The following is a 95,851-nucleotide window of genomic DNA, read 5'->3' as shown; positions in this document are numbered from 1 at the left end:
AGCGGCACAGCAACCACCGGAATATGGCGGTCCTGCGCACTGCGTCCTCGCTAGTGTTACTTCATAAAGGAATCTCCAACCGATCCAGACGGACCAGCCGGGGATGTCAACATATCTGGCGTTGACTTTTGGCACGCTGTTGAGTTCTCAAGGAACGGACACTTCCTTCGAGCCGCATTCCTGCGGGCTCTCCGGGCGCTTCGTTCTTTCGTGTTTCCAGCTTATCAGATGTTTTCCGCTCCGTTTTCCGGAGTTTCATTCGATCCGATTCACTTTTGCCTTTCGGCGCTCCCGAACTCTAGCAGAGTTATTCGGTCCGCATTTCCACCCGAAGTTTCGAATGGACGCGCGACGAGTCGCTCAGCGAGGGTTTGGGGGCCGCCTCCCGATCACGTCCGGTTCAGGCGACTCGGACTACGTTAGGTCACTAGGACGGCCGAGTCAAACATCGAGGGGCCGGATCTGGCTGGATCCGGCCCCTCGATCTCTGTGTCACAGGTCAACTGCGGTCTGTTTCAAGCCACTCGGCAGCCGACAAGAGCCGTCGAAAGCCGCCGGAGCCCGTCAGCACCCGCCGCGGGGCGGTCAGGCGCCGGCCAGTTCGACCGCGGCCAGGTTGCGCTTTCCGCGGCGGAGGACCAGCCAGCGGCCGTGCAGCAGGTCGTCGGTGGTGGCGACGGCCTCCTCGTCGGTGACCTTGGCGTTGTTGAGGTAGGCGCCGCCTTCCTTGATGGTGCGGCGGGCGCCGGAGCGGCTGGGGGCCAGGCCGGATTCGACCAGGAGGTCGACGAGCTGGCCGAGTTCGGTGACGGTGGCCTTGGGGACCTCGGCGAGGGCGGCGGCCAGCGTGGCGGGTTCGAGGTCGGCGAGGTCGCCCTGGCCGAACAGGGCCTTGGAGGCGGCGACGGCGCGCTCGTACTGCTCGGCGCCGTGGACGAGGGTGGTGAGTTCCTCGGCGAGGGCGCGCTGGGCGAGGCGGGCGGCGGGGCGCTCGGTGGTGTCGCGTTCCAGCTGCTCGATCTCCTCGCGGGAGCGGAAGGAGAAGATGCGCAGGAACTTGGCGACGTCCCGGTCGTCCGCGTTCAGCCAGAACTGGTAGAAGGCGTAGGGGGTGGTGAGTTCGGGGTCGAGCCAGACGGTGCCGGACTCGGTCTTGCCGAACTTGGTGCCGTCGGCCTTGGTGATCAGCGGGGTGGCGAGGGCGTGCACGGAGCGGCTCTCGGCCTTGCGGATCAGGTCGGTGCCGGCGGTGAGGTTGCCCCACTGGTCGCTGCCGCCGGTCTGCAGGGTGCAGCCGTAGCGGCGGTTGAGCTCCAGGTAGTCCATGCCCTGCAGGATCTGGTAGCTGAACTCGGTGTAGCTGATGCCCGCGTCGGAGTTGAGGCGGCGGGCCACCGCCTCCTTGGCGATCATGTTGTTGACCCGGAAGTACTTGCCGACGTCGCGCAGCAGGCTGATCGCCGACATGCCGGACGTCCAGTCCAGGTTGTTGACCATGCGCGCGGCGTACTCGCCCTCGAAGTCGAGGAAGCGGGAGATCTGGCCGCGCAGGCGCTCGACCCAGCCGGCCACCGTCTCGGGGTCGTTGAGGACGCGCTCGGCGGTGGGCTTGGGGTCGCCGATCAGGCCGGTGGCTCCGCCGACCAGGCCGAGCGGGAGGTTTCCGGCCTGCTGGATGCGGCGCATGGTCAGGATCTGGACCAGGTTGCCGAGGTGCAGGCTGGGCGCGGTCGGGTCGAAGCCGCAATAGAACGTGACCGGGCCGTCCGCGAACGCCTTGCGCAGTGCGTCCTCGTCAGTGGACAGGGCGATCAGCCCGCGCCACTGGAGCTCGTCGACGATGTCGGTCACGGTCCCGCGTCTCCTTCGGTCGTGGGTCCGGCGCGGTCATGCGGCCCGGTGGGCTGCGCGCCTGGACAGTTCCAGCGGGGTAGAGCCTACGCGGTCGTGACGCGGGGGTTCGGGGACAGGTCGGTGGGCGGGACGGAAATTCCGTTGTTCGAGACGGGGCGGGCCTTCACAGTGGTGCCACCGCCGACCCGGCGGCCGCGAGCACCGGAGGTGGCCCGTCATGCGCAACACCCTTGTCCTGAACGCGAGCTACGAACCGCTGAGCACGGTGCCGCTGCGCCGTGCGGTGGTGCTGGTCCTGCAGGACAAGGCGGTGGTCGAGCAGGCACATCCGCTGCGGGTGGTGCGCGGATCGGGGGTTCAGGTGCCGGTGCCGCGGGTGATCAGACTGACCAGATACGTGCGGGTGCCGTTCCGACAACAGGCTCCGTGGTCGCGGCGGGGTGTGCTGGCACGGGACCAGCACCGGTGCGCGTACTGCGGGCGGCGGGCCACCACGGTGGACCACCTGGTGCCCCGGTCGCGCGGCGGTGCGGACAGCTGGCTGAACACCGTGGCGGCCTGCGCGGAGGACAACCAGCGCAAGGCGGACCGGACGCCGGAGCAGGCCGGGATGCGGCTGCTGCGGCGGCCGTTCGAACCGACGCCGGAGGCGACGTTGATGCTCGCGCTCGGGCTGCGGGCGGGTGAGCTCGGAGAGCTGGCCGCCTGGCTGCCTGCGGGCGCGTGAAAGGCCGACGGGCCCGACCTGATCAGGGGACAGGTCGGGCCCGTCGTCGTACGGGCGAAAGCCGGCAGCGGGTCAGCCCTTGCTGGTGAAGCCGGTGGCGATGCCGAAGTTGGCGGCGTGCTCGGGGACGGCGACCACGTGCCCGGTGGTGGTGAACACCCGGCCGGCGGAGAGCAGCGAGCCGGTGCCCTGCGGGAAGGCGCCGCCCTGGGTCTCCTGGCCGCCGGCCACCGCGAAGCGGCTGAGGTGCGCGGGCTGGTCGGCGCGTTCGTCCACGGCGACCAGCAGGCCGCTGTTGTCGACGCCGGCGGGGTGCGCCTTGCCCTTCTCGGCGATCGGGGTGCGCCACTGCGGCTTGCCGGTGCCCAGGTCGTAGGCGGTGAACGCGGTGGGGTTGCCGCCGCCGTCGGGGACGACCGCGGCGAACATGGTGCTGCCCTGGAAGTGGACGCCGGGGACGGCGGCGAAGCTGCCGCGGGCGACGTCCAGGCGGCCGCCGCCCTCGACGGCGAGCGGGATCTCGACGCCGGGGTCGCCGTTGGCGCCCCAGGCGAAGACCCGGTCGTCGGCGGGCTGGTTGCCGGTGGTGAGGACGACGGCGGGCTCGGCGGAGAGCACCGTGACGGTCGTGGGCTGGTTGTTGATGCCGCGCCAGTACTTGACCTTGCCGTCGGAGACGTTCAGCGCGACGGCCTGGTCGCCGGGGGTGGAGTCGGCGCAGCGGCTGTGCAGCAGGACGGTGGTGGGGCCGGAGCTGCCGGAGAGGGTGCAGAACTTGCCCTGGCCGGTGTACTGCCAGGCTTCGGCGCCGTCGTTGGCGGCCCAGGCGGCGGCCTTGTCGTAGCCGACCGCGATCACCTTGTCGTCGGTGACGGCGACGTGGGCGGCGTACTTCTCCTTGGCGTCGGACAGGGTCTTGGACCAGGTGATCTTTCCGGTCTTGGTGTCCACGGCGGCGGCGGTGCTGCACGGGCTCTTCGGGTCGGCGGCGGGTCGGTAGACCACGGCGCCGATGCCGCCGGAGTTGACGCTCGGGGACAGCCCGCAGGGGACGGCACCGTCGGCGGGCGGGGCGACCGTCCAGCCGGGCTTGCCGTCGGCGAGGTTGTAGGCGTGCACGCCGGTGGCGTCGGCGCGGACCACGGTGTCGGCGAGCAGCCAGCTGCCGACCAGGGTGTCGTCGGCGCCCTGGCCCCCGGCGGCGGCCGGGTCGGCGGTCCAGGCCTTGGTGTGGGCGACCGCGATGTTCTGGGTGGTGCCCTGCTTGCCCTTGTCGGCGGTGGAGTCGCCGCTGTCGCTGTCGGAGGTGGCCAGCACGGCCGCGGTGGCCAGTACGGCGAGCGCGGCGACACCGGCGCCTATCCGGATGGCGAGGCCGCGCTTGCTGGGCGCACCGGGGCCGGAGGTGACGGCGGCGCGGGCCCGGGAGACCAGTCCGCCGGCCGGCTGCTCGGTGTCCGGGTCGGCGTCATCGGCGGTATGGGCGACGGGAGTTGACCTGCCGTCGGCGCCGGGCGCGAACGGGTCGGCGGCGCTGGTCTGCGGGTAGTCGCTGCTGGTGACCGGGCTGGACTCGGCCGCGGGCTGCTCGAACGCGTTCGGCGTCGCCGTCTCCGGCTGCGCGAACGGGTCGGCCTGGGCGTAGAGCTGCTGGGCGGCCTGGTCGGCGTACGGGTCGGTCTGCTGGTAGCCGCCGAAGTCCTGCTGCTGGCCGTAGGCCTGGGCGTAGTCCTGCGGCTGGTGGCCCTGGTCGGGCCGGCCGTAGAGCTGCTGCTGGGCAGCCGGGTCCAGGTGTCCCCCGGGCTGCGGGTAGCCGCCGTAGGCCTGCGGCTGCTCGGTGTAGGCCGGCTGCTCGCCGTGGACGGGCTGCTGTCCGTACTCCTGCTGCTCGCCGTAGGACGGCTGAGGCTGGGGGTACCAGGGCTGCTGCTGGTCGTACCCGGGGGTCGTGGAGGGTTCCTGAGCCATGCGTTCCGTCCGTCCCGACTGCGGTCTGGCAAGCAGACAGCATCTCACGCCCGGCAGGCGGGTTTTGGCCAGGGCTTTGCCCGGGGCCGGGAGGGCGGGGTGGACGGCGGGGTGGACGGTGGGTCAGGAGGTGGTGTCGAGGGCCTGGTCGATCAGGTGGGCGAGGGTGAAGTCGAGGCCGGTCAGGCCGCCGGCGCTGTGGGTGCTGAGGACGAAGGTGAGGGTGCGCCAGCGGATGTCGATGTCGGGGTGGTGGTCGAGGGCTTCGGCCTGTTCGGCGACGGCGTCCACGACCTTGATCGCGGTCGGGAAGCTCGCGGTCTCGGCGGTGCGGGTGAGGGCCTCGCCGGTGCGGGTCCAGTGCGGAAGGTCGGCGAGGGCGGCGGTGATCTGGTCCTCGCTGAGGCGGGTGCGGCTCATGGGCGAATCTCCGTCCGGGTGGTGCGGCGGCTGTCGGGCCGAGCCTAGGGGGCGGTCAGAGGAACAGCAGCTTGGTGACGGCCGCGAGTCCGACCAGGACGATCAGGGTGCGCAGCGCGATCGGCGGCAGGCGGCGGCCGAGCTTGGCGCCGAGCAGGCCGCCGAGGGTGGAGCCGACGGCGATCAGGGCGGCGGCGGTCCAGTCGACGGTGGAGGTGAGGACGAAGAAGATCGCGGCGACGCCGTTGACGATCAGCGCGAGGACGTTCTTGATGCCGTTGATGGTCTGCAGGGTGTCGGGGAGCAGCATGCCCATCAGGGCGAGCAGCAGGACGCCCTGGGCGGCGCCGAAGTAGCCGCCGTAGACGCCGGTGAGGGCGATCAGCAGGAGCAGCAGCGGTCCGCCGTCGGTGGCGGGTGGCAGGGTGCCGGCGGCGCGGCGGGCGGCCATCGCGCGGGCGACCCGGGGTTGCAGGACGACCAGGACCAGGGCGGTGAGGATGAGGGCCGGGACGATGGCGTCGAAGGCCTTGCCGGGGAGCACGATCAGCAGGGCTGCGCCGATGAGTCCGCCGGTCAGCGAGGCGGTGCCGTAGCGGAGCAGGCGGCGGCCCTGGCCGGCGAGTTCGGCGCGGTAGCCGATGGCGCCGGCCAGCGAGCCGGGGGCCAGGCCGAGGGTGTTGGTGACGTTGGCGGTGACGGGGGGCAGGCCGAGGGCGAGCAGGACGGGGAAGGTGATCAGGGTGCCGGAGCCGACGATGGCGTTGATGGTGCCGGCGGCGGTTCCGGCGAGCAGGACGGCGAGCGCCTCCCACAGTGTCATCTGCTTTCCCCTCGTTGGCTGCTGTCGGGCCGGTTGATCATGCCGGAGGGGCGGGGCCCGGGGCCAGGGGGCGTCCGGAATTCGAAACGGCCCCAACATGCGTGCAGGCCCCGCCCGTTGATTCGGGCGGGGCCTGCGGAACGCGGGTGACTACTCGTCGAACTTCGGGTACTCGCGGGTGGGCTCGACCCGCGGGCGGAGGGTCTTGTCGGTGTCCACCGGGCGCGGGGCGTTGGCGGGGTCGACCGGGACGCGGGCGGCGGGCGGGGTGACGGCGGTGGCCTCGGGGGCCCCCTTGCCGCCGCCGGTCGCGCCCTGGAAGGCGCCGCCGAGGCCCTTGAGCGCGTCGCCGACCTCGCTGGGGATGATCCACAGCTTGTTGGCGTCGCCCTTGGCGAGCTCCGGCAGGGTCTGCAGGTACTGGTAGGCGAGCAGCTTCTGGTCGGCGTCGCCCTCGTGGATGGCCTCGAAGACCGTCCGGATCGCGGCGGCCTCACCGTCGGCCTTCAGCACCGCGGCCTGGGCCTCGCCTTCGGCCTGCAGGACGGCGGCCTGCTTCTCACCCTCGGCGCGCAGGATCTGGGCCTGCCGGGCGCCTTCGGCGGTGAGGATGGCGGCGCGCTTGTCGCGGTCGGCGCGCATCTGCTTCTCCATCGAGTCCTGGATGGAGGTCGGCGGCTCGATCGCCTTGAGCTCGACCCGGTTGACCCGGATGCCCCAGCGGCCGGTGGCCTCGTCGAGGACGCCGCGCAGACCGGCGTTGATGACCTCGCGGGAGGTCAGCGTGGACTCCAGGTCCATGGAGCCGATGATGTTGCGCAGCGTGGTGACGGTGAGCTGCTCGATGGCCTGGATGTAGCTGGCCACCTCGTAGGTCGCGGCCCGCGGGTCGGTCACCTGGTAGTAGATGACGGTGTCGATGTTGACGACCAGGTTGTCCGAGGTGATGACCGGCTGCGGCGGGAACGGAACGACCTGTTCACGCAGGTCGATCCGGTTGCGGATGGTGTCGATGAACGGCACCACGATGTTCAGGCCGGCGCTGAGGGTGCGGGTGTAACGGCCGAAGCGCTCCACGATCGCGGCGCTGGCCTGCGGAATCACCTGGATCGTCTTGATCAGGGCGATGAAGGCCACCACGACCAGGACGATCAGCACGATGAGGACGGGTTCCAACGCTTCTCCCCTAGACGACCAGGGCGGTCGCGCCCTGGATTTCGACGACGTCGACCTGCTGGCCGGGCTCGAACACCGAGCCCGGGTGGAGCGCCCGGGCGGACCAGATCTCGCCGTTGAGCTTGATCCGGCCGCCCTCCCCTCCATCGACGGTTTCCTGTACCACTGCGGTGGCGCCGGTCAGCGCCTCCACGCCCGTGCGGTAGCCCGGGCTCTGCTTCAGCTGGCGGTAGGCGATCGGGCGTACGAACACCAGGAGCGCCGCCGACACTCCGACGAACACCAGGAACTGCGGGACCACGCCGCCGCCCAGGCCGGCCGTCAGGGCGGCCGCGCCGGCGCCGACCGCGAACATGGCGAATTCGGGCATCGCGGTCACCACCAGCGGAATGCCCAGGCCCACTGCGAGCAGTAGCCACCAGATCCAGCCGTCCACGCGTCCATCCTAGGGAAGTTCGAGCTCTTCAGGCGTAGCTTCCCGCAGCTGGAGGTGCGGAAACCGGCCAGGTGTGCGACCGGTTCCCGGCAGGTACCGGATCCGGCCGTCAGCCGAGCGGCAGGCCCTGCGCGGTCCAGCGGTCGCCGCGCTGCTCCAGGGTCAGCGGCAGGCCGAAGCAGTGCGAGAGGTTGCGGGCATTGAGGGTGGTCCCGATCGGGCCGGCCGTCATGATCTTGCCTTGACGGATCATCAGCACGTGGGTCATGCCGGGGACGATCTCCTCCACGTGGTGGGTGACCATCACCATGGACGGCGCGAACTCGTCCTGGGCGAGCGCGGCGAGACGGCGCACCAGGTCCTCGCGGCCGCCGAGGTCGAGGCCGGCGGCGGGCTCGTCCAGCAGCAGCAGTTCGGGGTCGGTCATCAGGGCGCGGGCGATCAGGGTGCGCTTGCGCTCGCCCTCGGAGAGGGTGCCGAACTTGCGGTCGGTGAAGCCGGCCATGCCGAGCCGGTCGAGCAGCGCCAGGGCGCGGGCCTCGTCGGGCTGTTCGTAGGTCTCCTTGCCGTGCACGGTCAGACCCCAGGCGGCGGTCAGCACCGTCTCCAGCACGGTCTGGTTGCCCGGCAGCTTGTCGAACATGGCGGCGCTGGCCAGGCCGATCCGGGCACGCTGCTCGAACACGTCGATCTGGTCGAGCTTCTCGCCGAGCACGACGGCCTGGCCCGAGCTCGGGAACAGGTAGGCACCGGCGATCTGGAGCAGCGTCGTCTTGCCCGCGCCGTTCGGACCGAGCACCACCCAGCGCTCGCCCTCCCTGACCGTCCAGGACACGTGATCGACGAGCGCGCGCCCCTCCCGGACCACGGAAACGTCCACCAGCTCCAGCACGTCGCTCATGCCTACGCCTTCCCCAAATGCAAGAATCCGGCCGTCCGTGGAACCTGCGCGAAGGTCCTCGGGGTGCGGTCCAACCTGTGTCAGGCCAAACCTACGCCACCCGCCCCGCCCGGTTGTCCGTAGGCTGGTCCGATGCTCGCGACTCCAGCCGACAATCCGTACCAAGAGCCTCGTTCGGGGCGACTCACCGCGTGGGGCAACGCGCTGCTGGCCGGCGCCTGCTCCCCCGACGACGCCGCCACCGCCGTCCAGGGCGAGGACGACGCCCACCGGGTGACCGGCCTGCCCGGCGAGCAGCCGGACTCGCTGCACGGCCTCACCTGGGCGCTGGGGAAACTGCGCGTGCTCGGCGCGAAGGGTCTGCGGCTGGCGCTCCCGGCGGCCGGGCACCCGCTGGGGCTGACCGGGCCGCCGGCCTTCAACGCGCTGGCGATGGGCGCCGGCGAGGCCGTCCTCGCGGTGGGCGTCCCGTACGGGCTGGTGCCGGAGGTCGAGGTGTACGGCCCCGAGGGCGACCAGGGCGTGCGGGTGCTGTGGCAGTGCCTGCCGGTCAACGACGCGCTGCCCGCCGACGTGCCTTCGCTGGACGAGGCGGAACGGGAGCTCGCGGACGGCCTGCGGCAGGCCACCGCCATGCTGACCCGGCTGGACGTCGCCGGGGCCGGCCCGCAGACGCTGCGCGCCCTGGAGGGCTTCCGCCGCCGCGGCCACCGCGAGTTGCTCGCCCCCGGCTACCCGCAGCGCGCGGTGCGGGTGCTGGAGTCGGCCCGGCAGGTGTCGGCGCTGCTGGGGATCGCCGCGGGCGGCCACGGCGCGGCGGTCTCCGCCTCGGAGATGACGGCCCGCCGGGAGATCCTCGCCCCGCTGGACCGCACCGCCCGGCGGGCCCAGGTCGCCGCGTACAACGCGATCGTGGACGAGCAGCAGCGCGGCTGAGCAGCGGCCTCGCGGCCCGGGCTCCGGGGGCGGTCGGCGGCGCCCGGGCCGTCAGGCCTGGTTGCGGACCGCCCACAGCGCGGCCTGGGTGCGGTCCGCGACGTCGAGTTTCATCAGGATGTTGCTCACGTGCGTCTTCACCGTCTTCTCCGACAGGTGCAGTGCGCGCGCGATCTCCCGGTTGGAGCGGCCGTCGGCAAGGTGCGAGAGCACCTCGCGCTCGCGGTCGGTGAGGCTGCCGCCGCGGCCCTGCGGGGGCGCGGGGACGTCCTCGGCGAGCAGGGCGGCGGCGAGTTCGGGCTGGAGCAGGACGTGGCCGGCGTGCACCGAGCGGATCGCCCCGGCCAGTGCCTCCGGGTCGACGTCCTTGTACACGTAGCCGGCCGCGCCGGCCCGCAGGGCGGGGACCATGGTGCGGTGCTCGGTGAAGCTGGTGACGATCAGCACCTTGGCGGGGTTGTCCTGTTCGCGCAGCAGCCGAAGTGCCTCGATGCCGTCCACCCGAGGCATCTTGAGGTCCATCAGCACCACGTCGGGGGCGAGCGCGCGGGCCTGCTCGACGGCTTCCGCGCCGTCGGCGGCCTCGCCGACCACCTCGATGTCGTCCTGCACCTCCAGGAAGGTGCGCAGGCCGCGCCGGACCACCTGGTGGTCGTCCACCAGCAGCACGCGGATCGGTGACGCGGTGTCAGGCACCGGGGACCTCCAGTTCGACCAGGGTGCCCCGGCCCGGGGCGGAATCCAGGGACAGTCGGCCGCCGACCGCGGCGGCCCGGTCGCGCATCGACACCAGGCCCAGGTGGCGGCCGGCCCGGCGGACCGATTCGGGGTCGAAGCCCCGGCCGTCGTCGGCGACGGTCAGCCGGACGCCCCGACCGGGGGTGCCGGTGAGGGTGACGGTGACGGTCTTCGCCTGGGCGTGCCGCAGCGCGTTGTGCAGCGCCTCCTGGGCGACCCGGAGCACCGCCGCCTCCTGGCCGGCGGGCAGGGCGCGCACGCCGGTCGCGGTGAACTGCACGGTGGCGCTGTGCGCCCGGTCGAGCACCTGGGTCTGCGAGGCGAGGGTGGCGACCAGGCCGTCCTCCTCCAGTGCGGCGGGGCGCAGTTCGACCACCACGGCGCGCAGTTCGTCGGCGGCCTCGGCGGCCAGCCGGGCGACCTCGGCGAGGTTGTCGCGGGCCCGGGCGGGGTCGCGGTCGACAAGTTTGGCGGCGGCCCGGGCGGTGAGGCGCAGCGAGAAGAGTTTCTGCGAGACGGCGTCGTGCAGGTCGTGGGCGATCCTGGCGCGTTCGCCGGACAGCGTGAGTTCGCGGCTGCGTTCGTAGAGCCGGGCGTTGCCGAGGGCGAGCGCGGCGTGGGCGACCAGGATCCGCAGCAGGGCCTCGTCGTGCTCGGTGAAGCCGCCGGGCTTGTTGGCCAGGAACAGGGCGCCGGCGATCTCGTCCTCGTCCATGATCGGCATGCCGAGGAAGTCCGTCATGTCGGGGTGGACGTCCGGCCAGCCGCCGAACGCGGGCGCGGTGCGGACGTCCTTCAGCCGGGTGGGTTCGCGGTCGTGCAGCATCGAGGCGAGCACGCCGTGCTGGCGAGGCAGCGGGCCGATCGCCCGCCACTGCTCGTCGCTGACGCCGTCGACCACGAACTGTGCGAACCCGCCGTGGTCGTCGGGCAGGCCGAGGGCGGCGTACTCGGCGCCCAGCAGGGTGCGCGCGGAGGCGGTGATCCGGCGCAGCACCTCACGCACTTCGAGCGGTCGGCTCATCGCCAGTACGGCCGCACTGACCGCCTCGATCCCCTTCAGCGAGGGGTCGCACCCGGGACTGTCCATGCCGCCACGCTACCGCCGCGATCATGGCCTTCGCCTCGGGCGGCGGACCTACGTCGAAGGGCCGGGGAAGCGTGCTTCCCCGGCCCTGTGCGAGTCGTCCGAGCGATCAGCCCTTCTGCATGACCTCGGGCTCGTGGCGCTTCTGGAAGCGCTGGATGGCGAAGGCCAGGCCGACCGAGATGAGGATCATGACGGTCCAGTTGAGGAACATGATCCCGGCGGAGTGGTCCCAGAGCTTGTCGATCGGGGCGGTCTCCGGGGGCTTGGCCACGACCACGGGTGAGATGTGGGCCAGGTCGAGGGTGTTGCCGCTGGCGGCGACGCCCCAGCGGGCGGGCATCAGCCAGCCGAGCTGCTCCAGGCCGGGCTTGTCGAACAGCTGGAAGATCGCGCCGGTGAAGACCATCTGGACGATGGCGAACATGACCAGCAGCGGCATGGTCTTCTCGGCGGTCTTGACCAGGGAGGAGATCGCCAGGCCGACCATCATCGAGGTGAAGCTGAGCAGGATCACGCCGATGGACATCTCGACCGCGGGCAGGTGCTTGAAGATCAGGCCCTCGGCGGGGAGCTTGCGGACCTTGAAGGCGATCGCGGAGATGATGCCGCCCTGCAGGAAGCTGATCGCGCCGAGCACGATGAACTTCGAGGCCAGGTACGCGGACCGGGACAGGCCGGTGGCGCGTTCCCGTTCGTAGATCGCGCGTTCCTTGATGAGTTCGCGGACCGAGTTCGCCGAGCCGGACAGGCAGGCGGAGAACGCGACGACCATCAGGATCAGCCGGGCGACGTCGTTGCGGCCGGCCGCGTTGTTGCAGGGTGCCAGGCCGCACTTGTCGGGGATCACCGCGGACACCGCGCCGAGTACCAGCGGCAGGATCAGCGACAGCGCGATGAAGCCCTTGTCGGAGGCGATCACCGCCAGGTAGCGGCGGATCAGCGTCCACAGCTGGGAGCCCCAGCTCTGTGCCTTGGGCGGGCGCAGCTGGGTGAGCGCGTTGGGCTGGGCCTGGGTGACGGCGGCGTCCACGTTGGCCGAGTACTTCTGGTGGTGCACCGAGTTGCGGTAGCGGCCGGCCCAGTCGTGGTCGGGGTAGTTCTCGAAGGCCTGGAAGACGTCGGCCCAGGTCTCGTAGCCGAAGAAGTGCAGGGCCTCCGCGGGCGGGCCGAAGTAGGCCACCGAGCCGCCGGGCGCCATCACCAACAGGCGATCGCAGAGCGCGAGTTCGGCCACCGAGTGGGTGACCACCAGGACGGTGCGGCCGTCGTCGGCGAGGCCGCGCAGGGTCTGCATGACCTCGCGGTCCATGCCCGGGTCGAGGCCGGAGGTGGGCTCGTCCAGGAAGATCAGCGAGGGCTTGGTGAGCAGTTCCAGCGCCACCGAGACGCGCTTCTGCTGGCCACCGGAGAGTGCGGTGATCCGGTTGTCGGCGCGCTTGTCGAGGCGCAGCTCGTACAGCACCTCGTCGATCCGGCGGTCGCGCTCGGCGGCCTCGGTGTCGCCGGGGAAGCGCAGCCGGGCCGCGTACTTGAGGGCGGTGCGGACGGTGAGTTCCTTGTGCAGGATCTCGGACTGCGGCACCAGGCCGATCCGGGAGCGCAGTTCGGCGAACTGCCGGTACAGGTTGCGGCCGTCGTACAGCACGTCGCCGCGGTCGGCGGGCCGGTAGCCGGTGAGGGCGCGCAGCAGGGTGGACTTGCCGGAGCCGGACGGGCCGATCACCGCGACCAGGGACTTCTCCGGGACGGAGAACGACACGTCGCCGAGCAGGGTCTTCTTGCCGCCCTTGAAGTCGACCTCGACGGTCAGGTGGTGGGCGGAGAAGGTGACGGCGCCGTTGTCGACGAACTCCTGGAGCTGGTCGCCGACCAGTACGAAGGAGGAGTGGCCGACGGTCAGCCGGTCCTGCGGGCCCATCAGCTGGCGGCGGGTCGGCTGGCCGTTCAGGAAGATCCCGTTGTGGCTGCCGAGGTCGACGATCTCCCAGCGGCCGTCCGGCAGTTGGCGCAGTTCGGCGTGGTGCCGGGAGACCTGGAGGTCGGAGACCACGATGTCGTTGTCCAGGGCGCGGCCGATCCGGATGGTCCGCCCGCCGCTCAGGCTGCGGACCATGGTCGGGCTGCCGAGCCCGCCGGCGGGCCCGGGCTGCTGCGGGGCCACCGGGTGCTGCGGCACGGGCGGCTGCGGCTGCGGCTGCTGGAACTGCTGCTGTGCGGGCTGCTGTTGGTGCGGGAACGGCGGCTGCGGGACGGGCGCGGCGGCGCCGCCCTGCTGCTGCGGGAAGCCCTGCTGGGGGAAGCCCTGCTGGTGGGGGGCCTGCGGCGGCGGGAAGCCCTGCTGCTGGTGAGGGGCCTGCTGCTGGGGGAAGCCCTGCTGCGGCGGCGGGAAGCTCTGCTGCTGCGGGAAGCCGGGCCGCGGCGTGGGGGCGTCCCAGCCCTGCGGGATCGGCTGCTCGACCGACGGCGGCCAGTGGCCGGGCCGGGCGGCCGGGCCGGGGCCCACCGGCGGCTGGCCCACCGGCGGCTGCTGGTACGGCTGCTGCTGGTACGACGGCTGCGGGCCGGGGGCCCGGCTCGTGACGGCCTCGTGCAGCGGCCCGCCCTGCGCGGATGCGGCCGGCGCGGGTGCGGGTGCGGGTGCGGGCGCGGTGAAGGCCAGCCGGGGGCCGTTCTGCCCGTTGCCGAGGTGCACCACGGTGCCGGGGTGGACGCCGGTCTGCTGGACCCGGGCGCCGGCCACGAAGGTGCCGTTGGTGGAGCCGTGGTCGGTGAACTGCCAGGCCGTACCGTCGAAGCTGATGGTGGCGTGCCGCCAGGAGACCCTGGCGTCGTCGAACGGGAAGTCCGACGCCGGGTCACGGCCGATGGTGTAGGCGCGGCCGGGTTCGAGTACCCGCTGCCGGCCGTCGATTTCAAGTACGAGTTGCGGCAACTCTCCGCCCGCCCCGCTCTCCGGTCCCCCAGGATGTTGCATCTGACGGGGGGAATCATTCCAGCCGGGTCCGTCTGTCCGAAACCCGGTACACGGTTCTGTGACCGCCCGGCTACCGCTCGCGGACCTGGTGGAGTGTCCGCCGGGCGTCCCACGACCCGGACGCGGGCGGCTCGCGCGGGGACGCTCCGGGTAGCGTGGGGGGCACCATGAACGCAACAGATCCGGCCGCTCAGGCCCTTTCCGCCGCGCCGCCCGTGCACACCGACAACGAGCGAACGCTGCTGGTCAAGGTGTTCGGCAAGGACCGCCCCGGCATCACCGCGGGCCTGTTCACCCAGCTCGCCGGTTTCGGGGTCGAGGTGATCGACATCGAGCAGGTGGTCACCCGTGGCCGGATAACGCTGTGCGCGCTGGTCACTCCCCCGCCCGCGCCGGGCGCCGAGGGTGCCCTGCGGGTGACGGTGCACCGCTGGGCGGAGGAGCACCGGCTGCAGGCCGAGATCATCTCCGGCACCGGCGACAACCGTCCGCGCCGGGAGGGCCGTTCGCACGTCACGGTGCTCGGCCACCCGCTGACCGCGGCCGCGGTGGCGGCGCTGTCGGCCCGGGTCTCGGAGGCCGGCGGCAACATCGACCGGGTGTTCCGCCTGGCCAAGTACCCGGTGACGGCGGTGGAGCTGACCATCTCCGGCGTCCCCACCGAGGAGCTGCGGGCGGTGCTGGCGGCGGAGGCCGCCGTGCAGCGGGTGGACATCGCGGTGGTCCGCTCGGGCCTGCACCGGCGGGCCAAGCGTCTGGTGGTGATGGACGTCGACTCCACGCTGATCCAGGACGAGGTGATCGAGCTGTTCGCCGCCCACGCGGGCTGCGAGGCGCAGGTCGCCGAGGTGACGGCGCAGGCGATGCGCGGCGAGCTGGACTTCGCCGAGTCGCTGCGCGCCCGGGTGGCGCTGCTGGCTGGCCTGGACGCGGCGGTCACCGAGAAGGTCCGCTCGGAGGTCCGGCTCACCCCGGGCGCCCGGACCCTGATCCGCACCCTGAAGCGGCTCGGCTACCAGGTGGCGATCGTCTCCGGCGGCTTCACCCAGGTCACCGAGCACCTGGTGGAGCGCCTGGGCCTGGACTTCGCGGCCGCCAACACCCTGGAGGTGGTGGACGGCAAGTTCACCGGCAGGGTGACCGGCGAGATCGTCGACCGGGCCGGCAAGGCCCGCTGGCTGGCCCGGTTCGCCGAGCAGGCCGGGGTGCCGCTGGAGCAGACGGTGGCGATCGGCGACGGCGCCAACGACCTGGACATGCTGAACGCGGCGGGCCTGGGGGTGGCGTTCAACGCCAAGCCGGTGGTCCGCGAGCAGGCCGACACCGCCGTGAACGTGCCGTTCCTGGACACCGTGCTGTACCTGCTGGGCGTCACCCGCGAGGAGGTCGAGGCGGCCGACGAGCTGGACGGCACGCCCACCGGGGACTGACCGCGACGCGAAGAAGGGGCGGGATCCGACACCCGGATCCCGCCCCTTCTTCGCTGCCGTCAGTCCTGCGGCATGAAGTAGGACTCCAGCCGGGCCACGCCGGGCTCGACCAGCTTCCACGGGCCGCCGAAGCTGAGCACCGCCACCGCGGCGGGCGGGAAACCGTTCAGCCGCATCCGGTTGAGCGCCTCGGTGTCGCCCTCGTCGCCGGCCAGCACCTGGGTCAGGCCCAGCACGCCGGGGTTGTGGCCGACCAGCAGCAGGTCGCTGTGCTCGTCGGGGGTCTCCTGGATGACCTCGATCAGCTTGCCCGGCTGGGCCTCGTACACCCGGTCCTCGTAGACCGTCTTCCGGGGCCGCTTGGGCAGCTCGTGGGCGACCAGTTTCCAGGTCTCCCGGGTGCGCAGCGCGGTGGAGCACAGGACGTGGTCGGGGTTGACGCCGGAGTCGGCGAGCCAGCGGCCGGCCTCGGTGGCCTGGCCGCGCCCGCGGTCGGCCAGCGGGCGGTCGTGGTCGTCGACCTGGTTGGGCCAGTCGGCCCGGGCATGACGAAGAACGATGATCCTACGAGGAGTGTCGGCGCTCATACCCCTAGAGCTTCGCAGAAAACCGCCGCCCGGGCGCGGGGTCGGGGAAGCTGCCACCCCTGCGGGTGGCGGCTCCACCGGCCTGTCGCGGGACGGCGGCCGCAGCCCGGGTCAGCCCATGTTCTGCGCGACCGTCGCGATGATCGAGATCACCACCACGATCGCGGCGATCAGGCCGAGCATCTGCAGCAGCTTCTTCTGGCCGCCCTGGGGATTCGGTTCGAGAACTGGCATGTCGCCGAGCCTAACCGACCACCTCGTCCTCGATGTGACGGGCCCTGGCGGCGCGCAGACCGACCAGGATCTGCGGCACCAGCAGCAGCGCCAGCAGGCCCAGCGGCAGGTACCAGTCACCGGTGTGCTCGTAGAGCGCGCCCATCAGGATCGGGCCGGGGATGCAGATCAGGTAGCCCAGGCTCTGCGCGAACGCCGACAGCTGGGCCACCCCGCCCGGGGTGCGGGCGCGCAGGCCGAGCATGGTCAGCGCCAGCGGGAACGCGCACATCGACAGGCCGACCAGGATCGCCCACAGCCACGGCACCGTCCCGGCGGCCAGCATCAGCCCGAGATAGCCCGCGATGCCGCACAGGCCCAGCAGCAGCACGTACAGCCGCTGGTCACCGCCCCGGGCGGCCAGGTTCGGCAGCACGAACGAGACCGGCACGCTGACCGCCATCACCACCGCCAGCAGCACCCCCGCCGCGGACTCCGAGACGCCGGCGTCGTGGTAGATCTTCGGCAGGAAGCCCATCGCGCTGTACGCGCTGGTGGACTGCAGGCCGAAGAACGCGCCCAGCGCCCAGGCGGTGCGGCTGCGCAGGATCGGCAGCCGCACGGGGGCCGAGGCGGCCGGAGCAGCGGCCGCATTCCTGTCCCGGCGCAGGAACAGCACCGTCAGCCACAGCACCAGGGCCACCACGGCGGGCAGCGCCCAGAGGCCGAGACCCAGCCGCCAGGAGCCGCCGAGCGCGTCGGCCAGCGGGACGGTGGTGGCGGCGGCCAGCGAGGTGCCGACCGACAGGGCCATCGAGTACAGGCCGATCATCGGACCGACCCGGTCCGGGAAGTACCGCTTGATCACCACCGGCAGCAGCACGTTGGCCAGCGCCACTCCGGCCAGCGCCAGCGCGGTGAGCAGCAGGAACACCGCGGCGGAGCCGGTGAAGGAACGGGCCAGCACACCCGCCGCGATGGCGCCCATCGAGGCCGTCACCACGGTGATCGGGCCCAGCCGGCGGGACAGGCCGGGGGCGGCGAAGCCCAGCAGCGCGAAACACAGCGGCGGCACCGCGGCGAGCAGGCCGGCCAGCGTGGCACTCATCCCGAGGTCCTCACGGACCGGGTCGAGCAGCGCGCCGAGGCTGGTCACCACCGGACGCAGGTTGACCGCGGCGGCGGCCACACCGACGGCGAGCAGGACGGCGCCGGCATGACGGACCGCCGGGGACGGGCCGAGGGTGGCGGTGCTGGACGAAGGGGCTGGTCGGGGGCTCTCGGTCTCGGTCGCTGAGGGGTCTGCTGCGGTAGACATGGCGTAATCATAGAATCATGGGATGACTTAAGTCGCCCCGGTATCCTGATGACGTAAACCACAGAAGGAGCCCGACCTTGGCGCTGTCGACCACTCGCCGCACCCCACTCTCCGACCAGGTGATCGCCCAGCTCAGGGCCCAGATCACCTCCGGCGAATGGCCGGTGGGATCACGCATCCCCACCGAGGCGGAACTCGTCGACCAGCTCGGCGTCGCCCGCAACACCATCCGCGAAGCCGTCCGCGCCCTCGCCCACAACGGGCTGGTCGACATCCGGCAGGGCTCCGGCACCTACGTCCTCGCCACCAGCGAACTCGCCGGCGTGATGCACCGGCGCTTCGCCGACGCCGACCAGAACCAGGTCGCCGAACTCCGCGCCACCCTGGAAACCTCCGCCGCCGGCTTCGCCGCGACCCGGCGCACCGCGCGCGACCTCGAACTCCTCGACGCCGCCCTGGCCCGCCGCGACGCGGCCTGGCACGCCGGCGTCCCCGAGGACTTCATCCAGGCCGACGCCGCCTTCCACCATGCGGTGGTGGCCGCCGCCCACAACGACGTCCTCGCCGCGATCTACGCCGATCTCGGCGAGGTCCTGCTCGCCCACCTCCGCCACGACGTCGGCCCCGACCTGCTCCCCCACCGCTGGGTGCCGCACTCGGACATCATCGACGCGATCAGGTCCGGCGACGCCGAAAAGGCCGCCGAAGCGGCAGGCCGGGCGATTGGCCGATGCAAGACCTGAGGAAAGAACGGCGAGAGCCACAACAGGGGCCCGTGGGGGGCACCTCCCAGCCCGCAAGGGCTGGGGGAGAACAGCGGGGCCGAGACTGCTGGTGATCAACGGGGCGCTGAAAGGTCCCGTCGTTTCGGGTCCCCTTCTTTGCCTGGTAGCAGTCACGACCTACCGCTCTCCCCGACCACCAGCAGCTCGGCCTCGCAGTTCCCCGAGCCCCTGAAATCACGCGCCGATGGCGTGCAGCCCGCCGTCCACGTGGACAATCTCGCCGGTGGTCTTCGGGAACCAGTCGCTGAGCAGCGCGACCACGCCGCGGCCGGCCGGCTCCGGGTCGGTGAGGTCCCACTTGAGCGGGGAGCGGGAGTCCCAGGTGGCGGCGAGGTCCGGGAAGCCGGGGATCGACTTCGCGGCCATCGAGCCGATCGGGCCCGCCGAGATCAGGTTGCAGCGGATGTTGCGCTCGCCGAGGTAGCGGGCGAGGTAGCGGTTGGTGGACTCCAGGGCGGCCTTCGCCGGGCCCATCCAGTCGTACTGCGGCCAGGCGAACTGCGCGTCGAAGGTCAGGCCGACCACCGAGCCGCCGTCCTGCATGAGCGGGAGCAGCGCGGTGGTGAGGGACTTCAGCGAGTACGCGGAGACCTGCATGGCGGTGGCGACGGACTCCCAGGGGGTGTCCAGGAAGTTGCCGCCGAGCGCGTCCTGCGGGGCGAAGCCGATGGAGTGGACGATGCCGTCCAGGGTGGGCAGGTGCTCGCGGACCTGGTCGGCGATGCCGGCCAGCTGCTCGGCGCTGGAGACGTCGAGTTCCAGGACCTTGACCGGCTTGGGCAGCTTCTTGGCGATGCGCTCGGTGAGGCTGGGCCGGGGGAAGGCGGTGAGGATGATCTCGGCGCCCTGTTCCTGGGCGAGCTTCGCGGTGTGGAAGGCGATGGAGGACTCCATCAGCACGCCGGTGATCAGGATGCGCTTGCCTTCGAGAATTCCAGTCATGCTCAGTGACCCATGCCCAATCCGCCGTCGACGGGAATGACGGCTCCGGTGATGTACGCGGCCTCGTCGGAGGCCAGGAACCGCGCGGCCGAGGCGATCTCGGCGGGGGCGGCGTAGCGGCCCAGGGGGACGCCGGAGACGATCTCCTTGCGGCGCTCCTCGCTGAGCACGGCGGTCATGTCGGTGTCGACGAAGCCGGGCGCGATCACGTTGACGGTGATGTTGCGGGAGCCCAGTTCGCGGGCCAGCGAGCGGGCGAAGCCGACCAGGCCGGCCTTGGAGGCGGCGTAGTTGGCCTGGCCGGCGGAGCCGCTGAGGCCCACCACGGAGGAGATCAGCACCACGCGGCCCTTGCGGGCGCGCAGCATCTTGGCGGCGGCGCGCTTCACGACCCGGAAGGTGCCGGTGAGGTTGGTGTCCAGGACGGAGGTGAATTCGTCCTCGGACATGCGCAGCAGCAGGGTGTCCTTGGTGATGCCGGCGTTGGCGACCAGGACCTCGACCGGGCCGTGGGCGGCCTCGATCTCCTTGAAGGCGGCGTCGACCTGCTCGGTGTCGGTGATGTCGGCGCGCACCGCGAGGACGTCGTACTTGGCGAGTTCCGCCGGGACCTCGCCGTTGCGGCTGGTGATGGCGACCTTGTCGCCCGCCTCGGCGAAGCTCTGGGCGATGGCGAGGCCGATGCCCCGGTTACCTCCGGTGACCAGTACCGAGCGGCTCAACGGTCCACCTCTTCCCTACTCGATGTGCGCGTGCCGATCGCACGCGTAGCCATCTGTGACGCTATCGGTAGGGTGCGAGCTCGGGCGAAGCGGCCTTCGACAGGCCTTGCCGGGTGAGTTCTGTCGCATCCCGACAATTCGGGTGCGGGTCGGGCGCGGGGAACGCCAGGCCGTTGGCGGCCGTTGCCCCCGGAGGTGCTCCGGAGATTCCGGGCACCGGTTCGAGCGAGCCGATCGGAGCGGACGCGATGAGTGGTGCACTCCCTGGCCGGACGGGCCGCCGGGCGCTGGCGGCGGTGGCGGCACTGACGGTGGCGGGTGCGGCGGCGTGGGCGCTGCGGGAGCTGCCGGCCCAGTTCGGGCGCCGTCCCGATCCGCTGGACCCGCGGGTGCGGGTGTCCCCGCAGTACCGGGACGGGGTGTTCCACAACGCGCCCTCGCAGGTGTCGCCGGGTGCGCCCGGGCGTCCCGACGGGGCGACGCTGCGCCGGATGCTGTTCGAGAAGGACGGGCGGGCGCCGACCGGTCCGGTGCCGCTGGCGGTGCCGGAGCAGCCGGCCGCGGCGTCCCAGGAGGTGGCGGTGACGTGGTACGGCCACGCCTCGGCGCTGCTGGAGCTGGACGGCTGCCGGGTGCTGGTGGACCCGATGTGGTCGGACCGCTGTTCGCCGTCCGCGCGGGTGGGCCCGAAGCGGCTGCACCCGGTGCCGGTGGAGCTGGCGTCGCTGCCGCAGGTGGACGCGGTGCTGATCTCCCACGACCACTACGACCACCTGGACATGGCGACGGTGCGCCGCCTGGTGGAGCTCCAGTCGGCGCCGTTCGCGGTGCCGCTGGGTATCGGCGGGCACCTGCGCCGCTGGGGTGTGCCGGAGCACCGGATCATCGAGCTCGACTGGGACGAGACGTGCACGCTCGGCGAGTTGACGCTGACGCTGACCGCCGCGCACCACTTCTCCGGCCGGGGTTTCACCCGCAACCCCACGCTGTGGGGTTCGTGGGTGGTGGCCGGGCCGCGGCGGCGGGTGTTCTTCACCGGTGACTCCGGCTACTTCGAGGGTTTCGCCCGGATCGGCGAGCAGCACGGACCGTTCGATGCCGCGCTGATGGCGATCGGCGCGTACGACGACGCCTGGGCGGACATCCACCTGAGCCCGGAGGACGCGGTCCGGGCGCATCTGGAGTTGCGCGGCGGCCTGCTGCTGCCGGTGCACTGGTGCACGTTCAACCTGGCGCCGCACCGCTGGGCGGAGCCGGTGGAGCGGCTGTTGGCGGAGGCGAAGGCGCAGGGGGTGCCGCTGGCGGTGCCGCGTCCGGGGCAGCGGGTGGAGGTGGCCGATCCGCCGGAGCTGGACGGCTGGTGGGAGGCGCTGTGCTGACCGGAAACTGACTGGGCGTCAGGGCGGTTCGGCGAATATTTGCTGGCAGAACGCCCTGCGGCCGAGGATGATGCGAGCGGGTGCGCCCTCGACCCGGGGGCGGCCCGCCGCACCCGACCCTCGACCCAGGGAGCCCGATGCCCCCCTCCGCGATGGACCCTCAGTTCCTCTCGTACCCGTTGCGCCCACTGGCGGACGCGGCCCTGTCCCGGGCCCGGCAGCTGGGCGTCTCGCACGCCGATTTCCGGCTGGAGCGGGTCCGTTCGGCGTCCTGGCGGCTGCGTGACGCCCGGCCGTCCGGATCGTCGGACACCGTGCAACTGGGCTTCGCCGTCCGGGTCCTGCTGGACGGCGCCTGGGGCTTCGCCGCGGGCGTGGATCTGACGCCCGCCTCGGCGGCGGCGGTTGCCGAGCAGGCGGTGGCGGTGGCCCGGCTGGCGGGCGGGATCAGCCGCGCGGCGGGCTCGGGCGAGCGGGTGGAGCTGGCCCCGGAGCCGGTGTACCCGGACGCGGCGTGGGTCTCCGCCTACGAGGTGAACCCGTTCGACGTGCCGGACGCGGAGAAGACCGGCCTGCTGGCCGAGTGGTCCTCCCGGCTGCTGGCGGCCGACGGTGTCTCGCACGTGTCGGCGACGGTGCTGACGGTGCAGGAGAACAAGTTCTACGCGGACACCGCGGGCACCGTGACGACCCAGCAGCGGGTGCGCCTGCACCCGTGGCTGGAGGCCACCAGCGTGGACGAGCGGACGGGCGCGTTCGACTCGATGCGCACCATCGCCCCGCCGGCCGGGCGCGGGTGGGAGTACCTGCGCGGCACGGGCTGGGACTGGGACGCCGAACTGGCCGAGCTGCCCGAGCTGTTGGCGCAGAAGATGGCCGCGCCGAGCGTCACCGCGGGCCGCTACGACCTGGTGATCGACCCGTCCAACCTGTGGCTGACCATCCACGAGTCGGTCGGCCACGCCACCGAGCTGGACCGCGCGCTGGGCTACGAGGCCGCCTACGCGGGCACCTCGTTCGCCACCTTCGACCGGCTCGGCAGCCTGAAGTACGGCTCCGAGCTGATGCACGTCACGGGCGACCGGACGGCCGAGCACGGCCTGGCCAGCATCGGGTACGACGACGAGGGCGTGGCCACCCAGTCCTGGGACCTGATCCGCGACGGCGTCCTGGTCGGGTACCAACTCGACCGTCCGATGGCCAAGTTGAAGGGTTTCGAGCGTTCCAACGGCTGCGCCTTCGCGGACTCCCCGGCGCACGTGCCGGTGCAGCGGATGGCCAACGTCTCGCTCCAGCCCGCGGCCGACGGCCCGGACACCGCGGGCCTGATCTCCCAGGTGGAGAACGGCCTGTTCATCGTCGGCGACCGTTCGTGGTCGATCGACATGCAGCGCTACAACTTCCAGTTCACCGGGCAGCGCGCCTACGCCATCCGCAACGGCGAACTCGCCGGGCAGGTCAAGGACTTCGCCTACCAGGCCACCACCACCGACTTCTGGGGCTCGATGAGCGCCGTCGGCGGCCCGCAGACGTACGTGCTCGGCGGGGCCTTCAACTGCGGCAAGGCCCAGCCGGGCCAGGTCGCCGCGGTCAGCCACGGCTGCCCGTCCGCGCTGTTCCGTCAGGTCAACGTGCTCAACACCCAGCAGGAGGCGGGTCACTGATGTCCCTCACGCACCCCCACGAGCTGGTGGAACGCGCCCTCGAACTGTCCCGCGCCGACGGCTGCGTGGTGATCGCCGACGAGGAGTCCACCGCCAACCTGCGCTGGGCCGGCAACGCGCTGACCACCAACGGCGTCACCCGCGGCCGCCGGCTCACCGTGATCTCCACCGTGAACGGCGCGCAGGGCACCGCCGCCGGCGTGGTCGCCCAGGAGGCCGTCACGCTCGACGAGGTCGAGCAGCTGGTGCGCGCCTCCGAGGCCGCCGCCCGGGCCGCCGAACCCGCCGAGGACGCCCAGCCGCTGATCACCGCCCGGCCCGCCGACCCGCGCTTCACCGAGGCCCCGCAGGTCACCGACATCGGCGTGTTCGACGCGTTCGCGCCCGCCCTCGGCGAGGCCTTCGGCCGCGCCCGCGCCAATGGCGAGCTGCTGTACGGCTTCGCCCGGCACGAGATGGTCACCTCCTACCTGGGCAGCTCCACCGGCCTGCGGCTGCGCCACGACCAGCCCACCGGCACTGTCGAGCTGAACGCCAAGACCGCCGACCTGTCCGGCTCCGCCTGGGTGGGCGCCGCCACCCAGGACTTCACGGACGTCGACGTCACCGCCCTGCACACCGACCTGACCCGCCGCCTCGGCTGGGGCCGCAAGCGGATCGACCTGCCGGCCGGCCGCTACGAGACCCTGCTGTCGCCGTCCGCCGTCGCCGACCTGCTGGTCTACCTGTCCTGGTCGTCCGGCGCACGGGATGCCGTCGAGGGCCGCTCCGTGTTCGCGAAGACCGGCGGCGGGACGCGGATCGGCGAGCAGCTCAGCCCGCTGCCGCTGACCCTGCGCTCCGACCCGGCCGAGCCCGGCATCCAGGCCGCCCCGTTCGTGCTCACCCGGTCCTCCGGCGAGAACGACTCGGTGTTCGACAACGGCGCACCGCTGACCGCCACCGACTGGCTGCGCGACGGCAAGCTCGCCCACCTGCTGACCACCCGCCACTCCGCGGGCCTGGCCGGCCTGCCGCTCACCCCGCCGGTCGACAACCTGGTGCTGGAGACCTCCGCGCCCGACGCGCCGACGCTGGAGGAGATGGTCGCCCGCACCGAGCGCGGCCTGCTGCTCACCTGCCTCTGGTACATCCGCGAGGTCGACCCGGCCACCCTGCTGCTCACCGGCCTCACCCGGGACGGCGTCTACCTGATCGAGAACGGCGAAGTGGTCGGCGCGGTCAACAACTTCCGCTTCAACGAGTCCCCGGTCGACCTGCTCGGCCGGATCACCGAGGCGGGCCGCACCGAGCGCTGCCTGCCCCGGGAGTGGGGCGACTGGTTCACCCGGGCCGCGATGCCGCCGGTGCGCGTGCCCGACTTCAACATGAGCTCGGTCAGTCAGGCCTCCTGACCGGCCGACCGAACCCCTGGGGGATCCCGATGGACGAAAAGCACACCGTCAAAGCGTCGAAGATGCTCAGCCGCATCCTGCGACACGACCCGGGCGCCATCGGGGTCACCCTGGACGCGGCGGGCTGGGTGGAGATCGACACCCTGCTCGCCGCGCTCGCCCGGCACGGCCGACGGCTCAGCCGCGCCCAGCTGGACCACGTGGTCGCCACCAACAACAAACGCCGCTTCGCCTACTCCGAGGACGGCCGCTCCATCCGGGCCAGCCAGGGCCACACCGTCGAGATCGACCTCGGCCTGCCCGCCACCACGCCGCCCGAGGTGCTGTTCCACGGCACCGCCGAGCGCACCCTCCCGTACATCCTGGCCAAGGGCCTGCGCCCGATGGCCCGGCAGGACGTCCACCTCTCCTCCGACACCGAGACGGCCGTCAAGGTCGGCTCCCGGCACGGCCGCCCGGTGGTGCTGGAGGTGGACGCGGCGGCGATGGCCGCCGACGGCCACGAATTCCGGGTGTCTGCGAACGGTGTCTGGCTCACCGACGCCGTACCCGTCCAGTACCTGCGCCGCACCGGCTGACGCCGTACGGACCCCACGTGGGTCCGCCCGGCGTCAGCGGGGTTACCGTGGACGACCGTAGGGAGCCGGAACCGCGAGGATGGATGGACAATGCGCAAGAGCGCGGACGACGACCAGGTCTTCCGGATCACCGGTGCCCGCAGCAGCCTCACCGAGGACGTCCGGGGCCGACAGCGCCGGTACGTGATCTCCATGCTGATCCGCACCGTGTGCGTCCTGCTCGCCGTCATCCTGTGGGACGTGCAGCGCTGGCTCGCCTTCGCCGCACTGGCCGGCGGCGCGCTGCTGCCGTACTTCGCGGTGCTGATCGCCAACGCCGGCCGCGAGCGGGCACCCGGCCTTCCCTCGACCTTCGACTTCTCCCCGGACACCCCGCTGATGCTCGGCCCCGGCGGGACGGGCGGCGGCGGGGCGGCGGCTGCCACCGCCAACGCCACCGAGAACCGGCCACAGGATTGAGAATCCCTCAATTCCGGTGTCCGATATGACCGTTCATGAGCCAGTATGACCGCCTGAAAGCTCAGACGATCCTCAAATTAATCACCGGACGGACGAGCTTCCGAGCCCATTGCCGTGCCATACTTCCTAAGCGCTCCGCATCCCCCGTCGGAGCGACAGACCGACGCCGGGCAGCTCCCCCCGTGGCTGCCCGGCGTCGTCATGCCCGGGCATAGGATCGGATCCATGGACACCGCGCACCCCCTCTTCGGCACCCCCACCGGCCCCGACGGCCCGGCCGGTCCCCCGAAGTGCTCCGCGAAGGGCTGCCGCGAGCACGCCACCTGGACCCTGCTGTGGAACAACCCCAAGCTCCACACCCCCGACCGCCGCAAGACCTGGCTCGCCTGCGACGAACACCGCGACTCCCTCAGCCAGTTCCTCGCCGTCCGGGGCTTCCTCAAGGACACCGAGCCCTTCTCCGCGTAACGGGGTGTCGACCTCCCCGCACCCAGTAGCGTGGTCTGCGTTTCGATGCTTGGGGGGATGCGGTGTCTCGTGGTGCAAGGCGAATGTCCCGGGCGGAGGCGCTGCGCCGCCGCGTCGACTCCCAGTTCGTCGGACGCCGGGCCCAACTCGCCCTGTTCGCCGACAACCTCCGCAAGAATCCCGACCCGGAGGCCGGGCCCGACCCCGCCGACTTCCTGTTCCACGTCCGGGGCGTCGGCGGCATCGGCAAGTCCACCCTGATCGCCCAGTGGCGGGAGACGGCCCGCCGGACGGGCGGGCGCACCGCGCTCATCGACGACACCGACGTGCAGGGCACCGACACCGCACTGGCCGCACTCGCCGCCCAACTCGCCTCGCCCGAGGCCCCGTTCAAGGACTTCGACCGGGCCCTGGAACAGCACCGGCGGGCCCAGGCCACCCCCACCGACCTGCCGTCGCTGCCCGCCCGGGTGGTCGCCCACGCCGCCCTCGGCGCGGCCAACACCCTCGCTCCCGGCTCCGCCGCCTTCACCACCCCCGAGACCGTCGCCGAGAGCACCGACCGGCTGATCGCCGCCGTCCGCCGCCGCCGGCCCACCGGCGACTCCGAACTCGCCGCCCTCAGCCGGGCGTTCGTCACCGAACTGGCCCGCCTCTGCGAACGTGAGTCCTCCCCCTGGGTGGTGCTCTTCCTCGACACCTGGGAGATCACCGGCCGCCACCTCGACGGCTGGCTCCGCGAGTTGATCGACGGCGCGTACGGTGATCTCCCGCTCGAAGTGATCATCGTGCTGGCCGGCCGCGACGAACTCGCCGAACGCGACTGGGCCCGCCTGCGCCCCGCCGTGGTGGACGTCAGCCTTGACGCCTTCACCGAGCAGGAGGCCCGCGACCTCCTCGCCAGCCGCGGCGTGCGCTCCCCCGACGCGATCGACGCCATCGTCCGGATGTCCCTCGGCCTGCCCCTGCTGCTGGCCCTGCTCGCGGGCACCGACCCGCACTCCGCCGAGGAGGTCGCCGACGCCGGAACGGACGCCGTGGACAAGGCAGTTCAGCGCTTCCTGCAGTGGATCCCCGAACCTGCCCTCCGCGAGACCGTCCTCGCCGCCGCCCTCCCGCCCCGCCTCGACCGCGACCTCTTCTGCCTCGCCGTGGACGACCCGACCGCCCCCGGCTGGGACTGGCTCCTCGACCAGCCCTTCGTCACCGGCCACGGCGACGCCCACCAGTACCACGCCGTCGTCCGCGCCAGCCTCCTCCGGCGCCACCGCATCCGCGACCCGCACGCCTGGCACGACGGCCACACCCGCCTCGCCCGGCACCACACGGCCGCCCGCGAAGCCCTCCAGGCCGAGCTCCCGCCGTCCCGGCTCCGCAGCAACGCCCGCTGGCTCCGCCACCTCCTCGACGAGACCTACCACCTGCTCTGCACCGCCCCGACCACCCAGCTGCCGCCGGCGCTCCACCGCCTCGCGGAGGCCGCCGACCACTCCCCCGACTCCCTCACCGCCTGGGCCGAACTCCTCACCCTGGCCGCCCGCGACACCGCCGACGCCGACCTCACCCGCTGGTCCGAGCAGCTGCACGCCGCCCTCACCACCCCCGACCCGGCCGAGACCGTGCTCACCGCCCTGGCCGCCCCCGGCCTGCCCGCCCGCCTCCGGGCCCGGGCGCTGACCGGGCAGGGCCACCGGTCGAGCCAGCGGGGCGAGGACCCCGAGGCCCTCGTCCTGCTGGACCAGGCCCTGCTGCTCGCCCCCGACCTGCTGCCCGCACTGATCCAGCGCGGCCGGGTGCACTGCTACCTCGGCCACCACGACCTGGCACTGGCCGACCTGGACGCGGCGCTCGCCCGCACCCCGTTCGCCGCCGAGGTGCTCGCGGCCCGCGAGCACCCGGACCGTCTGGCGGCCGCCGTCTCCGACCGCGCGGCGACCGTGGCAGCCAGGCTGGAACCCGCCGACGCCTTCTACTTCCGGGGCTGGGTCCTGCGCCTGGTCGGCCGACTGGACGAGGCGCTGGCCGACCTCGACGCCGCCCTGGTCCTCGACCCGGAGGACAGTTGGACACTGTCCGAACGCGGCCAGGTGCACCACACGGCAGGCCGGTTCGACCATGCGATCGCCGACTTCACCGCCGCCCTCGCCCTCGAACCCGAGCACAGCTCGGCCCTGATCCACCGCGGCCAGGCCCAGCGCGCGGCGCACCGGATCGACCTCGCCATCGGCGACTTCGACGCCGCCCTCGCCCTCGACCCCTCCAACGCCTGGGCCCTGTGCGAACGCGGCATCACCCACCGACTCGCCGACCGCCCGGAACAGGCGATCAGCGACTTCACCGCCGCGCTCTCCGCCAACCCCGGCTACGTCTGGGCCCTGAGCGAACGCGGCAAGACGCACTACCAATCAGGCCGGCTCTCCCACGCGGTCGCCGACCTGGACGCCGCCCTCGCGCTCGACCCCGGCAACCCCATCGTTCTGCGCGACCGCGGCGAGGCGCACAGCCGGGCGGGACGGTACGGCCAGGCCGTCGCCGATTTCACCGCCGCCATCGCCCTCAACCCCAACGACTTCATCACCCTGGTCTGGCGAGGCCGCACCCACTGCCGGCAGGGCCATCTCGACCTGGCCCTCCTCGACCTCGACGCGGCGCTCGCCATCAACCCCGCCGATCCCTGGGCCTACTTCTACCGCGGCGAGATCCATCAGGACGCGACCCGCCACCCGGAGGCGATCGCGGACTTCACCGCCGCCGTCGCCATCGACCCACAGCACATCTGGGCGCTGCTGCACCGCGCGAAGTCGCACCGGCGAACCGGCAGCCTCGACCAGGCGTCCGCCGACCTCGACACCGCCCTCACCATCGACCCCCGCTTCCACTGGGCCCTCCTCGAACGCGCCCACCTGCACCGACAGACCGGCCGCCACGACCTGGCCCTCACCGACTTCGACGCCGCCCTCACCATCGAGCCCGACTCCCCCTGGGTGCTGCGCGACCGCGCCGAACTCCACCGCCGCGCGGGCCGCCTCGACGCAGCCGTCACCGATCTCAGGGCGTCCCTCGCACTCGCGCCCTACGAGATCGGCACCCACTGCGCCCTCGTCGCGGTGCTCCGCCGACAGGGCGAGTGGCAATCCGCCCGGGAAGCCCTGGACCAGGCCGCCCGCCTGGAACCGACCGCCCCCGGCGTACTCCGCGAAGAGGCCGTCACACAGCTGTACGAGCACGGCCGCGAGGCCGCCACCCCGGCCTGGGACGCGCTGCTGGCCGCAGTCCCACCCACCCTCGCGGCCTCCCGAGCGGCCCTGGCGGTGCTGCACGCGGTGGCCGTCCAGGACGGCGAACTCGGCCCCCCAACAGCCGAGTTCCTCGCCGTCCCGAACGCCCCCGACACCCACGACACCCTCCGCGAATACCTCCACGAACTGACCACCTCCCCAGCCGCCACCCGCGCCGCCACCGCACTCGACCTGCTCGGATAGCCGCAGCCGCGCAGATTCCGCGGCTTCGTCGTGGTCCGCGAAAACGGCGAGCACGCACCGCGCAGCGACGTTGGAGCTGCTGCGTCAGGCGGGCGGGCTGGAACCCGGCGCTTCCGCGCAACGCTGATCAGCCGCCACCTGCGGGGCTAGCCGCCGATCGCCGACATCGGCCGGTCGGGCTGGAGGAACTCCGGGGCGTCGATGCCCGCGCCGGCCTTCTTGCCCCACATCGCGGCGCGCCACAGCTCGGCCAGCTCCGCGTCGCTCGCGCCGGAACGCAGCGCGCCGCGCAGGTCGGTCTCGCCGGTCGCGAACAGGCAGTTGCGGATCTGGCCGTCGGCGGTGAGGCGGGTGCGGTCGCAGGCGCGGCAGAACGGGCGGGTGACGGAGGCGATGACACCGACCGTCGCGGGGCCGCCGTCCACCAGCCAGCGTTCGGCGGGGGCGGCGCCGCGCACCGAGGACGGTTCGGGGGTGAGGATGAAGCGCGTCCGCAGCAGCGCGAGGATCTCCTCGGCGGTGACCATCTGCGAACGGTCCCAGCCGTGTTGGGCGTCCAGCGGCATCTGTTCGATGAACCGCAGCTGGTAGCGGTGCTCGATCGCCCAGGCCAGCAGGTCGGCCGCCTCGTGGTCGTTGACACCGCGCATCAGCACCGCGTTGAGCTTGACCGGCCGCAGCCCGGCTGCCTCGGCCGCCATCAGCCCGTCCAGGACGTCCTGGTGGCGGCGGCGGCGGGTCAGCCGGACGAAGGTCTCGGGGTTCAGGGTGTCGATCGAGACGTTGACCCGGTCGACTCCGGCGTCCCGCAGGGAAGCAGCCACCCGGGCGAGGCCTATGCCGTTGGTGGTGAGCGAGATCTCGGGGCGCGGGTCGAGCGCCGCGCACGCCGTGATGACGGAGACCAGCCCGGGCCGCAGCAGCGGTTCGCCGCCGGTGAACCGGACCTCCCGCACGCCGAGCGAACCGACCGCCAGGCCGACCAGCCGGACGATCTCCTCGTCCGTGAGCAGTTCGGGCTTGCCGAGCCAGTTCAGGCCCTCTTCGGGCATGCAGTAGGTGCAGCGCAGGTTGCACCGGTCGGTGAGGGAGACCCGCAGGTCGACGGCCTGTCGTCCGTAGGTGTCGAGGAGCATCCCGGTCCCGCCCTTCCTCGGAGGCCGTACCGGCCCGGCCGCCGGTCGGCAGCCGGGCCAGCTTAACCGGGCCGCGATCGGGGTCAGTCGGCGCCGAGCCCGGTGAGCGAACGGACCTCCAGTTCGGCGTACTTCGCGGGGTCGGCCTTCTCGCGGGCCAGCCAGGTGCCGATCGCGCCGGCCAGGAAGCCGACCGGTATGGAGACCAGACCGGGGTTCTCCAGCGGGAACCAGTGGAAGTCGCTGTGCGGGAAGAGCGAGGTCTTGGCGTTGCCGGAGACCACCGGGGAGAAGATCACCAGGGTGACGGAGGTGATCAGGCCCGCGTAGGTGGCCCAGACCGCGCCGACGGTGTTGAACCGCTTCCAGAACAGCGAGTACAGCAGGGTGGGCAGGTTGGCGGAGGCGGCGACCGCGAAGGCCAGCGCGACCAGGGCGGCGGCGTTCAGCTTGTCGGCGAAGATCGCCAGCACGATGGCGATGGCACCGATCGCGACGGCGGCGAGTTTGGCGCTGGCGACCTCCTCCTTCTCGCTCGCCTTCCCGCGCCGGATCACGTTGGCCCAGAGGTCGTGGGCGAAGGACGAGGAAGAGGCCAGGGTGAGTCCGGCGACCACGGCCAGGATGGTGGCGAACGCGACGGCGGAGATCACCGCGAGCAGCACCGCGCCGCCGGTGGAGCCCGCCCCGCCGCCGAGTTGTTCGGCGAGCAGCGGGGCGGCGGTGTTGCCGGCCGCGTTGGAGGCCTTGATGGTCTTCGGGCCGACCAGCGCGGCGGCGCCGAAGCCGAGGGCGAGCGTCATCAGGTAGAAGACGCCGATGATGCCGATCGCCCAGAGCACGGACTTCCGGGCGGCCTTGGCGGTGGGGACGGTGTAGAAGCGGACCAGGATGTGCGGCAGCCCGGCGGTGCCGAGGACGAGGGCGATGCCGAGGCTGAGGAAGTCGAGTTTGGTGGTGCCGGTGACGCCGTATTTGAGTCCCGGTTCGAGGAAGGCGTGGCCCTTGCCGCTGGCGTCGGCGGCGGCGCCGAGCAGGCTGGACAGGTTGAAGTGGTACTTGGCCAGCACCATGACGGTCATCGTCGCGGCGCCGGCGATCAGCAGCACGGCCTTGACGATCTGCACCCAGGTGGTGCCCTTCATGCCGCCGACGGTCACGTAGATCACCATCAGCGCGCCGACCGCCACGACCGTCCAGCGCTTGGCGCCGTCGCCGCTGACGCCGAGCAGCAGGGCGACCAGCGAGCCGGCGCCGACCATCTGGGCGAGCAGGTAGAAGATCGACACCACGATGGTGGAGATGCCGGCGGCGGTGCGCACGGGGCGCTGGCGCATCCGGAAGGCGAGCGCGTCGGCCATGGTGTAGCGGCCGGAGTTGCGCAGCGGTTCGGCGACCAGGAGCAGCGCGACCAGCCAGGCGACCAGGAAGCCTATGGAGTAGAGGAAGCCGTCGTAGCCGAACAGGGCGATGAGTCCGGCGATGCCGAGGAAGGACGCGGCGGACATGTAGTCGCCGGAGATCGCCAGGCCGTTCTGGAAGCCGGTGAAGGCGCGGCCGCCGGCGTAGAAGTCGGCGGCGTCCTTGGTCTGCCGTCCGGCCCACAGGGTGATGCCGAGGGTGGCGATCACGAAGGCCCCGAACAGCGACATGATCAGGGTGCGGTGCTCGCTCGCGGTGCCGGCCAGCTGGATCATTCGGCACTCTCCTCGACAGCGGCGGCAGCGGCAGCGGCAGCGGCGCGCCCCCGGATGGCGGCAGCGGCCGGGTCGAGCCGCCGGCCGGCGTGGCGGGCGTACCGGGCGGCGATGGCGAAGGTGCTGGCGAACTGGAGCAGGCCGAGCACCAGGGCCAGGTTGATGTTGCCTGCCACCTTGGTGCCCATCAGCCCGGGCGCGTAGCAGGAGAGCAGTACGTACAGCAGGTACCAGAGGACGAATCCGGCCGTGACGGGGAAGGCGAAGTTCCGGAAGGAGCTGCGCAGTTGACGGAATTCCGGTGATTCCTCGATGCCGGTGAACGGTTCCGGGGCGGTCTCGGGCGGGGGTGTCACGCAGTGCCTCCTGACGTCTTCGGTGCGACGGACGATCGGATGGGCGTGGGTGCTGTCGTGTGGAGTGCGGAGCATGGTAGATCCGGGGCGGGGCCGCGAGAAGATCCCGTGCACGACCCGGTCGAAAACTGACCGGAAACGCAGGACCGGGGCGGCCCGTCTCGGCCGCCCCGGTCTGACAATCAGTCGATCGAAGGTTCTCAGAAGGCGATGCGCACCTTCAGCGCCGTCCGCTCGTCCATCGCCCGGTAGCCCTCGGGCACGCCGTCCAGGTCCACCGTCCGGTCGAACACCGCGCCCGGGTCGATCGCCCCGGACAGCACGTCGGGCAGCAGCTCGGGGATGTACGCCCGGGCCGGGGCGACGCCGCCGCGCACCGAGACGTTCCGGTCGAACATCTGGCGGATGTCCACGCCCGCGCTGCCGCCGTGCGGCACGCCGACGTAGCCGACCGCGCCGCCGTCGCGGGCGACGGAGATCGCGGTGCGCATCGACTCCTCGGTGCCGACCGCCTCCAGCACGGCGTGCGCGCCCCGGCCGCCGGTCAGTTCGCGCACCGCCTCGATCGCCGCCTCGCCGCGCTCGGGCACCACGTCGGTGGCGCCGAAGCTGCGGGCGATCGCGGTGCGGCCCGCGTGCCGGCCGAGCGCGATGATCCGGCCGGCGCCGAGCCGGTGCGCGGCCAGCACACCGCACAGGCCGACCGCGCCGTCACCGACCACCGCGACGGTCGCGCCGGGCCGCACGCCCGCCGACACCGCCGCGTGGTGCCCGGTCGCCATCACGTCGGACAGTGCCAGCAGGGCCGGCAGCAGCTTCGCGTCACCGGCGGCCTCCTTGGGCAGCTTCACCAGCGTGCCGTCCGCGAACGGCACCCGGACCGCCTCGCCCTGCCCGCCGTCCGAGCCGGGCGCGCCCCAGAACCCGCCGTGCGGGCAGGACGTCTGCAGGCCCTCGCGGCAGAACTCGCACACGCCGTCCGACCAGACGAACGGGGCCACCACCAGGTCGCCGACTGTGAGATCACGCACCTCGGGGCCGACCTCCTCGACGAACCCGAGGAACTCGTGCCCGATCCGCTGCCCGGCCTGCCGCTTGGCCACGCCCCGGTACGCCCACAGGTCGCTTCCGCAGATGCAGGCGTTCAGCACCCGCACCACGGCGTCGGTGGGCCGCTGGATCCGCGGGTCGGGCACCTCCTCGATCCGGATGTCCTGGGGGCCGTGGATCACGGTGGCGCGCATGAGGGTTGTCCTTCGTTGCAGAGGTCGGATGCCGGGTTCGCACCCACTTGCCACTCTAGAACGGCCGTCCGGGTGACCGATCCGGGCGGAGCCGTCCCCCGTTCCCCGTAAAGTGGTGCGCTATGTACGCGCCATTCCCCACCTCGCCGCTCCCGGCACAGCGCACCGGCCCCGGCGGGGGCGCCGGGCGCGGCTTCGCGGTGGTCGACGTGGAGACCACCGGACTCGGGCGCTCGGACCGGGTGATCTCGGCGGGCGTCTACCAGCTCGACCCGGACGGTGAGGTCACCGACCACTGGTACACCCTGGTCAACCCGGAGCGGGATCCCGGCCCGGTGTGGATCCACGGCCTGACCAGCGAGGTCCTGGTGGGCGCGCCGACCTTCCCGGAGGTCGCCGCCGAGTTCGCCGAGCGGCTGCGCGACCGGGTGATGGTCGCGCACAACGCCCTGTTCGACTGGAACATGATCTCCCGCGAGTTCTCCCGGGCCGGTCTGCGCGCCCCTGTCGAGCAGCGGCTGTGCACCATGGTGCTGGCCCGCGACCTGCGGCTGCCCCTGCCGAACGGCAAACTCTCCTCGCTGGCCGCCCACTTCGGGGTCAGCCAGCGCCAGGCCCACCACGCGCTGGACGACGCCCGGGTGCTCGCCGAGGTGTTCCGCCCCTCGCTGGCGCTGGCCCGCAGCGGCGGGGTGCCGCTGCCGCTGACCACCTGCGTGGCCGTCACCGACCTCGGCGAGAGCGCCCCGGCCGGTCCGTCCCGCGGTTCCTGGAGCAGCTCGTACCGGCCCTCCCGCAAGCGCCCCGCCTGCCCGTACCCGAACCCGGGGCGCTGGGCGGACGGCTCGCCGCTGATGCAGGGCATGCGGGTGGCGATCACCGGCGACACCGCCACCGACCGCGAACTGCTGGAGGACCGGATGATCGAGGCGGGCCTGCACATCGCCTCCTCGGTGAGCCGGCTCACCAGCCTGCTGGTCACCAACGAGCCCACCTCGTGGAGCGGCAAGGCCCGCAAGGCCCGCGAATACGGCACCCCGGTGGTCGGCGAGGACGCGTTCCTGCAGCTGCTGCGGGAGGTCGCGCCGCACCCCGGTGCGTGACGCGACGGTAAGGAGGATTAGCGTGCCCGGTGTGTACCGATTCCTGCTGTCCGCGCGCTGGGCGGTCATCGTCCTGCTGGCGCTGGTGCTGATCCCGACCATGATCCGGTTGGGTTTCTGGCAGTACCACCGCCACGAGGCACGGGTGGCCCGCAACGACCTGGTGGCCCGGAACCTGGGCAGCCCGCCGGTCCCCTTCGACTCGCTGTCCTCGCCGGGCTGGGCGGTCCCCGGCGGCGAGGTGTGGCGCACCGTCACCGCGCAGGGTCACTACGACACCGCGCACGAGGTGGTCATCCGCGGCCGCACCGAGCCGGGCGGCAGCTCCATCGGCTACTTCGTGATCACCCCGCTGGTGCTGGCCGACGGCAAGGGCTCGGTGCTGGTCAACCGCGGCTGGGTGGAGTCCGGCGCGGGCGCCGCCGACTTCCCCGCCGTCCCCGCCCCGCCGGACGGCGAGGTGACGGTGACCGGGCGGCTGCGCGCCGACGAGACGTACGCCGCGCTGGGCGCGAAGAACCGCGGCGGCCTGCCGGACCGGATGTACAAGGTGATCAACAGCACGGAGCAGGCCAAGTACTCCGGCGCCACCGTGCTCGGCGGCTACCTGGAACTGGCCTCCTCCCAGCCCGCCGCCGGCACCTCCCCGGTGCCGCTCGCCGAGCCCGGCCACACCGACATCGGCCCGCACATGGCGTACGCCATCCAATGGTGGCTGTTCACCACGCTGATCCCGGCCGGCCTGGTGGTGCTGGCCCGCCGCGAGGCCAAGCAGCACGCGGCACAGCCGGCGACGGCGCAGGACGAACTGGTCGGCGCCACCGGCTGAGCGGTAGCAGGTCGAGACGCGCCTCGGCGCCACCGGCTGAGCGGCAGCGCCGGACGGACCGGTCGGCGCTACCAGGTGAGCGGTGGCGGGTCGAGGCGCTGCTCGGCCCAGATGGTCTTGCCGCTGCGGGTGTAGCGGCTGCCCCAGCGTTCGGTGAGCTGGGCGACCAGGTACAGGCCGCGTCCGCCCTCGTCGGTGAGCCGGGCCCGGCGCATCCGCGGCTGGGTGGCGCTCGGGTCGGACACCTCGCAGGTCAGTACCGAGGAGCGGATCAGGCGCACCATCACCGGCCCGCCCGCGTACCGGATCGCGTTGGTGACCAGCTCGCTGAGCACCAGTTCGGTGGTGAACACCAGCTCGCCCAGCCCCCACTGTTCCAGGGTCCGGCTGGCCGCCTCGCGCACCCCGGCGACCGCCGCCGGGTCGGCCTCGATGGTCCAGGCGGCGGTGTCCTCGGCCGGCACCGGGTGCAGCCGGGCCAGCAGCAGCGTGACGTCGTCGCTCTGCCCGGCGGTGGCCATCTCCGCGACGATCGCCCGCCCGGCGGCGGCCAGGTCTCCGCGCAGGTCGGCCTCGCCGAGCAGTGCGGCGAGCTGCGCCATGCCCTCGTCCACGTCGCCGCCGTTGCCGCCCTCGATCAGCCCGTCGGTGTACAGCGCCAGCACGCTGCCGGCCCGCGGCGCGCACTCGGCGGCCTCGAACGGCAGCCCGCCGACGCCCAGCGGCGGCCCGGGGCTGACCGGCAGGTACTCGACCTGCCCGTCGGGGTGGACCAGCGCGGGCGGCGGGTGCCCGGCGCTGGCGGCCTGGCAGATCCCGGCCACCGAGTCGTAGACGGCGTACACGCAGGTCGCCCCGGACGGGTCGGCGACGCCGCGTTCGCGTTCCTCCTCGCTGCCCTCGACCACCAGCTGGGAGACCAGGTCGTCCAGGTGCACCAGCAGTTCGTCGGGTTCCAGGTCCAGGTCGGCGAGGGTGCGCACGGCGGTGCGCAGCCGGCCCATGGTGGCGCTGGCCTGGAGTCCGTGGCCGACCACGTCGCCGGCCACCAGGGCGACCCGGGCGGAGGAGAGCGGGATGACGTCGAACCAGTCGCCGCCGACGCCGGTCGCGGTGTCGGTGGGCCGGTAGACGCTGGCGGTGGTGGCGGCGGGCACGGCGGTCTCGGCGGGCGGCAGCAGGCTGCGCTGGAGTCCGACGGCGGCCCGGTGCTCGCGGGTGTAGCGGCGGGCGTTGTCCAGGGCGAGCGAGGCCCGGGCGGCGATCTCCCGGAGCAGCACCAGGTCCTCGTTCTGGTAGGGGCCGTCGGCGGCGGCGCGGTGGACGGTGACCCGGCCGAGCGGGCCGCTGCGGGCCTGCAGCGGGGCGCTCATCGACGGCGGGTCCTCGACCAGCCCGGCGGGTGTGCCGAGCACCTCCCGGCCGAGTGGGCCGAGCGGGCGGCCGTCGGCGTGCGGGGGCCCGGCCGTGGCGGTGCGGCGGACGGCGAGCCGGCCGTCGGCGTCGGGCTGCGGCTCGTCGCCGGTGAACACGGCCTCGGCGACGTCCACCTCGACCCGGTCGCCGAGCCCGGGAACCAGCACCCCGGCCAGGTCCTCGGCGTTGCCGGCCACCGACAGCGAGCCGCCGACGGCGGCGGTGGCCCGGTGCAGCACGTCGGCCCGCCGCCGGTACCGGTGCAGTTCGGTGACGTCGCCGAACAGCGCGGTCACGCCGATCACGGCGCCGTCCAGGGCCTGCAGGCGGAACGCCTGGATCTCCATCACCGCCCCGGCGCGCGGGTCGTTCAGCGGGCGGATCCGCAGCGCGGTGCGCACCACCGGCTCCCCGGTGGTGACCACGTGCCGCAGGATCGCCTCGGCGGCGTCGGCGTCCTCCGGTTGCAGGTAGTCGTGCAGCTTGGACCCGGCCAGGCCGTCGGGCAGGCCGGTGTACGGCAGCAGGTGGGTGTTGGTGCGCAGCAGCCGCAGGTCGGCGTCGAACACGGCGAGGCCGAGCTGGTCCTGCAGGAACAGCTCCCGGGTGAACGCCTCGTCCTGCCGCCGCCGGGCGACCATGTCGGCGGGGGTGGCCAGCACCAGGGCCCGCACCCCGCCGCCCTCGCCGGCCAGCGGCAGCACCTGGTACGCGACCTCCAGCGGCACCCCGGAGCCGGTGCGCAGCCGGACCTCCCCGGCCCCGCGGCCGAGCACGTACTCCTCCCCTTCGGCGAGCAGTTCGCGGGCGGGCCGGCCGGTGACCTGGGCGGCGTCCAGTGCGAGCAGTTGCTCGGCGGCGGCGGTCCACCCGACGACGCGACCGTCGCCGTCGACCAGGGCGGCCGCGATGCCGTCGATGTTGGGCAACCGCCGACTTTCCATGCGCTGCACCTCGGGTGGGTGGTCCGGTCCCCCCATCTTCGAACGGTTCCCGGCCACGCGCCATCGACACCCGGCCTGCCGCTCACCGTCGGTGACGAACCCGGCGTCCCCGGCCTGCCGGTGGGCCTGCCGTCACCCGTCCGTGCCGACCGGCGAGAATGATCGGCATGGATCTCGGACTCAAGGACAAGGTGTACGTGGTCACCGGCTCGACCCGGGGACTCGGCCACGCCACCGCCGAACAGCTGATCGCCGAGGGCGCCCGCGTCGTCGTCACCGGCCGCACCGAAAACTCGGTCGCCAACGCGGCCCGCGCCCTCGGCGACAACGCGTACGGCGTGGTCGCCGACAACGCCGACCCGGCCACCCCGCAACGCCTGATCGACGCCGCGACCAGCCGCTTCGGCGGCTTCGACGGCATGCTGATCAGCGTCGGCGGCCCCGCCGCCGGGCCGGTCGCCACGGCCAGCGACGAGGCCTGGGGTGCGGCGTTCGACTCCGTCTTCCTCGGCGCCCTCCGGCTGGCCCGCGCCGCCGCCGAACGCCTCCCCTCCGGGGGCGTCATCGCCTTCGTCCTCTCCACCTCGGTCCGCCAGCCGATCCCCGGCCTCGGCATCTCCAACGGTCTGCGGCCCGGCCTCGCCATGGCCGCGAAGACCCTCGCCGACGAGCTCGGCCCCCGCGGCATCCGCGTCCTCGGCCTGCTCCCCGGCCGCATCGACACCGACCGCGTCCGCGAACTCGACTCCCTCGCCCCCGACCCCGCAGCCGCGCGGGAAGCCGCAACAGCAGGCATCCCCCTCCGCCGCTACGGCACCCCAGCAGAATTCGGCCGCACCGCGGCATTCCTGCTCTCCCCCGCCGCCTCGTACCTCACCGGAGTGATGGTCCCGATCGACGGCGGAGCCACCCGCGGTCTGTAAGCCGGCAAACCCAGGTAGAGCACAACCAGAGCCGCGGGGAACCGCGCGGGTGCGAACCCAGGGGCGCGGGGAACTGCGCGCAGCGGAAGGCACCCGCCGCAAGATCGCGACACATGGCAATGACCTGCACGTGATCGCGACCTTGCGGACGGGCCTGGCGCTTGTCGCGCAGTTCTCCCGCGGTCACCGCACGCGAGGGGTCTTCTTCGTGCGCTCCTTGCGGGGCCGGGCCGCTCGGAGGCGGAGTTCGGCGGGGAGGGCGGCCAGGCCGAGGGAGTGGCGGGCGCGGTCCACCGGGCCGGCGTGATACGCGTGGACCAGGGCGGCGGTGTCGGCGCCGGGGGTGAGCCGCAGGGCGGTGTGCACCGAGGGGCGGCGGGCGGCGCCGGTGACCCGGACGGTGACCCGGTCGACCGCGGGGAGGGCGATGAGCTCCGTCTCGATCGCGTCCTCGACGGCCCGGCTGCGCACGTGCAGCGCGAAGTGCGACTGCCCGGGCGCGGCGGGGGACGGCAGATCGACGCCGGCCGGGCCGCTGCGGCGCAGCTGCGAGAACAGCCACCACAGCCCGCCGATCACGACCAGCGCGGGCACCGCGATCGCCACCGGCCACCACCAGTCGCGGTCGGTCCAGCGGGTGCGGCTGGCGGTACTGAGCACCGGCTGGTCGGGCGAGGTGAGCGGCCACCAGTGCGGAGGGGTGATCCCCAGGTGCCCGTAGACGTCCAGCCCTCCCAGCAGTACCAGTGCTCCGCCGACCAGCAGCAGGGTTCCGACCACGGTCAGGATGGTGCGGTTGACGGTGCGTCGGCTCATCGGGGCGGCTCCAGCTCGGCGAGTTCGCGGCGGTGGTGACGTTCCCGCACCGGTCGGGTACGGACGTCCAGCCGGTGCGGGCCGGCCAGCGGAATCCGGCCCAGCTCGGCCCGCAGGTGGCGCTCCACCTCGGCCGGGTCGGTGGCGCCGGTGACTGTCACCCGGGTGCGCCACCGCCCCACCTTCACCTGCCAGGAGTGCAGGTCCGCGTGGTGCTGGGCCTGGAGCGAGAGCAGCGCGGCGACGGCGCTGCGGTGGATCGCCGTCCCGCGCGGCTCCAGTGCCAGCCAGCCGCGCAGCCCGCGCCGGAACGCCAACCACAGCAGCACCAGCCCGAGCAGCACCGCCCCGGCGGCGAAGCCCAGCACCCACGGGTCGTCGAGGTGTCGGGTCGCCAACTGGTGCGCCAACTCCCGCCGCCACGGCCGGGCCTGGCCACCGGAGCGGACCGCGATCACGTCGTACAGCAGCATCCCGGCGGCCACCACCACGACCGCCACCACCAGCGCCGTCACCACCCCGCGCTCGGACCGCAGCCAACGGACCGCGCTGCGTTTGCGCAGCTCTTTCGCCGTCGCGCTCACCGCAGGCCCGCCGGGTGCAGGCGGTCCACGATCACCTCGGCCGAGGTGACAGTGGTGCCGGTCAGCTCGGCGACCCGCTCGCACGCCGCGTCCCGTGCCGTCCGGGCCAGCGCCGCGACGTCGCACGGGAACGGCAGCTCCACATGCAGCGTGAGCCGGACCCGGCCGTGCACGTACAGCGCCGACGCCTTCGGCTGCGGCCCGGGCTCCGGGCGGCCCCGCCAGGCCGGGGCGAGCGCGTCGGCGGCGGCGCGGGCCGCGATCCGGCGGTACACCCGGTCGGCGATCTGCTCACCACCGCGCTGCGCGGGCGGGCCCGCGACCGCCCCCGAGTACGCCATCAGCGCCGCCGGTCCCGGCCGCGCAGCAACTCACCCAGCTCACCGAGCTCCAGATCCCCCTCGACCACCCGGCCCACCACGAACCCCACCGCCCCGAGCGCCGCGACCAGCAGGAACGCGGCGAATCCGCCGAAGTAGCCGGCGAAGCCGAGGGCCATGCCGGCAAGCATGCCCACCAACGCCAGGTTCATCCGCCACTCCTTCGCAGTCCGTCTCGAAAGGGTCCGTCCCGACAACTCACTGCACCCGCGGGCGCCGCCCGGAGGACGGCTCCTCTTCCTCGACCTCTTCCGGCTCGTCCGGCAGGTGGACGTCGTTCACGGCGATGTTCACCTCGACCACCTCCAGGCCGGTCATCCGCTCGACCGCCTCGATGATGTTCGCCCGCACCTCCGAGGCCAGCCGGGGAATCACCACCCCGTACTCGACCACCAGCGCGATGTCGATGGCGGTCTGCTTCTCGCCGACCTCCGCCTTGATCCCCCGCGCGACACTCGACTTCGACCCCGGCACCCGGTCCCGCATCGCCCCGAACGTCCGCGAGAACCCCGACCCCAACGCATGGATCCCGGCCACCTCACGGGCCGCCATCCCCGCGATCTTCTCCACCACCCCGACCGCGAGCGCCGTCCGCCCACGTTCACCACTCGCCGACACCGGCTGCGCCTCCGACAGGCCCTTCTGCAGATCCGCGGGCGTGGGGGTGTAGGGCTGCGCCATGTCGGGCCTCCTGGGTTCGGATCCAGCTATATCGCAAATCACCCACAACCCTGACATTCCGCCACGCAACACGCGAGCGGGTGCGAACGCAGGTGGGTGCGAAAACAGGGGCGCGGGGAACTGCGCGAGCAAGGAGCGCACGTCTGCAAGGTCGCGATCAGGTGCAAGTCATTGCCCTGCATCGCGATCTTGCCGGTGAGTGCCTTCCGCTGCGCGCAGTTCCCCGCGCCCCTGTCTTCGCGCCCTTACATGCCCGCGAGGTCCCGGAGCCGGCGCGCCTGCGCCTCTCGCTCGGCCGCCCGCTGCTGCTCGTACGTCCGGTCGCCCGCCCCCTGGAGGAGTGCCTTGGTCTCGATGACGGCGTTCCGCGGCGCGGCCAGCAGCGCGGCCGCCAGGTCCTTCGCCGTGGCGCTCAGCTCCGCCGTCGGCACGGCGACGTTCGCGAGGCCGGTGGCGACGGCCTCGTCCGCGCCGACGCGGCGGCCGGTGGCGCAGATTTCCAGGGCGCGGGCGTAGCCGACCAGGTCGGTGAGGGGCTTGGTGCCGGTGAGGTCGGGGACCAGGCCGAGGGAGGTTTCCTTCATGGCGAACTGGACGTCCTCGGCGACGACGCGCAGGTCGCAGGCGAGGGCGAGCTGGAAGCCGGCGCCGACGGCGTGGCCCTGGACGGCGGCGATGGAGATCAAGTCGGTGCGGCGCCACCAGGTAAAGGCTTCCTGGTAGAAGGCGATGGTGGCGTCGAGTTCGGCGTCGGTGGAGGCGGCGAGCTGGAGGAAGCCGGTCTCGCCGGGGATGCCCTCGGGGGTGAACATGGCGCGGTCGAGGCCGGCCGAGAAGGAGGTGCCCTCGGCCTGGAGGAGGGCGACCCGGACGGTGCCGGGCAGGGCGCGGCCGATCGCGGCGAGGGCGCGCCACATGGCGGGGGTCTGGGCGTTGCGGCGCTTGGGGTCGCAGAGCGTGACGGTGGCGAGTTCGCCGTCCAGGTCGAGGCGGACGCCGGCCTGTTCCCACGCGGTGCGGTCGGCGTCGGGGATGTGGGTGGTCATGGCGGTGCTACCTCCAGCGACAGGGCGGGGACGCCCGCCGACCCCGACGGGCTACTGGAGAGTAACAAAGCGCCGGATCCGCGTACAGGAATACCGGTGGAATGCTCAAGAAATGCCCGCGCGCAAGGAGTGGCGCAAGGGCCCACCCAAGGGCCGCGCAAGGGCCCGGAAACGACGGTCGGCGGCTCGGGAGAACCCGGCCGCCGATCCGTGTGGAACGTCGTGCAGTGACGAGCAGCGTGCTGGTGCAGCATGGGCGGCCGGAGCTGCTCGGAGCGCCGCCCGCCGGAGGTGATGGACCGTCAGGAACCGGCGGCCGCAGCGGCTTTGCCCTTGCCGCGCGTGGCGCCACCGCGACCTCGGAGGTTGACCCCGGACTCGCTGAGCATCCGGTGGACGAAGCCGTAGGAACGGCCCGTCTCCTCCGCGAGGGCGCGAATGCTCGCGCCGGAGTCGTACTTCTTCTTGAGATCGGCCGCGAGCTTCTCACGCGCGGCACCTGTCACCCGGCTGCCCTTTTTCAGAGTCTCGGCCACCCGTGCCTCCTCGTAGAGGTGATCAGTCAGATTCCCATGATCACCCATTGCCAGGCTCCTGGCCACCCATTCGACAAGGTCCGTCACCGGAAAGCGGGCTCGTCCGGTGGTGTTCGCTGCGCACCAGGGCGCTCACGGAGGGTGTGCGCGCCCCTCCGCGATCCGTTCCGGTGAGCGAATCCGCTGCTCAGCCCGCCCGGGCGAGGGGGAAACGGAGCGGGCCCGCAGAGCCAACGGCTGTGCGGGCCCGGGTGTTCCCGGAATGGACGGACGACCAGTTCCCCTCGTACCGACGGCCGACCCGGTGTCTAGTCGCCGGTTGCCTCCGGACCGTCGGGGTTCAGGCGAGCGACACCAGGTCGTGGTACGCGGGGCTCCACAGGTCCTCGACGCCGTCGGGGAGCAGAATGATCCGCTCGGGCTGGAGCGCGTCCACCGCGCCCTCGTCGTGGGTGACCAGGACGACCGCGCCGGTGAAGGTGCGCAGCGCGCCGAGGATCTCCTCGCGGCTGGCCGGGTCGAGGTTGTTGGTGGGCTCGTCGAGCAGCAGCACGTTGGCGCTGGAGACCACCAGCGACGCCAGCGCGAGCCGGGTCTTCTCACCGCCGGAGAGCACCCCGGCCGGCTTGTCGACGTCGTCGCCGGAGAACAGGAAGGAACCGAGGATCTTCCGGATCTGCACCAGGTCGGTGTCGGGCGCGGCGGAGCGCATGTTCTCCAGCACGGTGCGCTCGGGGTCGAGCGTCTCGTGCTCCTGGGCGTAGTAGCCGATCTTCAGGCCGTGGCCCGGGATCACCTCACCGGTGTCCGGCTGCTCCACCCCGGCCAGCATCCGCAGCAGGGTGGTCTTGCCGGCGCCGTTGAGGCCGAGGATGACGACCCGGGAGCCGCGGTCGATCGCCAGGCCCACGTCGGTGAAGATCTCCAGCGAGCCGTACGACTTCGACAGGCCCTCGGCCGTCAGCGGGGTCTTGCCGCACGGGGCCGGGTCCGGGAAGCGCAGCTTGGCGACCTTGTCGGACTGGCGGACCTGCTCCAGACCGGAGAGCAGCTTCTCGGCGCGGCGGGCCATGTTCTGCGCGGCGACGGTCTTGGTGGCCTTGGCACGCATCTTGTCGGCCTGCGAATTGAGGGTCGCGGCCTTCTTCTCGGCGTTGGCGCGCTCGCGCTTGCGGCGCTTCTCGTCGTCCTCGCGCTGCTGCTGGTACTGCTTCCAGCCCATGTTGTAGATGTCGATGGCGGAGCGGTTGGCGTCCAGGTAGAAGACCTTGTTGACGACCGTCTCGACCAGGTCGACGTCGTGCGAGATGACGATGAAGCCGCCCTTGTAGGTCTTCAGGAAGTCCCGCAGCCAGGCGATCGAGTCCGCGTCGAGGTGGTTGGTGGGCTCGTCGAGCAGCAGGATGTCGGCGTCCGAGAACAGGATCCGGGCCAGCTCGACGCGGCGGCGCTGACCACCGGACAGGGTGTGCAGCGGCTGGCCGAGGATCCGGTCGGGCAGGCCCAGCGCGGCGGCGATCGTGGCGGCCTCGGCCTCGGCGGCGTAGCCGCCCTTGGTGAGGAACTCGGTCTCCAGCCGGGCGTACTTCTTCATCGCGTTGTCGCGGGTGGCGCCCTTGCCGTTGGCCATCCGCTCCTCGTTCTCGCGCATCTTCTTGAGCACGGTGTCGAGGCCGCGGGCGGACAGGATGCGGTCCCGGGCGAGCACGTCGAGGTCACCGGTACGCGGGTCCTGCGGGAGGTAGCCGACCTCGCCGGAGCTGGTGACGGTGCCACCGGCCGGCAGGCCCTCACCGGCGAGCACCTTGGTGAGCGTGGTCTTGCCCGCGCCGTTGCGGCCGACCAGACCGATGCGGTCGCCCGGGGCGATCCGGAAGCTGGCGGACTCGATCAGGATGCGGGCGCCGGCACGGAGCTCCAGGGCGTTCGCGGTAATCATGGCTGGGGTCACTCCTAGACGTGGGTATGGCACTCAGCCATTCGCCTCAGTCTACGGGAGTGCGCGAAACGATTTCCTGGGGCACAGCCGGGAGCACCACCAGGGGCGCGTGGGGGTACCTCCCCCAGCGCCCCTGCGTTCGCGCTCCCGGTCTCACTTCTCGCAGGTCGGCGTGGTGGCCGCGAACGGCATCGAGGCGCCGCAGTTGACCTCCCGGGCGCCCCGGGTGGTGTCGTAGACCCAGGTGCCGATCACGGGGCCGTCGTCGATCGCGATCCGGTGGCTGTCCAGCGGGCGCATCTTCACGTCGGGGCCGGTGTTGAGGAAGTTGCCGGGGGCGTTGAGGGCGAACACCATGACGCCGCCGGGCAGTTGGCGGGGGGCCGAGCCGTTGGTGGGCAGGCAGACCCGGGGGACCAGCGCCGCGTCCTCGCTCTGTGCGGTGCGGGCGGGGTCGAAGGTGCAGCCCGCCGGGGGGCGGGAGTTGAAGCGCAGGTCGCCGTCGCGTTCGCGGAAGCCCATCAGCAGGCCGGGGGTGACCACGGTGACGAACGGGTCGGCCTTGGAGTCGGCGGACGGGTGCAGGGCGGCGGCGGCCCGTTCCACCGCGAGCGCCTGGCGCTGCTCCTCGGTGCGGTCGGCCGCGCCGGGCTCGCCGTCGGCGCGCAGCCAGTCGGCCAGGCCGGGGACGCTGCGGTGCCAGCGCACCGAGTGGTCGGCCGGGTTGACCGAGGTGACCATGCCGTCGTCCCAGACCACCGCCGCGTCCTCGCCGACCATGGTCAGGTAGAGCGCGGTGCCGCCGTCGCGGCGGTAGGACCACAGGTGTTCGCCAGTGCTTCTGGAGTAGACCTCCATGCCGGGGCCGACCTTGAGGTTCAGGTCTCCGGTGCTGGCCGACTGGGCGCCGACCGGGGTGGCGTCCGCAGCGCCGGGCACGACTTTGTCCCCGAACGGCTGCGGGCGGTTGGCGTGCGCCGCTGCGCCGGCCGCGAGGACCAGCAGCGCGGCGGCGGCGGGCAGAACCGATCGGGGCGACAGACTGCGCAGCGGATTGAAGGACACGGCCGGAGCGTACCGTCCGACCCCGACGGAATTCAGCTGGATTCGAACGCGCCACGCCGTTGCCGCACCCCTTATACGGTTCCGACACAACCGGTTCCGACCTGCGTCGGCGGGCCGCCTCGCGGCCCGAAGGGGCCGCTAGGGTGCGACTTCGACCGGCCGACGGACTGTTACAGAGGTGAGACAGGGATGGAATTCGACGACGACGCCCAGTTGGACGGCTCGCAGGTGGAGGACCGCCGCGGTATCCCCGGCGGCGCGGTGGCGATCGGCGGCGGCGCGGTCGGCATCGTCGGCCTGATAGTGGCCCTGGTGCTCGGGCTGGACCCGTCCATGTTCAGCAGCTCGCACGGCAGTGGTGGCGCGCCCGCGGCGGGGAAGGCCACCGGCACGCCGCAGACCTCGACGTGCAAGACCGGCGCGGACGCCAACCAGCGGCAGGACTGCCGGATCCTGGCGGTGGTGAACAGCGTGCAGAACTACTGGCAGGGCGAGTTCGCGAACCGCGGCAAGAAGTACTCGCAGGCGGACAGCGTGCTGTTCACCGACCGGGTCCAGACCGCGTGCGGCTCGGCGACCTCGGCGGTCGGGCCGTTCTACTGCCCGGGCGACCACAAGGCCTACTTCGACCTCGGCTTCTTCAACGACATGGGCCGCCAACTGGGCGCCCAGGGCGGCCCGTTCGCCGAGGCGTACGTGGTGGCCCACGAGTACGGGCACCACGTGCAGACCCTGCTCGGCGTCAAGGTCGGCAACGACCGGCAGGGCGCGGACAGCGCCTCGGTGAAGCTCGAACTCCAGGCGGACTGTTACGCGGGCGTGTGGACTCACCACGCCACCACCACCCCGCAGGCGTCCACCGGCCGTCCGTTGATCACCAAGCTGACGGACGACGACATCGCCCGGGCGCTGGATGCCGCCGAGTCGGTCGGTGACGACCGGATCCAGCAGCGCGCCACCGGGAAGACCAACCCGGAGACCTGGACGCACGGTTCCTCGGAGCAGCGAAAGCAGTGGTTCACCACCGGTTACCGGACCGGCGACATGGCCAAGTGCAACACCTTCGGATGACCGTCCGGCCATGACCCGATGGGGTGACATGCGCAATTTCTGATGGTCTGTCAGGTTACGCTCCAGGCGCCGCCGTTGTCCCCGAGTCCGTTCGGAGTGAGCCCATGCGCCTCGGCCGTATCACCCTGGCTGCCGCCGCTCTGCTGCTGATGACGACCGCGAGCGTGCCCTCGGGCACGCCGCTCAGCCAGACCGAGCGGCACGCGGTGCTCTCCTCGGACGCCATCCAGCCACGCGGCGCGGCGCCCCGCCCGGTGGTGCAACGGGCCCTGCACGAGGTGCCGTTCGGCGCGTTCGTCGGTTCCTGGAACGAGTACATCCCGAACATCGCGCGGATGGCGTCCTGGCTGAACAACGCCAACATGCAGGTCGGCCACACCTACTTGGCCGGCAACGGCTGGCAGGACATCGAGGGCGAGCCGGTGGTGCTCGGCCTGTGGTCGCAGTGGCGGCAGGCCGACCCGGCCCGGCAGCTGGTGCTGGGCGTGCCGATGCTCGTCCCCAACGAGGGGGACGTGCCGGACGCCGAGGTGGCCGCGCTGCTGGCGCGCGGCAACAAGGGCGAGTTCGACCAGCACTTCCTGCGCCTGGCCCGCAAGTTGGTGACGCTGGGCGGGGCCGACACCGTCATCACCCTGGGCTGGGAGATGAACGGCATCACCTACACCTCGCGCTGCCGGCCCGACCCGGGCGCGTGGAAGGCGTACTGGCGGCGAATCGTCGGCGTGATGCGCTCGGTGCCCGGGCAGCGCTTCAGCTTCGACTTCACCCCCACCCGCGGGCTGGACGCGATCCCCTGGACGCGCTGCTACCCCGGCGACGACGTGGTCGACATCCTCGGGATGGACAGCTACGACATGCCCGCGGGCGGCACCTTCGACCAGTACGTCAACGAGCCGTACGGGCTGCAGGACCAGGTGGAGTTCGCGGCCAAGCGCGGCAAGCCGGTCTCCTACCCCGAGTGGGGGCTGTTCCGCAACGGCGACAACCCGGAGTACGTGCGCCGGATGGTGGAGTGGATGCGCACCCACAACACCGCCTACCAGACTCTCACCGACTACTGCCCGCACGGCTTCTGGCAGTGCAAGGACAACCCGAAGTCGGCGGAGGTCTACCGGCAGTTGATGTCCGGCTCGTCCGGGGCGGCCGGCCCGGCCCTCGATCCGTCACCGAAGCCTGGCCCGCACTAGCGCCTCCTTCAGCTTCGGGAGCCTGGCCCGCAGCAGCCGGACGGCGGCGGTCCGGGCCCGCACCCGCAGGGCCCGGGCGGCGGCGAACGGGGCGAGCCGGCCGGGGCCGAACACCAGCCGCTGGTTGGGCAGTCGGTCGGGGCGCCAGCGCTGCTTGTACGGCTCCTGACCGCGCAGCAGGCTCAGTTGCGGGATCCCGGCGGCGCGCACCTCGTCCAGGGCGGCGCCGAACAGCAGGCCCGCGATGTCCAGGCGCTCGCGCAGGGCGGGGTGGGCGCCGTACATGTACAGGCCGCCGAACGGGTTGCACAGCAGGATCAGGTCGACCGCGACCAGCTGCCCGTCGAGCTCGAAACGCTGTATGGCCGCCCGGCGGGTGGCCACCAGGGCGGCGGTGGACTCGGTGAGGTGGTGCGCGAAGCGCTCGGTGCGGTGCTCGGGGGTGACCCCGCGGTGCTGCCACTGGAGGCGGTGCAGGCGCAGCAACTCGCGTACGGTGTCCGGGACTTCGTCGGCGGTGGCGGTGTGCACCCGGACCCCGGCCTCGGCGATCCTGCGGAGCTTGCCCCGGCTGCGCTGCGCGCTCTTGCCGGGCAGCCGCTTGAGCAGCTGGTCCATCGGGACGGCGGGCAGGTACTGGCACATCGAGTCGGCGAACCGGTGCCGGCGGCCCGGCCAGTGCGCGAACACCCGTTGCACGGCGGCCTCGGGGTGCACCTCGCGCAGCTCCAGGCTGTGCCAGGGGCGGCGCAGTGGCAGCGCGGCGGCGAGTTCGGCGGCGGCGCGGTCGGCGCACTCGTCGTCCAGCAGGACGTCGGTGAAGTCGACCAGGCCGCCGCCGAGGTTGGTCAGGCCGCCGAACGGGCCGCGGCGGCGCAGTGCGGCGGCGGCGACCAGCCGGCCGTCGCGGCGAACCAGCACCACGACCAGGGCGCCGGGGCGGCCGTAGCCCTGCCACCAGGAGCGCAGCCAGGGTGCGGCCTGGAAGGAGGTGGCGGTGGAGCAGCGCCGGTACAGGTCGTCCCAGTCGTCGGCGACCTGGTCCAACGCGTCGTCGGCGCGCAGGACTTCGGAGCTCCAGCGGTGGCGGTCGGCGACGGCGTGGTCGGCCTGGGCGGGGACCCGGGCGGTGGCGGGCCGCTGGCGGAGCTTCATCGGTACACCCCTTCGGTCCGCAAGGTCTCGGCCTGAATGGGGAACACGGCGCCGGCGGTGTCGGTGGCGGACGCGGGAGCCCCCTCGGCCTTGCGGCGGGTGAGCATCACCAGGGTGCCGAGCAGCACGCCGGCGGCACCGCCGACCGCGGTGTCCAGCGTGGCGGACGGCGAGGTGGGGGCGTCGGGTGCGGCGGCGGCGGCGAGTTGGACCAGTTTGACGCCGGTCTCCCTGCTGCCCGCGTTGCCGAACGCGATCAGCGAGCGGGCGACCGCGCCGGCGTTCTGCACGGCGTCCTCGGGGCGGGGGCCGGTGCCGGTGATCTCGATCACCGGGGCGTCGGGGGAGGTGGTGCCGCGCACCAGGGCGGCCAGCGTGGCCACCGAGTGGTGGGTCTCGGCGGCGGCGCCGATCAGCACCTGCGGCTGGCCGGTGAGCCGGCCGTACGCCTGGGCGAAGTTGACGGCGTTGGCGTTCTCGCCGGCGCTCTGCGGAACCACCACCACGTAGGCGGAGGAGGCGTAGGAGGGCGGCGAGACGACGGCATAGCCGGCCCCGGCCGCCGCACCGAGCGGGACGGCGAGGGCCATCGGCCACCAGCGGCGGGCCGGCGCGCGGAGGCGGCGGCGCAGTACGGGCATCGGGGGGCTCCAGAGAACGAGGGGAACGGGGTCAGCGGGGACGGGCCGCCACGCCTGGCGGGACGGCGAGGGCCATCGACCACCAGCGGCGGAACACTGCACGGGAGCGGCGGCAAAGTGCGGGCATCGGGGAACTCCAGAAAACGAGGTCAGCGGGAACGGGCCGCCACGCCTGGCGGGACGGCGAGGGCCATCGACCACCAGCGGCGGAACAGCGCACGGGAGCGGCGGCAAAGTGCGGGCATCGGAGGGCTCCAGAAAACGAGGTCAGCGGGGACGGGCCGCCGCACCAGGCGGGACCGCCACGGCCAGCGGCCGCCAGCGGCCGCCAGCGGCGGAACAGCGCACGGGAGCGGCGGCGGGGTTCGGGCATCGAGGGACTCCAGAGAAGGGATGGCGGGGGTCAGTGCGCGCCCGCGCGGCGGCGTGCGGGGTGGCGGGGGCCGGGCAGGGCGCCGGCCGACTCCCGGTAGAGGGCGGCCAGTTCGGCCGCGATCCGGGTGATGTCGTAGTGCGCGACGGCCGGCGGCACCGGGACCGGTCCGGTGGGCGCGGCGGCGGCCGTCGTCAACTCGCGGGCGTAGGCGGCAGGTTCGGACGGCAGCAGGCGGGCGTGCGGGGCGGCGCCGACCGGTAGTTCGGCCAGCGCCGGGCAGGCGGAGTGCAGCACCGGCAGCCCGGCGGCCAGGGCCTCCAGCGCGGCGAGCCCGAAGGTCTCCGCGCGGGACGGCGAGACCAGGACGTCCATCGCGGTGAGCAGCTCGGGCACGTCGTCGCGTTCGCCGGTGAGGACCAGCCGCTCACGGACGCCCAACTGTTCGGCGCGGGCGGCAAGTTCGGCCCGTTCAGGGCCCTCGCCGATCAGCAGCAGCCGGGTGTCCGCCGGGAGCGCGGCGAGTGCCTCCAGCGGGATGTGGAAGCGCTTGCCGGGCACCAGTCGGCCGACTCCGCCGGCCACGAACGCGTCGGCGGGCAGGCCGAGTTCGGCGCGCAGTCGGGCGCGGTGGGCGGCCCGCTCGGCGGGTGGGAAGCGGTACCGGGCGGCGTCGATGCCGTTCGGCAGCAGCCGGACCCGGTGGGCGGGCACGCCCCAGGCGTCGAGCACGGCGGCGACCTGGCCGGAGACCGCCAGGGTGGTGCCGCCGAGCCGTTCGGCGGCCAGGTACAGCGCCTTGACGCCGGGCGAGGTGGGCCGGCCCTCGATCACCCCGGCCTGCAGCGAGTGCTCGGTGGCGAGCACGCCCCGCACCCCGGCCAGCCGGGCGGCAAGGCGGCCGTACAGCATGGCCCGGTACAGGTGGGTGTGGACCAGGTCGTAGCGGCCGGCCCGGATCAGCCGGGTGAGCCGGGGCAGTACGCCGAGGTCGCGGTTGCCGCGCATGGCGAGGTGGTGGACGGTGAAGCCGTCGGCGCGCAGTTCGCGGGCCACTGTGCCGGGGTTGGTCAGGGTGGCCACCTCGTGCCGCTGGTCTTTCGGCAAGTGCCTCAGCAGCAGGGCGAGTTGACGTTCCGCACCACCCGCGTGCAGGCCGGTGACCACATGCAGGACCTTCACCGCCACTCCCCCGTGGTGGGCTTCGGCGGGGCCCAGCGCAGCCCGGTGACGGCCTCGCGCCAGCGGTGGCGGCCGTGCTTGGCGCGCAGCCGCCAGGCGCCGTCGCGGTCGCCGACGTAGCAGCGCGGCAGGGCGTGCCGGCCGGTCAGCGAGGAGTGCTCGATGGCGCAGGCGTAGTCGTAGCCGGCGTCCCGCACGGCCCGGGTGGCGGGCAGGTCGACGGAGCCGTACGGGTAGCAGAAGCCGGTGACGGGGCCGCGCACCAGGTCCTCCAAGTCCCGTCGGCTCTTCTTGGTCTGGCGTTCCAGTGCGGCGGGCGACAGCCCGGACAGGGCCTGGTGGCCCAAGCCGTGCGAGCCGATCTCCCAGCCTGACGCGGCCAGTTCGACGACCTGGTCCACGGTCAGCAGCTTCTTGCGGGGGCCTTCGGCGTCCCAGTGGTTGGCGGCGCCGAGCAGGTCGGGCATCACGTACGCGGTGGCGGTGAAGCCGTACTCGCGCAGCACCGGGACGGCGTGCCGGGCGAAGTCGGCGTAGCCGTCGTCGAAGGTCAGGCCGACCAGCCGGGACTCCCGGCCGCGCGCCTGGGCGTCGAGCAGTTCGCGGACGCTGACGCCGCGCCGGCCGGAGCGGTACAGCCAGTCCATCTGTTCGGCGAACCGCTCGGGGCTGACGGTGAGCTGGTAGGGATCCTCGTCCTCCTCGGCGACCGAGTGGTACATCAGGATCCAGGGTGCGAGCCGGGGTGCGAGCACCTGCGCCGGCAGACAGGTTTCAACCATGCGGCTTCCCTTCGGCGGGTGAGGGGGCGTGCGGTCGCCGGGCCCGGGCGAGCAGCGCCAGGACCGGTCCGCGGACCTCGGGGACGCCGAACAGCGTGCCCAGGGCCGCGAAGACCAGCAGGACGGTGGCGCCGCCGAACAGGGCGGCGGACAGCGGCGCTGTGACCGCCCGGACGGCGAGCGAGCCGGCCCCGGCGGCGGTGATCGCGGCGGCCAGCAGCCGGGCCTGCCCGCCGAGCACCAGGCCCAGCCGCAGCGCGATGCCGCGCAGCATCAGGCCGCGCATCAGCAGCGCCGCGGTGAAGGTGATCCCGACCGCGTTGCCGGCGGCCAGGCCGGGCGCCCCGAAATGCGGGGTCAGGGTGACGCCGAGGGTGAAGGTGACGACCAGTCCGAGCATCATCGCGCCGACCGGGTACCAGTCCAGCCAGGTGGTCCGGTCGCCCTCGGCACGCGGGGCCTCGGCGCGCCGCACCACCGGCCGGACGCAGAAGTACGGCCGCACCATCACGCCGATCATCGCCTGGGCGGGCAGGCCGAAGCTGTACACCCGGATGACGGCCGCGGTGGCCTCGGTGTCGGCAGGGCCGAACGCGCCGCGCTGGAACAGCAGCGCGGCCACGGCGGGTGCGCAGGACAGCAGGAAGGCGGTGCCGAGCAGCACCAGCGCGGCGGCCTGGCCGAGGTCCTTCTCGACCCGGTCGCGGGCGGCGGTGAGATCGCCGGCGGCCATCGCCCGGGCCACCACGGGGAAGGTCACGGTGACGATCAGGATCGCCGAGGTCATCGCCAACTGGCTGACTTTCGCGGCGTAGTTGAGGTGCGAGATGGTGCCGGGCGGCAGCGCCGAGCCGAGGTAGCGCTCGATGAACACCTGGGACTGCCGGGTCAGCGAGAACGCGGCCACCGGCAGCAGCGCCAGCGGGATCAGCACCAGCCCGCGCCCGGCGCCGCGCCGCCGGGCCCGCCGCCCGCGGCCGCGCAGCCGGCGGGCGAACGGCACCACCAGCACGCCCGCCATCAGCAGGCTGCCGAGCGCCACGCCGAGCGCGGCGGAGCGCACCCCGAGCAGGCGGTGGCCGCTGAGCAGCAGCGCCAGGATGCCCAGGTTGTACATCACGTAGATGACGGCGGGCGCGGTGAAGGCGTGCAGGGCGCGCAGCGCGGAGGCCAGGTAGCCGGCCACGCCGAACGGCACCACGGTGACGGCGGTGATCCGGGTGCAGGTGACGGCGAGCCGCGGGTCGGCCAGGCCGGGGGCGAGCAGCTCGACCAGTTGCGGGGCGAACAGCGCGACGATGCCGGACAGCGTGCACAGCGCGAGCAGCAGCCAGGGCAGCGTGGAGCGGGTCAACTGCCGTACCGGGTCCGGCCCTTGGGGGCGTTCCTCGCGCAGCACCAGGGCCAGGCTGAAGGCCGGGACCATCAGGAAGGCCATCGCGTCCTCGATCAGCAGCGGCGCGGCGGTCTCCGGCACCGTCCAGGCGACCAGGAAGGCGTCGGTGCCCTGGTTGGCGCCGAAGTAGCGGGCCAGCAGCAGGTCGCGGAGCAGGCCGAGCCCGGAGCCGGCCGCGCTGAGCAGCGCGGTCACGCCGAACGCCTTGGCCAGGAAGCCGCCCCGGGGTGCGGCGTCCTCGCCGTCGGTGCGCGGGGCCGGTACGGGGACGGTCGTGGCGACCTGTGCCGCCACCGGCTGGTCTGTCGTCATGTGCCGTTCGCTCCACGGGAGTCGGGACCGTTCGCGGCCCGGGAGTCGGGCCCCGGCAGCGCGGTGCGGGCGGCGAGGCCGAGCACCACGGAGGTCAGCACGGTGGTGGTGCCGCCGATGTCGGCGTACAGGAAGTCCCAGAGCACCCAGCAGAGCAGCGCGAGGGCGGCGAGGCCGGGACCGGTGGCCCGGCGCAGGCAGCCGAGCAGCAGGGTCAGGAACAGCGCGAGGTAGGCGACCACCCCGAGCAGGCCCTGCTCGCTGAGCACCAGGAAGTACATGTTGTGCGGGGAGAGCAGCGGTTCGCGCTGGAAGCCGATGGTGGAGTCGGCGGCGTCGCTGCCGGAGGAGAGCCTGAGCGGGGCGTGGCTGTCGCGCAGTTGCTGGAACGCCTTGGGTCCGGCGCCGGCCACCGGGTGGTCCTGCCAGATCCGGCCGGCGGTGGCCCACAGGTCGTAGCGGTCGGAGACGGACTGGTCGGGGGCGGCGGAGACCGAGCCGATCGAGCTGAGCCGCTCGGTGACGCCGGACGCGCCGAGGCCGAGCCCGCCGACCAGCACCACCGCGGCGGCGGCGCCGACCAGTACGCCTCTGACGGCCAGTCGGGCGTCGGCGCGCAGCAGCAGCACGGTGGCGGCGACCGCGGTGGCGATCCAGCTGCCCCGGCTGAACGACACCGCCAGCGGGAAGGCCAGGAACGCGGCGCTCGCCCACATCGCGCGGCGCAGCGGGCGGCTGCCGCCGGGGCGGCGCTCGGCCAGGGCCAGCCCGAGGGCGGCCAGCAGCCCGAAGGAGACCACGCCGGACATCGCCATGATGTCGAGCGCGCCGAAGGTGCCGACGGCGCGGATCGGCTGCCCGGTGTAGGAGGCGCCGGTGCGGGTCAGGTACTGGACGGCGCCGACCGCGCCCTCGATCAGCGCGGCCAGCACGAACGAGCCGAGCACCAGCCGCCGGTCGTTGCGGTCGCGGACGGCCAGCAGCACGGCGGCGGGCACCAGCACGAAGATCTGCACCAGCCGGACGAAGCCGGTGAGGCTGGCGGCCGGGTCCACGGAATGCACGGTGGCGACGGCGGCGGCCAGCACCACGGCGCCGAACAGCGTGGCGGCCGCCCGGTCGAGCCGGGGAAGCCGGCCGCGCAGCAGCTGGACGGCGGTCAGGGCGACCAGGGCCAGCGAGGCCAGGTCCGCCGGGGTGACGTGGACGGCGGCGGTGACGTCCTTCTCCCCGGTGGGGACGCAGACCAGCAGCACGGTGGCGGCGGCGAGCCAGCTCGGCCGGGGCGTGGGCCGGCCCGGGCGGGGTGCGGCTGCGCCGGTGAACCGGGCCGCGGCGGGCGGGAGTCGGAGGGTGACGGCCACGGCCTGCGGTCAGCTCCCGTCCGGACGGACCACGAGGGCGGCGGTGCGCAGCAGGATCTTGGCGTCCTGCCACAGGGTCCAGCCCTCGATGTAGCGGTTGTCGAAGCGGGCCCGGTCCTCGATGGAGGTGTCCCCGCGCAGGCCGCTGACCTGGGCCAGGCCGGTGAGCCCGGACGGGACCCGGTGCCGGTCGGCGTACTCGGGGTAGGCCTGGCTGAACCGCATGACGAAGTAGGGGCGTTCGGGGCGCGGGCCGACCAGGCTCATGTCGCCGCGGAGCACGTTCCACAGTTGCGGGAGCTCGTCCAGCGAGGCCTTGCGCAGGAACTTGCCGACGGTGCCCATCCGGTGGTCCTGCGCGATGTTCCAGCGAGTGGCCGACTCGTGCTCGTTGCTGGGGCGCAGGGTGCGGAACTTGAGGAGGGTGAACACCTGGCCGTCCAGGCCGGTGCGCTGCTGGCGGAACAGCACGCCAGGGCCGGTCTCCCAGCGCACCGCGAGGGCGCAGGCGGCCAGCACCGGAGAGATCAGCAGCAGGCCGAGGCCGGCCGCGGCGATGTCGAAGCCGCGCTTGACGGCCCAGCCGTGGCGGCGCATCGCGGGTGCGCCGAGGCGCAGGCAGGGGAAGCCCCACAGGTGGTCGCCGGTGCCCCGCACCGAGTCGAACTCGCGCAGGCCGGGCAGCAGCCAGACCTGGCAGCCGAGCCGGGCGGCGTGCCGCAGCGCGGCCAGCGTGTCGGCGTCGTAGGCGGCGCCGCCGGTGGCCAGCACGTGGTGGACGCGGTGGCGGCGCAGCACCCGGCCGAGCGCCTCGCGGCCGCCGAGCACCGGCAGCGGGCTGCCGGTGGGCAGCAGCAGCGGGTCGGCGTCCAGGTAGCCGACCGGCCGCAGGCCGTACTCGGGACGGGCGGTGAGCACGTCGGCGATCCGCTGGCCGAGTTCGCCGGCGCCGAGGATCAGCGCCGGGCTGGGACGGCGGCGGCGGGCCCGGCGGGTGAGGTGGTGGACGTAGGCGCGGCCGAGGGCGGCGAGCGGGAGCATCAGCATCAGCATGGCCAGCAGCCGCAGCGGGCCCATCGCGCCGAGGTCGCTCCACTGGTCGGCCCAGTGGCCGGTCAGGCAGGCGTCGGCGGTGACGACGAAGGCGGTGGCGACGGCGGCGCGGGCGGCCAGGGCGGGGAACTCGTCCAGGGCGGAGAGGCTGAGCCGGGCGCGATAGAGGCCGCCGGCCAGGTTGAGCGGGAGCAGGACGGGCAGCAGCAGGAGGGCGGTGGCGAACGGCCGGGCGGCGGCCGGGGCGGTGGCGGCGGCGGACAGCGCGACCGCCAGGGTGTCGGCGGTGGCGAGTGCGAGCGGCAGGGCGACCCGAGAGTGCAGCCGGCCGCGGTGGCGGCCGACCCCGGCGTAGCTCCTGGTCGGCAGCGCCCTGGACCTCGGCCGGTCGAGCAGTCCCGCGCCGTGATGGTTGCCGTGGCGGCCGGAACCCGCCAGCACGTCGGCCGACCGCGGCACGCTCTCGTGGTCAATGGTCATCAGCGCACGAACTCCCCTGCTGTGAACCCGTCCGGGCAATCACCTGCTGCCGAAAACAGCGACTGCCCATTCCCCTGGGAGAAAATGGGGACGAAGCAGGCAGAATCAGACATTACCGAACGCCTTTGCGCGCACCGGCAGCTGACAGGCCATTTCATTCCACCCGCCTAATAATCCGACATCCAGGAGGGAAGGCCACACCTGTACGGGCGGGCGTCCACGGCCTGACAAACGATCAGAACCACTGCGGGACACGGGATGTACGGCCCGCCGGGACCACTCGGCTCCGAACAATAGTCCGGTAAATGGCCGCCACCTGCGAGATTACTTGCCGGATATCGTGATTTTCTGCCACGTGCGCCCGGGCCAGCACACCGTGCCGTTCGCATTCGATCCGATCCGACAGGAATTCGACCAGCCGTTCGCTCATCGCACCGAAATTCTCCGGCGGCACCACCGAACGGCCGAGCTCGCCGGGCGGCACGCACTCCCGCGCCCCCGAAACGTCGGTCAGCAGCACCGGCCGCCCGCAGGCCATCGCCTCCAGCGGCGCCAACGCCATCCCCTCCCAGCGCGAGGGCAGCACCACCAGGTCGGCGGCCGCCAGCCACAGCCGCGGATCCGCCACATCGCCCACCAGCCGGACCCGGGACGGATCGGGCAGCGCCCGCACCCGAGCGGCCAGCGCCTCCGCGTCCGGGCCGCCGCCGACCAGCACCAGCCGGGCCGCCGGCAGCCGGGGCTGCACCTGCTCCCAGGCGTCCAGCAGCACGTCCTGGCCCTTCTGCCGGCACAACCGGCCCACGCACACCGCCAGCGGGGCGGACTGCTCCAGGCCCAGGGTCATCCGGGCGGCCCGCCGGGAGGCCTGGTCGGCGGGCGTGAAGTGCGCCAGGTCCACGCCGTTGGGCACCACCCGCCAGTGGGCGAGCAGCCCGGCCGCCACACCGTCCGCCTTCTCCCGTTCGCTGACGCACAGCACGGAGCGGGACCACCGGGTGGCATACCGCTCCCAGCGCAGGCTGGCCCGGGCGAGGGCGCCCTCGACGGCGGCGAACGACCAGGCGTGCGGCTGGAACACGGTGGGCACGGCGCCGCGGGCGGCCAGCCGGCCGGCCAGCCCCGCCTTGGCGCTGTGCAGGTGCAGCACGTGCGGCTCGGCGCGGCGGATGATCCGGCGCAGCCGCCACGCCTCGCCGACGGTGCCCGGGCCGGGGGAGCGTTCGGCGGGCCAGTCCAGCACCCGGGCGCCGGCGGCGGCGGCCTCGCGGGCGAGCCGACCGCCGGGCGGGCAGGCCACCAGAACCCGGCAGCCCGCCGCACGCTGCCCGCGCGCCAGGTCGGCCACCACCCGGGCCACGCCGCCGTCGGTCGGTTGGGAAACATGAAGGATCGTCATCTGCACGGCCCGGAGCCTAAGTTGACGACCACCTGCCGGCCGGGGCCGCTTCACCCGTCCCGGGGAACCGGCACACCCGCACGGATGACGCCCCGTGCGGGTGTGTGAATAATCGCGAGGCCCAAACCCGGCGAGGCCCAAACCCGGTGGGGCCCAATCCCGGTGGGGCTCAGCCGAGTTCGGCCGCCAGCTTGGCCAGCACCTGGTCGTGGATCCGGTTCAGGCCCTTGGGCGCGAAGGTCCGCTCGAAGAAGCCGCCGATGCCGGTCGCCCCGGTCCAGGTCGCCTCGACGGTGACCTTGCTGCCGCGCTCCCCGGCCGCCGCGACCGTCCAGGTGATCACCATCGAGGAGTTGGCGTCGGTCTCCACCAGGGTGTCCGGGCTCGGCGCCGTCACCGTGAACAGGCAGTCCCGGACCCGCTTCTCGGTGGCCTGGAGCTTCCAGTGCACCTGGGTGCCCGCGCCGGTGCCGCCGGCCCGCACCTGGTACTCGCTGTACTGCGCGGGCAGCAGCTTCGGCCGGGTCACCGCGTAGTCGGCCAGCGCCTCGTACACCCGGGCCGGGTCGGCCCCGTACGTCCGCTCGGTGGTGGCGTGCACCTTGCCCATCTGTTCATCTCCTCGGTCCGGTCATCTGCGCATCTGCACTCGACGTCGCCGCCAAGCCAACCACCGCGCCCTGCCCCCGCCAAACCGGGAACGGGCGGCCGTCGGGGCAGGCGTTAGGGTGGGCGGATGCTGGATGAGGTGACGGCGCTGCGGTACGTCGATCCGCTGCGGGCGGGCGGTTCGGTGCCCGGGGTGGTGGAGGCCGACGACCTGGGCACGTACGTGGTGAAGTTCACCGGTGCGGCGCAGGGCGTCAAGGCGCTGGTGGCCGAGGTGATCGTCGGCGAGCTGGCCCGGCGGCTGGGCCTGCGGGTGCCGCCGCTGGTGCTGGTGGACTTCGACCCGGCGGTGGCGGCGAACGAGCCCGACCAGGAGATCCAGGACCTGCTGAAGGCCAGCGCGGGCCGCAACCTGGGCATGGACCTGCTGCCGGGCGCCCGGGACTTCAAGCCGGGGATGATCGAGGTCTCCCCCGCCGAGGCCGGCCGGGTGGTCTGGTTGGACGCGCTGACCGGCAACGTCGACCGCAGCGTGCACAACCCGAACCTGATGGTCTGGCACGGCAGGCTCTGGCTGATCGACAACGGCGCCGGGCTGATCTTCCACCACCGCTGGTCCTCGGCCCACGCCTCGGTGCACAAGCGCTACGACCTGAGCGGCCACGCGCTCGGCGGCTACGGCCCGGACGTGGCCGCCGCGGACGCCGCGCTGGCCCCCCTGGTGACGCCCGAACTGCTGGCCGAGGTCGCCGCGTTGGTGCCGGACGCCTGGCTGGCCGACGAGCCGGGCTTCGACTCGCCGGCCGCCGTCCGGGCCGCGTACGTGGAACACCTGGCGGCCCGGGTCGCGAACTCGGCGGCCTGGCTGCCGGAGGGGTTCGCCACCCCGGAGCAGATCCGGGCCGCCGAGGAGCGGGCCGCCGCGGCCCGCACGGCGGCCCGTCCGGCCTGGCTGAAGCAGGTGCCGAACCGGGCCGGCCTGGCCTCGGTGGAGTCGGACTGGTCCCGGCACATCGATGGCGAGAGCTGACCTGCGGCCGGCCGCGCCACGATCGACGCCGCCGACGCGCGGCCGGTCACACCGCCCGTGGAGCGGCTTCGCGGTGGTGCGGCCGGTCGCGCCACCCGTGGAGCCGCTGACGCGGGGTCAGTTGCGGAAGGTGTCCGCGGCCTTGGCGGCGGACACCACCCCGGCCCCGTAGAAGCCGTTGTTGGCGGTGGTGCCCTCGCAGGTCGCCTTGTACGCCCCGGTGCCGCCCGGGTTGAACTCGCCGGTCGGGCAGGCGTGCGGGTCGGCCTGGGTCACCAGCAGGCTGCGCAGTTGCTCCGGCCCGGCGCCCGGGTGGGTGGAGGCGAGCAGCGCGAGGACACCGGCCACGTGCGGGGCGGCCATCGAAGTGCCCGACATGTAGCCGTACTTGTCGCCGGGGAGGGTGGAGAGCACCGAGCCCCGGCGGTCGGGGGTGTCGGGCAGCTGGTAGCGGGAGTCGCCACCGGGGGCGGCGACGGTGACCTTGTTCAGGCCGTAGCTGGAGTAGTAGGACTTGTCGCCCTTGACGCCGATCGCCGAGACCGCGACCACGCCCGGCAGTTCGGCGGGCAGGTCGAGGCAGCTGGCGTCGATCGGCCGGCTGCCGGGGGTGGTGTCGTCGGGGCTGCTGACATCGACGGTCTTGTGCGCCAGGTCGATGTTCTCGTTGCCCGCGGAGGCGACGTTCAGCACCCCGCCCCGGCGGGAGTAGTCCACGGCCCGGCGGACGGCCTCGCTGACCGCTCCCTGGTCGGGGTCGCCCGCGCAGTTGAACATCCACGGGTCCACGTAGTAGCTGTTGTTGGTGATCGTGAAGTGGTGCTCGGCCGCCCACACGAAGCCGCAGATCGCGTACTCGGGGTAGATGAACCCGCCGTTGTCGACCACCTTGACGGCGGCCAGCCGGACGCCGGGGGCGACGCCCTCGATGCCCTTGCCGTTCTTGGCGGCGGCGATGGTGCCGGCCACGTGGGTGCCGTGGGAGCTGCTGGTGGGCTGCCAGGACTGCCAGTTGGTGTCGGGGCTGCCGCTGAGGCAGGACGCGGAGAGCGACGGGTCGACGGCGGCGGCGAGATCCTCGTGGGTGGCGTCGATGCCGGAGTCGAGGACGCCGACCACCACGTCGCGGCTGCCGAGCGTCGAGGCGTGGGCCCGGTCCACGCCGATCTGCTTCATGTCCCACTGGTTGGCCCAGAGCGGCTCGTTGCCGTCGGCGGCCGCGGCGGGCACCTCGGCCTCCTCGACGGCGGCTTCGACGTCGGCGGCCTGGATCCCGGCGGTGCGGCTGGCGCCGACCGAGTCGATGGTCTTCGACTGGCGCAGTCTGGCCGCGAAGCCGGGGTCGCCGGAGCGGGCGATCACCACGCCTATCTGCTCGTACGAGGCGACCACGCTGCCGCCGGCCGCCTGGATCTCGCGCTCGGCCTTCTTGGTCTGCCCGTGGTTGGCCTTGGTGTTGACCACGTAGTTCATCGGCTGCCCGGTGGCGGACGTGCCGGCCGCCGTGGCGGCGCCTGCTGCGGGTCCGGCGAGTGCGCCGGCCGTGACGAGTGCGAGACCTGCGGCGAGGAGTGCGGAGCGGCGGATGCGGGGAACGCTCATAGGGGTGGACCCTCCCGGCTGATGGCAGACGCGATCGAGGTGGTCGAAGGCGCGCGAATGGCCGGGAGACTATTCAGCCCATATGACAAAAATCAAGAGGTAGTAAAGCAATCGTCGTAGACCGGACGAGTGCCCGACCGCTGCCGGTCGGGGACGTGAAACCTACGAACGCCCCGCCAGCACCCTGGCCATCCCCCGGCGCAGCCGTGCCGAGGCCCCGGCCAACCGCCCCAGCGCCCGCACCTGCTCGACCGGCACCTCCGGCCGCCCCGCCAGCGCGAGCGTGGCGGCGTACGGCCGCTGCCCCGCCGTGAGACGCTCGGCCACCGCCGCGAGCACGGCACCCAGCACCGTCCCGTCCGCGCCCGGGTGTTGGGCCAGCAGGCACAGCAGTCGGTTGTCGTTCCAGTCGCCGCGCCGCACCCCGGCCAGCAGCAGCAGCGCGTCCGGCGGCGTCTGCGGGTTCTCGGCGAGTGCCTGGTCGACGAAGGGCAGCCCGACGTCCGTCAGGGCCCGCAGCTCGGCGGGGTCGGCCGAGGCGCGGGCCGCGGCCAGACGATCGGCGGGCGTGGGCACGGGCTCGGACTCCTCGGGGCGGTCGGGCCCGCCATCGTGCCAGGCACGGGCGGTCGGCCGCCACAGCGTTTCGACCGGAGCTACGGGCGCGCGCAGACCTGGACGAGGGCGTGGCGGCCGTCGGTGCGCCACGCGGCCCCGCTGCCGTCCAGCCGGGCGACGGTGGCGGCGTCGAGGCCGACGATCACGTCCGATTTCAGCGTCCGCAGCGCAGCGACGGGCGACGGGAAGTGGCTCACGGTCTCGCTGAACGGCGTGGTCGGCGGCCAGAGCCGGTCGCCGACCAGGCGGCGGTAGTTGAGGTCGCCCTTGAGGATCGTCATTGTCGCGGCGGCGAGCTCGGCACGGAGGTCGGCCGGCAGGTCGTGGAACGGCAGTGGCGCGCAGAAGAACGGGTGCGTGCGGACCACCAGCGCGCCACTGTTCATCGCCCGCCACAGCCGCCCGCCGACCGCCCCGGCGGCCGGCGAGGGCGCGGTGCGCAGGCGTTCGACGGAGGCGAGGACGTCGGCCGTGGTCGCGTCCGACACGTAGTACGGCTGCGGCTTCACGTACAGGACGACCTGCGCCGCCAGGCCGCCGGCCAGCAGGTGGTCGGTCAGCACCAGGTCGGGCAGCAGCTCCCGGCCCGCGTTGTCCGCGATGACGCAGACCCGCCCGCCGGCGGCCCGTTCGAGCTCGGTCCAGAGCCTCGCGCTGTCGTCGGCGACCAGGCCGGACGCGGCCGTCCCGGTGGCCCCGGCGAGCAACTGGAAGCCGAGGTCCGCGCGGTTGCCCCACAGCGCGGACGACAGCAGCACCTCCGCCCGACGGGCCTCCGGCAGACCGTCGAGCCCGCCCAGCGCGGCCAGTTCCTCGTCCACCGCCGTACCGGCCAGCTCGGCGTTCTTGAACGGCGCGAACGGGTCGATGCCCTGCCACGCGCCGGGCCCGAAATAGCCGACGGCGTCCAGCAGCCGGTGGTAGAAGTAACTCTCCGCCCACAGGAACGGCGCCTCCCCCCAGGGCCGACCCCACAGGCCCGCTCCCCACTCCCGCCACCGCGCGGCACCCGGGGCGTCCGCACCCGGCGGCTCCAGCACGCCGGTGGTGCTCTCCGCCAGCAGCCGCTCCACCGCCACCCGCTGGGCCGGGCCGTACGGCAGCGCGTCAAGGACCTGCTGGACGAGCTTGGGGTGGCGCTCGTGGAAGACACCCCGGGCGAAGGACCCGGGAACATCACTGCGGATCACGGGTGCGTTCGACACGACGGGGACTCGTCTCTCTCGTCATCAGCGGGCGACGGGCCCGTCGCTGCACCCGAGACTAGGCCCTGACCGCCCCGGCCGCCGGGCCCGCCGGGGCGCGGGGCAGACCGGGGTGCGGGCGCCGGACTACGCGGAGGGGTCGGCCTGAGCGGCGCCGTGGCGGGCGGTGAAGTCCTCGGCGAAGAGGGCGAGCAGGACGACGTCGGTGGGGCGGCCGGAGAGGAGGACGTGGCGGCGCAGGCGGCCCTCCTCGGTGAAGCCGAGGCGCTGCTGGAGGTGCAGGGAGGGGTGGTTGTGGGCGAAGACCCTGGCGGTGGCCTTGTGGTAGCGGCGTTCCTCGAACTGGTGGCGGATGACCAGCCGGGCGGCCTCACTGGCGTAGCCGCGGCGGCGGTGTTCGGCGGCGATGGTGATGCCGTACTCGAACCAGCCGTTGCGCGGGTCGGCGTGGTGGACGCCGACGGAGCCCACGGGGGTGCCGTCGGCGCGGGACTCGACGATCAGGACGTAGGTGTCGCCGGACGGGTCGGCGGTGGCGTGTTCGCGGGCGACGGCGTTCCAGCCCTCGGTGGAGCGCGGGGGGTTGAGCAGGTCGCCGAGGCGCTCCTCCTGCTCGGAGAGGCGGGCCAGTAGCGGTCCGTCCTCGGTCTCGACCGCCCGCAGGCGTATGCGTTCACCCAGCCAGTAGCTCGTCATCCGATCTTCGTACCACTCGCCGCGGCGGTGCATCAGGCCGTTCCGCGAAACCCTCGCAGGTTGCGAAAACGGCCCGCCCGGCCGCACCGGGTGCCTAGAATCGGCTCGCCCGGCGCGCGCACCGAGCAACACCCGGACGCCCCCGGCCAGTTGACAGCACTTCGACGAGAGGGGCGGCGATGGCGGGCGAGGAGATACCGGGAGCGCGGGAGGAACTGCGGCGGCGCGGCGAGCGGCTGTACGCGGAGTTCGCGGCGCTCCTGGAGGCCTTGGCGCCCGGGGTGGCGCCGTCGGCCCAGCTGCCGGAGCATCCGGAGATCACCGCGTTCGGCAATCCGCTGAGCTTCGGCCACCACCGCCAGGTCGTCCTCGACCCTCAGCCGACCGACCCGGACCTGCTGGCCCGGGCGGAGGCCCAACTCGCGGACTGGCAGCGGACGGTGGAGCGCACCGAGTCCGGCTCGGCGGTCCTGCACGCCTGGCGGGACGGGATGACGATCCGGCTGCACTTCCACCCGGTGCGCGGTCTGACGCTGTGCCGGGCCGATCTGGAGCCGATGGCGCTGCACCTGCCGGAGGTGTTCGTCCGCCCGGAACCGCTGCTCGCGCCGGAGGACGTCCAGCCCGGCTACGAGCTGTGCCCGGAGTGCGAGGGGCGGTGCTCGTGCGATCGCTGCTGGGGCCGGGGCTGGACGATGGGCGGCATGACCTGGGGCGGGCGGACCGAGGGCCGGGTCCGCTGCGGCGACTGCCAGGGCAGCCGGACGTGCCCGTTCTGCCGCGGCATGGGCGAGCGCCCCGCCCGCTGAGCCCGCCCGCCGGGCCCCGCCCGCTGAGCCCACCCGCCCGCCGTGACCCGACCACGCCGGGCCCCGGCCACCGTGACCCGCCCGGGAAAAGTTTTCGCGCCCGCCCTGTGACACGCGAGGCACCTCGTCGCGTCTGGAGGGTGACAGGGTGGACGGCCGGGGAGAACAACGAACGTGGCAGGAGCATCAGTGCGCGGCGGCGAGCTGGAGTACGCGGAGTTCGCCGCCAACCGGTCGGCCCCGCTGTACCGTTCGGCGTGCCTGCTGACGGGTGGTGACACCCATCTCGCCGAGGATCTGGTGCAGGAGACGCTGAGCCGGATGTACGTGGTGTGGCGTCGGCCGGGGCGGCTGTTCGGCGGCCGGGCGATAGAGAATCCGGCGGGTTACGCGCAGGGGGTGCTGTACCGGCAGTTCATCGATCACCACCGGCGGCGCAGTTCGCGCGAGCGCCCGGTCGCCGAGCTCCCGGACCTGCCGGACCCGACGGGCGACAGCACGCTGCGGATGACGCTGCTCCAGGCGCTGGGCCGGCTCGCGCCGCGCGATCGCGCGGTGCTGGTGCTGCGTTACTGGGAGGACGTCAGCGTCGAGGAGACGGCGGCGATCCTGCGCTGCCGCCCGGGCGCGGTCCGCTCCCAGTCCTCGCGGGCGCTGGCCCGGCTGCGCGACCTGCTGGGCGACGGCCTGGCCGACCTCGCCGCGCGCTGACGCGCCGCCGGCACCACCAGTACCGCCCCTTGTTCCTCCTTTTCGCTTCCCCGAGACGGTGATCACGCATGCCCGCACTGCCCGAGCAGGACTTCGAGGACCGGCTGTGTCAGGTCTTCCACGAGACCGGGGAGAGGTTCGTTCCCGACATCCCGCTGCTGGCCATGGGCGGCGCGGCCCGGGGCCGCCGCCGGCGGCGCCGCAGGCTGGCGCTGGGGTCGGCCGCCGCGATGCTGGCGGTGAGCGGGGTGACCGCCGCCGTCCTGCCGAACGCCCTGCGCACGGACAGTGTCGGCCCGGCCGCCGTCGCGCCCGCCCCGTCCGGGGACGGCGTGCCCGACGGTGCCCGGATTCCGCAGGAGGCGCACATGGTCTCGGCGGTGGCGGAGCGCCTGCCGAAGGAGCTGAGGATCGTGCGCTCCGACGGGTCGGCGGCCGGGTCGGCCGCGATCCCGACCACCCAGGCGTGGGCGGAGCTGACCCTGGACGACGGCCACGGGCAGAGCCTGCTGGCGGTTCGCGTCAACCACGGCGGCCAGCGGTCGGCCCGACCGTGCCCGGACGAACCCGCCCCGGACGTGAAGTGCCAGGAGGAGACCCTGGAGGACGGCAGCATGGTGGCCGTCACGCAGTTCACCTCGCAGGGCAAGGGCCCGTATCGGTACGCCGGGGTCGAGTGGACCACCCCGGACGGGATGCGGGTCACCGCCACCTCGTACAACGTCGGGCGGAAGACCGGCGAGTGGACCAGGCCGGAGCCGCTGCTGAGCGTCGCCCAGCTGTCGGCGCTGGCCATCGACCCGGCCTGGCGCACCTTCGAGGCCTCGGTGCGCCAGACCCTGCCGGGGCTCCCGGCCGCCGACACCCCGGTGCAGCGGCCCGACCTGCTGCCGCCCGGCCTGAAGGTGGTGGCCGGCACCGCCGGCCCGGAGCAGACGGCGACGCTGGTCGACGGCGACCGGACGGTCGTCCTGCGGTTCCAGGAGGAGCAGGCCGACACGTCGGCGCGGGCCTGGTTCGCGGACGCCCCCGTGCTGCCGGACGACACCCGCATCCGCAGCGTCGAAGGCCGCCCCGTCCCGAACGCCCAGGGCTCCACCGAGACCATCGTCGACCTGCTGCGCCCGGACGGCCGCCGGATCCGCGTGACAGCGGTCAACCCGGCGGGCGCGGGCCACCCGGACGCGGGCCGGCCGCCGCTGATCACGCTCGACCGGCTGACCGCGATCGCGCGGTGCCCGGGTTGGACGGTGCCGTTCCCGAAGGACTGAGTCACGTCCGGTACAGGGCGCGCAGGTCCTCCAGTGCGGCGCCCGCCCGGGCGGCGAGGTCGGCGTGGGCGACTTCGTGGTGGGCGACCGCGAAGGTGACGGTCTTCGGCTTGGACGCCCACTCGTACAGGTTCGGTGCGGCCCGGCGCAGATGGACCATGGTGCCGACCGCGTTGGTGACGAAGGACAGTTCCAGGCGCGGGAGTTTGCGCTTGCCCCGGGCGGGGTCGGTGAGGAACAGCGACTGGTAGCCCTCGTTGTACTGGTCGGAGTCCGGGATGTAGTCGGCGATCACCCGCGCGGAGCGTTCCGTGTAGCCGAGTTCACCGAAGGCTCCGATGGCGGCGGCCACCGCGACCGGCGGCGGCACCCGCAGGGCGGCTTCGGACCGGAAGCCGAGCTCCCCGGCACGAGTGTTCAGCGTGGCCCGCACCGCGAGGCCGATGCCGAAGTCCTGGCCGCCGTACTCGGTGAACGGGCATTCCCAGGACAGCCGGCGGCGGAACGTCACCTGCCGTTCCTCGCCGGGTGCCAGCGTGAACCAGCTGTCGCCGACGTCCAGCCAACCGATCTCCAGCTCGGAACGCCCGCCGTCCTCGTCGTAGGCGTCGGCCACCAGCCGCGCGTCAAGGCCCTGGAGTTCCAGTGCGCGGCCACCGGCCCGGATCACCACATGTCCGGTGACCCACTGGTCCGTCAGTTCCAGTTCGCCCAGGACCAGTTCGACCGCCGACGGGTCCGGTTGCGCTCCTTCGCGGCCGAAGCCGAACCTTCCCCGCATGGCCACCGGCGGCTCCCCTCCTCGGTGCGATCAGGGGGTGAGCATAACCGGGCCGGGGGCTAGGCTTTGCCCGAACTTTCCAGGGGGAGGCGGACGATGGGGCTGCGCAAGCTGTTCGGGTTCGGCGGCGAGGACGGCCAGGGGCCGGAGATCGACACCGTGATCACCACCATGTCCCCGCAGCCCGGGCAGCGGATCGAGGGCGAGATCCTGTTCCGGGCGGGCGGGTCGAAGCTGCGGATCGACGGCCTGTACTTGCGCGTGGTGGGCAAGGTGAAGCAGTCGGACGGCAGCACGGCCGACCGCGAATGGGCCTACCTCTCCCCCGAGCGTGCGTACTTCGAGGTGGAGCGGCGCACCGAGCAGCGGGTCGGCATGAAGGGCCGACTGCCCTGGGACTGCCCGGTGACCGAGCTCGCCGGCAGCTCGACGGGGATCGACCTCTCGCTGGTCACCACGATCGGGGACGCCGTGCGGGACGTCGACTTCGTGCACGTGGCCGCTTCCCCGCTCCACGAAGCGGTGATGGAGGCGTTCCTGACCAAGGGCTACCGCTGCACCGGGTCGGTGCTGCTGGACGAGCACGTGCCGGACATCGAGCACCGCCACTCGTGGATCCAGACCTTCCATCTGGAGGATCCGGCCGGCGACCCGGCCGGTTTCCCTACGCTGGAGGTCACCTTCTTCAGCAACCCGGTGGGGGCGATGGTGTACGTGCGCCGGGCGGCCCGTCACCTGACGTGGTGGAACGACAAGCCGCCCGCGGTGCCCTTCCCCGTCGCCCACCACGAGGCCGGCGAGACCGACCTGGGCCCACGGCTGCGCGACGCGCTGGCGTCGCTCGCGCTGCTGGACCGCTCGGCGCGCTGACCGCCCGTCAGTAGCGGTAGCGGAGCGCCTCGATGATCTCCGCCGGGGCCAGGCCGGCGAACCGGGCGATCTCCGCCTCCCGGACGTCGATCACCGCCTGCCACAGTGACTCCCCCATCGCGGCGCGCAGCACCTCGGACTTGCGCAGCGCGTCCACGGCCTGGCCGAGCGTGGTGGGCAGACGTTCGGCGACGCCGTCCGGGTCGCCGGTGGTTTCGGCGGGCAGGCGCAGCGCGTCGCCGAGGCCGGCCAGGCCGGCGGCCAGTACGCCGCCGACGGCGAGGTAGGGGTTGGCGGCGGCGTCGAAGCACTTGACCTCGGCGTTGGCCTGCTCGGGCGCGGAGCCGGTGATCAGCCGCAGTGCGGCCTCCCGGTTCTCCAGCCCCCAGCAGCGGTGCGGGCCGGACCAGTGGCCGGGTACCAGCCGCAGGTAGCTGGCCACCGACGGGGCGCCGAGTGCGAGCAGCGCGGGCAGTTCGGCCAGTACCCCGGCGAGGAACGCCTCCGCCTCCCGGGTGAGGCCGTGCGGGCCGGTGCCGCCGTGGCCGAGGTTCTGGCCGTCGCGCCACAGGCTGAAGTGCAGGTGGCCGCCGTTGCCGACGCCGCCGGGGGCGGTGACCGGCGCGAAGCTCGCCCGCAGGCCGTGGCGCAGCGAGACGGCCTGCACGGTGTGCCGGACCAGCAGGGCGGTGTCGGCGGCCTCGACCGGGCCGCCGGGGGCGACGGACAGTTCGAACTGGCCGTCGCTGTACTCGGGGTGCAGTTGGAGCACCGTCAGCTTCTGCTCGCGCAGGGCGCGCAGCAGGTCGCGCAGGTAGTCGCTGTTGCCGATCAGGCGGCGCATGCCGTACGCGGGCCCGGCTTCGCCGCCCTCGACGATCCACTCGACCTCGATGCCGGCCTGCACGGTCAGGCCGCGCTCGGCGAGTGCCTCGACGGTGCGGCGGGCGAACTGCCGCTGGCAGCCGGGGTGCGGTTCGCCCTGCTGGGTCCAGCGGTCGCCGGGGGCCCAGGCCCAGCCGGGCTGGGCGGCGAGCCGGCGCAGCGCGGCCAGGTCGGGGACCAGCCGCAGGTCTCCGACGGGGTTGCCGGACGGGGCGAGCGAGTCGTCGGCCAGGAACGCGTCGAAGGACGGCGAGGCGCCGACGCCCCACCGGGCGGCGCTCTCCAGACCGCGGACGGGGACGGTCTTGACCCGCGTGACGCCGGCGTTGTCGACCCAGCCGACGATCACCCCGTCCACGCCCTCGGCCTCGATCCTGGTGGCGGCCAACCGGGCCTCGGCGGCGCGCTCGGTGCGCGGCTTCATGGTGCTCATGCACCCATGCTGGCCTGCGAGGATGCGGCGCACGGGCGACTCGGCCGAGAGCTCACCCGTCCGTGGAGTTTCAAACGTGACGCGAGTCACATCGAATGATGAAATTCCGGGGACCAAGTCCCCGTTTGAAACTCTGTCCAAGCAGAAACGGGGAGGCTCTCCCCACTCCTGCGACCACCTCCTGCGGCCACCTCCTCCGGCCTCCGCCCGCTCGAAGGGAGCGCACCATGACCACCGTCGCCGCCCCCCGCCGGCGCGCGGACGCCACCCGCAACCGCGCGCGCATCGTCGCCGCCGCCCGCGAGGCCTTCGTCGACCACGGGGCGATGGCCCCGCTCGACGAGATCGCCCGCCGGGCCGGCGTCGGCAACGCCACGCTCTACCGGAACTTCGCCGACCGCCGGACGCTGATCCACCAGGTGTCGCTCGCCGTCATCGACCGGATCGTGGCGCACGCGCACGCGGCCGCCGCGGAGGAGCCCGACTCCTTCGCCGCGCTCAGCCGCTTCGTGCACGCCGCCGCCGACGAACGGATCGGCGCGCTGTGCTCCCTGCTGTCCGACACCATCGACCCGCACGACCCCGAACTCGCCGACGCCCGCACGGAGTTGACGAAGGTCACCGAGGACCTGGTGGCCCGTGCGCAGGCCGACGGACTGCTCCGCACCGACATCGGGGCGGGCGACGTCGTGGTCGCCGTCTCCCAGCTCACCCGACCGCTCCCCGGAACCGGCTGTCTCGACCTGCACCCGCTGGTCCACCGTCACCTCCAACTCCTGCTGGACGGGCTGCGCACCATCGCCCCGTCCGCCCTGCCCGGCCGCGCCGTGACCCTGGAGGACCTCGCACAGCGCGCCTGAACCACCCCGGCCGCCGACCGGCCGCCGCGCTCTTCCGACAGGCAGTCCGACCGGGCCGCCTGCAAGCTTTTCGCACGTCTCGTACGCTCTCTCGCACTCACAGGTGGGTACCTCCATGTCCGAAACCCTCCAGCCGGATCCACGCCGCTGGAAGGCGTTGATCTTCATCGCGCTGGCCCAGCTGATGGTCGTCCTCGACGCCACCGTCGTGAACATCGCGCTCCCCAGCGCCAAGGAAGACCTCGGCTTCGCCGACAGCACCACCCAGTGGGTCATCACGGCCTACGCGCTGGCCTTCGGCGGACTGCTGCTGTTCGGCGGCCGGGTCGCCGACCTGTGGGGACGCCGCCGGACCTTCATGCTCGGCCTGGTCGGCTTCGCCGCGGCCTCCGCGATCGGCGGCGCCGCCGTCAACACCACCATGCTGCTCGGCGCCCGCGCCCTGCAGGGCGTGTTCGGCGCGCTGCTCGCCCCGGCCGCGCTGTCGCTGCTCGCGGTGATGTTCTCCGACGGCAAGGAGCGCGCCAAGGCGTTCGGCATCTACGGCGCCGTGGCCGGCGGTGGCGGTGCGCTCGGCCTGATCCTGGGCGGCGCCCTCACCGAGTACCTGAACTGGCGCTGGACCTTCTACATCAACATCCCGTTCGCGGCGATCGCCATCGCCGGCGCGGTCCTGGTCATCCGCGAGCCCGCCGCCGGCCTGAACCGCAACCGCCTCGACATCCCCGGCGTCCTGCTGGTCACCACCGGCCTGGTCTCCCTGGTCTACGGCTTCACCCGCGCCGAGAGCGCCGGCTGGGGCGACAGCTCCACCATCGGCCTGTTCATCGCCGCCGCGGTGCTGCTCGCCGCGTTCGTCCTGGTCGAGCGCCGGGTCAGCGCCCCGCTGCTGCCGCTGCGCGTGCTCACCGACCGCAACCGCGGCGGCGTCTACCTCTCGCTCGGCATGGCCGTGATCGGCATGTTCGGCCTGTTCCTCTTCCTCACCCTCTACATGCAGGGCGTGCTGCACTACAAGCCGGTCGTCAACGGTCTGGCCTTCCTCCCGATGGTGGCCGGCATGATCACCGGTTCCACCCAGATCGGCGCCCGCCTGATGACCCGGATCCCGGCCCGCTACCTGATGGCGCCCGGCTTCCTGGTCGCCTCGCTCGGCCTGCTGATCCTCACCCGGATCGAGGTCGGCACCTCGTACTGGCAGATCCTGCCCGGGCTGATCCTGATGGGCCTCGGCATGGGCACCGCCTTCATGCCCGCCATGAGCCTGGCCACCTACGGCGTCCAGCCCCGCGACGCGGGTGTCGCCTCCGCGATGGTCAACACCTCCCAGCAGGTCGGCGGCGCGATCGGCACCGCCCTCCTCAGCACCGTCGCCCACAGCGCCGGCACCGAATGGGCCAAGTCCCACGCGGCCACCGCCACCGACCCCCAGCTGTTCCAGCTCCAGGCCCAGGTCCACTCCTACTCCACCGCCATCTGGTGGGCCGTCGGCATCCTGGTCCTGGCCTCCCTCACCGCCTTCACCCTGATCAACGCGGGCAAGCCCGAACACCACGAGTCCACGTCCGAGCTCGAGGACGCGGTTCCCGTCATGGCGCACTGACGCCACGCCACACACGAGCGGCCCGCCCGGAACTCTCCGGGCGGGCCGTTTCGCGTTCGGGAGTCAGCGGCTGAACTCCTTGAGATCGCCGACCGACCGGCGTGCGCACCTCCCTCTTCCTACTCGCCAGTAGCTGGGCTACAGTGTCGGCACGCGCCAGCGCCGGGCTTCGGGAGCCGCACCGGGCGGTTGCGTTTCTTCTTCTGTGTGTGCGCGTCGGCGTCGCTTCATGATCCTGTCGGAGCGCCTGAGCACCACGGCACTGCCCCTCGACGGAACCGGAGCGGACCGGTCCGGAGCGCGGGGTCGCCGCTGTTCTTCTTCCGTTCCCTTTTCTCCCGTGCCGTCGGCACACCCTCCCCCGTCGTACCCCGGCATGCCCGGGTGGTGGCGGGGGCCGTCGGCACGGGCCCATGACTAAGGAGTCTGGTCAATGGAGCGTCCCTTCCCCACTGTTGCCGTGGTCGGCCTGGGCACCATGGGTGCCGGGGTGGCCGTGGCGGTGGCCCGTAGCGGCCGGCGGGTGATCGGCGTGGAGGCCGGTCCGGCGCAGGCGGCGCGGGCGCTGGCCCGGATCGAGGCGTCGACCGCCCGGGCGGTGGCGCGTGAGCGGCTGACCGCCGAGGAGCGCGCCGCGCTGCTCGCGCTGATCGAGGTCGGCGACGACCTGTCCGCGGCCGCGCAGGCGGATCTGGTGATCGAGGAGGTCCCGGAGGACCTGGAGCTCAAGCGCGGCCTGTTCGCCGAGCTGGACCGGATCTGCCCGCCGGAGACGGTGCTGGCGACCGGCACCACCGCGCTGAGCGTGACCCGGATCGCGGCGGCCACGGCCCGCCCGGAGCGGGTCCTGGGGGTGCACTTCTTCAACCCGGTGCACTCGATGAAGCTGGTCGAGGTGGTCCGCACGGTGCTGACCTCGCCCCAGGCGGCCGCGCAGGTCGCCGAGTTGGCGCGTGACCTGGGCAAGGAGCCGGTGGCGGCGGGCGACCGGGCCGGTTTCATCGCCAACGGCCTGCTGTTCGCGTACCTGAACCAGGCGGCGGCGATGTTCGAGTCCCGGTACGCCACCCGGGAGGACATCGACGCGGCGATGCGGCTGGGCTGCGGCCTGCCGATGGGCCCGCTCGCACTGCTGGACCTGATCGGTGTGGACACCGCCCGTACCGTGCTGGAGGCGATGTACGAGCAGTCCCGGGACCGCCTGCACGCCCCGGCGCCGATCCTCGGCCAGCTGGTCGCGGCGGGCCTGCTGGGCCGCAAGTCGGGCCGCGGTTTCTACACGTACGAGGCCCCGGGCTCGTCCCAGGTGGTCGCCGAGGAGGCGGTGGCGGCCAAGGCGCGTCCGGCCGGCCGCGAGGTGCGCAGCGTCGGTGTGTGCGGCAGCGGAACGATGGCGACCGGCATCGTGGAGGTGTTCGCGAAGGCGGGCTTCCCGGTGCTGCTGGCGGCCCGCAGCCAGGAGAAGGCGGAGCGGGCGAAGGCGCAGTTGGCGAAGTCGCTGGAGCGTTCGGTGTCGAAGGGCCGGCTGACCGAGCAGGCCCGGGACGCGGCGCTGGCGCTGGTCACCCCGACCGGCGGCTACCAGGAGCTGGCGGACGTCGATCTGGTGGTGGAGGCGGTGGCGGAGGACCTCGCGGTCAAGCGCGAGCTGTTCGCCACCCTGGACAAGATCGTCAAGCCGGGCGCGGTCCTGGCCACCACCACCTCCTCGCTGCCGGTGATCTCCTGCGCGACGGCGACCGGCCGTCCGCAGGACGTGATCGGCATGCACTTCTTCAACCCGGCGCCGGCCATGAAGCTGGTCGAGGTGGTCTCCACGGTGCTGACCGCCGAGGACGTCACGGCGACGGTGCTGGAGCTGTGCGCGAAGGTGAGGAAGCACCCGGTGGAGTGCGGCGACCGGGCCGGTTTCATCGTGAACGCGCTGCTGTTCCCGTACCTGAACGACGCGGTGCGGATGCTGGAGGAGCACTACGCGACGGTGGACGACATCGACACCGCGATGAAGCTGGGCTGCGGCTACCCGATGGGCCCGTTCGAGCTGCTGGACGTGGTGGGCCTGGACGTGTCGCTGACCATCGAGAAGGTGCTGCACCAGGAGTTCCGGGAGCCGGGTCTGGCGGCCGCGCCGCTGCTGGAGCACCTGGTGGCGGCGGGCTGCCTGGGCCGCAAGACCGGCCGCGGTTTCCGCGACCACGCGCGGCGATGACCGGCCGTCCGGCGTCCTCGCCGAGCCCGCGGCCGTCGCCCGCCGGGGGCGTCAACCCGGCTGCGCCGAGGCCCTCCTGGGGGTCCGGCGCGGTCTCCTCGCGGTGGCCGCGGCCCGCCGTGGTGCCGCCTTCGGCGCCGGTGCGCAGGGCCAGGCCGGCGGGGGCGGCACCGGGTGCGTGTAGCGTTCCCGACATGGATCGCCAGACCTCGCTCTCCCAGCAGCAGCAGCCGGCCGCCGGGCACGACCAGCCGCGGTCGGGGGTGGAGTCCGGGCCGGGCAGCCGCCGGGCCGCCGCCCAGCGGCTGCAGATGCGCCAGGACCTCACGGCGGCCGCCATGCAGCTGTTCGCCACCCAGGGGTACGAGGAGACGACGGTCGATCAGATCGCGGCCGCCGCCGGGGTGGCGCGGCGCACCTTCTTCCGGTACTTCCGGTCGAAGGAGGAGGCGATCTTCCCGGACCACGACGACACCCTGGTGCGGGTGGCGGACCTGCTGGCCAGCGCGGAGCCGGAGGAGCACCCGCTGGACGTGGTGTGCCGGGGCATCAAGGAGGTGCTGCGGATGTACGCCTCCACCCCGGACATGTCGGTGGCCCGCTACCAGCTGATCCGGCAGGTCCCGGCGCTGCGCGAGCGGGAGATCGCGGTGGTCTCCCGGTACGAGCGGCTGTTCACCCGGTACCTGCTGGGCCGGTTCGACGCGGCCGAGCAGACCCCACCGGGCTGGCAGCGCGGCGGGGACGACGACTCGATGCTGGCCGAGGTGTCGGCGGCGGCGGTGGTCGCGGCGCACAACCACGTGCTGCGGCGCTGGCTGCGGGCCGGCGGGCACGGCGACGTGGAGGCGCAGCTTGACCACTCCTTCGAGGTGATCCGGGGGACGTTCTGGCCGACCCCGCCGAGCGGTGCCCGCCGCCGCGGCACCACGCTGGCACCCGGTGCCAATGGTGACGGAGTGCCACCGGAGGACTCGACGGCCGTGAGCGCACTGAGTGCCAGCCCCGGCGGTGAGGTGCTGATCACAGTGGCCCGCACGGATGCCCCGCTGGAGACCGTGGTGGATTCGATCCGGGCCGCGCTGGCCGGCCGAAGTGCCATGTAATCCAGGCGATTTCAGCAGGTGACAGACAGAATCGAAGGCCCGTTCCCGTTTTCGGGAACGGGCCTTCGAGCGTTCCCGGCAACCCTCGGACCCGCGTGTTCTGGCTCACGTCGGAAGTTGGCACCCTGTGTCTTTACGAGTGGCACAGGGTGCCACTACGTTGTTGCCACCGGTCGCGGCGCCGCGGCTCCCCACCTCGGCGCGCCGTCGTCCGGCGTCCCCTCACCTGGGGGACGTGCCCGCGCGACCCACCCTTCCGTCGCACCACCGCAGTACCCCGCCCTCAGACCCTCAGCGAAGCCGGTGTCCGCTCCCGGCTCCCCCAGACGCCCTGTGTCCCTCGCACAGGTACGCCTTCGGAGGCAGCCATGCAGGAAATTCTCGACGCGATCCTCAGCGGCAACGCCACGTCCGCCGACTACGCGGGCCTCACGCTGCCCGAGTCCTACCGGGCCGTGACGCTCCACAAGGACGAGGAGCAGATGTTCGCCGGCCTCGCCAGCCGCGACAAGGACCCGCGCAAGTCGCTCCACCTGGACGACGTCGCGCTGCCCGAGGTCGGCCCGGGCGAGGCCCTGGTCGCCGTGATGGCCAGCGCCGTCAACTACAACACCGTGTGGAGCTCGATCTTCGAGCCGGTCTCCACCTTCGCCTTCCTGGAGCGCTACGGCCGGCTCTCGCCCCTGACCAGGCGTCACGACCTGCCGTACCACGTGGTCGGCTCCGACCTGGCGGGCGTGGTGCTGCGCACCGGCGCCGGCGTCAACGCCTGGCAGCCCGGCGACGAGGTCGTCGCGCACTGCCTGTCGGTCGAGCTGGAGTCCCCCGACGGCCACAACGACACGATGATGGACCCGGAGCAGCGCATCTGGGGCTTCGAGACCAACTTCGGCGGCCTGGCCCAGCTCGCGCTGGTGAAGACCAACCAGCTGCTGCCCAAGCCCAAGCACCTCACCTGGGAGGAGGCCGCCTCCCCGGGCCTGGTCAACTCCACCGCGTACCGCCAGCTGGTCTCGCGCAACGGCGCGGGCATGAAGCAGGGCGACAACGTGCTGATCTGGGGCGCCAGCGGCGGCCTCGGCTCGTACGCCACCCAGTACGCGCTGGCCGGCGGCGCCACCCCGATCTGCGTGGTCTCCAACGACGCCAAGGCCGACATCTGCCGGGCCATGGGCGCCGAGGCGATCATCGACCGGTCCGCCGAGGGCTACAAGTTCTGGAAGGACGAGAACAACCAGGACCCGCGCGAGTGGAAGCGCCTGGGCGCGAAGATCCGCGAGTTCACCGGCGGCGAGGACGTCGACATCGTCTTCGAGCACCCCGGCCGGGAGACCTTCGGCGCCTCCGTCTACGTCACCCGCAAGGGCGGCACCATCGTCACCTGCGCCTCCACCTCCGGCTACATGCACCAGTACGACAACCGCTACCTGTGGATGTCGCTGAAGCGCATCGTCGGCTCGCACTTCGCCAACTACCGCGAGGCGTACGAGGCCAACCGCCTGATCGCCAAGGGCAGGATCCACCCGACCCTCTCCAAGGTGTACGCGCTGGAGGAGACCGGCCAGGCCGCCCTCGACGTGCACCACAACAAGCACCAGGGCAAGGTCGGCGTGCTCTGCCTGGCCCCCGAGGAAGGCCTGGGCGTGCGCGACCACGAGTTCCGCGCCAAGCACCTCGACAAGATCAACCTCTTCCGCGAGCTCGACGAGCGGAACAACAAGCACAGCAGGACCATCTGATGGGCACTCAGGAACGCGACCGCCCCTGGCTGATGCGCACCTACGCCGGCCACTCCACCGCGAGCGACTCCAACGCGCTGTACCGGCGCAACCTCGCCAAGGGCCAGACCGGCCTGTCGGTGGCCTTCGACCTGCCGACCCAGACCGGCTACGACTCCGACCACGTCCTCGCCCGCGGCGAGGTCGGCCGGGTCGGCGTGCCGGTCGGGCACCTGGGCGACATGCGGACCCTGTTCGACGGGATCCCGCTGGAGCGCACCAACACCTCGATGACCATCAACGCCACCGCCATGTGGCTGCTGGCGCTGTACCAGGTGGTCGCCGAGGAGCAGGGCGCGGACATCGCCAAGCTCACCGGCACCACCCAGAACGACATCGTCAAGGAGTACCTGTCGCGCGGGACGCACGTCTTCCCGCCCGGCCCGTCCGTGCGGCTGATCACCGACATGATCGCCTACACGGTGGCGCACATCCCGAAGTGGAACCCGATCAACATCTGCAGCTACCACCTGCAGGAGGCCGGGGCCACCCCGGTCCAGGAGATCGCCTACTCGATGTGCACCGCGATCGCCGTCCTGGACGCCGTCCGCGACTCCGGGCAGGTCCCGGCCGAGCGGATGGGCGAGGTGGTCGGCCGGATCTCCTTCTTCGTCAACGCGGGTGTCCGCTTCGTCGAGGAGATGTGCAAGATGCGGGCCTTCACCCGGCTGTGGGAGAAGGTCACCCGCGAGCGCTACGGCATCGAGGACGCCAAGCAGCGGCGCTTCCGCTACGGCGTGCAGGTCAACTCGCTGGGCCTGACCGAGGCGCAGCCGGAGAACAACGTCCAGCGCATCGTGCTGGAGATGCTGGCCGTCACGCTGTCCAAGGACGCCCGCGCGCGGGCCGTCCAACTCCCGGCCTGGAACGAGGCGTTGGGCCTGCCGAGGCCGTGGGACCAGCAGTGGTCGCTGCGGATCCAGCAGGTGCTGGCGTACGAGTCGGACCTGCTGGAGTACGGCGACCTGTTCAACGGCTCGCACGTGGTGGAGGCGAAGACCGAGGAACTGCTGGCCGGCGCCGAGGCGGAGATCGCCAAGGTGCTGGAGATGGGCGGGGTGATCCCGGCCGTCGAGTCCGGCTACCTGAAGTCCAACCTGGTGGCCTCGCACGCCGCCCGGCGGGCCCGGATCGAGGCCGGCCAGGACCGGATCGTCGGCGTCAACTGCTTCGACACCACCGAGGACAGCCCGCTCACCGCCGACCTGGACACCGCCATCATGGTGGTCGACCCGGCGTCCGAGCGCTCGGTGCTGGCCAACCTGGAGGCCTGGCGCGGCAGTCGGGACGAGGCCGCGGTGCAGCGCGCGCTGGCCCGCCTGAAGGAGGTGGCGGCCACCGAGGAGAACCTGATGGAGGCCACCTTGGCCTGCGCCCGGGCCGGCGCCACCACCGGCGAGTGGTCGTTCGCGCTGCGCGAGGTGTTCGGCGAGTACCGCGCCCCCACCGGGGTCGGCGGTGCGCCGGTCGCGGTCGCCGCCGAGCCGGGCGGCGAACTCGCCGCTGTCCGCGAGGCGGTGGCCGCCACCGCCGCCGAACTCGGCACCGGCAAGCTCCGCCTGCTGGTCGGCAAGCCCGGCCTGGACGGGCACTCCAACGGCGCCGAGCAGATCGCCGTCCGGGCCCGCGACGCCGGCTTCGAGGTGGTCTACCAGGGCATCCGTCTGACGCCCGAACAGATCGTCTCCGCCGCCGTCGCCGAGGACGTGCACTGCGTGGGCCTGTCCATCCTCTCCGGCGCGCACCCGGAGCTTGTGCCCGACGTCATACAGCGGTTGGACCGGGCCGGGGTGGAGGATGTGCCGGTGATCGTGGGTGGAATCATCCCCGCAGCGGATGCCGAGGCCCTCAAGGCCGCCGGAGTCGCTGCCGTGTTCACACCCAAGGACTTCGGCATCACCACCATCATCGGCCGGATCGTGGACGAGATCCGGCTGGCCAACAGGCTTCAGCCGTGGGCCGCGACCACCGCCGCGACCAGCTGACCCGGAAGGAAACTCCTCAATGACTGTGAACCGTCTCCGTCCGCGCCGTTCCTGCCTGGCCGTACCGGGCAGCAACCCGCGCTTCCTGGAGAAGGCCCAGGGCCTGCCCGCCGACCAGGTCTTCCTCGACCTGGAGGACGCCTGCGCCCCGCTGGTCAAGGAGAGCGCCCGCCACACCATCGTGGACGCCCTGAACAACGGCGACTGGGGCGGCAAGACCCGGGTCGTCCGGGTCAACGACTGGACCACGCACTGGACCTACCGCGACGTGATCACCGTCGTCGAGGGCGCGGGCAACAACCTGGACTGCATCATGCTGCCCAAGGTGCAGGACGCCCAGCAGGTGATCGCCCTGGACCTGCTGCTCACCCAGATCGAGAAGACCGTCGGCCTGGAGGTCGGCAAGATCGGCATCGAGGCGCAGATCGAGAACGCCAAGGGCCTGATCAACGTCGACGCGATCGCCGCCGCCTCGCCGCGCCTGGAGACCATCATCTTCGGCCCGGCCGACTTCATGGCCTCCATCAACATGAAGTCCCTGGTGGTCGGCGAGCAGCCGCCCGGCTACGGCGCCGACGCCTACCACTACATCCTGATGCGCATCCTGATGGCCGCCCGCGCCAACGACCTGCAGGCCATCGACGGCCCCTACCTCCAGATCCGCAACCAGGAGGGCTACCGCGAGGTCGCCCGCCGCTCCGCCGCCCTCGGCTTCGACGGCAAGTGGGTGCTGCACCCGGACCAGGTCGCCGCCGCCAACGAGATCTACTCGCCCGGGCAGGAGGACTACGACCACGCCGAGCTGATCCTCGACGCCTACGACTGGTGCACCTCCGAGGCGGGCGGCGCCAAGGGTTCGGCGATGCTCGGCGACGAGATGATCGACGAGGCCAGCCGCAAGATGGCCCTGGTCATCGCCGGCAAGGGCCGCGCCGCGGGCATGCAGCGCACCACCAAGTTCGAGATCCCGGAGGCCTGAGCGCGATGCAGTTCGGACGCACTTACGAGGAGTTCGAGGTCGGCGCGGTCTACAAGCACTGGCCCGGAAAGACCGTCACCGAGTACGACGACCATCTCTTCTGCCTGCTCACCATGAACCACCACCCGCTGCACATGGACGCCAACTACGCGACCACCACCGTACAGGGGAAGAACGTGGTGGTCGGCAACTACATCTACTCGCTGCTGCTGGGCATGTCCGTCCCGGACGTCTCCGGCAAGGCGATCGCCAACCTGGAGATCGAGTCGCTGCGGCACATCGCGCCGACCTTCCACGGCGACACCATCTACGGCGAGACCACCGTCCTCGACAAGAACCTCACCTCGAAGCCGGACCGCGGCATCGTTTACGTCGAGACCAAGGGCTACAAGCAGGACGGCACCGTCGTCTGCGTCTTCCGCCGCAAGGTGATGGTGCCGACCGAGACGTACATCAAGGAGCGCGGCGGCGAGCAGCCCGGTCGCCCCGAGCCGCTGGCCTGACGGCCCCTTCCAGACCCCGGACGGGCGGGCCGCCGTCATCGGCCCAGCCCCTACCCGGTTCCCGGGGGCTCCGTGGCAGCCACGCGCCGCGGAGCCCCCCACCCCCAACCCTCTTGAGCATTCACGGAGCCGCACGATGGGACGCCTCGCACAGACCGACGGCCTCACCGAGATCCAGCGGGACATCCTCGCCACCGTGCGGGAGTTCGTCGACAAGGAGATCATTCCGGTCGCGACCGAGCTGGAGCACAAGGACGAGTACCCGACCGCCATCGTCGAGGGCATGAAGCAGCTCGGCCTGTTCGGGCTGACCATCCCCGAGGAGTTCGGCGGCCTCGGCGAGTCGCTGCTCACCTACGCCCTGGTGGTGGAGGAGATCGCCCGCGGCTGGATGTCGGTCTCCGGCATCGTCAACACCCACTTCATCGTGGCGCACATGATCAACGCGCACGGCACCCAGGAACAGAAGGACTACTTCCTGCCGAAGATGGCCGCCGGCGAGCTGCGCGGCGCCTTCTCGATGTCCGAGCCGGGCCTCGGCTCCGACGTCTCGGCGATCTCCACCAAGGGCGTCAAGGACGGGGACTTCTACGTCCTGAACGGCCAGAAGATGTGGCTGACCAACGGCGGCACGTCCAGCGTGGTCGCGGTGCTGTGCAAGACCGACGAGGGCGGCAACACCCCGTACAAGAACATGACCACCTTCCTGATCGAGAAGACCCCGGGCTTCGGACCGAACGAGACCGTCCCCGGCCTCACCGTGCCCGGCAAGATCGAGAAGATGGGCTACAAGGGCGTCGACACCACCGAGCTGGTGCTCCAGGACGTCCGCATCCCCGCGGACCGGATCCTCGGCGGCGTCCCGGGCAAGGGCTTCTACCAGATGATGGACGGCGTCGAGGTCGGCCGGGTCAACGTGGCCGCCCGCGGCTGCGGCGTGGCCCGCCGGGCGTTCGAGCTGGGCATCGCCTACGCCCAGCAGCGCACCACCTTCGGCAAGAAGATCGCCGAGCACCAGGCGATCCAGTTCAAGCTCGCCGAGATGGCCACCAAGGTCGAGGCCGCGCACCAGATGATGGTGATGGCCGCCCGTAAGAAGGACAGCGGGCAGCGCAACGACCTGGAGGCCGGCATGGCCAAGTACCTGGCCTCCGAGTACTGCAAGGAGGTCGTCGAGGACTCGTTCCGGATCCACGGCGGCTACGGGTTCTCCAAGGAGTACGAGATCGAGCGGCTGTACCGGGAGGCCCCGATGCTGCTGATCGGTGAAGGTACGGCGGAGATCCAGAAGATGATCGTGGGACGTCGCCTGCTGGAGGAGTACCGGCTCGCCGACTGAGGCAGTCCCCCACGGGGCCGGAAAGGCGGGCGTGCGGGCCCGCCGCCGGCCCGACCGTACCCGCCCCCGGACTGGTCGGCCGGAGCACGGCGGGCACGGCATTCGGTGCGGTCGTTCGGCGCGTTTCCCCAGGTACGCGCCGGGCGGCCGCTTCCGTGCACTGCCTGTGACCGGCGTGTCGCTGAGACGTGAATCACCCGTGACCCGAGACCTCTTGGGGAACCGCACTTCGTCCGGTTACGGTCGTACACATAGCAGGTGCCCGACTCGGCAGGCAGGCGTAGTTCGACTAGCAGGCGGCTTGCCCAGATACCGGCAGGTCCCGATAGCATCCACCGGGACAGCAGCCGTCCCACACAACTCGATCCCCGCGGTGGCCCTCGTCCAGGGGCCATTCAGTGTTCCCGCGCGGGGCCCGCGACAAAAGGTCCTCGATGCCCATCAGCCCGTCCCCTCACACCTCCGCCCAGGGTTTCGTCCCCGAGGGTCGGCGTCCCCGCGTGACCATCGCGCGCGGTGCCACCCCCTGGTTCGTTCCCACGCTGGCCACCGCCGCCGTGACGACCGCCCTCACCCGGCGTTCCGGCAAGTGGGCCCTGGCGGCCGTGCCGGCCTGCGCGCTCAGCGCGGGCATGTTGTGGTTCTTCCGCGACCCCGAGCGTGAGATCGGCGCCGGCAGAGTGATCTCCCCGGCCGACGGCGTGGTCCAATCGATCGACGAGTGGCCGGACGGCCGCACCCGTGTCGCGATCTTCATGAGCCCGCTCAACGTCCACGTCAACCGCGCGCCGCTGGCCGGCACCGTGACGTCCGTCGAGCACATCGCCGGTGGATTCGTCCCGGCGTTCAACAAGGACAGCGACCGCAACGAGCGCGTCGTGTGGCACTTCGACACCGAGCTCGGCGACATCGAGATGGTGCAGATCGCGGGCGCCGTCGCCCGCCGCATCGTCCCGTACATGGACGCCGGCACCAAGGTCGAGCAGGGCGAGCGGGTCGGCCTGATCCGCTTCGGCTCCCGCGTCGACACCTACCTGCCGGCGGGCGTCGAGGTCGGCGTCACGGTCGGCCAGAAGACCACCGCCGGGGTGACTCGCCTTGACCGTGACTGATCCTGAGACTCTCGTGGGCCTCGGTGACGAAGAATCCACCGAGCAGCGCCGCCGCCGCTGGGCCCGGGACCGCGAACTGCGCGCGCCCCGCTCCCCGCAGCACCTCTCCACCGCCGACTTCCTGACGCTGGGCAACGCCGTCTGCGGCTTCCTGGCGATCTACTCGACCACCACCGGCATCCTGATGCCGCACCTCACCGGTGAGTCGAACGCCCCGGTCAAGCACAGCGCGGCCACCGTCGTCACGCTGCTGCTGGTCGGCGCCATGTGCGACCTCTTCGACGGCCTGGTGGCGCGCAAGCTGCGCTCCTCCGCGCTCGGCGCCGAGCTCGACAACCTCGCCGACCTGATCAGCTTCGGCATCGCGCCGGCGTACTTCGTCGCGGTCTGGGGCCTGGTCTCCTCCGGCTCCAACCAGCAACTGTCCGCGTTCATCGCGCTGACCGTGCTGCTGGCGGTGGTGCTGCGGCTTGCCAGGTTCTCCGCCGTGAAGATGCGGCCGGGGATCTTCCAGGGCATGCCCTGCCCGATGGGCGCCATGACCGTCATCGCGATCGTGCTGCTCGACCCGCCGTTCGTCCCCGGCCTGCTGCTGATCTTCGGCGTGGCCTACCTGATGGTCAGCCGGATCGAGTACCCCAAGCCGCAGGGCCTGCTGGCCACCGCGACGGTCGCCTGGATCGTGGTCTCCATCGGCTGCCTGGCGTCCTGGGCCGCGGGCCTGCCCGGCGGCGACACCCTGATGCACATCGGCGCGCTCGCCCAGATCGCGCTGGCCGCGATGGCGCCGCTGCTGGTCATCCGCCGCAAGGTCGGCGAGAAGGTGGGCGTGGTCCGCGCCCGCCGCGCGGAGAACCGGGGCTGACGCACCCCACGACGAAGCCCCCCGTTCGAATCGAGCGGGGGGCTTTCGCGTTGCCCGGAGCCGCCGCTCAGGCCCCGCCGGTGTGGACCGAGAAGGCGCTGCGGCGGGCGGCGCGGGCCACCGCCGGGTCGGGGTGGACGGAGGCGACGGCCGTCAGGACGCTCGCGGCGCGGGGGTGGCCGGACTGGCGGGCCCGGTTGAACAGGCGGACGGGTTCGCCCGCCGACGCGCCCTCGACGTGGCCGACCAGCAGGTCGGTCTCCCCGTGGTCGAGCACGGCGGCGGCGGTGTCCACCCACAGCCAGGCGGCGTCCTCCGCGCCCAGCACGTCGGCCGGGGAGGCGCCCCCCTCGTCCAGCTGTTCGGCCAGCCAGAGCAGCGCGTAGGGCCGCAGGACGGCCTCCTCGACGGCGGCCCGGACGCCCTGCTCGGCGGTGGAGCCGGCCACCACCCGCAGTGCCTCGAAGGCGAGGCCGCGGACGAGCGCGTCCTCGCCGCGGGCGGCTTCGAGCAGTTCGGCGACGGCCCGGTCGGCGGGCCGGGCGGCGACCCAGGCGCGGAACTCGGCGCGGGCCGGGCCGGGACTGTAGTCGGCGCAGGCGCTGAGCAGTTCGAGGGCGCTCTGTTCGATGTGCCCGGCGGCGGTCTGCGCGACGGTGCAGATCTCCTCCAGCTTGGCGCGCACCGCCCAGTGGCCGAGCGGGGAGAGTTCGGCGGCCTCGTCCCGCCGTCCGAGCGCGCCGACGGCGGCCAGGCCGTCGAGCATCCAGTCCAGCACGGCGGCCACGTCGGCGGGCGCGTGCGGGGTGTCGATCTGCGGCTCCCGGCAGGTGCCGCGGACGGCGGAGACCGCGGAGGCGGCGTGCGGGACCGGGGAGAGCGGGAAGGTGCCGCTGCTCGGGCCGAGGCGGCGCTCGTCGAGGCCGCGGCGGAGCAGTTCGAGCAGTTCGCTGTCGGCGACCGGCCCGTCCACCAGGTGCAGGAAGGACAGCAGCTGCGGGGCCTGGTCGACGGCCTGGCCGGCCAGCTGGGCGAACACCCCGCGCAGCGCGGCGGGCGGCACCGGGGCGAGCAGCGTCCAGGCGTCGAACAGCGCGGACCAGCCGCGGACCACGGCCTCGTCGTCGCGCTCCCAGGCGTGCAGCCGCCAGCCCGGCCCGGCGCCGCCGTCGCGGAGCTCGACCAGGCCGACCAGCAGCGCCTGGCCCCAGGCGTTGGCGGCGGCGCCGACCGTCATGGAGAGGGCGCGGCCGGCGGCACGGGCGTCCTCGGGGAGGAGTTCGCCGCGCTTGTCGACCTCGGTGAGCTCGCCGGCCCAGCGGGCGACGCGGACCGCGTCGGCGAGCATCCGGCGGGCCAGCGGGGCGAGTTCGGCGGGTGCGGGGAAGCCGTCCGGGACGGGCACTCGGCCCCGTCCGGGCTTGGCGGGTACCCGGCGGCGGTTGGCTGCTGCGGGTACGGTGCCCTCCGCACGCCCGACGGCCGTTCCGGGCAGACGGGTCACCGTCGCACCGGTGCGGTGGGGCGGGTGCGGGGCATCACGGTCGCGCGGGTTCCGAGACGTCACGCCGTGCAGTCTTCCCCTTGCACGGGCCTTCTGTCACATCGGCTGCCGGGCTGTCTCGGCGTATTGTCCGAACCCTTCGAACGACGGAGGGACAGGCCGGTGCAAAGCGGGACGAATCACTCCGTTTCACGGCATGGACATGGCGCACATCGTGATCGCTCCGAAATGAGGACGCGGCGGGCCCGCTTCCGGTTCCCGTCGGGCCGTCACAGCAGCGGGGTGAGGAAGCGGCGCAGCGCCTCGGTGTACCCGGTCGGGTCGGCGTTCCACAGCGCCGCGTGCTGCGCGTGCGGCACCGGGTGCAGGCTCACCAGGTCGTCCCGCTCGGACGCCAGCCGCCGGGCGGCCGCCCACGGGGTGAGCGGATCGTCCGGGCTCTGCAGCAGCAGCGCGGGCGAGCGGAGGTCGGTGCCGGCCGCGATCCGGGCGAAACCGGCCAGGTCCACGCCGGTGCGGCCCTGCGCGGCGAGGGTGCCGAGCTCGGCGAGCATCGGGGACGCGCCGCCCCAGACGGCCGCCCGGCGCACCGAGTCCTCCCAGTCCAGCACCGGGGAGTCCAGCACCAGTCCGGCGATCTGCCCCCGGTGGGCGGAGTGCGCGGCGGTGTGCAGGGCGATGGTCGCGCCGACCGACCAGCCGCACAGCACCACGTTGCGCGCGCCGAAGTCCAGCGCGGTGCGGATCGCCGCGTCGACGTCCTGCCACTCGGCCTCGCCGAAGTGCGCCAGCCCGTCCGGCGGGGCGGGGGCGCCGGCGTCACCCCGGTAGGTGACCGTCAGGGAGGGCATCCGCAGCGAGCGCAGCAGCGGCAGCACGGGCAGCGCCTGCGAGCGGTCGGCGGCCGCGCCGTGGATCAGCACCATCCAGGTGCCGCGGACCCCGGAGGTGCGCCAGGCCGGGAAGGCGCCGAGCTCGCCGGCCACAACGGTCTCGGCGAAGTCCAGGCCGAGCGCGGTGCGCGGGTCACCGATCAGCACCCGGGGCGTGAGCCGAACCTCGGTGCCGACGGTCAGCGTCCCGTACTCGGCGCGCTCCAAGCGCCGGGTGACCTGCCCGCCCCCGGAGCCGAGCACCTCGCCGACCACGGCGTGGCCGCCCTCGTCCCACTCCAGCCCGTAGTGCCCGCGCCGGACGGTGTCCGCCGTCGCGGTCAGCGCCACCCGGCCCGGACCGAGCTCCAGCACGGTGACCGGCGGCTGCACGACCGCACCCGGCTGCACCACCTGGTCCGACACCTTCCGGCCCAGGAGCAGGAACGCCGCCGCTCCGGTCCCTGCGGCGGCGGCTGCGACAACGGCGGCGGTTCCCCAACGCATGGCGGTCTCCCGGGGGCTGACAGTCCTGTGCCCTCCAGTGCACCCGCCCGCAGGCCGTCCGGCGAATCGGGGCGGCACCGCGGGTGACGTGCCGGCGCGGGGCCGACCGGATGGCGCGGGCCCGGTCGCGGACGTCGGGCGCGGGGTGACGGCGCAGTCGTCCAGCAGCCGGCGCCAGGGCTCGGACCAGCGGCCGGGGCGGGGCGGTGTCGTACAGGGAGGCGGCCGCAGCGCTGAAGGCACTTGGTGCCCGGGCGCGCAGGGACGGCTCGGTCGGCAGGATCACGGCGGCGGCCCGGCGGAGGTGGTCCGGTCGGTGAGCTCCGCTCCGGGGGTGTCCAGGACGGCCTGCGGGTGGCGGCGGCCGAGCGGGGCGGTGAAGTTCACGGCGTGGACGGACGCGGGCAGTTTGCCGCGCTGCGGTCGCCGGTGGAGGCGACGCGGAGCAAGGAGCACGGGGAGAGTGAACCCGACTCGCCGAACGCTTCCGGGCGTTCGCGGGGCGGATGCGCGCGACGGGCCTGGCGGCGGAGGCGTTGCGCGGGCGGGTGCGCCGAACGGGGGGCCGGGGTCAGTGCTTGCAGGCCTTGGCCTGGAACTCCGCGACGGGGACGGTGGAGGTGGAGGTGCTGCCGTCGGAGGCGGTGCGGTGGTAGCGGACGTTGCCCGGCGTGAGCTGCTCCAAGTCCTCCGGGGTGAAGTCGACGTGCGTCGACGACCGGGAGTTGTCCTTGGTCCAGCCGTAGAGGTGGTAGGTGGTCCCGGCGTCGAGTGGGGCGGCGGACTTGCCGGTCTCCCAGCCCTCGGCGGGTGCGTCCAGGGTCCAGGTGGTCAGCCCGGGCCGGAGGGCGGAGTGGGCGGTCCAGGTTCCGATCGTTTCCTCGTGGCTGCCCTCGCTGGTGTAGAGGGTCGCTCCGTCGATCCGGTCGCCGCAGACCAGCAGGACGCCCAGCGGGTGGCCGTCCTCGGTCACGGATATCCCGGCGACGGCGTCGCTCGGGACGGTGCACCCCGAGGTCGCGGCCAGCGCGGCCAGGACCGCGGCGATCTGCGCGGCGCGCCGGGCCAGTTGTCGCACGGTGTCTCCCCCGGTGTCCCGCCGGTCCGGACCGTCCGGGTGGCGAATGTGGCTGCATCCTAGGGCGTCCGGATGAGCTCTGACCTCGGCGCCGGCAGTGGGCCGGTGTCCGACGGGGTGTGACCAAACGCTCCGGCGGCCTCGGTTGACTGCCGCGAAGCGGGCGTGGTGGGATCTTCGGGCCAAACGGAGGCAAGCAGAGGAAGCCGGTGCGAGTCCGGCGCGGTCCCGCCACTGTGACCGGACACCCCGCGCGGGGGTGACCGGAAGTCAGGAGACTCTGGCCCCCGTTCCGTCGATCCAGGGCGCGGACCCTGAGTGAGGACACAACGCCATGCGGGCTGCCCCGTACCTGGTGGGCGCGGTCGCGGGGTATCTCGCGGACGCCCGGCTCGGAGACCCCCGGCGCGGACACCCCGTCGCGCTGTTCGGCACCGCCGCGGGACGGCTGGAGCGCCGGCTGTGGCGCGACCACCGCGGGGCCGGCGCACTGCACACCGCACTCGCCGTCGGCGCCGTCGCGGGCGGGGCGGCGCTCGCCGCGCGGGCCGTCCGTCGCTCGCCGCTCGCCGCGGCGGCGCTGACCGCCGGTGCGACCTTCACCGTCCTGGGCGGGACGTCACTCACCAGGGAGGCCCGGGCCATCGGACGTTCGCTGGCCGCCGAGGATCTGACGGCCGCTCGGGAACGGCTGCCGCACCTGTGCGGACGCGACCCCTCCGGGCTGGACGAACAGCAGGTCGCCCGGGCGGTGGTCGAGTCGGTCGCGGAGAACACCGCCGACGCGGTCGTCAACGCCCTGGTGTGGGGAGGCCTGGCGGGCGTCCCGGGGCTGCTGGCGTTCCGGGCCGTGAACACGCTCGACGCGATGGTCGGCCACAAGTCGGCCCGCTACCGCCGCTTCGGCTGGGCCGCCGCCCGCCTCGACGACCTCGCCGGGTGGCCCGGGGCCCGGCTCACCGCCCTGCTGACCGTCGCCGCGTCCGACTCCCCCGCCCGGACCTGGCGGGTCTGGCGCCGGGACGGCTCCGCCCACCCGAGCCCCAACGCGGGCCAGGCGGAAGCCGCGTTCGCCGGTGCGCTCGGCGTGCAACTGGGCGGGACGCTGCGCTACGGCGAGCGCGTCGAGCACCGGCCGGTCCTGGGCGCGGGCCTCCCGCCGGTCGGCCCGGCCGACATCGACCGCGCCTGCCGCCTCTCCCGCCGGGTCGGCGCACTGGCCCTGGGCGTCACCACCGCCACGCGCTACCTGATCCTCGCCCGGCGCGGCCGGCGGTCGAAGTGACTGCGCCGCTGGACGCGGATCTCTGGAAGCGGCTGGTGCAATTGGATGTGACGGAGGGAGACTTCGGCACGCCGCCGTCTCCCGCCTCGCGCAGTTCCTCGCGCCCCTCGCTCCCGCGCGACGCGCCACTCGCGTGCGGGCGGGCGGTGCAACTGGCCCCGGCGCGGTGCGGCTTCGGCATGCCGCCGTCTCCCGCCTCGCGCAGCTCCTCGCGCCCCTCCGTCCCGCGCGACGCGCCACTCGCGTGCGGGCGGGCGGTGCAACCGGCCCCGGCGCGGTGCGGCTTCGGCATGCCGCCGTCTCCCGTCTCGCGCAGCTCCTCGCGCCCCTCGTTCCCGCGCGACGCGCCACTCGCGTGCGGGCGGGCGGTGCAACTGGCCCCGGCGCGGTGCGGCTTCGGCATGCCGCCGTCTCCCGTCTCGCGCAGTTCCTCGCGCGGCTGCGGGGGTTTCTCTGCCGTCTTTCCCTTTCTCTTCTCCGAAGGAGGCCGTCCGTGAACGGTGCGTTGCTGGTGGCCGGGACGACCTCGGATGCCGGGAAGAGTGTGGTGACGGCGGGGATCTGCCGGTGGCTGTGGCGGCAGGGGGTGCGGGTGGCGCCGTTCAAGGCGCAGAACATGTCGTTGAACTCGTTCGTGACGGCCGATGGGGCGGAGATCGGGCGGGCTCAGGCGATGCAGGCGCAGGCGGCGGGGGTGGAGCCGGAGGCGGCGATGAATCCGGTGCTGTTGAAGCCGGGGGCGGACGGCCGGAGTCAGGTGGTGCTGCTGGGGCGGGCCGTGGCGGAGGTCGGGGCGCTGGACTACCGGGAGCGGAAGCCGGTGCTGCTGGAGCGTTCGTTGGAGTGTCTGGCGGACTTGCGGTCGCGGTTCGACGTGGTGGTCTGCGAGGGTGCGGGGTCGCCGGCGGAGATCAATCTGCGGGACCGGGACATCGCCAACATGGGCCTGGCCTCGGCGGCCCGGCTGCCGGTGGTGGTGGTCGGGGACATCGACCGCGGCGGGGTGTTCGCGTCGATGTTCGGGACGCTCGCGCTGCTCTCGGCGGACGACCAGTCTCTCGTCGCGGGCTGGTTCGTGAACAAGTTCCGCGGTGACACGCGCCTGCTCGCGCCGGGGCTGGAGATGTTGCGGCAGTTGACGGGGCGTCCGGTGCTGGGGACGTTCCCGATGCTGCAGGGGCTGTGGCTGGACGCGGAGGATTCGCTGGACCTGGCGTCGGTGGTGCAGCGTCCGGCGGCGGGTGGGCCGGTGGGGGCGGAGGTGCTGCGGGTCGCGGTGGTGCGGTTCCCGCGGTTGTCGAACTTCACGGATGTGGATGCGCTGGCGCAGGAGCCGGGTGTGCTGGTGCGTTGGGCGACCCGTCCGGAGGAGCTGGCGGATGCGGACCTGGTGGTGCTGCCGGGAACGCGGGCGACGGTCGCGGACCTGGCCTGGCTGCGGGCGCAGGGCCTGGCCGAGCCGCTCGCGCGGCGCGTCGCGGCGGGGCTGCCGGTGCTGGGTGTGTGCGGCGGCTACCAGATGCTGGGCCGGGAGATCGTGGACGAGGTGGAGTCCCGGGCGGGCGCCGTGGACGGTCTCGGGTTGTTGCCGACCCGGGTGGTGTTCGGCGCGGAGAAGGTGTTGGCGCGTCCGACGGGCGTGGCGCTCGGCGAGCGGGTGGCGGGGTACGAGATCCACCACGGGGTGGTGTCGGTGGACGGCGGCGAGTCGTTCGTCACGGATGCCGGCGGGGCAGCACTGGACGGCTGCCGGGTGGGTTCGGTGTGGGGGACGACCTGGCACGGGGTGCTGGAGAACGACGCGTTCCGCCGGGCGTTCCTGGCCGAGGTGGCCCGCGCCGCCGGGCGGGCGTTCGTTCCCGCGCCGGACACCTCGTTCGCGGCGGCGCGGGAGCAACGGCTGGACGCGCTGGGCGACTTGGTGGCGGAGCACGCCGATACGGACGCGTTGTGGAAGCTGATCGAGAACGGGGCGCCGGCCGGCCTGCCGTTCGTGCCGCCCGGGGCTCCGGCGCCGGTGGAGATGGAGAGGGCGAAATGAGTGAACTGACCGATGCCCGTTACCCGTTCACAGCCATCGTGGGAATGGACGACCTGCGGCTGGGGCTGTTGCTGAACGCGGTGTCGCCTGCGGTGGGCGGGGTGCTGGTGCGGGGCGAGAAGGGCACCGCGAAGTCGACCATGGTGCGCGCGCTGGCGGGGCTGCTGCCGTCGATCGCGACCGTGGCCGACTGCCGGTTCGCGTGCGATCCCGCGGCGCCGGACGGGCAGTGCCCCGACGGCCCGCACTCCGATGAAGGGGCGGCGGAGCGTCCGGCGTTCCTGGTGGAGTTGCCGGTGGGCGTCTCCGAGGACCGGGTGGTCGGCTCGCTGGACCTGGAGCGGGCGCTCGCGGAGGGCGTGAAGGCGTACGAGCCGGGGCTGTTGGCGAAGGCCCACCGGGGTGTCCTGTACATCGACGAGGTGAACCTGCTCCAGGACCACTTGGTGGACCTGCTGCTGGACGCGGCGGCGATGGGGCGTTCGTACGTGGAGCGCGAGGGGGTGTCGGTGCGGCATGCGGCGCGGTTCCTGCTGGTGGGGACGATGAACCCGGAGGAGGGCGAGCTGCGGCCGCAGCTGCTGGACCGGTTCGGCCTGACGGTGGAGATCGCGGCCACCCGGGACGCGGACGAGCGCGCCGAGGTGGTGCGCCGCCGGCTGGCGTACGACGCCGATCCGGCCGGTTTCGCGGCGAGTTGGGCCTACCGGGAGCGGGAGCTGGCCGAACGGATCGGCGCGGCAAGGGAGTTGCTGGCGTCGGTGGAGCTGTCGGACCTCGCGCTGCGCCAGATCACCGCGGTGTGCGCGGCGTTCGAGGTGGACGGCCTGCGGGCGGACATCGTGATGGCCCGCACCGCGGTGGCACTGGCCGCCTGGGCGGGGCGCACCGAGGTGCTGGAGGAGGACGTCCGCAAGGCCGCCCAGCTGGCACTGCCGCACCGGCGGCGGCGCAACCCGTTCGACGCGCCGGGCCTGGACCAGGAGCAGTTGGACCGGACGCTGGCCGAGCACCAAGCGCCGGAGAACGGGGACCCGGAGGGCGAGGGGCCGGACGACGACGGCAACGGCCCGGGAGGAGGCGGCGGCCCGGACGGCGGCGGCTCCCCCGCCCCGTCCGAACCCAACTCACCTTCGGAGGCCGGGAGTTCAGAGGAACCGGCAGCACCGCCACAGCAACGCCCGGGCGGTTCCCGGGAGTCGTCCCCGGTGGCGGCCGAACACCCGTACCGGACAAGGCTGTTCAAGGTGGACGGTACCGGCCGGGGCGCGCAGGGACGGCGCTCCCCCGCCGAGACGGACGCCGGGCACACCGTGCGGGCGCGCCGTCCGCAGGGGCGGCTGACCAGGCTGCACCTGAGTGCGACGCTGCGGGCGGCGGCGCCGCACCAGGTGGCGCGCGGGCGGGCCGGCCGGGCGCTGGTGCTGCGGCGGGACGATCTGCGCGAACAGGTGCGCCGGGGGCGGGAGTCGAACCTGGTGCTGTTCGTGGTGGACGCGTCCGGATCGATGGCGGCCCGGCAGCGGATGACGGCGGTCAAGGGCGCGGTGCTGTCGCTGCTGATGGACGCCTACCAGCGGCGCGACAAGATCGGCATGGTGACGTTCCGGGGTTCCGGTGCGGAGCTGGCGCTGCCGCCGACCTCCTCGGTGGAGGTGGGCGCGGCCCGGCTGGAGCAGCTGCCGACCGGTGGGCGGACGCCGCTGGAGGCGGGTCTGCTGCGGGCGCACGAGGTGCTGCGGGTGGAGCGGCTGCGCGACCCGGACCGGCGCGCGCTGCTGGTGGTGGTGACCGACGGCCGGGCGACGGGGTCGCGCGACGCGGTGGCGCGTTCGCACCGGGCGGCGGGGCTGCTGGCGGCGCAGGGGGTGGCCGCGGTGGTGCTGGACTGCGAGTCGGGTCCCGTCCGGCTGGGCCTGGCAAGGGAGTTGGCGGCGCACCTGAACGGTGACGCGGTGAGTCTGGACGAGCTGCGGGCCGAGGGCGTGGCCGCGCTGGTGCGCGAGACCCGGACAGCGATGACCTCTACTGCTTCGACGACACGAAAGGCGGCGTGAACCACATGCCCAAGGGAGTTGCGGAGAACGTTCCGGACGACGGACTGACCACCCGTCAGCGACGGACGCTGCCGATCACGGCGGTGCACACCGGACCGGGCAAGGGGAAGTCCACGGCGGCGTTCGGGATGGCGCTGCGGGCGTGGAACCAGGGCTGGCCGATCGGGGTGTTCCAGTTCGTCAAGTCGGCGAAGTGGAAGGTCGGCGAGGAGAACGCGCTGCGCGTCCTCGGCGAGTCCGGGCAGGGCGGCACGGTGGCGTGGCACAAGATGGGTTCGGGCTGGTCGTGGGTGCAGCGGGACATCGAGTCGTCCGAGGAGGCGGCCCGCGAGGGCTGGGCGCAGGTCAAGCGGGATCTGGCGGCCGAGACGTACCGGTTCTACGTGCTGGACGAGTTCACCTACCCACTGCACTGGGGGTGGATCGACGTGGCGGAGGTGGTGGAGGTGCTGCGGGGCCGGCCGGGCAGCCAGCACGTGGTGGTGACCGGCCGCAACGCACCCGAGCAGTTGCTCGAACTGGCCGATCTGGTCACCGAGATGACGAAGCTGAAGCATCCGATGGACGCGGGCCGCAAGGGCCAGCGCGGTATTGAGTGGTAGACCGTTGAACGACAGCATTCCCCGGCTGGTGGTGGCCGCCCCGTCCTCCGGCGCGGGCAAGACCACGGTGGCCACCGGCCTGATCGCGGCGCTGGCCGCGCGCGGGCTGAAGGTGTCCCCGCACAAGGTCGGCCCGGACTACATCGACCCCGGCTACCACGCGCTGGCCGCCGGGCGTCCGGGCCGCAACCTGGACGCCTGGATGAGCGGCCCGGAGCGGATCGCCCCGCTGTTCGCGCACGGCGCGGCCGGGGCGGACGTGGCGGTGGTCGAGGGCGTGATGGGCCTGTACGACGGGGCGGCGGGGCGCGGCGAGTTGGCGTCCACGGCGCAGGTCGCGAAGCTGCTGCGGGCGCCGGTGGTGCTGGTGGTGGACGCTTCCTCGCAGTCCCGTTCGGTGGCGGCGCTGGTGCACGGCTTCGCGTCCTGGGATCCGCAGGTGCGCCTCGCCGGGGTGATCCTCAACAAGGTGGCCTCGGACCGGCACGAGACGCTGCTGCGGGAGGCCCTGGAGGAGGGCTCCGGGGTGCCGGTGCTCGGCGCGGTGCGGCGGGCGAAGGCGGTGGACACCCCGTCCCGGCACCTGGGCCTGGTCCCGGCCGCGGAACGTTCCGCCGATGCGCTGCGGGCGGTCCGCGAAATGGGTGAACTGGTCGCCGCCTCGGTCGACTTGGACGAGGTGCTGGCGCTGGCCCGGACCGCCCCGCCGCTCGGTTGCACGGCGTGGGAGCCGGCGGCCGAGGTGGAGCCGCTGGTCGGCCCCCGGCCGCGGATCGCGCTGGCGGGCGGCGCGGCGTTCTCCTTCTCGTACGCGGAGAACGCCGAACTGCTGGCCGCCGCCGGGGCCGAGGTGGTGCCGTTCGACCCGCTGCACGACGAGCAACTGCCGGAGCGGACATCGGCGTTGGTGATAGGCGGCGGATTCCCGGAGGTGTACGTCTCGGAGCTGAGCGCGAACGCGCCCCTGCGGGCGGCGGTCGCCCAGCTGGCCGCGAGCGGCGCGCCGGTGGTCGGCGAGTGCGCCGGACTGCTGTATCTGGGGCGGGAGTTGGACGGCCTGCCGATGTGCGGGGTGCTGGACGCGACGGCCCGGATGACGCCCCGGCTGACGCTCGGCTACCGGGAGGCGGTGGCACTCGCCGACTCGCCGCTCGCCGCGGCCGGCACCAGGGTGCGCGGCCACGAGTTCCACCGCACCGTCACCGAACCGGCGGCCGGCCCGTCCCCCGCCTGGGGCTGGCGCACCCCTACCGGCCCGCACACCGAGGGCCACCTGCACGGCTCGGTGCACGCCTCCTACCTGCACCTGCACTGGACGGGCGCCCCCGCCCTGGCGACCCGGCTGGTCCGGCACGCCGCCGCCTGGGCGGCCTCGCACGACGGGAGCTGACGGTGCGGGGTCGGGGGCCCGCCCCCCGCCCGCCCCGCCCCCCGCCGCCCGGCACCGCGGGGGGGGCCCAGATGGCCGCGGCCCCCACGCCCGGCGCCC

General features: G+C 73.0%; 85 protein-coding genes and 1 riboswitch. Of the genes, 37 read left to right on the top strand and 48 right to left on the bottom strand.

What is annotated here, in order from left to right; translation table 11 throughout:
- Positions 1 to 585 precede the first annotated feature (585 nt).
- Positions 586 to 1,851, bottom strand: coding sequence for a tyrosine--tRNA ligase (tyrS, locus tag ACFV18_RS23350; RefSeq protein WP_380486171.1), 1,266 nt, complete (start codon positions 1,849 to 1,851; stop codon positions 586 to 588).
- Between the two features lie 220 nt (positions 1,852 to 2,071).
- On the opposite strand from tyrS, the gene ACFV18_RS23345 reads away from it, so the two are divergent.
- Positions 2,072 to 2,581: an HNH endonuclease gene (locus ACFV18_RS23345; protein WP_380486169.1), complete on the top strand. Its 510-nt coding sequence runs from the start codon at positions 2,072 to 2,074 to the stop codon at positions 2,579 to 2,581.
- Between the two features lie 72 nt (positions 2,582 to 2,653).
- Here the strand turns inward: ACFV18_RS23345 and ACFV18_RS23340 are convergent, their stop codons facing one another.
- The 6 genes from ACFV18_RS23340 to ACFV18_RS23315 all read right to left on the bottom strand — a co-directional run bounded on the left by ACFV18_RS23340 (position 2,654) and on the right by ACFV18_RS23315 (position 8,305).
- Positions 2,654 to 4,549, bottom strand: a complete 1,896-nt coding sequence (locus ACFV18_RS23340; protein WP_380486168.1) for a PQQ-binding-like beta-propeller repeat protein — start codon at positions 4,547 to 4,549, stop codon at positions 2,654 to 2,656.
- 123 nt (positions 4,550 to 4,672) lie between these two features.
- Entirely contained in the window at positions 4,673 to 4,969 is a 297-nt protein-coding gene (locus ACFV18_RS23335) for a 4a-hydroxytetrahydrobiopterin dehydratase (RefSeq protein WP_380486166.1), read from the bottom strand.
- A 55-nt stretch (positions 4,970 to 5,024) separates the two neighbouring features.
- Positions 5,025 to 5,792, bottom strand: a complete 768-nt coding sequence (locus ACFV18_RS23330; protein WP_380486164.1) for a sulfite exporter TauE/SafE family protein — start codon at positions 5,790 to 5,792, stop codon at positions 5,025 to 5,027.
- A 150-nt stretch (positions 5,793 to 5,942) separates the two neighbouring features.
- Complete coding sequence (locus ACFV18_RS23325) at positions 5,943 to 6,968, bottom strand: SPFH domain-containing protein (protein WP_380486162.1); 1,026 nt, start codon at positions 6,966 to 6,968, stop codon at positions 5,943 to 5,945.
- 10 nt (positions 6,969 to 6,978) lie between these two features.
- Positions 6,979 to 7,392: an NfeD family protein gene (locus ACFV18_RS23320; RefSeq protein WP_380486176.1), complete on the bottom strand. Its 414-nt coding sequence runs from the start codon at positions 7,390 to 7,392 to the stop codon at positions 6,979 to 6,981.
- 121 nt (positions 7,393 to 7,513) lie between these two features.
- Complete coding sequence (locus tag ACFV18_RS23315) at positions 7,514 to 8,305, bottom strand: ABC transporter ATP-binding protein (RefSeq protein WP_380486160.1); 792 nt, start codon at positions 8,303 to 8,305, stop codon at positions 7,514 to 7,516.
- Positions 8,306 to 8,437: 132 nt separating this feature from the next.
- Here ACFV18_RS23315 and ACFV18_RS23310 point away from each other — a divergent pair, with 132 nt between their 5' ends.
- On the top strand, positions 8,438 to 9,241 hold the full coding sequence (locus ACFV18_RS23310) for a hypothetical protein (RefSeq protein WP_380486158.1): 804 nt from the start codon (positions 8,438 to 8,440) through the stop codon (positions 9,239 to 9,241).
- Between the two features lie 51 nt (positions 9,242 to 9,292).
- On the opposite strand, the gene ACFV18_RS23305 is transcribed toward ACFV18_RS23310, so the two are convergent.
- From ACFV18_RS23305 to ACFV18_RS23295, 3 genes are all read right to left on the bottom strand, one after another.
- On the bottom strand, positions 9,293 to 9,937 hold the full coding sequence (locus ACFV18_RS23305; protein ID WP_380486156.1) for a response regulator: 645 nt from the start codon (positions 9,935 to 9,937) through the stop codon (positions 9,293 to 9,295).
- The gene (locus ACFV18_RS23300; RefSeq protein ID WP_380486155.1) at positions 9,930 to 11,069 is read right to left on the bottom strand and encodes a GAF domain-containing sensor histidine kinase; all 1,140 of its coding nucleotides are present in this window, start codon (positions 11,067 to 11,069) and stop codon (positions 9,930 to 9,932) included. The genes ACFV18_RS23305 and ACFV18_RS23300 overlap by 8 nt, the downstream gene beginning before the upstream one ends.
- Before the next feature lie 106 nt (positions 11,070 to 11,175).
- Positions 11,176 to 14,043 (bottom strand): FHA domain-containing protein, encoded by a 2,868-nt coding sequence (locus ACFV18_RS23295; protein ID WP_380486153.1) that lies wholly within the window; start codon positions 14,041 to 14,043, stop codon positions 11,176 to 11,178.
- Positions 14,044 to 14,210: 167 nt separating this feature from the next.
- Between ACFV18_RS23295 and serB the strand changes: the two genes are divergently transcribed.
- Positions 14,211 to 15,473 carry a phosphoserine phosphatase SerB gene (serB, locus tag ACFV18_RS23290; protein WP_380486151.1) on the top strand — a complete coding sequence of 421 codons (1,263 nt, stop codon included), beginning with the start codon at positions 14,211 to 14,213 and terminating at the stop codon, positions 15,471 to 15,473.
- A 59-nt stretch (positions 15,474 to 15,532) separates the two neighbouring features.
- On the opposite strand, the gene ACFV18_RS23285 is transcribed toward serB, so the two are convergent.
- The 3 genes from ACFV18_RS23285 to ACFV18_RS23275 all read right to left on the bottom strand — a co-directional run bounded on the left by ACFV18_RS23285 (position 15,533) and on the right by ACFV18_RS23275 (position 17,591).
- Entirely contained in the window at positions 15,533 to 16,060 is a 528-nt protein-coding gene (locus ACFV18_RS23285; protein WP_380486149.1) for a SixA phosphatase family protein, read from the bottom strand.
- Positions 16,061 to 16,171: 111 nt separating this feature from the next.
- The gene (locus ACFV18_RS23280; RefSeq protein ID WP_380486147.1) at positions 16,172 to 16,294 is read right to left on the bottom strand and encodes an SGM_5486 family transporter-associated protein; all 123 of its coding nucleotides are present in this window, start codon (positions 16,292 to 16,294) and stop codon (positions 16,172 to 16,174) included.
- 10 nt (positions 16,295 to 16,304) lie between these two features.
- A complete protein-coding gene (locus ACFV18_RS23275) occupies positions 16,305 to 17,591 on the bottom strand; it encodes a CynX/NimT family MFS transporter (RefSeq protein ID WP_380486145.1) in 1,287 nt (428 codons plus the stop codon).
- A 77-nt stretch (positions 17,592 to 17,668) separates the two neighbouring features.
- On the opposite strand from ACFV18_RS23275, the gene ACFV18_RS23270 reads away from it, so the two are divergent.
- Complete coding sequence (locus ACFV18_RS23270) at positions 17,669 to 18,334, top strand: FadR/GntR family transcriptional regulator (protein WP_380486143.1); 666 nt, start codon at positions 17,669 to 17,671, stop codon at positions 18,332 to 18,334.
- Positions 18,335 to 18,550: 216 nt separating this feature from the next.
- Here ACFV18_RS23270 and fabI read toward each other — a convergent pair whose 3' ends face one another.
- Positions 18,551 to 19,318 carry an enoyl-ACP reductase FabI gene (gene fabI, locus ACFV18_RS23265; protein ID WP_380486141.1) on the bottom strand — a complete coding sequence of 256 codons (768 nt, stop codon included), beginning with the start codon at positions 19,316 to 19,318 and terminating at the stop codon, positions 18,551 to 18,553.
- Positions 19,319 to 19,320: 2 nt separating this feature from the next.
- Positions 19,321 to 20,040 (bottom strand): 3-oxoacyl-[acyl-carrier-protein] reductase, encoded by a 720-nt coding sequence (gene fabG, locus ACFV18_RS23260; RefSeq protein ID WP_380486138.1) that lies wholly within the window; start codon positions 20,038 to 20,040, stop codon positions 19,321 to 19,323.
- Positions 20,041 to 20,288: 248 nt separating this feature from the next.
- On the opposite strand from fabG, the gene ACFV18_RS23255 reads away from it, so the two are divergent.
- The 7 genes from ACFV18_RS23255 to ACFV18_RS23225 all read left to right on the top strand — a co-directional run bounded on the left by ACFV18_RS23255 (position 20,289) and on the right by ACFV18_RS23225 (position 29,464).
- Positions 20,289 to 21,419, top strand: a complete 1,131-nt coding sequence (locus tag ACFV18_RS23255) for an MBL fold metallo-hydrolase (RefSeq protein WP_380486136.1) — start codon at positions 20,289 to 20,291, stop codon at positions 21,417 to 21,419.
- 137 nt (positions 21,420 to 21,556) lie between these two features.
- A complete protein-coding gene (locus ACFV18_RS23250) occupies positions 21,557 to 23,083 on the top strand; it encodes a TldD/PmbA family protein (protein WP_380486134.1) in 1,527 nt (508 codons plus the stop codon).
- Positions 23,083 to 24,477, top strand: coding sequence for a metallopeptidase TldD-related protein (locus tag ACFV18_RS23245; protein WP_380486132.1), 1,395 nt, complete (start codon positions 23,083 to 23,085; stop codon positions 24,475 to 24,477). The genes ACFV18_RS23250 and ACFV18_RS23245 overlap by 1 nt, the downstream gene beginning before the upstream one ends.
- Before the next feature lie 29 nt (positions 24,478 to 24,506).
- Positions 24,507 to 25,055 (top strand): RNA 2'-phosphotransferase, encoded by a 549-nt coding sequence (locus tag ACFV18_RS23240; RefSeq protein WP_380486130.1) that lies wholly within the window; start codon positions 24,507 to 24,509, stop codon positions 25,053 to 25,055.
- Positions 25,056 to 25,145: 90 nt separating this feature from the next.
- Positions 25,146 to 25,514 carry a DUF3099 domain-containing protein gene (locus tag ACFV18_RS23235; protein WP_380486128.1) on the top strand — a complete coding sequence of 123 codons (369 nt, stop codon included), beginning with the start codon at positions 25,146 to 25,148 and terminating at the stop codon, positions 25,512 to 25,514.
- A gap of 225 nt (positions 25,515 to 25,739) precedes the next feature.
- Positions 25,740 to 25,982: a hypothetical protein gene (locus ACFV18_RS23230; RefSeq protein WP_380486126.1), complete on the top strand. Its 243-nt coding sequence runs from the start codon at positions 25,740 to 25,742 to the stop codon at positions 25,980 to 25,982.
- A gap of 83 nt (positions 25,983 to 26,065) precedes the next feature.
- Positions 26,066 to 29,464 (top strand): tetratricopeptide repeat protein, encoded by a 3,399-nt coding sequence (locus ACFV18_RS23225; protein ID WP_380486124.1) that lies wholly within the window; start codon positions 26,066 to 26,068, stop codon positions 29,462 to 29,464.
- Positions 29,465 to 29,610: 146 nt separating this feature from the next.
- Here ACFV18_RS23225 and moaA read toward each other — a convergent pair whose 3' ends face one another.
- The 4 genes from moaA to ACFV18_RS23205 form a co-directional block, all read right to left on the bottom strand.
- On the bottom strand, positions 29,611 to 30,600 hold the full coding sequence (gene moaA, locus ACFV18_RS23220) for a GTP 3',8-cyclase MoaA (RefSeq protein WP_380486121.1): 990 nt from the start codon (positions 30,598 to 30,600) through the stop codon (positions 29,611 to 29,613).
- A gap of 83 nt (positions 30,601 to 30,683) precedes the next feature.
- Complete coding sequence (locus tag ACFV18_RS23215; RefSeq protein ID WP_380486119.1) at positions 30,684 to 32,297, bottom strand: cation acetate symporter; 1,614 nt, start codon at positions 32,295 to 32,297, stop codon at positions 30,684 to 30,686.
- A complete protein-coding gene (locus ACFV18_RS23210; protein WP_380486117.1) occupies positions 32,294 to 32,653 on the bottom strand; it encodes a DUF485 domain-containing protein in 360 nt (119 codons plus the stop codon). The genes ACFV18_RS23215 and ACFV18_RS23210 overlap by 4 nt, the downstream gene beginning before the upstream one ends.
- A gap of 200 nt (positions 32,654 to 32,853) precedes the next feature.
- The gene (locus tag ACFV18_RS23205; protein WP_380486115.1) at positions 32,854 to 33,897 is read right to left on the bottom strand and encodes a zinc-dependent alcohol dehydrogenase family protein; all 1,044 of its coding nucleotides are present in this window, start codon (positions 33,895 to 33,897) and stop codon (positions 32,854 to 32,856) included.
- Between the two features lie 122 nt (positions 33,898 to 34,019).
- Between ACFV18_RS23205 and ACFV18_RS23200 the strand changes: the two genes are divergently transcribed.
- Both ACFV18_RS23200 and ACFV18_RS23195 read left to right on the top strand, forming a co-directional pair.
- Complete coding sequence (locus ACFV18_RS23200; protein ID WP_380486112.1) at positions 34,020 to 35,000, top strand: DEDDh family exonuclease; 981 nt, start codon at positions 34,020 to 34,022, stop codon at positions 34,998 to 35,000.
- 22 nt (positions 35,001 to 35,022) lie between these two features.
- Complete coding sequence (locus tag ACFV18_RS23195) at positions 35,023 to 35,829, top strand: SURF1 family protein (RefSeq protein WP_380486110.1); 807 nt, start codon at positions 35,023 to 35,025, stop codon at positions 35,827 to 35,829.
- 68 nt (positions 35,830 to 35,897) lie between these two features.
- Here the strand turns inward: ACFV18_RS23195 and ACFV18_RS23190 are convergent, their stop codons facing one another.
- Entirely contained in the window at positions 35,898 to 38,174 is a 2,277-nt protein-coding gene (locus ACFV18_RS23190; protein ID WP_380486108.1) for a SpoIIE family protein phosphatase, read from the bottom strand.
- A gap of 182 nt (positions 38,175 to 38,356) precedes the next feature.
- On the opposite strand from ACFV18_RS23190, the gene ACFV18_RS23185 reads away from it, so the two are divergent.
- Positions 38,357 to 39,112 carry an SDR family oxidoreductase gene (locus ACFV18_RS23185; protein WP_380486106.1) on the top strand — a complete coding sequence of 252 codons (756 nt, stop codon included), beginning with the start codon at positions 38,357 to 38,359 and terminating at the stop codon, positions 39,110 to 39,112.
- Between the two features lie 183 nt (positions 39,113 to 39,295).
- On the opposite strand, the gene ACFV18_RS23180 is transcribed toward ACFV18_RS23185, so the two are convergent.
- The 9 genes from ACFV18_RS23180 to ACFV18_RS23140 all read right to left on the bottom strand — a co-directional run bounded on the left by ACFV18_RS23180 (position 39,296) and on the right by ACFV18_RS23140 (position 46,159).
- On the bottom strand, positions 39,296 to 39,928 hold the full coding sequence (locus tag ACFV18_RS23180) for an alkaline shock response membrane anchor protein AmaP (protein WP_380486104.1): 633 nt from the start codon (positions 39,926 to 39,928) through the stop codon (positions 39,296 to 39,298).
- A complete protein-coding gene (locus tag ACFV18_RS23175) occupies positions 39,925 to 40,512 on the bottom strand; it encodes a DUF6286 domain-containing protein (RefSeq protein WP_380486102.1) in 588 nt (195 codons plus the stop codon). Before ACFV18_RS23175 ends, ACFV18_RS23180 begins: the two co-directional genes overlap by 4 nt.
- Complete coding sequence (locus tag ACFV18_RS23170; RefSeq protein WP_380486100.1) at positions 40,509 to 40,853, bottom strand: hypothetical protein; 345 nt, start codon at positions 40,851 to 40,853, stop codon at positions 40,509 to 40,511. Before ACFV18_RS23170 ends, ACFV18_RS23175 begins: the two co-directional genes overlap by 4 nt.
- Complete coding sequence (locus ACFV18_RS23165) at positions 40,853 to 41,044, bottom strand: hypothetical protein (protein ID WP_380486098.1); 192 nt, start codon at positions 41,042 to 41,044, stop codon at positions 40,853 to 40,855. Before ACFV18_RS23165 ends, ACFV18_RS23170 begins: the two co-directional genes overlap by 1 nt.
- 46 nt (positions 41,045 to 41,090) lie before the next feature.
- Complete coding sequence (locus ACFV18_RS23160) at positions 41,091 to 41,573, bottom strand: Asp23/Gls24 family envelope stress response protein (protein WP_380486096.1); 483 nt, start codon at positions 41,571 to 41,573, stop codon at positions 41,091 to 41,093.
- A gap of 245 nt (positions 41,574 to 41,818) precedes the next feature.
- On the bottom strand, positions 41,819 to 42,619 hold the full coding sequence (locus tag ACFV18_RS23155; RefSeq protein ID WP_380486094.1) for an enoyl-CoA hydratase/isomerase family protein: 801 nt from the start codon (positions 42,617 to 42,619) through the stop codon (positions 41,819 to 41,821).
- Between the two features lie 302 nt (positions 42,620 to 42,921).
- Complete coding sequence (locus tag ACFV18_RS23150; protein WP_014138756.1) at positions 42,922 to 43,155, bottom strand: helix-turn-helix domain-containing protein; 234 nt, start codon at positions 43,153 to 43,155, stop codon at positions 42,922 to 42,924.
- A 340-nt stretch (positions 43,156 to 43,495) separates the two neighbouring features.
- Positions 43,496 to 45,094, bottom strand: a complete 1,599-nt coding sequence (abc-f, locus tag ACFV18_RS23145; RefSeq protein ID WP_380486092.1) for a ribosomal protection-like ABC-F family protein — start codon at positions 45,092 to 45,094, stop codon at positions 43,496 to 43,498.
- Positions 45,095 to 45,247: 153 nt separating this feature from the next.
- On the bottom strand, positions 45,248 to 46,159 hold the full coding sequence (locus tag ACFV18_RS23140) for a hypothetical protein (protein ID WP_380486090.1): 912 nt from the start codon (positions 46,157 to 46,159) through the stop codon (positions 45,248 to 45,250).
- Positions 46,160 to 46,348: 189 nt separating this feature from the next.
- On the opposite strand from ACFV18_RS23140, the gene ACFV18_RS23135 reads away from it, so the two are divergent.
- Positions 46,349 to 47,230 carry a neutral zinc metallopeptidase gene (locus ACFV18_RS23135; RefSeq protein WP_380486088.1) on the top strand — a complete coding sequence of 294 codons (882 nt, stop codon included), beginning with the start codon at positions 46,349 to 46,351 and terminating at the stop codon, positions 47,228 to 47,230.
- A 104-nt stretch (positions 47,231 to 47,334) separates the two neighbouring features.
- Entirely contained in the window at positions 47,335 to 48,420 is a 1,086-nt protein-coding gene (locus tag ACFV18_RS23130) for a glycoside hydrolase family 26 protein (RefSeq protein WP_380486086.1), read from the top strand.
- On the opposite strand, the gene ACFV18_RS23125 is transcribed toward ACFV18_RS23130, so the two are convergent.
- The 9 genes from ACFV18_RS23125 to ACFV18_RS23085 form a co-directional block, all read right to left on the bottom strand.
- Complete coding sequence (locus ACFV18_RS23125) at positions 48,397 to 49,575, bottom strand: GNAT family N-acetyltransferase (protein ID WP_380486085.1); 1,179 nt, start codon at positions 49,573 to 49,575, stop codon at positions 48,397 to 48,399. The two genes, ACFV18_RS23130 and ACFV18_RS23125, sit on opposite strands and share 24 nt — an antisense overlap.
- Positions 49,572 to 50,216, bottom strand: a complete 645-nt coding sequence (locus tag ACFV18_RS23120) for a Wzz/FepE/Etk N-terminal domain-containing protein (RefSeq protein ID WP_380486083.1) — start codon at positions 50,214 to 50,216, stop codon at positions 49,572 to 49,574. The genes ACFV18_RS23125 and ACFV18_RS23120 overlap by 4 nt, the downstream gene beginning before the upstream one ends.
- A 403-nt stretch (positions 50,217 to 50,619) precedes the next feature.
- Positions 50,620 to 51,771, bottom strand: a complete 1,152-nt coding sequence (locus ACFV18_RS23115) for a glycosyltransferase (protein ID WP_380486081.1) — start codon at positions 51,769 to 51,771, stop codon at positions 50,620 to 50,622.
- A complete protein-coding gene (locus ACFV18_RS23110) occupies positions 51,768 to 52,553 on the bottom strand; it encodes a polysaccharide deacetylase family protein (RefSeq protein ID WP_380486080.1) in 786 nt (261 codons plus the stop codon). Before ACFV18_RS23110 ends, ACFV18_RS23115 begins: the two co-directional genes overlap by 4 nt.
- Positions 52,546 to 54,261 carry a lipid II flippase MurJ gene (locus ACFV18_RS23105; protein WP_380486078.1) on the bottom strand — a complete coding sequence of 572 codons (1,716 nt, stop codon included), beginning with the start codon at positions 54,259 to 54,261 and terminating at the stop codon, positions 52,546 to 52,548. The genes ACFV18_RS23110 and ACFV18_RS23105 overlap by 8 nt, the downstream gene beginning before the upstream one ends.
- Entirely contained in the window at positions 54,258 to 55,625 is a 1,368-nt protein-coding gene (locus ACFV18_RS23100) for an O-antigen ligase family protein (protein ID WP_380486076.1), read from the bottom strand. The genes ACFV18_RS23105 and ACFV18_RS23100 overlap by 4 nt, the downstream gene beginning before the upstream one ends.
- 9 nt (positions 55,626 to 55,634) lie before the next feature.
- A complete protein-coding gene (locus ACFV18_RS23095; RefSeq protein ID WP_380486073.1) occupies positions 55,635 to 57,158 on the bottom strand; it encodes a sugar transferase in 1,524 nt (507 codons plus the stop codon).
- A 235-nt stretch (positions 57,159 to 57,393) separates the two neighbouring features.
- Positions 57,394 to 58,557: a glycosyltransferase gene (locus tag ACFV18_RS23090; protein WP_380486071.1), complete on the bottom strand. Its 1,164-nt coding sequence runs from the start codon at positions 58,555 to 58,557 to the stop codon at positions 57,394 to 57,396.
- A 169-nt stretch (positions 58,558 to 58,726) separates the two neighbouring features.
- Positions 58,727 to 59,167, bottom strand: a complete 441-nt coding sequence (locus ACFV18_RS23085) for an SRPBCC family protein (protein WP_380486068.1) — start codon at positions 59,165 to 59,167, stop codon at positions 58,727 to 58,729.
- 126 nt (positions 59,168 to 59,293) lie between these two features.
- Between ACFV18_RS23085 and ACFV18_RS23080 the strand changes: the two genes are divergently transcribed.
- Positions 59,294 to 60,196: a HipA family kinase gene (locus tag ACFV18_RS23080; protein ID WP_380486066.1), complete on the top strand. Its 903-nt coding sequence runs from the start codon at positions 59,294 to 59,296 to the stop codon at positions 60,194 to 60,196.
- 117 nt (positions 60,197 to 60,313) lie between these two features.
- Here ACFV18_RS23080 and ACFV18_RS23075 read toward each other — a convergent pair whose 3' ends face one another.
- The 4 genes from ACFV18_RS23075 to ACFV18_RS23060 all read right to left on the bottom strand — a co-directional run bounded on the left by ACFV18_RS23075 (position 60,314) and on the right by ACFV18_RS23060 (position 64,317).
- Positions 60,314 to 61,798: a S8 family serine peptidase gene (locus ACFV18_RS23075; protein WP_380486065.1), complete on the bottom strand. Its 1,485-nt coding sequence runs from the start codon at positions 61,796 to 61,798 to the stop codon at positions 60,314 to 60,316.
- 162 nt (positions 61,799 to 61,960) lie between these two features.
- Positions 61,961 to 62,374, bottom strand: a complete 414-nt coding sequence (locus tag ACFV18_RS23070) for a hypothetical protein (RefSeq protein ID WP_380486063.1) — start codon at positions 62,372 to 62,374, stop codon at positions 61,961 to 61,963.
- A gap of 80 nt (positions 62,375 to 62,454) precedes the next feature.
- On the bottom strand, positions 62,455 to 63,621 hold the full coding sequence (locus ACFV18_RS23065) for a damage-control phosphatase ARMT1 family protein (protein WP_380486061.1): 1,167 nt from the start codon (positions 63,619 to 63,621) through the stop codon (positions 62,455 to 62,457).
- A 126-nt stretch (positions 63,622 to 63,747) separates the two neighbouring features.
- Positions 63,748 to 64,317: a GNAT family N-acetyltransferase gene (locus ACFV18_RS23060; RefSeq protein ID WP_380486058.1), complete on the bottom strand. Its 570-nt coding sequence runs from the start codon at positions 64,315 to 64,317 to the stop codon at positions 63,748 to 63,750.
- A 179-nt stretch (positions 64,318 to 64,496) separates the two neighbouring features.
- On the opposite strand from ACFV18_RS23060, the gene ACFV18_RS23055 reads away from it, so the two are divergent.
- From ACFV18_RS23055 to ACFV18_RS23045, 3 genes are all read left to right on the top strand, one after another.
- Complete coding sequence (locus ACFV18_RS23055) at positions 64,497 to 65,126, top strand: hypothetical protein (protein WP_380486056.1); 630 nt, start codon at positions 64,497 to 64,499, stop codon at positions 65,124 to 65,126.
- A 174-nt stretch (positions 65,127 to 65,300) separates the two neighbouring features.
- Complete coding sequence (locus ACFV18_RS23050; protein WP_380486055.1) at positions 65,301 to 65,837, top strand: SigE family RNA polymerase sigma factor; 537 nt, start codon at positions 65,301 to 65,303, stop codon at positions 65,835 to 65,837.
- 68 nt (positions 65,838 to 65,905) lie between these two features.
- Entirely contained in the window at positions 65,906 to 67,108 is a 1,203-nt protein-coding gene (locus tag ACFV18_RS23045; protein WP_380486053.1) for a hypothetical protein, read from the top strand.
- A 1-nt stretch (position 67,109) separates the two neighbouring features.
- Here ACFV18_RS23045 and ACFV18_RS23040 read toward each other — a convergent pair whose 3' ends face one another.
- A complete protein-coding gene (locus ACFV18_RS23040) occupies positions 67,110 to 67,889 on the bottom strand; it encodes a sporulation protein (protein WP_380486175.1) in 780 nt (259 codons plus the stop codon).
- 96 nt (positions 67,890 to 67,985) lie between these two features.
- Here ACFV18_RS23040 and ACFV18_RS23035 point away from each other — a divergent pair, with 96 nt between their 5' ends.
- Complete coding sequence (locus tag ACFV18_RS23035; protein WP_380486050.1) at positions 67,986 to 68,759, top strand: sporulation protein; 774 nt, start codon at positions 67,986 to 67,988, stop codon at positions 68,757 to 68,759.
- Positions 68,760 to 68,766: 7 nt separating this feature from the next.
- Here ACFV18_RS23035 and ACFV18_RS23030 read toward each other — a convergent pair whose 3' ends face one another.
- Positions 68,767 to 70,077, bottom strand: a complete 1,311-nt coding sequence (locus ACFV18_RS23030) for a glutamine synthetase (protein ID WP_380486048.1) — start codon at positions 70,075 to 70,077, stop codon at positions 68,767 to 68,769.
- A 227-nt stretch (positions 70,078 to 70,304) separates the two neighbouring features.
- Here ACFV18_RS23030 and ACFV18_RS23025 point away from each other — a divergent pair, with 227 nt between their 5' ends.
- From ACFV18_RS23025 to ACFV18_RS22975, 11 genes are all read left to right on the top strand, one after another.
- Positions 70,305 to 70,937, top strand: coding sequence for a TetR/AcrR family transcriptional regulator (locus tag ACFV18_RS23025; RefSeq protein ID WP_380486046.1), 633 nt, complete (start codon positions 70,305 to 70,307; stop codon positions 70,935 to 70,937).
- 115 nt (positions 70,938 to 71,052) lie between these two features.
- Positions 71,053 to 72,540: an MFS transporter gene (locus tag ACFV18_RS23020; protein ID WP_380486044.1), complete on the top strand. Its 1,488-nt coding sequence runs from the start codon at positions 71,053 to 71,055 to the stop codon at positions 72,538 to 72,540.
- A 433-nt stretch (positions 72,541 to 72,973) separates the two neighbouring features.
- Positions 72,974 to 74,749, top strand: coding sequence for a 3-hydroxyacyl-CoA dehydrogenase family protein (locus ACFV18_RS23015; RefSeq protein ID WP_380486043.1), 1,776 nt, complete (start codon positions 72,974 to 72,976; stop codon positions 74,747 to 74,749).
- 194 nt (positions 74,750 to 74,943) lie between these two features.
- Complete coding sequence (locus ACFV18_RS23010; RefSeq protein ID WP_380486042.1) at positions 74,944 to 75,855, top strand: TetR family transcriptional regulator; 912 nt, start codon at positions 74,944 to 74,946, stop codon at positions 75,853 to 75,855.
- A gap of 368 nt (positions 75,856 to 76,223) precedes the next feature.
- Positions 76,224 to 77,594: a crotonyl-CoA carboxylase/reductase gene (gene ccrA / locus ACFV18_RS23005; RefSeq protein ID WP_380486040.1), complete on the top strand. Its 1,371-nt coding sequence runs from the start codon at positions 76,224 to 76,226 to the stop codon at positions 77,592 to 77,594.
- The gene (locus tag ACFV18_RS23000) at positions 77,594 to 79,618 is read left to right on the top strand and encodes a protein meaA (RefSeq protein ID WP_380486038.1); all 2,025 of its coding nucleotides are present in this window, start codon (positions 77,594 to 77,596) and stop codon (positions 79,616 to 79,618) included. Before ccrA ends, ACFV18_RS23000 begins: the two co-directional genes overlap by 1 nt.
- 19 nt (positions 79,619 to 79,637) lie before the next feature.
- Positions 79,638 to 80,597 carry an HpcH/HpaI aldolase/citrate lyase family protein gene (locus tag ACFV18_RS22995; protein ID WP_380486035.1) on the top strand — a complete coding sequence of 320 codons (960 nt, stop codon included), beginning with the start codon at positions 79,638 to 79,640 and terminating at the stop codon, positions 80,595 to 80,597.
- A gap of 5 nt (positions 80,598 to 80,602) precedes the next feature.
- Positions 80,603 to 81,100: a MaoC family dehydratase gene (locus ACFV18_RS22990; RefSeq protein ID WP_380486033.1), complete on the top strand. Its 498-nt coding sequence runs from the start codon at positions 80,603 to 80,605 to the stop codon at positions 81,098 to 81,100.
- A gap of 136 nt (positions 81,101 to 81,236) precedes the next feature.
- Positions 81,237 to 82,439 carry an acyl-CoA dehydrogenase family protein gene (locus tag ACFV18_RS22985; protein WP_380486031.1) on the top strand — a complete coding sequence of 401 codons (1,203 nt, stop codon included), beginning with the start codon at positions 81,237 to 81,239 and terminating at the stop codon, positions 82,437 to 82,439.
- Between the two features lie 434 nt (positions 82,440 to 82,873).
- The gene (locus ACFV18_RS22980; RefSeq protein ID WP_380365257.1) at positions 82,874 to 83,551 is read left to right on the top strand and encodes a phosphatidylserine decarboxylase; all 678 of its coding nucleotides are present in this window, start codon (positions 82,874 to 82,876) and stop codon (positions 83,549 to 83,551) included.
- A complete protein-coding gene (locus ACFV18_RS22975; protein WP_380486029.1) occupies positions 83,538 to 84,416 on the top strand; it encodes a CDP-alcohol phosphatidyltransferase family protein in 879 nt (292 codons plus the stop codon). Before ACFV18_RS22980 ends, ACFV18_RS22975 begins: the two co-directional genes overlap by 14 nt.
- Positions 84,417 to 84,483: 67 nt before the next feature.
- Here the strand turns inward: ACFV18_RS22975 and ACFV18_RS22970 are convergent, their stop codons facing one another.
- The 4 genes from ACFV18_RS22970 to ACFV18_RS22955 all read right to left on the bottom strand — a co-directional run bounded on the left by ACFV18_RS22970 (position 84,484) and on the right by ACFV18_RS22955 (position 88,377).
- Positions 84,484 to 85,983 (bottom strand): hypothetical protein, encoded by a 1,500-nt coding sequence (locus tag ACFV18_RS22970; protein ID WP_380486027.1) that lies wholly within the window; start codon positions 85,981 to 85,983, stop codon positions 84,484 to 84,486.
- A 206-nt stretch (positions 85,984 to 86,189) separates the two neighbouring features.
- Entirely contained in the window at positions 86,190 to 87,299 is a 1,110-nt protein-coding gene (locus ACFV18_RS22965) for an alpha/beta fold hydrolase (RefSeq protein ID WP_380486025.1), read from the bottom strand.
- Positions 87,300 to 87,581: 282 nt separating this feature from the next.
- The gene (locus ACFV18_RS22960) at positions 87,582 to 87,755 is read right to left on the bottom strand and encodes a hypothetical protein (protein ID WP_380486022.1); all 174 of its coding nucleotides are present in this window, start codon (positions 87,753 to 87,755) and stop codon (positions 87,582 to 87,584) included.
- A 115-nt stretch (positions 87,756 to 87,870) separates the two neighbouring features.
- Positions 87,871 to 88,377, bottom strand: a complete 507-nt coding sequence (locus tag ACFV18_RS22955; protein WP_380486021.1) for a hypothetical protein — start codon at positions 88,375 to 88,377, stop codon at positions 87,871 to 87,873.
- A 198-nt stretch (positions 88,378 to 88,575) separates the two neighbouring features.
- A riboswitch (cobalamin riboswitch) is annotated at positions 88,576 to 88,658 on the top strand.
- 53 nt (positions 88,659 to 88,711) lie between these two features.
- On the opposite strand from ACFV18_RS22955, the gene ACFV18_RS22950 reads away from it, so the two are divergent.
- The 5 genes from ACFV18_RS22950 (at position 88,712) to ACFV18_RS22930 (ending at position 95,752) form a co-directional block, all read left to right on the top strand.
- Positions 88,712 to 89,662 (top strand): cobalamin biosynthesis protein, encoded by a 951-nt coding sequence (locus tag ACFV18_RS22950; protein WP_380486019.1) that lies wholly within the window; start codon positions 88,712 to 88,714, stop codon positions 89,660 to 89,662.
- A gap of 493 nt (positions 89,663 to 90,155) precedes the next feature.
- Complete coding sequence (locus ACFV18_RS22945) at positions 90,156 to 91,703, top strand: cobyric acid synthase (RefSeq protein ID WP_380486018.1); 1,548 nt, start codon at positions 90,156 to 90,158, stop codon at positions 91,701 to 91,703.
- Positions 91,700 to 93,760 carry a putative cobaltochelatase gene (locus ACFV18_RS22940; protein ID WP_380486016.1) on the top strand — a complete coding sequence of 687 codons (2,061 nt, stop codon included), beginning with the start codon at positions 91,700 to 91,702 and terminating at the stop codon, positions 93,758 to 93,760. Before ACFV18_RS22945 ends, ACFV18_RS22940 begins: the two co-directional genes overlap by 4 nt.
- A gap of 5 nt (positions 93,761 to 93,765) precedes the next feature.
- Positions 93,766 to 94,362 carry a cob(I)yrinic acid a,c-diamide adenosyltransferase gene (cobO, locus tag ACFV18_RS22935; RefSeq protein ID WP_380486014.1) on the top strand — a complete coding sequence of 199 codons (597 nt, stop codon included), beginning with the start codon at positions 93,766 to 93,768 and terminating at the stop codon, positions 94,360 to 94,362.
- Between the two features lie 4 nt (positions 94,363 to 94,366).
- A complete protein-coding gene (locus ACFV18_RS22930; protein ID WP_380486013.1) occupies positions 94,367 to 95,752 on the top strand; it encodes a cobyrinate a,c-diamide synthase in 1,386 nt (461 codons plus the stop codon).
- The last annotated feature ends 99 nt before the right edge of the window (positions 95,753 to 95,851 follow it).

Origin of the sequence: Kitasatospora sp. NPDC059673 (assembly GCF_042734215.1) — a bacterium.
Classification (GTDB): Bacteria; Actinomycetota; Actinomycetes; order Streptomycetales; family Streptomycetaceae; genus Kitasatospora.
This window is presented reverse-complemented; position numbering and strand designations above follow the sequence as displayed.

Bases quoted from the DNA above. Each gene is read 5' to 3' on its own strand.
- ACFV18_RS23345 (WP_380486169.1), top strand. From the start codon at position 2,072: ATGCGCAACACCCTTGTCCTGAACGCGAGCTACGAACCGCTGAGCACG.
- ACFV18_RS23340 (WP_380486168.1), bottom strand. From the start codon at position 4,549: ATGGCTCAGGAACCCTCCACGACCCCCGGGTACGACCAGCAGCAGCCC.
- ACFV18_RS23335 (WP_380486166.1), bottom strand. From the start codon at position 4,969: ATGAGCCGCACCCGCCTCAGCGAGGACCAGATCACCGCCGCCCTCGCC.
- ACFV18_RS23330 (WP_380486164.1), bottom strand. From the start codon at position 5,792: ATGACACTGTGGGAGGCGCTCGCCGTCCTGCTCGCCGGAACCGCCGCC.
- ACFV18_RS23315 (WP_380486160.1), bottom strand. From the start codon at position 8,305: ATGAGCGACGTGCTGGAGCTGGTGGACGTTTCCGTGGTCCGGGAGGGG.
- ACFV18_RS23310 (WP_380486158.1), top strand. From the start codon at position 8,438: ATGCTCGCGACTCCAGCCGACAATCCGTACCAAGAGCCTCGTTCGGGG.
- ACFV18_RS23300 (WP_380486155.1), bottom strand. From the start codon at position 11,069: ATGGACAGTCCCGGGTGCGACCCCTCGCTGAAGGGGATCGAGGCGGTC.
- ACFV18_RS23295 (WP_380486153.1), bottom strand. From the start codon at position 14,043: ATGCAACATCCTGGGGGACCGGAGAGCGGGGCGGGCGGAGAGTTGCCG.
- serB (WP_380486151.1), top strand. From the start codon at position 14,211: ATGAACGCAACAGATCCGGCCGCTCAGGCCCTTTCCGCCGCGCCGCCC.
- ACFV18_RS23285 (WP_380486149.1), bottom strand. From the start codon at position 16,060: ATGAGCGCCGACACTCCTCGTAGGATCATCGTTCTTCGTCATGCCCGG.
- ACFV18_RS23280 (WP_380486147.1), bottom strand. From the start codon at position 16,294: ATGCCAGTTCTCGAACCGAATCCCCAGGGCGGCCAGAAGAAGCTGCTG.
- ACFV18_RS23275 (WP_380486145.1), bottom strand. From the start codon at position 17,591: ATGTCTACCGCAGCAGACCCCTCAGCGACCGAGACCGAGAGCCCCCGA.
- fabI (WP_380486141.1), bottom strand. From the start codon at position 19,318: ATGACTGGAATTCTCGAAGGCAAGCGCATCCTGATCACCGGCGTGCTG.
- ACFV18_RS23255 (WP_380486136.1), top strand. From the start codon at position 20,289: ATGAGTGGTGCACTCCCTGGCCGGACGGGCCGCCGGGCGCTGGCGGCG.
- ACFV18_RS23250 (WP_380486134.1), top strand. From the start codon at position 21,557: ATGCCCCCCTCCGCGATGGACCCTCAGTTCCTCTCGTACCCGTTGCGC.
- ACFV18_RS23245 (WP_380486132.1), top strand. From the start codon at position 23,083: ATGTCCCTCACGCACCCCCACGAGCTGGTGGAACGCGCCCTCGAACTG.
- ACFV18_RS23240 (WP_380486130.1), top strand. From the start codon at position 24,507: ATGGACGAAAAGCACACCGTCAAAGCGTCGAAGATGCTCAGCCGCATC.
- ACFV18_RS23235 (WP_380486128.1), top strand. From the start codon at position 25,146: ATGCGCAAGAGCGCGGACGACGACCAGGTCTTCCGGATCACCGGTGCC.
- ACFV18_RS23230 (WP_380486126.1), top strand. From the start codon at position 25,740: ATGGACACCGCGCACCCCCTCTTCGGCACCCCCACCGGCCCCGACGGC.
- ACFV18_RS23225 (WP_380486124.1), top strand. From the start codon at position 26,066: ATGTCCCGGGCGGAGGCGCTGCGCCGCCGCGTCGACTCCCAGTTCGTC.
- moaA (WP_380486121.1), bottom strand. From the start codon at position 30,600: ATGCTCCTCGACACCTACGGACGACAGGCCGTCGACCTGCGGGTCTCC.
- ACFV18_RS23215 (WP_380486119.1), bottom strand. From the start codon at position 32,297: ATGATCCAGCTGGCCGGCACCGCGAGCGAGCACCGCACCCTGATCATG.
- ACFV18_RS23205 (WP_380486115.1), bottom strand. From the start codon at position 33,897: ATGCGCGCCACCGTGATCCACGGCCCCCAGGACATCCGGATCGAGGAG.
- ACFV18_RS23200 (WP_380486112.1), top strand. From the start codon at position 34,020: ATGTACGCGCCATTCCCCACCTCGCCGCTCCCGGCACAGCGCACCGGC.
- ACFV18_RS23185 (WP_380486106.1), top strand. From the start codon at position 38,357: ATGGATCTCGGACTCAAGGACAAGGTGTACGTGGTCACCGGCTCGACC.
- ACFV18_RS23180 (WP_380486104.1), bottom strand. From the start codon at position 39,928: ATGAGCCGACGCACCGTCAACCGCACCATCCTGACCGTGGTCGGAACC.
- ACFV18_RS23170 (WP_380486100.1), bottom strand. From the start codon at position 40,853: ATGGCGTACTCGGGGGCGGTCGCGGGCCCGCCCGCGCAGCGCGGTGGT.
- ACFV18_RS23165 (WP_380486098.1), bottom strand. From the start codon at position 41,044: ATGAACCTGGCGTTGGTGGGCATGCTTGCCGGCATGGCCCTCGGCTTC.
- ACFV18_RS23160 (WP_380486096.1), bottom strand. From the start codon at position 41,573: ATGGCGCAGCCCTACACCCCCACGCCCGCGGATCTGCAGAAGGGCCTG.
- ACFV18_RS23155 (WP_380486094.1), bottom strand. From the start codon at position 42,619: ATGACCACCCACATCCCCGACGCCGACCGCACCGCGTGGGAACAGGCC.
- abc-f (WP_380486092.1), bottom strand. From the start codon at position 45,094: ATGATTACCGCGAACGCCCTGGAGCTCCGTGCCGGCGCCCGCATCCTG.
- ACFV18_RS23135 (WP_380486088.1), top strand. From the start codon at position 46,349: ATGGAATTCGACGACGACGCCCAGTTGGACGGCTCGCAGGTGGAGGAC.
- ACFV18_RS23130 (WP_380486086.1), top strand. From the start codon at position 47,335: ATGCGCCTCGGCCGTATCACCCTGGCTGCCGCCGCTCTGCTGCTGATG.
- ACFV18_RS23125 (WP_380486085.1), bottom strand. From the start codon at position 49,575: ATGAAGCTCCGCCAGCGGCCCGCCACCGCCCGGGTCCCCGCCCAGGCC.
- ACFV18_RS23120 (WP_380486083.1), bottom strand. From the start codon at position 50,216: ATGCCCGTACTGCGCCGCCGCCTCCGCGCGCCGGCCCGCCGCTGGTGG.
- ACFV18_RS23110 (WP_380486080.1), bottom strand. From the start codon at position 52,553: ATGGTTGAAACCTGTCTGCCGGCGCAGGTGCTCGCACCCCGGCTCGCA.
- ACFV18_RS23105 (WP_380486078.1), bottom strand. From the start codon at position 54,261: ATGACGACAGACCAGCCGGTGGCGGCACAGGTCGCCACGACCGTCCCC.
- ACFV18_RS23095 (WP_380486073.1), bottom strand. From the start codon at position 57,158: ATGACCATTGACCACGAGAGCGTGCCGCGGTCGGCCGACGTGCTGGCG.
- ACFV18_RS23090 (WP_380486071.1), bottom strand. From the start codon at position 58,557: ATGACGATCCTTCATGTTTCCCAACCGACCGACGGCGGCGTGGCCCGG.
- ACFV18_RS23085 (WP_380486068.1), bottom strand. From the start codon at position 59,167: ATGGGCAAGGTGCACGCCACCACCGAGCGGACGTACGGGGCCGACCCG.
- ACFV18_RS23080 (WP_380486066.1), top strand. From the start codon at position 59,294: ATGCTGGATGAGGTGACGGCGCTGCGGTACGTCGATCCGCTGCGGGCG.
- ACFV18_RS23075 (WP_380486065.1), bottom strand. From the start codon at position 61,798: ATGAGCGTTCCCCGCATCCGCCGCTCCGCACTCCTCGCCGCAGGTCTC.
- ACFV18_RS23060 (WP_380486058.1), bottom strand. From the start codon at position 64,317: ATGACGAGCTACTGGCTGGGTGAACGCATACGCCTGCGGGCGGTCGAG.
- ACFV18_RS23055 (WP_380486056.1), top strand. From the start codon at position 64,497: ATGGCGGGCGAGGAGATACCGGGAGCGCGGGAGGAACTGCGGCGGCGC.
- ACFV18_RS23045 (WP_380486053.1), top strand. From the start codon at position 65,906: ATGCCCGCACTGCCCGAGCAGGACTTCGAGGACCGGCTGTGTCAGGTC.
- ACFV18_RS23040 (WP_380486175.1), bottom strand. From the start codon at position 67,889: ATGCGGGGAAGGTTCGGCTTCGGCCGCGAAGGAGCGCAACCGGACCCG.
- ACFV18_RS23035 (WP_380486050.1), top strand. From the start codon at position 67,986: ATGGGGCTGCGCAAGCTGTTCGGGTTCGGCGGCGAGGACGGCCAGGGG.
- ACFV18_RS23030 (WP_380486048.1), bottom strand. From the start codon at position 70,077: ATGAGCACCATGAAGCCGCGCACCGAGCGCGCCGCCGAGGCCCGGTTG.
- ACFV18_RS23025 (WP_380486046.1), top strand. From the start codon at position 70,305: ATGACCACCGTCGCCGCCCCCCGCCGGCGCGCGGACGCCACCCGCAAC.
- ACFV18_RS23020 (WP_380486044.1), top strand. From the start codon at position 71,053: ATGTCCGAAACCCTCCAGCCGGATCCACGCCGCTGGAAGGCGTTGATC.
- ACFV18_RS23015 (WP_380486043.1), top strand. From the start codon at position 72,974: ATGGAGCGTCCCTTCCCCACTGTTGCCGTGGTCGGCCTGGGCACCATG.
- ACFV18_RS23010 (WP_380486042.1), top strand. From the start codon at position 74,944: ATGGATCGCCAGACCTCGCTCTCCCAGCAGCAGCAGCCGGCCGCCGGG.
- ccrA (WP_380486040.1), top strand. From the start codon at position 76,224: ATGCAGGAAATTCTCGACGCGATCCTCAGCGGCAACGCCACGTCCGCC.
- ACFV18_RS23000 (WP_380486038.1), top strand. From the start codon at position 77,594: ATGGGCACTCAGGAACGCGACCGCCCCTGGCTGATGCGCACCTACGCC.
- ACFV18_RS22995 (WP_380486035.1), top strand. From the start codon at position 79,638: ATGACTGTGAACCGTCTCCGTCCGCGCCGTTCCTGCCTGGCCGTACCG.
- ACFV18_RS22990 (WP_380486033.1), top strand. From the start codon at position 80,603: ATGCAGTTCGGACGCACTTACGAGGAGTTCGAGGTCGGCGCGGTCTAC.
- ACFV18_RS22985 (WP_380486031.1), top strand. From the start codon at position 81,237: ATGGGACGCCTCGCACAGACCGACGGCCTCACCGAGATCCAGCGGGAC.
- ACFV18_RS22980 (WP_380365257.1), top strand. From the start codon at position 82,874: ATGCCCATCAGCCCGTCCCCTCACACCTCCGCCCAGGGTTTCGTCCCC.
- ACFV18_RS22965 (WP_380486025.1), bottom strand. From the start codon at position 87,299: ATGCGTTGGGGAACCGCCGCCGTTGTCGCAGCCGCCGCCGCAGGGACC.
- ACFV18_RS22950 (WP_380486019.1), top strand. From the start codon at position 88,712: ATGCGGGCTGCCCCGTACCTGGTGGGCGCGGTCGCGGGGTATCTCGCG.
- ACFV18_RS22940 (WP_380486016.1), top strand. From the start codon at position 91,700: ATGAGTGAACTGACCGATGCCCGTTACCCGTTCACAGCCATCGTGGGA.
- cobO (WP_380486014.1), top strand. From the start codon at position 93,766: ATGCCCAAGGGAGTTGCGGAGAACGTTCCGGACGACGGACTGACCACC.